This window comes from Streptomyces sp. BE20, from assembly GCF_036322525.1.
Taxonomy (GTDB): Bacteria; Actinomycetota; Actinomycetes; order Streptomycetales; family Streptomycetaceae; genus Kitasatospora.
Genome location: NZ_JAQYWW010001182.1, coordinates 1 through 91,092 on the forward strand (window position 1 = coordinate 1; position 91,092 = coordinate 91,092).

General features: G+C 74.0%; 68 protein-coding genes and 1 pseudogene. 26 read left to right on the forward strand and 43 right to left on the reverse strand.

Features of this window, described 5'->3' with window-relative positions; genetic code table 11:
- The 7 genes from PUR61_RS37325 to PUR61_RS37355 form a co-directional block, all read right to left on the reverse strand.
- Positions 1-1,493: condensation domain-containing protein (locus PUR61_RS37325; protein WP_329884033.1), on the reverse strand; the 1,493-nt coding region annotated here is incomplete at its 3' end.
- Between the two features lie 75 nt (positions 1,494-1,568).
- Positions 1,569-2,591 carry an ABC transporter substrate-binding protein gene (locus PUR61_RS37330; RefSeq protein ID WP_329884034.1) on the reverse strand — a complete coding sequence of 341 codons (1,023 nt, stop codon included), beginning with the start codon at positions 2,589-2,591 and terminating at the stop codon, positions 1,569-1,571.
- Positions 2,592-2,774: 183 nt separating this feature from the next.
- Entirely contained in the window at positions 2,775-4,169 is a 1,395-nt protein-coding gene (entS, locus tag PUR61_RS37335) for an enterobactin transporter EntS (protein ID WP_329884036.1), read from the reverse strand.
- Positions 4,170-4,384: 215 nt separating this feature from the next.
- Positions 4,385-5,716 (reverse strand): cation:proton antiporter, encoded by a 1,332-nt coding sequence (locus PUR61_RS37340; RefSeq protein ID WP_329884038.1) that lies wholly within the window; start codon positions 5,714-5,716, stop codon positions 4,385-4,387.
- 199 nt (positions 5,717-5,915) lie between these two features.
- Complete coding sequence (locus tag PUR61_RS37345; protein ID WP_329884040.1) at positions 5,916-7,439, reverse strand: tryptophan 7-halogenase; 1,524 nt, start codon at positions 7,437-7,439, stop codon at positions 5,916-5,918.
- A 37-nt stretch (positions 7,440-7,476) separates the two neighbouring features.
- Positions 7,477-7,722, reverse strand: a complete 246-nt coding sequence (locus tag PUR61_RS37350) for a phosphopantetheine-binding protein (RefSeq protein ID WP_329884041.1) — start codon at positions 7,720-7,722, stop codon at positions 7,477-7,479.
- 1,037 nt (positions 7,723-8,759) lie between these two features.
- Positions 8,760-8,957, reverse strand: coding sequence for an SIP domain-containing protein (locus PUR61_RS37355; protein WP_443035307.1), 198 nt, complete (start codon positions 8,955-8,957; stop codon positions 8,760-8,762).
- A gap of 232 nt (positions 8,958-9,189) precedes the next feature.
- Here PUR61_RS37355 and PUR61_RS37360 point away from each other — a divergent pair, with 232 nt between their 5' ends.
- A complete protein-coding gene (locus PUR61_RS37360; RefSeq protein WP_329884042.1) occupies positions 9,190-10,443 on the forward strand; it encodes a hypothetical protein in 1,254 nt (417 codons plus the stop codon).
- A gap of 71 nt (positions 10,444-10,514) precedes the next feature.
- Here the strand turns inward: PUR61_RS37360 and PUR61_RS37365 are convergent, their stop codons facing one another.
- Complete coding sequence (locus tag PUR61_RS37365; protein WP_329884044.1) at positions 10,515-11,075, reverse strand: GNAT family N-acetyltransferase; 561 nt, start codon at positions 11,073-11,075, stop codon at positions 10,515-10,517.
- Between the two features lie 214 nt (positions 11,076-11,289).
- On the opposite strand from PUR61_RS37365, the gene PUR61_RS37370 reads away from it, so the two are divergent.
- Positions 11,290-12,240, forward strand: a complete 951-nt coding sequence (locus tag PUR61_RS37370) for an NAD-dependent epimerase/dehydratase family protein (RefSeq protein WP_329884045.1) — start codon at positions 11,290-11,292, stop codon at positions 12,238-12,240.
- A gap of 82 nt (positions 12,241-12,322) precedes the next feature.
- Here the strand turns inward: PUR61_RS37370 and PUR61_RS37375 are convergent, their stop codons facing one another.
- The 17 genes from PUR61_RS37375 to tdh all read right to left on the reverse strand — a co-directional run bounded on the left by PUR61_RS37375 (position 12,323) and on the right by tdh (position 34,594).
- On the reverse strand, positions 12,323-13,222 hold the full coding sequence (locus tag PUR61_RS37375; protein ID WP_329884148.1) for a Gfo/Idh/MocA family protein: 900 nt from the start codon (positions 13,220-13,222) through the stop codon (positions 12,323-12,325).
- 138 nt (positions 13,223-13,360) lie between these two features.
- On the reverse strand, positions 13,361-14,422 hold the full coding sequence (locus PUR61_RS37380) for an ATP-grasp domain-containing protein (protein ID WP_329884046.1): 1,062 nt from the start codon (positions 14,420-14,422) through the stop codon (positions 13,361-13,363).
- Positions 14,423-14,424: 2 nt separating this feature from the next.
- The gene (locus PUR61_RS37385; protein WP_329884047.1) at positions 14,425-15,078 is read right to left on the reverse strand and encodes a GAF domain-containing protein; all 654 of its coding nucleotides are present in this window, start codon (positions 15,076-15,078) and stop codon (positions 14,425-14,427) included.
- Positions 15,068-15,943, reverse strand: a complete 876-nt coding sequence (locus PUR61_RS37390) for a S8 family serine peptidase (protein ID WP_329884048.1) — start codon at positions 15,941-15,943, stop codon at positions 15,068-15,070. The genes PUR61_RS37385 and PUR61_RS37390 overlap by 11 nt, the downstream gene beginning before the upstream one ends.
- Positions 15,936-19,187, reverse strand: coding sequence for an AAA family ATPase (locus PUR61_RS37395; protein WP_329884049.1), 3,252 nt, complete (start codon positions 19,185-19,187; stop codon positions 15,936-15,938). The genes PUR61_RS37390 and PUR61_RS37395 overlap by 8 nt, the downstream gene beginning before the upstream one ends.
- Positions 19,184-20,668, reverse strand: coding sequence for an MFS transporter (locus PUR61_RS37400; RefSeq protein WP_329884051.1), 1,485 nt, complete (start codon positions 20,666-20,668; stop codon positions 19,184-19,186). The genes PUR61_RS37395 and PUR61_RS37400 overlap by 4 nt, the downstream gene beginning before the upstream one ends.
- The gene (locus PUR61_RS37405) at positions 20,665-21,657 is read right to left on the reverse strand and encodes a DUF6895 family protein (protein WP_329884053.1); all 993 of its coding nucleotides are present in this window, start codon (positions 21,655-21,657) and stop codon (positions 20,665-20,667) included. The genes PUR61_RS37400 and PUR61_RS37405 overlap by 4 nt, the downstream gene beginning before the upstream one ends.
- 2 nt (positions 21,658-21,659) lie before the next feature.
- Positions 21,660-22,853, reverse strand: a complete 1,194-nt coding sequence (locus PUR61_RS37410; RefSeq protein WP_329884055.1) for a radical SAM protein — start codon at positions 22,851-22,853, stop codon at positions 21,660-21,662.
- On the reverse strand, positions 22,850-23,893 hold the full coding sequence (locus PUR61_RS37415) for a DUF6895 family protein (RefSeq protein ID WP_329884057.1): 1,044 nt from the start codon (positions 23,891-23,893) through the stop codon (positions 22,850-22,852). The genes PUR61_RS37410 and PUR61_RS37415 overlap by 4 nt, the downstream gene beginning before the upstream one ends.
- Positions 23,799-25,064, reverse strand: a complete 1,266-nt coding sequence (locus PUR61_RS37420) for a glycosyltransferase (protein ID WP_329884059.1) — start codon at positions 25,062-25,064, stop codon at positions 23,799-23,801. Before PUR61_RS37420 ends, PUR61_RS37415 begins: the two co-directional genes overlap by 95 nt.
- A 449-nt stretch (positions 25,065-25,513) precedes the next feature.
- Positions 25,514-27,406 (reverse strand): AfsR/SARP family transcriptional regulator, encoded by a 1,893-nt coding sequence (locus tag PUR61_RS37425; protein ID WP_329884061.1) that lies wholly within the window; start codon positions 27,404-27,406, stop codon positions 25,514-25,516.
- A 1-nt stretch (position 27,407) separates the two neighbouring features.
- Positions 27,408-27,599, reverse strand: coding sequence for an aroma-sacti cluster domain-containing protein (locus PUR61_RS37430; RefSeq protein WP_329884063.1), 192 nt, complete (start codon positions 27,597-27,599; stop codon positions 27,408-27,410).
- Positions 27,559-28,002: a helix-turn-helix domain-containing protein gene (locus PUR61_RS37435; protein WP_329884065.1), complete on the reverse strand. Its 444-nt coding sequence runs from the start codon at positions 28,000-28,002 to the stop codon at positions 27,559-27,561. Before PUR61_RS37435 ends, PUR61_RS37430 begins: the two co-directional genes overlap by 41 nt.
- 259 nt (positions 28,003-28,261) lie before the next feature.
- On the reverse strand, positions 28,262-30,664 hold the full coding sequence (locus PUR61_RS37440; protein WP_329884068.1) for an excinuclease ABC subunit UvrA: 2,403 nt from the start codon (positions 30,662-30,664) through the stop codon (positions 28,262-28,264).
- A 358-nt stretch (positions 30,665-31,022) separates the two neighbouring features.
- Positions 31,023-31,934, reverse strand: coding sequence for a LysR family transcriptional regulator (locus tag PUR61_RS37445; RefSeq protein ID WP_329884070.1), 912 nt, complete (start codon positions 31,932-31,934; stop codon positions 31,023-31,025).
- Positions 31,935-32,291: 357 nt separating this feature from the next.
- A complete protein-coding gene (locus PUR61_RS37450; protein WP_329884072.1) occupies positions 32,292-33,485 on the reverse strand; it encodes a glycine C-acetyltransferase in 1,194 nt (397 codons plus the stop codon).
- A gap of 80 nt (positions 33,486-33,565) precedes the next feature.
- A complete protein-coding gene (gene tdh, locus PUR61_RS37455; protein WP_329884074.1) occupies positions 33,566-34,594 on the reverse strand; it encodes an L-threonine 3-dehydrogenase in 1,029 nt (342 codons plus the stop codon).
- Between the two features lie 563 nt (positions 34,595-35,157).
- Between tdh and PUR61_RS37460 the strand changes: the two genes are divergently transcribed.
- Positions 35,158-36,594 carry a serine hydrolase domain-containing protein gene (locus tag PUR61_RS37460; protein ID WP_329884076.1) on the forward strand — a complete coding sequence of 479 codons (1,437 nt, stop codon included), beginning with the start codon at positions 35,158-35,160 and terminating at the stop codon, positions 36,592-36,594.
- A gap of 106 nt (positions 36,595-36,700) precedes the next feature.
- Here PUR61_RS37460 and PUR61_RS37465 read toward each other — a convergent pair whose 3' ends face one another.
- Positions 36,701-37,762 (reverse strand): ATP-dependent DNA ligase, encoded by a 1,062-nt coding sequence (locus tag PUR61_RS37465; protein WP_329884078.1) that lies wholly within the window; start codon positions 37,760-37,762, stop codon positions 36,701-36,703.
- Positions 37,763-37,920: 158 nt separating this feature from the next.
- Between PUR61_RS37465 and ligD the strand changes: the two genes are divergently transcribed.
- Both ligD and PUR61_RS37475 read left to right on the forward strand, forming a co-directional pair.
- On the forward strand, positions 37,921-38,937 hold the full coding sequence (gene ligD / locus PUR61_RS37470) for a non-homologous end-joining DNA ligase (RefSeq protein WP_329884150.1): 1,017 nt from the start codon (positions 37,921-37,923) through the stop codon (positions 38,935-38,937).
- 100 nt (positions 38,938-39,037) lie between these two features.
- Complete coding sequence (locus tag PUR61_RS37475; RefSeq protein WP_329884080.1) at positions 39,038-39,214, forward strand: hypothetical protein; 177 nt, start codon at positions 39,038-39,040, stop codon at positions 39,212-39,214.
- A 137-nt stretch (positions 39,215-39,351) separates the two neighbouring features.
- On the opposite strand, the gene PUR61_RS37480 is transcribed toward PUR61_RS37475, so the two are convergent.
- The 3 genes from PUR61_RS37480 to PUR61_RS37490 all read right to left on the reverse strand — a co-directional run bounded on the left by PUR61_RS37480 (position 39,352) and on the right by PUR61_RS37490 (position 41,943).
- Positions 39,352-39,888: a hypothetical protein gene (locus tag PUR61_RS37480; RefSeq protein ID WP_329884082.1), complete on the reverse strand. Its 537-nt coding sequence runs from the start codon at positions 39,886-39,888 to the stop codon at positions 39,352-39,354.
- A gap of 85 nt (positions 39,889-39,973) precedes the next feature.
- The gene (locus PUR61_RS37485; protein WP_329884084.1) at positions 39,974-40,648 is read right to left on the reverse strand and encodes a hypothetical protein; all 675 of its coding nucleotides are present in this window, start codon (positions 40,646-40,648) and stop codon (positions 39,974-39,976) included.
- A gap of 98 nt (positions 40,649-40,746) precedes the next feature.
- Positions 40,747-41,943, reverse strand: a complete 1,197-nt coding sequence (locus PUR61_RS37490) for an 8-amino-7-oxononanoate synthase (protein ID WP_329884086.1) — start codon at positions 41,941-41,943, stop codon at positions 40,747-40,749.
- 404 nt (positions 41,944-42,347) lie between these two features.
- On the opposite strand from PUR61_RS37490, the gene PUR61_RS37495 reads away from it, so the two are divergent.
- Positions 42,348-44,840, forward strand: coding sequence for a DEAD/DEAH box helicase (locus PUR61_RS37495; protein ID WP_380360834.1), 2,493 nt, complete (start codon positions 42,348-42,350; stop codon positions 44,838-44,840).
- 166 nt (positions 44,841-45,006) lie between these two features.
- Here the strand turns inward: PUR61_RS37495 and PUR61_RS37500 are convergent, their stop codons facing one another.
- Positions 45,007-45,843, reverse strand: coding sequence for a hypothetical protein (locus tag PUR61_RS37500; RefSeq protein ID WP_329884090.1), 837 nt, complete (start codon positions 45,841-45,843; stop codon positions 45,007-45,009).
- 210 nt (positions 45,844-46,053) lie between these two features.
- On the opposite strand from PUR61_RS37500, the gene bioB reads away from it, so the two are divergent.
- The 5 genes from bioB to PUR61_RS37525 all read left to right on the forward strand — a co-directional run bounded on the left by bioB (position 46,054) and on the right by PUR61_RS37525 (position 50,875).
- On the forward strand, positions 46,054-47,403 hold the full coding sequence (gene bioB, locus PUR61_RS37505; RefSeq protein WP_329884092.1) for a biotin synthase BioB: 1,350 nt from the start codon (positions 46,054-46,056) through the stop codon (positions 47,401-47,403).
- Between the two features lie 43 nt (positions 47,404-47,446).
- On the forward strand, positions 47,447-48,751 hold the full coding sequence (locus PUR61_RS37510; protein WP_329884094.1) for an adenosylmethionine--8-amino-7-oxononanoate transaminase: 1,305 nt from the start codon (positions 47,447-47,449) through the stop codon (positions 48,749-48,751).
- Complete coding sequence (gene bioD, locus PUR61_RS37515) at positions 48,748-49,485, forward strand: dethiobiotin synthase (RefSeq protein WP_329884095.1); 738 nt, start codon at positions 48,748-48,750, stop codon at positions 49,483-49,485. The genes PUR61_RS37510 and bioD overlap by 4 nt, the downstream gene beginning before the upstream one ends.
- Before the next feature lie 189 nt (positions 49,486-49,674).
- On the forward strand, positions 49,675-50,118 hold the full coding sequence (locus PUR61_RS37520) for a hypothetical protein (RefSeq protein WP_329884096.1): 444 nt from the start codon (positions 49,675-49,677) through the stop codon (positions 50,116-50,118).
- A 142-nt stretch (positions 50,119-50,260) separates the two neighbouring features.
- Complete coding sequence (locus PUR61_RS37525) at positions 50,261-50,875, forward strand: hypothetical protein (RefSeq protein WP_329884097.1); 615 nt, start codon at positions 50,261-50,263, stop codon at positions 50,873-50,875.
- A 61-nt stretch (positions 50,876-50,936) separates the two neighbouring features.
- Here PUR61_RS37525 and PUR61_RS37530 read toward each other — a convergent pair whose 3' ends face one another.
- Both PUR61_RS37530 and PUR61_RS37535 read right to left on the reverse strand, forming a co-directional pair.
- Positions 50,937-51,875: an aldo/keto reductase gene (locus PUR61_RS37530; RefSeq protein WP_329884100.1), complete on the reverse strand. Its 939-nt coding sequence runs from the start codon at positions 51,873-51,875 to the stop codon at positions 50,937-50,939.
- Positions 51,876-52,014: 139 nt separating this feature from the next.
- Positions 52,015-52,356, reverse strand: a complete 342-nt coding sequence (locus PUR61_RS37535; protein WP_329884101.1) for a deoxyxylulose-5-phosphate synthase — start codon at positions 52,354-52,356, stop codon at positions 52,015-52,017.
- Positions 52,357-52,654: 298 nt separating this feature from the next.
- Here PUR61_RS37535 and PUR61_RS37540 point away from each other — a divergent pair, with 298 nt between their 5' ends.
- Positions 52,655-53,815, forward strand: coding sequence for a N(5)-(carboxyethyl)ornithine synthase (locus PUR61_RS37540; protein WP_329884103.1), 1,161 nt, complete (start codon positions 52,655-52,657; stop codon positions 53,813-53,815).
- Positions 53,816-53,937: 122 nt separating this feature from the next.
- Here PUR61_RS37540 and PUR61_RS37545 read toward each other — a convergent pair whose 3' ends face one another.
- The 3 genes from PUR61_RS37545 to PUR61_RS37555 form a co-directional block, all read right to left on the reverse strand.
- Positions 53,938-55,371, reverse strand: a complete 1,434-nt coding sequence (locus tag PUR61_RS37545; RefSeq protein WP_329884105.1) for a pyridoxal phosphate-dependent aminotransferase — start codon at positions 55,369-55,371, stop codon at positions 53,938-53,940.
- Positions 55,372-55,628: 257 nt separating this feature from the next.
- Positions 55,629-56,066: a GNAT family N-acetyltransferase gene (locus PUR61_RS37550; protein WP_329884107.1), complete on the reverse strand. Its 438-nt coding sequence runs from the start codon at positions 56,064-56,066 to the stop codon at positions 55,629-55,631.
- 127 nt (positions 56,067-56,193) lie between these two features.
- On the reverse strand, positions 56,194-56,883 hold the full coding sequence (locus PUR61_RS37555; protein ID WP_329884109.1) for a class I SAM-dependent methyltransferase: 690 nt from the start codon (positions 56,881-56,883) through the stop codon (positions 56,194-56,196).
- Positions 56,884-57,115: 232 nt separating this feature from the next.
- Here PUR61_RS37555 and PUR61_RS37560 point away from each other — a divergent pair, with 232 nt between their 5' ends.
- On the forward strand, positions 57,116-57,898 hold the full coding sequence (locus tag PUR61_RS37560; protein ID WP_329884111.1) for an SDR family oxidoreductase: 783 nt from the start codon (positions 57,116-57,118) through the stop codon (positions 57,896-57,898).
- A gap of 415 nt (positions 57,899-58,313) precedes the next feature.
- Positions 58,314-59,501, forward strand: coding sequence for an ROK family protein (locus tag PUR61_RS37565; RefSeq protein WP_329884113.1), 1,188 nt, complete (start codon positions 58,314-58,316; stop codon positions 59,499-59,501).
- Positions 59,502-59,596: 95 nt separating this feature from the next.
- Here the strand turns inward: PUR61_RS37565 and PUR61_RS37570 are convergent, their stop codons facing one another.
- The 3 genes from PUR61_RS37570 to PUR61_RS37580 all read right to left on the reverse strand — a co-directional run bounded on the left by PUR61_RS37570 (position 59,597) and on the right by PUR61_RS37580 (position 68,858).
- The gene (locus tag PUR61_RS37570; protein WP_329884115.1) at positions 59,597-60,196 is read right to left on the reverse strand and encodes a hypothetical protein; all 600 of its coding nucleotides are present in this window, start codon (positions 60,194-60,196) and stop codon (positions 59,597-59,599) included.
- Positions 60,183-67,784, reverse strand: a complete 7,602-nt coding sequence (locus PUR61_RS37575) for a DUF6531 domain-containing protein (RefSeq protein WP_329884117.1) — start codon at positions 67,782-67,784, stop codon at positions 60,183-60,185. Before PUR61_RS37575 ends, PUR61_RS37570 begins: the two co-directional genes overlap by 14 nt.
- A gap of 300 nt (positions 67,785-68,084) precedes the next feature.
- The gene (locus PUR61_RS37580) at positions 68,085-68,858 is read right to left on the reverse strand and encodes a GntR family transcriptional regulator (RefSeq protein WP_329884152.1); all 774 of its coding nucleotides are present in this window, start codon (positions 68,856-68,858) and stop codon (positions 68,085-68,087) included.
- Between the two features lie 282 nt (positions 68,859-69,140).
- On the opposite strand from PUR61_RS37580, the gene PUR61_RS37585 reads away from it, so the two are divergent.
- On the forward strand, positions 69,141-69,935 hold the full coding sequence (locus tag PUR61_RS37585) for an exodeoxyribonuclease III (RefSeq protein ID WP_380357144.1): 795 nt from the start codon (positions 69,141-69,143) through the stop codon (positions 69,933-69,935).
- Between the two features lie 433 nt (positions 69,936-70,368).
- On the opposite strand, the gene PUR61_RS37590 is transcribed toward PUR61_RS37585, so the two are convergent.
- Both PUR61_RS37590 and PUR61_RS37595 read right to left on the reverse strand, forming a co-directional pair.
- A complete protein-coding gene (locus PUR61_RS37590; RefSeq protein ID WP_329884121.1) occupies positions 70,369-70,548 on the reverse strand; it encodes a hypothetical protein in 180 nt (59 codons plus the stop codon).
- 149 nt (positions 70,549-70,697) lie between these two features.
- Positions 70,698-71,048 (reverse strand): hypothetical protein, encoded by a 351-nt coding sequence (locus PUR61_RS37595; RefSeq protein ID WP_329884123.1) that lies wholly within the window; start codon positions 71,046-71,048, stop codon positions 70,698-70,700.
- Positions 71,049-71,210: 162 nt separating this feature from the next.
- Here PUR61_RS37595 and PUR61_RS37600 point away from each other — a divergent pair, with 162 nt between their 5' ends.
- Positions 71,211-72,209, forward strand: a complete 999-nt coding sequence (locus tag PUR61_RS37600) for a helix-turn-helix domain-containing protein (protein WP_329884153.1) — start codon at positions 71,211-71,213, stop codon at positions 72,207-72,209.
- A gap of 167 nt (positions 72,210-72,376) precedes the next feature.
- Here PUR61_RS37600 and PUR61_RS37605 read toward each other — a convergent pair whose 3' ends face one another.
- Both PUR61_RS37605 and PUR61_RS37610 read right to left on the reverse strand, forming a co-directional pair.
- The gene (locus PUR61_RS37605) at positions 72,377-73,567 is read right to left on the reverse strand and encodes an FG-GAP repeat domain-containing protein (RefSeq protein ID WP_329884125.1); all 1,191 of its coding nucleotides are present in this window, start codon (positions 73,565-73,567) and stop codon (positions 72,377-72,379) included.
- Positions 73,568-73,624: 57 nt separating this feature from the next.
- Entirely contained in the window at positions 73,625-74,968 is a 1,344-nt protein-coding gene (locus tag PUR61_RS37610; RefSeq protein ID WP_329884127.1) for an FG-GAP repeat domain-containing protein, read from the reverse strand.
- An 866-nt stretch (positions 74,969-75,834) separates the two neighbouring features.
- Between PUR61_RS37610 and PUR61_RS37615 the strand changes: the two genes are divergently transcribed.
- The gene (locus PUR61_RS37615) at positions 75,835-77,562 is read left to right on the forward strand and encodes an eCIS core domain-containing protein (RefSeq protein WP_443035308.1); all 1,728 of its coding nucleotides are present in this window, start codon (positions 75,835-75,837) and stop codon (positions 77,560-77,562) included.
- A 339-nt stretch (positions 77,563-77,901) separates the two neighbouring features.
- Here the strand turns inward: PUR61_RS37615 and PUR61_RS37620 are convergent, their stop codons facing one another.
- Entirely contained in the window at positions 77,902-79,284 is a 1,383-nt protein-coding gene (locus tag PUR61_RS37620; protein WP_329884129.1) for a COG1470 family protein, read from the reverse strand.
- A gap of 149 nt (positions 79,285-79,433) precedes the next feature.
- On the opposite strand from PUR61_RS37620, the gene PUR61_RS37625 reads away from it, so the two are divergent.
- The 9 genes and pseudogenes from PUR61_RS37625 to PUR61_RS37665 all read left to right on the forward strand — a co-directional run.
- Positions 79,434-80,219, forward strand: a complete 786-nt coding sequence (locus PUR61_RS37625) for a helix-turn-helix transcriptional regulator (protein WP_329884130.1) — start codon at positions 79,434-79,436, stop codon at positions 80,217-80,219.
- Positions 80,220-80,360: 141 nt separating this feature from the next.
- A complete protein-coding gene (locus PUR61_RS37630; RefSeq protein WP_329884132.1) occupies positions 80,361-83,666 on the forward strand; it encodes a hypothetical protein in 3,306 nt (1,101 codons plus the stop codon).
- Positions 83,663-84,367 carry a DUF4255 domain-containing protein gene (locus tag PUR61_RS37635; protein ID WP_329884134.1) on the forward strand — a complete coding sequence of 235 codons (705 nt, stop codon included), beginning with the start codon at positions 83,663-83,665 and terminating at the stop codon, positions 84,365-84,367. Before PUR61_RS37630 ends, PUR61_RS37635 begins: the two co-directional genes overlap by 4 nt.
- Positions 84,364-86,472, forward strand: a complete 2,109-nt coding sequence (locus PUR61_RS37640) for an ATP-binding protein (protein WP_329884136.1) — start codon at positions 84,364-84,366, stop codon at positions 86,470-86,472. Before PUR61_RS37635 ends, PUR61_RS37640 begins: the two co-directional genes overlap by 4 nt.
- Positions 86,473-86,735: 263 nt before the next feature.
- On the forward strand, positions 86,736-88,292 hold the full coding sequence (locus PUR61_RS37645; protein WP_329884138.1) for a phage tail sheath family protein: 1,557 nt from the start codon (positions 86,736-86,738) through the stop codon (positions 88,290-88,292).
- 62 nt (positions 88,293-88,354) lie between these two features.
- Positions 88,355-88,795 carry a phage tail protein gene (locus PUR61_RS37650; RefSeq protein WP_329884140.1) on the forward strand — a complete coding sequence of 147 codons (441 nt, stop codon included), beginning with the start codon at positions 88,355-88,357 and terminating at the stop codon, positions 88,793-88,795.
- Entirely contained in the window at positions 88,792-89,286 is a 495-nt protein-coding gene (locus tag PUR61_RS37655) for a hypothetical protein (RefSeq protein WP_329884142.1), read from the forward strand. The genes PUR61_RS37650 and PUR61_RS37655 overlap by 4 nt, the downstream gene beginning before the upstream one ends.
- Positions 89,283-89,441 (forward strand): DUF6760 family protein, encoded by a 159-nt coding sequence (locus PUR61_RS37660; protein ID WP_167349762.1) that lies wholly within the window; start codon positions 89,283-89,285, stop codon positions 89,439-89,441. Before PUR61_RS37655 ends, PUR61_RS37660 begins: the two co-directional genes overlap by 4 nt.
- A 4-nt stretch (positions 89,442-89,445) precedes the next feature.
- A pseudogene (locus tag PUR61_RS37665) lies at positions 89,446-91,092 on the forward strand (hypothetical protein); the annotation flags it as partial.

Below are 91,092 nucleotides of genomic sequence, written 5' to 3' on the forward strand. Positions count from 1 at the left end.
GCCAACCGCGCCGAACGCTCCCCCAACTCCCCGTACGTCAACGACTCCCCACCCACCACCAACGCCACCGCACCCGGCGCCTCCCGCACCCACCCCTCGAACCGCTCCACCACCGAACCCGCCACCGGAACCACACCCACCGCGTCCGGGAGCGCGAGGGCCTCGCGGCGCCGCTCGGCGCTCAGCAGCGGTATCCGCCCCACGGGCAGCCCGGGCTCCTCGACGGCGGCGAGCGCGCGCAGGAGGGTCAGGAACTCGGCGCACCGGTCCGCGAGTTCGTCCTCCCGGTAGGTGCGGGGGTTGGCGTCCAGCTCGAACCGGACCAGGTTGCCGCCGTCCAGGTAGACGGAGAGGGTGAGGTCGTCCACCGGTCCGGCGGCGAGGTTGCGGGCGATGCCGGGGGCACCGTCGAAGTCGAGCTGGTAGTCGAACGCCTTGATGTTGACCATCGGGCCGAACACGCCGTGGCGGCGCCCGGCCGGGTCGAGGTCGCGCCGGATCTCCTCGGCGCGGTGGTTCTGGTGCCGTCGCAGGTCACGCACCCTGCGGACGACCTGCGACACCAGGTCGCCGAAGGCCGTACCGGGCGCGACGGAGAGCCGCAGCGGCAGGACGTTCACCTTCATCGCGGGCACGGTGAGCGCCACCGAGCCGAGCCGCGTCATCGCGGGCATGGCCAGCAGGACGTCCCTGGTGCCGGTCATCCGGTGCAGGTAGCCGGCGAACGCGGCGGTGACCACGTCCGCCCAGGTGGCACGGGCGGCGCGGGCGAGGTCGAGCAGCCCGGTGCTCTCCTCGGCGGTCAGGGTGGCACCGGTGCGCAGGAAGTGCGGGGCGGCCGGGTGGCCGACGCCTGCCAGCGGCGCGGGCTCGGGGCCGTCCACCAGCTGCTCCGCCCAGTAGGCGCGGTCGGCGGCGCTGCGGGCGGAGTCCCGGTACTCGGCCTCCTCGGCGAGCAGGTCGGCCAGGCGGCCGGGCGCCGCGGGCGGCGGCTCCTCGCCGCGGGACAGCGCGGTGTGCAGCTCGGCGGTGCGCCGGGCGAGCAGGGTGAAGCCGTAGGCGTCGAGGGCGATGTGGTGGACGCGCTGGTACCAGAGCACCCGGTCCTCGGCGACGGTGTACAGGGCGTAGGCGAAGAGCCGGTCCGCGGCCGGGTCCACCGGGCGGGAGAGGTCCGCCCGCATCAGCTCCAGGGCGGTGGCCTCCGGGTCGGCCTCCGCCCGCAGATCGGCCCGGTCGAGCGGCCAGTCGGCCCGCGGGGCGGGCTCCTGGTAGGGAACGCCGTCCTCCTCGCCGAAGCGCATCCCGAGCACCTCGGCCTCGGCGACCGCGCGGCGCAGCGCCGTCTCGAAGACCTCCTGGTCGAACCGCCCCCGGATCTCGACGTACTGGCCCACGTTGTACGCGGTGTTGCCGGGTTCGAGTCGCTGCCCGTACCAGACTCCGGACTGGGCTCCGGTGAGCGGAAGGCGGCTCTGGGGGCGGTCGTTCATGGCTGTCGTGCTCCTGGTTCGGGGGCGGGGCGGGCGGGTCCGGCCGGTTCGGGTACCGGCCGGACCGGTGCCGGGTCAGAGCGTCTTGAGGATCTGTTCCAGCTGGTCGAGGATCCGGCCGGCCTCGGGGTAGCGGCTGGTGAAGAACGCCGGTACGGGGTGGACCTGCTGGGCCTTGGCCGCCTTGAGCGACTTCCAGTTGGTCTGGTTCATCAGGTCGGTGGTCTCGGCGGACGGCTTGGTGCCCGGCTCGTCGCCGTCGACGAGGATCACGTCGGCGCCGTCGAGCTTGCCGATCTCCTCGTACGAGAGGTCGGCCCAGGCGTCCTCGAAGCCCACGCCCGGCAGCGCGGCGAACTTGCCGCCCACGTCCTTGAGGACCAGGCCGAGCCAGGACTTGCCGTCGTAGGCGGAGAACTTGCCGGACTCACCGGAGTTGACGATCGCCCAGTTCGTCTTCGCCAGCTTGTCGGCGTAGGCCGTCCTGATCCGGGCGGCCTTGTCCTCGTACTCCTTCTTCACCTTGAGGCCGGCCTCCGGCCGGCCGGCGGCGTCCGTCACCTTGAGGGTGGTGGCGAGCAGTTCGTCCGGGTTGCCGATGCCGAAGGAGACCACCGGGGCGATCGGCTTGAGCTTGTCGATCTGGAACTGGACCCGCTTGGGCGCGGAGATGATGATCAGGTCGGGGGTGAGCGAGGCGATCTTCTCGAAGTTCAGCTCGTTCCCCTCGCCGACCAGGGGGATCTCCTTGACCTTGGCCTTCTGCTCGGCGGAGAGCGCGGCGTCGTCGATCGAGGTGACGCCGACCATCGGGATGCCGGAGTCCAGCAGCCAGGCGGCGGCGTAGGAGAGGCCGATGATCCGCTTGGGCTTCGCGGGGACGGTCACGTCACCGTCGGGCGTCGAGACGACGCGGGTGGCGTTCGACGACGCGGACGGGTCCTGGGAGTCGGAGGCGCTGCCGTCGGAGCTGGTGGTGCAGGCCGCGGCGGCGGCGATCAGGACGGTGGTGAGAAGGGCGGCGAGCACCCCACGCGGCCCGCGGGCGCGCGTGTCTCTGCGCCGGTTGTGGTCGGGGCTTGCGATCTGACGGGTCACCTGTGGTGCCTTTCCGGTTTCTTCGGGGTGGGGCGGCCGGCCGTGCGGGGCACGGGGCCGCCGGTCTGGAGCCATCGGCGCAGGGGCCGGGTGGTCCGGGTCTGGGGGCCCGGGTCTGGTGGGTCCGGGTCTGGTGGGTCCGGGTCTGGGGGAGGTCGGAGCGGGAGACCGGAGCCGGCTGTGTCAGGGGCTGGCCGACGCCGTCGGGCGGCCCTCGCCCTGTTCGGTGTGGACCGGGTCGGCGCCGTGGACGGGGCCGGACGGGCCTGCGCCGTCCTCGTGGCCGTCGTGGCCGTCGTGGCCGTCGTGGCCGTCGTCGTCCTCCTCGTCGTCGTCGGGGAGCGTCGCCCGGCGCAGGCCCGGCACCGCGAGGGCGACCACGACCGCCGCCAGGGCGCACACGATGCCGTTCAGGAGCGCCGCCCCGCCCGGGTTGAACCAGCGGGCGAGCAGGGCCACTTCGGCCTCGCCGCCGATCTCGCCGGTGGTCTGCTCGGCGGTGACGACGCTGACCATCCGGCCCCGCAGGCGGTCCGGGGTGTGGTGCTGGAGCAGGGCGTAGTCGAGGATCGCGGCGACGGTGCCGGCCGCACCGGCCACCGCGAGCGCCAGGAAGGCCGGGACTACGGACGGGCTGAGGCCGAAGCCGGCGACGGCCAGTCCGGTCACCAGGACGGACCCGATCAGCACCGCACCGGGGCGCTTGGTGCGGCCCACCCATCCGCTGGTGGCGGAGGCGATGACGGCGCCGACCGCCGGCGCGGTGTAGAGCAGGCCGAGCATCAGTTCGCCGCCGCCGAAGCGGGTGTCGACGAGCTCGGGGAAGAGCACCACGGGGACGCCGAACAGCGCCGTGGCGCCGCCCAGCAGGAGCAGGCCGCCGACCACCCGGTGCTTCACCGCGTAGCGCAGCGCGACCAGCGGCGATCCGTCGTCCGCGCCCGACTCGTCGTCCGGGTCGGCCTCGTGGCGGACGGGCGGCAGCGGGCGGAGCCGGGTCACCAGCAGGGTGGTCAGCGCGGTGGTCGCGGCGGTGACGGCGAAGGCCGTGCCGGGACCGGACGCGGCGAGCAGCACGCCCCCGAGGAACGGCGCGGCGACCGAGCCGATCTCCGTGGTGAGGGACAGCAGGGCACCGGCCGCCGGGAGTTGGTCGCGCCGGACCAGCGTCGGTGCGACGGCCATCAGCGCGGTCACACTGACGCCGGAGGCAAGGCCGTCCCAGGCGACGCAGAGGTAGATCGCCCAGAGGCTCGGTTCGGGGAGGAAGGCGTTGGCGGCGAGCCCGGCGAACGCGAGGGCCGCGGCGCCGCGCGCCAGGATGATCAGGCGCCGCCGGTCGGTGCGGTCCGCCAGGACGCCGCCGACCAGCGAACCGACCAGCACGCTGACGCTCATGACCATGCTGACCGCGGCGACGGTCAGGGTCGATCCGCTGAGGTCGTAGACCTGGGCCGCGAGGGCGACGGTGGCGATGCCGAGACCGAAGAGCGAGACGGTCCGGGCTATGAAGACCGCGCGGAAGTCGCGGCTCGCCCGTAGGGGGGCGGTGTCGATCAACAGGTCACGCAGGGACACTCAGAGGCTCCTGGGAGGACGGCACGGGTGACGGCGGCGCGGTGTCGCCGGTGGCTGGGCGGTGGAGGTCGGGCCGCGGTGTCGGGGGGTCGACGGCGGCGGGCCGGCGGGGCGGACACGGTCGAACCGGACGCTGTCCGGTCCGATCAGGTCGGGGATCAGGTCGGGCTCGGGGTCGAAACGGGGTCGGGTTCGGGGTCGGGTTCGGGGCGGGCCTACCGGGCCGCCCGGACCCGGTCGGCCGCCCCGGCCCTGGGGCCGGCGGGCTTCAACAGCCGGCCCGGCGGGGGCGCGACCGCCCTCAGCAGCGGCCCGGTGGCGGCGGTGGTCAACAGGGCCATCAGCACGATCACCGTGTAGCCGGTCTCGCTCAGCACCCCGGCGGAGAGTCCCACCGAGGCGACCACCACCTCCACCGCACCGCGGCAGTTCAGGCCCACCGCGACGGCCAGACCCTGGCGTCGCGGGAGCCGGGCGAGCCGCGCCCCCCCGTACGCGCCGGCGACCTTGAAACAGACCGCCACCGCGAGATATCCGGCCGCCCAGAGCAGTGCCTCCGCACTGCTCAGGACGGTGAGGTCCATCCGCAGCCCTGCGACCGCGAAGAAGACCGGTGCCAGCAGGACGAGCGTGACCGGCTCCAACTGACCGCGCAGGCGCGGCCGGTAGTGCGGCGAGCGTCCGAGCAGCAGACCCGCCGCGAAGGCACCGAGCAGGCCGTCGGAGCCGACCGCGTCGGCGGCCACCGCGAGCACCAGGGCCAGGACGACCGCCACCAGGAGGTCCCCGGAGCCACCGGTCCCGGCCTCACCGGCCTCACCGGCCTCACCTTCCCCGCCGGTCCCGCCGGGCAGCCGGTCCGACCGGCGCACCCGGGCCAGCGCGGCGTCGACCAGCCGCGGGGCGACCAGCACGAGGACCGCCGTCAGCAGGAGCAGGCCGGCCACCGGGGCCAGCAGCTCCCCCGCGTCACCGCCACCCGGTCCGGCGAGCACCGTCACCCCGGCGAGCGCCATCCACCCCACCGCGTCCGACACCAGCGCCACGGTGAGGATCATCTGACCGAAGTCGGCCTTGAGGAAGCCGAGTTCGGTCAGCACGCGGGCGACGACCGGGATCGACGAGATACTGAGGGAGACGGCGACCAGCAGCACGAACGACGGCCGGCTCGCGGCACCCCCGGCGAACGAGTCCGGCAGCAGCAGCGCGAGACCCACCCCGGCCGCGAACGGGACCAGAACGGCCCCCGCGGCGATCATCAGCGCCGGGCGGCCCAGCCTGCGGATCACGCCGAGGTCGGTGTCCAGGCCGGTGAGCAGCAGCAGGAAGGCCGCGCCGAGCCAGGCCACCGTGTTGATCGGCGCCCCCAGCAGGGTCTCACCGGGGACGAGCCGGTGCTCCCCGCCGGGCCAGAGCACCCCGAGGACGGACGGGCCGAGCAGCACACCCGCCACCAGCTGGCCGATGACCGCGGGTTGACGCAGCCTGCGCGCGGCGGCACCGGCGAGGTGCGCCACGACGGTGATCACCAGCAGCTGCACCAGCATGGCCCATTGGGCCGCATGGCCGAGGGAGGGAAGGCCCACGGGTCTGCCGACCTGCCTTTCGTGCTCGTCGTGGAGCGGTCCGCACGGAAGCGTGCGGTCGCCGGCGCGGAAGTCGTACGGGGTCGGTCCGGCCACGGCGTGCGGCCGGACCGGCCGCCGGGGCGGGCGTGGCGGAGCCCGCCCGGCGGCCGGGGTTCGGTCAGCCTCCGGCCGGCTCGGCCCAGGAGAGGCCGTCGGCGCCCGGCACGAGGCCGTCGGGCAGCAGCGGCGACTCCTTGATGTCGGCGCCGAGGACACCGCGCCGCTGGATCTCGTTCATCTCGTGCATCACGTCGCCGACGACCTTGGCACCGAAGAGGTGGTTCATCCGCTCACCGGACTCGGTCTGCATCGACCCCGTGGCGGCCACGGCGTCGGACAGCGCCTTCGAGGAGGAGGCGAACCGCTCGGTGAGCGCGGCGGAGTCGGTCAGCGCCCGCTCCCGGGAGGCCACCCCGCCGACCAGGGTGACGAACGCCTCCAGGTCGGAGGAGTCGAAGGCGGTGACCTTCTTGGCCTTCCAGAAGTAGTTCTCCTCGCTGCCCTGCATGTCGTAGAAGGCACTGAGGAATTCGTAGAAGACGCCGTACTCGCGGCGGTACCGGCCCTCGAACTCGCCGAAGGCACGCTCCTCCGAAACCCCGCCCGCCAGCACGCTGTTGATCGACCGGGCCGACAGCAGCCCGGCGTAGGTGGCGAGGTGGACGCCGGTGGAGAAGACCGGGTCGATGAAGCAGGCGGCGTCCCCGACGAGCGCCATGCCGGGCCGCCAGAAGCGGGTGTTGGCGTACGAGTAGTCCTTGCGGACCCGCAGCTCGCCGTAGGTCCCCTCGGTGACGCGGGTCGCCTCGGAGAGGTAGTCGCGGACGATGTCGCAGCGGTCGATGAACCCGAGCAGCGCCTTCTCCTGCTCCTCGTCGGTGCCCTGGATGTCGGCCGCACGGGTCCGGCTGATCACCGCGCCGACGCTGGTCAGGGTCTCGCTGAGCGGGATGTACCAGATCCAGCCCTCGTCGAAGGCGGCGCAGAGGATGTTCCCGCGGTCCGCGCCGGGCAGCCGCTTGCCGCCCTCGAAGTAGCCGAACAGCGCCAGGTTCTTGAAGAACTCGGAGTAGACCCGCTCCCCACCCGCGTGCCTGCTGATCCGGGTCTTGTTGCCCGACGCGTCGATGACGAACCGCGCCGCGACCTCGTGGACCCGGCCCTGCGGGTCGGTGTAGCGGACGCCCCGCACCCGCTCGTCGTCCTCCAGCACCTCGCTCACCGGGGAGTTCTCCCGGACGTCGACGCCGTGCTTCGCGGCGTTGCGGAGGAGGATGTCGTCGAACTTCATCCGCTCCACCTGGTACGCGTACGAGGTGGGCCCGGAGAGCTCGGGGGCGAGGGCGAAGAGGAAGTTCCACGGTACGGGGTTGGTGCCCCAGCGGAAGCTGCCGCCCCGCTTGACCATGAAGCCGGCCTTCTCCATGTCCTCCTGGACGTCGAGCAGGCGACATATGCCGTGGACGGTGGCGGGGAGCAGCGACTCCCCGATCTGGTACCGCGGGAACGTCTCCTTCTCCAGCAGCAGGACCCGGTGGCCGTGTTTGGCCACGAGCGTCGCGGCCGTGGATCCACCGGGGCCACCGCCGACCACGATGACGTCGAACTCTTCGTGCAGTGTTGGTTGTTCAGAGGTGTTCACTGGCGAGTCTCTCCTGGTGATGACGGGCTTCCGCTGGTCAGGGGGTGCCGAGCTGATCCCGCCAGCGTTTGATGGTGGCCTCGCCGGCGAGGTCGACGAAGGTCACCTCGGTGCCCTTGTCGCGCCAGCGCTGGACGAGGGTCATCAACCGGATCGAGTCCATGCCCTGATAGACGAGCAGTTCGTCGTCGTCGAGTTCCTGCGGGTCGATCTGCAGCACATCGGCGACGTCCTGCCTGATGCGCTCCAGGGAAAACGCGTCGGTCGGGGGTATCTCAGGCATCGAGCGGCGTCCTCCTCTTGTCGCGGGGGTGACGGCGCGACGGCGCACGGCACGGACCACCGGCCCGGCCGAAACCGTGGAACCGATGTGATACGCACCGACAGCCGGCGACCTTCGGCCACCCGCCCTACTTAGGTAAGGCTAACCTAACTATTGGTCGGACCTCGCTGTCAAGCCGCCGGGCGACCGGACCCGACGGTCCGACGGATTTCCCTGATGTCACGTCATGCCACCCACGCGGGGCGGCAAAGGCCGGGCACTCCGTCGACGGTGCCGCCGGCAGCCCCCGACAGCCCCGTGGGCGGCGATCCCGCCGCCCACGGCGGCCCCGGGCGCGCGGGCACCGTTCCGACCCCCACCAGCACCGTTGCCGCCGCCGTCGGCGGTGCCGTCACGACGGGGTGCGGCCGGGGCGGGAGCCGGGCGACGGCCCCGGGTTCCACGGCGGGCGGAAAGCCGGATCGGCCGGGAGACAGGCAGCGCCACACCCCGGTCGGAACCGGCCCCGAAAGGGTTACGGAGGGAGCAGAAACGCTTTTCCGCCCACCGACGAGAATCCTGGACCCGTCGAACACGAATCATGGTCCGGACCGGAGGGCGGGAGGAGTCGAAATCACCGGCCGGCCTTTCCCGGCGCCCGCGCCGACGCCGCGCCCGCGAACGCGCGGGCGTCGGCGCGGGCGCGACGGAGCAGCCCGGCGCGACAGGGCAGCGGGCTCGGTGAAGGGAGAGCGAAGGGAAGGGGACACCACGCGCAGGACACCAGGCACGGCACATCGGGCGCCGGAGATCAGGCGCGGGGCGCCCGACCCCGAGCGTCGGACTTCGGGCGTCAGGCGTCAGGCGTCAGGCTCGGGCCGGGCGCGAGGAAGCCGCGCCGGGGCGGGCCCGACACCCCGGCGCACCCCGGCGCACGCCGCGAGCGCCGGAAGACGGCGGGACGCAGCAGGACGCAGCGGGGCCGGACAGGGGCCGACCGCGTCGGCGGGACGTGTGAACGTGGCGCCCGGACCCCCACGGCCGGGCGCCACGGGTCCTCAGGGCCGCCAGCCGCCGAGGGCGTGCATCTGCGGCCCGGGCACGGCGAGCCCCTTCCGGGTGAACCGGGCGAGAGCGCGCGTGGTCGCCGTGTCACAGGCGATCCACACGTACGCCCCCGCCGGGTCCCCGAGCAGGCCGGGCAGCGCGGCGCGCACCTCCGCGACCAGCTGCGCCTCGTCGTCCTCGCGCGGCATGACATCCTCCAACCCCCGAGAAAGTAAGGCAAGCCTAACCTATGTTGCCGGGGGCGTGCGCCGGTCCGCACCCGGCCGCCCGCACCGTTCCGACGACGCCTCGGCAGCACCCGGGGGCCGGAACCGCCCCCGCTCCACGGCTCGCCCCCGTTCGGAGCAATCCACCGACAAATCGCCCGAACGGTGCTCTCGTGAGGGGGGCATCCACGAATACACCTCACCGGAGGTTCAGTTGTCGCACCCTCAGCCCCCGCGCTCCGCCGACCCCGCCCGCCGCGCCCGCCGCGCGCTGGCGGCGGCCGTGGCCGTCGCCTCGGCCGCCTGCGTGCTCGCCGCGCCCGCCGCCTACTCCCGCGGCACCGGCCCCACCCAGGGCCACCGCGCCGCGATCACCATCCAGGAGAACCGGCTGCCCTTCACCACCCGCTTCCAGGGCGACTTCCACGGCTCCGTCACCCACATCAGCAACTCCCTGATGACCTGTGACGAGACCAAGCCCCCCGTCGACCCCGCCCAGCCGCCGTGCGAGCAGGGCCGCACCGGGGCGGGCAGCAGGCCGATCAACAACAACTACCAGATGCGGTACGTCAACATCGATCCCGGCAGCATCGGCCCGCTCGGCGACCCCATCTACTCCGCCAGCTCCGCCGACCTGCAGCTGCCCCCCGGGGCGACGGTCAAGCACGCCCGCCTGTACTGGGGCGGCACCCGCGGCATCGACGACGTCGTCCTGCCCGAGAGCCAGATCGACGAGATCTACCTCAAGTTCCCCGGTGACGGCCAGTACACCAACATCGCCAACCAGCAGCCCTCCATCGGCTACATCACCACCGACGAGGAGAGCAGCTACCAGGCTTCCGCCGACATCACCGAGCTCGTCAAGAGCCACGGCACCGGCACCTACACGGCCGCCAATATGGACTCCGTCGTCAAGCCGCACAGCTGGGGCGGCTGGACCGTCGTGGTCGCCTACGAGGACCCCTGCGCGCCGCTGCGGCACGTCCACCTCTGGGACGGCTTCCAGCCCGAACTCCCCAACAGCCCGGCCCTGTCGGGCAGGCTGACCGGGATCAGGACGCCCGCGAGCGGCCCGGTCACCGGACACCTGGGCTGGGTCGTCTACGACGGCGACCACAAGTGGACCGGCGACACCATGTCGATCAAGTCCACCAACGGCCCGATCACCGACTTCACCGACGCCAACCACCCGCTGAACGACGCCTTCAACTCCACCATCGACAACCCCAACCCCGCCCAGCGGTTCCCCCGCAACCCGGCCCCGCGCAACAACTTCGGCTACGACGCGAACCGCTGGACCGTCTCCCCCTACCTGCGCAACGGCGACACCGACGTCACCGTCACCGTCAACACCCAGGGGGACGGCTACAACCTCGGCGTCTTCTACGCCGACATCGACCTCGACGCCACCGAGGCCGCCCGGGGCGACTCCCCCGCAGTCACGTCCACCTGGAGCGGCGGGAAGTAGCCGCCGACGCACGGAGGGGCGGGACCGGTCGATCGGCCGGTCCCGCCCCTCCGCACATCCACCCGCGCCCTTTACCGCACGGTGTCCGCCGGCTTCAGCACGGGGTCGGTCCATTCCTCACTGAGCAGCCCGAGGACGACCTGGTCGCTGAAGGATCCGTAGGTCCAGGCGGAGCGCCGCAGGGTGCCTTCGAGGCGGAACCCGGCGCGGGCGGCCGCGGCGATCATCGGCCGGTTGTCGGCCAGCGTGTCGACCTGGAGGCGCTGCAGCCCGCGAACCGTGAAGCCGTAGTGACAGAGCAGGGCGACCACGTCGTGCGCCAGGCCGCGACCGCGGAAGCCGGGGAGCAGCGCCAGGCCCAGATGCGCGGTGCGGCTGTGGGTGTCGATGCCCCACAGCAGTGCCTCGCCGGCCAGTTCGCCGGAGGAGCGCTCCACGACCGAGAAGCACGCCGCCTCGTCGCTCGGGGCGGCCACGGCGTAGGGCGACCCGGCGGCACCGGGCGAGAGGGGCTGCCAGGGCCGGGAGTCGGCCCGGGAGCGGGTGGCGACGTCGTCGTACAGCCCGGACATGAGGACCGGGACGTCGCTCTCGTGCCGGGCACGGAGAATAAGGGCAGCATTTTGTAACATGTCACATTGTTAACAGGGGTCGAGGCTGCCCGGCAACCGAATTCCGCCCGCACCCGCCTTCCGCTCCGCAGCCGCACGCGCACGCACTCTACGACGCCCCGTCACCGGCGGCCGGTCCACGACCCGGTGACGCGACGTCGGGGCGGGCCGACGGGGGAGCCCTGTCGACATGACCTCGTCACCACCCCCGGAGGGCCCGGGCTAGGGTGTGCTCGTGAGTCTTCATGTGGTTGTCGGATACGGGCCCGCGGGGGCGGCCACCGCTCGGGCGCTGGCCGAGCAGGGGCACGAGGTACGGGTGGTCAGCCGGTCGGGCCGCTCCCCGGAGGCCGGCATCGAGCACGTCGCCCTGGACGCGGCGCACCCCGAGGCCCTGACCGAGGTCGCCCGCGGCGCCGTCGCGCTCTACGGCTGCGCCGCACCGCCCCTCCACCGCTGGACGACGGACTGGCCGCCGCTGGCCTCGTCGCTCTGCGCGGCGGCCGAGTCGACCGGGGCCGTCCTCGTCATGCTGGGCAACCTGTACGGGTACGGCCCGGTGGACCGCCCGCTCACCGAGGACCTGCCGCTCGCCGCCACCGGCCCCAAGGGGCGGGTCCGGGCGGCCCTCTGGGAGCAGGCGCGGACGCTGCACGAGGCGGGCCGGATCAGGGCGGTCGAAGTGCGTGCCTCCGACTTCTTCGGCCCCGGTGTGACGGACGGGGGCCACCTGGCCGGGCGCGTCCTGCCGCGCCTGCTGGACGGCCGGTCCGTCACGGTGCTCGGCGACCCGGACACCCCGCACAGCTGGACCTACCTCCCCGACACGGCCTCGGCGTTGATCGAGGTCGCGGGCAAGGAGCGGGCCTGGGGCCGGGCCTGGCACGTGCCGACGGCCCCCGCGCTGTCCGCGCGGACCATGGTCGCCCGGCTCGCCGCCGACGCGGGAACCGGCCCCGTGGCGGTGCGGCGGCTGTCACCGGCGGTGCTGGGAGCGGCGGCGCTCTTCTCCCCGCTGCTCCGCGAACTCCGGGAGGTGCGCTATCAGTTCGACCGCCCGTTCGTGATCGACTCCGCCGCCTACGAGTCCGCGTTCACGCTGCGCGCCACCCCGGCCGAGGAGCAGTTCCGGGCGACGGTGGACTGGTGGCGCCGCCGGATCGCCGCCCCCGCGCGACACGCCTGAGCCCGACCTCCCTGCCCACGTCCGCCCCGCACACCTGGCTGCGGCGGGCCGGTCCGCGGGAGGCCGCGGACCGGCCCGGGGCTCAGGCGGACTCCAGCCGCTCGACGATCTGCTCGCACAGCTCGTGGGTGCGCAGGGCGTCGTGGGCGTCGAGGGTCTTCCCGGAGCGGACGGCGTCCAGGAAGGTCAGCACGACCTGCTCGATGCCGCGCTGGCGGGCGACCGGCACCCAGTCGCCGCGGCGGCGGACGGTCGGCTGCCCGCGGTGGTCGATCACCTCGGCCAGGTTGTGGACCTCGCGCTTGGAGTCACCGCCGGAGACCTCCAGGATCTCCTCCGTCGAGCCGGAGAGCCGGTTCATGATCCCCAGCGCCGTGAAGCCCTCACCGGACAGGGTGAGGACCACGTGCTCGACCAGGCCGCCGCGCACCCGGGACCGGACATCGACGTGCTCGATCTCGCCGGGCACCAGGAACCGCAGCAGGTCCACGACGTGGATGAAGTCGTCGAAGATCATCGGCCGTGGCGCCTCGGGCAGCCCCTCGCGGTTCTTCTGCAGCACGATCAGGTCGCGCGGACGCTCCTTCGCCTGCACGTAGCCCGGCGCGTGGCGGCGGTTGAAGCCCACCATCAGCGACCGCCCCGTGCGGTCGGCGAGGTCCACCAGCCGGCGGGAGCCCTCCAGGGTGTAGTCGAGCGGCTTGTCCACGTACACGTCGACGCCGGCGGTCAGCAACTGCTCGACGATCGGGACGTGCTGATCGGTGGCCGCGTGCACGAACGCGGCCCGGATCCCGCTGCCGATGAGCTCACCGAGGTCGGTGAACCGGTGCGCCGGGTCGATCCGGTGGGCGTCGCCGATCCGGTCGAGCTTGGCCCGGTCCCGGGTCATCAGCCGCAGGTCCAGGCCGGGCAGCGCCGTGAGCACCGGCAGATAGGCCTTCTGCGCGATGTCGCCGAGGCCGATCACCCCGACCGGCAGCACGGCGTCGGGAACGGCGGTCTCACTCATGGAATCTCCTGCCAGGGGGCGAACGATCATCAGGCGGCTCCACCCTACGAGCTGCCCCGCCGGCCGAACCAGGCACCCGGCCGCGCCGGGCCCGCCGCCGGGGCGCGGTCACCCGCCGGACCCGGCCCGGGGGGCGGAGAGGAAGCCCAGGAGGTCGAACGGTCCCGGGGTGGGCAGGGCCTCGCGGTGCAGGGCCGCCAGCATGGCGGCGACCGCGGTGGTGACCGGGGCCGTCCCCGCCCGCTGTTCGGCCCAGAGCCAGTCCCCGTCGGGGTTGACCTCCAGGAAGACCGGTCCGCCGGCGCTGATCAGGAAGTCGAACGCGCCGTAGCGGAGCGACATCGCGGCGGCCAGGGTCCTGGTGGCGGAGGCGACGGCCGGCGGCGTCCGGACGGGCTCGGCCCCGACCCGCCCGGGAGCCGTCCACGGGTCGGCCGGCGAGGTCTTGCCGATCCGGAAGGCGTGCAGCCGCCCGGCCACGTGGTAGACGCGCAGCTCCGCCTCGTGCTCGACGTACTCCTGCACGATGACGGGCGGACCCGGTCCCGGGCCGGGGTCCGCGGCCGGGTCGTCCCGTTCGACGACCACGGGGAAGATCCCGTTCAGGCGCCCCGGCTCCGGCTCGACGAAGTGGTGGTGGGCCGCCTTGACCACCAGCCGCGGGCAGTCGAACGCGCCCCGGGCGCGCTGCGGGTCGGTGGTCAGCACCGTGCGCGGGACGGCGATCCGGTGGTGCCGGGCCAGGTCCAGCTGGGCGAGCAGCCCCGGCCCGGTCGCACGGATCGCCGTCCCGGAGACCGCCGCCAGCTGGTCGGCCGCGGCCTGCCAGGACTCGCGCAGGAACAGGGTCCGGGCCGGATCCCCGGTGCTCTCGATGGCGGACGCCGAGAAGTGCCTCACCCAGGTCACCGTGGGGGTCAGCCAGCGCCCGTTCAGCCGGACCGCCCGGCGTTCCGGGTCGACGAGCAGGTCGGCGGCGCCGAGCTCGTCGGCGTTCAACCGCTCCGACCGGACGCCCGCGCTCCCCAGCAGGCCCTGTACCGGCTCCAGGCCCCCGTCGCAGGCGCGGCTGAGCAGCAGGACGGCCGGGGCCGGCCGGGGGCGAACGTCGACGGTGCGGCCGGGGCGGGCCAGCTGGTCGAGGAAGGCCGAGGGGCCGTCAGCCGCCACCGTCAGCCGTCGCCGTCGGCCAGCAGCTCGTCCGCCATCGTCAGGAGCTTGGCGACCGTCGCGGCCACCTGCTCGGACGCCCGCGGCAGCCGCTCCGCCACCCGCTGCAACAGGACCAGGTCGGGCTGCGGGACCGCGGCCTGCGTCGCCGCCGCGCGGGAGGCGCGGTCGGCGTCCAGCGACCGGAGCCGGACGAGCAGCTCCAGCACCGTCGCCATCTCGGTCGCCAGCAGCCCCAGGGAGGCCATGTCGCCGAGGTCGCAGCGTTCGCGGCTGTCACGGTCCAGCACCGACAGCACCCCGATGCAGTCGCCCTCGCAGATGAGCGGGGCGGCCATGATGCTGCGCGGCACGTAGCCGGTGGACTCCGCGGCGCCCCGGGCGAACCGGGGGCTGTCGGCCACGTCGTCGATCACCACCGGCTGCCCGGACACCATCGCCCAGCCGGCGATGCCGGTGCCGCTCGGGAACCTCGTCCCGAGCAGATGGTGTTCGCCCTCGCCCGCGACCGCCTCGAAGACCAGGTCCCCGTTGTCCCGGTCCACCAGGAGCACGGAGGCGGCGGCCGCGCCGAAGACACTGCGGGCGACTTCCACGATCGACTGGAGCAGTCTTCGTTGCGGGATGCCGGCACTGTCCAGCGGGTCAGTCGACATGCGCACCTCCCTCGGGTACGGCTACGTTCTCGGCGGCCAGGTAGAGGACGGACTTGAGTTGGAACGGCGTGAGCGCGCGGTGCTTGCCGAGGATGAGCGCGCAGATGCCCGCGATGTGCGGGGTGGCGAAGCTGTTGCCGGTGCTGAGCAGCCGCCGCCCGCCCGGCCCTGCCACCGGCACCCGCACGCCCCGGGCGTAGAACTCGACCGGTGGGGACGGGTTGTAGTAGTAGGCCATCGGGTCGGGGCGGTCGTGGCTGGCCACCGAGATGACCGAGGCGAACGGCCACGGATAGCTGTGGACCGGCATGTTGTGGGCCGACGCGACGATGATGCAGCGCCGGAAGTAGGCGGCGTCCGAGAGGTCGCGCAGGCCGTCGCGGAAGTCCGGCTTCGTCGTCGAGAGGCTCATGTTGATGACGTCGAACCCCTCCTCGACGGCCCAGGTCAGCCCGGCCAGCAGGGCGGCGCCGCTGCCGTGCCTGCCGCCGGAGAGGACGCGCACCGAGGTCAGCGACACGGCGGGGGCGATCGACCGGATCACGCTCGCGCAGGCGGTGCCGTGCCCTGCCGGGTCGCCCGGTTCGGTCGGGGTGACGGCGAGGACGCCGTCCTCGCCCTTGACCACGTCCATGGCGCGGTCGAGCCCGCCGACCATGGGGTGGTCGGCGTCCACGCCGCTGTCGAGCACGCAGACGCGGACGCCGGAACCGTCCGCGCCGCCCCAGGCCCACTCCCGGGTGACCGGGCCGAGCGGGCTGACCTCGAAGGGCTCCTGCGGCACCACCGAGACGGGCATGCTCCAGGCGGGCACGCCCGGGAAGTGGTCGCGCGGCGGCCGGCGCCAGGGCGGCAGGTCAGTCATCGGCCGCGCCCTCCCCCGGTCCGCCGGGCCCGCCCGGTTCCGGACCCGCCCTCCCGTCCGCACCCGCCTTGCCGTCCGCCGTCCCCGGCCCGTGGGCGGCGAGCCAGCGACGGACCCGTCCGGCGGGCAGCGCGGCGCCCTTCGCCTCGAACATCCGCAATGCCTCGGTCCCTTCAGCCCGCGCCCGTTCGGTCATCCCGGCCGCTTCGAGCACGATCGCCAGGTCGAGGAGGGTCTCCCCGGTCAGGCACAGGTCGTCGCACCGGGCCACCAGCACACGAGCCGCCCGGGCCCCGGCGAGCGCCTCCTCGTGGTGCCCCCGGACGGAGGCGATCCGCCCGCGCAGCGCGGCCTCGCCCAGCCGTGCCCGCAGGCCCGCGCCCTCGCCGTCCAGATCCGCGCCGTCGAGGCGGTCCGGGCCGTCGAGGCGGTCGAGGGCGGAGGCGGCGGCGGCGGTCCGGCCCTGGGCGAACAGTTCCCGGGCGATCGCGACCTCGGTGTTCCGGGTGTCGGCCGCGTGCTCCGAGGTCCGCAGCACGCCCAGGCTCTGCCGGTACCGCGCCTCCGCCACGTCGTGGGCGCCGGCCAGCGATTCCACGAAGCCCGCCGTGTCCAGCACCACCGCGTCCGCGAGATCGGCGTGCACGTCGCGGGAGTAGGTCAGCGCTTCGGCCACGGTGCGCCGCGCGCCGTCCAGGTCGCCGCCGAGCGCCTCCAGGTGCGCCCGGGTCACCAGGACCGGGAGGAGCAGCGACCGGCTCGCGGCGAACCGGACGCCGAGCGCGGCGCAGAGCCTCAGCCCGGCGTCCACCCGCATCGGCGTCCACTGGGCCAACTCGCAGACGGCGCAGAGCAGCCGGTCCTCCTGGTAGCCGTCGCCCAGGGTCCGTGCCAGGGCCAGCGCGCGCCCGAACGAAGCCGCCGCGGACGCCGCGCGCTCGGCGACGAGTTCGAGGTGGGCGAGCAGTTCGTGCAACCGGCACCAGCTGAGATCGTCCTCGGGGTCCTGTTCCAGCTCCGCCGCGATCCGCTCCGCGTCCGCCGCCACGGACGCGGGCGGCGCCAGGCCGAGCCGGAGCGCGACGATTGCGCGCTGGACCGCCAGGGTGGCCGCGGACCGCCGGTCCCCGGGCAGCGCGGCCTCCGCCGCGGCCAGCGCGGACCGGCACCGTTCCTCGTCCTGGAGCCAGATTCCGGCGTCGCAGACGTGCAGGGCGAGCGCCGTGTGGCGGGGATCGCCGACCGGCAGCAGTTCCCTCGCCCGCTCCAGGAGCTGGACGGCCGCCGGCAGGTCCTTGCGGGCCAGCGCGTGCATGCCCTCGGCGGTCAGGGTGTCCGCCGCCGCACCGGCCAGTCGCGGGGGCTGCGGGTCGCCCGGCCGCAGCTGCCTGCGCAGCCGGGAGGTCTCCTCGACGTGGTAGGCCACCGCCATCGCGTCCTGCGGCAGCTCGCCGGAGAACCGCTCGGCCAGGAAGTCGTGCCAGCGCTCGCGGCGGGTCTTCGGGGTGAACTCGTAGGCGGTGTCGCGCAGCAGGGCCTGGGCGAAGCGGAAGGTGCCGGCCGGGCCGCGTTCGAGGACGCGCCGGCGGACCAGCCGTGACAGCGCCTCGTCGGCCTCGGCGGAGCCGGTGCCGTCCGCGGCGGCCATCACCCGCAGCAGCTCCCGGGTGGACTCGCGCCCGACCACCGCGGCCAGCTCCACCATGCCCCGTTCGGTGACGGGCAGTTGGTCCAGCCGGGCACCCAGCATCGCCTGGATCGTGGGCGGGACGTTGGTGCCGGGGGCCGTCTCCGCGAAGACGTCCATGAGCTGCTCGGCATAGAGCGGGTTGCCGTCGCACAGGGTGGCGACGCGGCTGCTGACCTCCTGGAGGTCCTGCGGAACCACCTCGGCGAGGAGCAACAACTCGCCCAACAGGGAGGTGATCTGAGGAGAGGTCAGTGGTCCGACGTCGAGCGTCGTCGCACCCGGTTTGCCGGCGCCCCAGCCGGTGCGGGTCTCCAGGAGTTCGGGGCGGGCGACGCACAGCAGCAGGACCGGGACCCCGCGCAGCCAGGTCGCGACCTCGTCGATGAGGTCCAGCAGGGTCTCCTCCGACCAGTGCAGGTCGTCCCAGACCATGACCACGGACCGCGAGCGGCCGAGGACCTCCAGAAGGTGCCGCACCGCCCAGGCGATGTCCTCGACAGCGGCCGCGCCGCCGTCCTGGTCCACGACCGTGCCGAGGGTGCGCGCCGCCAGGCCGTGGGCCGGCGCCGCCGCTCCGTCGTCACCGGCCCGCGCCGGGTCCTCCTCCAGCAGCCGGGCGAGGGCCGGCCAGCCGCCGGGGAGCGAGCCGAGCATCTCGGCCAGCGGACGGTAGGTGATCCCCCGGCCGTAGGCGGAGCACCGGCCGGCGAGCACCGTCACCTCACCGGCCGGCAGGCCCGCGAGGAACTCCCTCACCAGGCGCGACTTTCCGATGCCGGGCACGCCGACGACGGTGGCGAGGCAGACCTGCCGCCGCAGCCGGGCCCGCCGGAAGCCGCGCTCCAGCGCCTCCAGTTCGTCGACCCGGCCGATGAACGGGGTCACCGGCCCGGGGAGGTCGGCCGCCGGCTCCGGGGCGGTCACCCGCCAGGCCGGCAGCGGGCGGGCCTTGCCCTTCACCCGCAGCGGAGCGACGGGCTCGATCCCGACCTGCCACCGCACCATCGCGGCGGTGTCGGCGCAGAGCAGCACCTCGCCCGGGCGGGCGGCCGTCTGCAGCCTGGCGGCCGTGTTGACCGAGTCGCCGACGACCCGGAAGTCGTCCCCCGGTCTGGTGATCACCACGACGTTGCCGGTGCACACACCGGCCCGCGCCTCCAGCTCGACCTGGTACTCGGCGCTGAGCTCGGCGGTCAGGCCGGCCAGGGCCGCGAGCGCCCCGTTCGCGGCGCGCACCGCCCGGAGCGCGTCGTCCTCACGGGCCACGGTGGCACCGAAGGCGGCCAGGATCGCGTCGCCGATGAACTTCTCCACCTCCCCGCCGTGTTCGGCGATGCAGGCCCCGCAGCTCGCGAAGTAGCGGTCCATGACCTGCCGCAGCGGCTCCGGGTCCAGGCGTTCGGCGAGCGCGGTCGAGCCGACGATGTCCAGGAACAGCATGGACACCTTCCGGCGCGTCTCGCGCGGAGCCCCACCGGCCGTGAGCGGCGTGCCGCAGCCGGCGCAGAACCGGTCCGACCCGCCGGCGAGCCGGCCGCACCCGGAGCAGATCACTGCGGGCCCGCCGGGGCGGAGCGGGCGGCGGGCCCGGCGGGATCGGCCCCGGGCGCAGCGGGCCCCGCCGGATCGGGCTCCGCCCCGGATCCGGTCCCGGCCTCGGTCCCGGGACCGGCTTCGGCCTCGGGCTCGGGCTCGGGCTCGGGCTCGGCCTTGGCGGCCGGGGCGGCGGCCGTGTCGGGAAGCGCGATCCGGGCGTAGACGCCCGCGAGGACCACGACGACCGCGGACGCCGCGAAGATCGTGTCGATCGGGCCGAACCGCTGGCCGGCCAGCGAGCCCGAGAAGTCCCGCAGCCCGGTGCCGGCGAGCCAGCCCGACAGCACCGCGGCCAGCATCGCGGCCAGCCGGGTGACGGGATAGAACACGGCGACCACCCGGCCCCGGAACTCCTGGGGCGTCGCCGCCAGCAGCAGCGGCGACATGGCGGTGTTCAGCATGGTGATCGGGAGGACGAAGAGGAACAGCAGGGTCACCGCGGCCGGGAAGCCGCTCTGGCGGGAGTACAGGAGCAGCAGGGCGCCGCTCACCATCAGCCCGATCCAGGTGGTCCTCCGGGCGCCGATCCACTGGACCACCCGGCCCGCGGCGAGCGCTCCCACGATGCCGCCGATCCCCATCGCCATGCCGAGGTAGCCGTACAGCTCGGCGGACGCGTGCAGGTTCCTGGTGGCGAAGAAGATGTTCAGGGTGTTCAGGGCGCCGATGCCGAGCTGGCCGATCACGGCGAACAGCAGCAGCGCCACGAGGAACCTGCTGCGGCGGAAGAACCGCAGGCCCTCCAGGAACTCCGCGCCCAGTCCGCGCCGTTCGGCGGCCGGCCTGCCCCGGTCCGGCTTCGCGGCCCGTGCGTCCCCGGCCGCCGGCCGCACGTCCACCGACCGGATGGCGAGGTAGGACACCAGGTAGGAGAGGGCGTTGAACAGCAGCGCCCACTGCAGGCCGACCGTGAACAGCAGCGGCGCGGCGAGCGGCGGGCCGATGATCCAGGCGGTCTGTCCGGTCGCCTGGGCGATCCCGGCCGCTCTCGCCCGGTCGGCCTCCCCCGTGACGAGTTCCGCGATGACCGAGAACCTCGCCGGGGTGAAGAACTGGCTGGCCGCGTTGAGGACCAGCACCGTCGCGTAGATCAGGCCGAGCCACAGCCCGACCGGGAGGTCACCGGCCGGCAGGAAGGAGACCGCGGTCAGCAGGGCCACCAGCCCGCCCCGGATCGCCTCGGTGCCGAGCATCGTCGCACGCTTGTCCCAGCGGTCGACGAACACGCCCGCGAGGGGGCCGACGAACAGGACGGCGGCGCTGGTCGCCAGGACGACGCCGCTGACCGCCTGCGGCGCCCACGGCTTCCCCTTGGCCAGCTCCATGGCCACCCACAGGACCAGGGTGGTACTGAAGACGGCGTCCCCGACGGAGGAGACGGCCTGTCCGAACCAGAGGCGGGTGTAGCTGGGGTCGATGAGGACCAGTCGTGGTCTCATGAGGCGTGCTCCGGCCGGAGGAGGAGCGTCATCAGGGCGGTCACCAGGGTCGTGTGGTAGGCCCTCGCGAAGAAGGCCCCGACCGGTTCGGCGTCCGTCGCGGCGGTCCTCGCGGACCGGCCGGGGAGCGCGCCGTCGGGCCGCTGGGCCCGGACCAGGCAGTCGACGGCGGCACGGCCCCAGGGGGTGCGCAGCGGGTCGAGGCCCAGGCAGACCTGGGCCATGACGAGCTCCGCGGCCAGGTCCCACCAGTCGTGCCGCACGCAGTACTCCAGCAGCCGGCGGAGCAGCTCCGCCGCGTCCGCGAGGGCCGTCGCGGAGAGCCCGGGGGCGGTCCGGCCGAAGTCGCTGAGGTAGAAGCTGGAGTGCGTGAGGGCGTACGCCTCCGGGACGGTGACCGGTGCCGCGTCGTCCGGTGCGGCACCGTCACGGGCGGCACCGTCCGGTGCGGCACCGTCACGGGCGGCACCGTCCGGTGCGGCACGGTCCGGCATCGCGGCGGGCAGCCGGACGAGGAAGTTCTGACCGAGCAGTTCCTCGTAGGGTTCGAACGCGTGCGGTACCCCCGCCTTGTCCGCGTAGTGGCGCAGCTCCAGCTGCTGGTAGGCCGACCTGCCGTGCGGTGACAGGTCGTCGGGGGTCAGCCGGGCGAGCACCGCCCGGTACGGCGTGCCGTCGGTCCCGGCGGGTGCCAGTGCCGCGCAGGCCAGTCCGTACGGGGCGGCGCACCGGGGGTCGGCGGTGAGGAGCGCCGGGAAGTCCGGGTGCTGCCAGACCGTGCGGACCAGCGCGGTCGCCTTGTCGAGGCGGGGGTCGCCCCCCGTGTCCCGTCGGGCCCACAGGTGGCAGAGCAGCGCCAGTTCCAGCGCGGCCTTCGCCCGCCCGTGCTCCGCCGAGCGGCCGGGCGCCGAGTACGGGTCGAAGTGGTCCAGGTGTCGCCCCAGCCAGGCGAGCGTGCCGGCGGACAGCCGGTCGAGGTCCGATGGCATGGCTACAGGCGTCCCGTCTCGTCCAGGTAGTCGAGCAGGGCCGCGTCCACCGTGTCGTGGAAGGCGGCGAGTGTCCGCCGGTCCTCGTCGCGCCGGTACAGGTCCTCGCAGCCGACCCACCGCTCGCGGGTGACCGTGTCGGGCAGGTACCCGCCGGTGACCGTGCCGACCTCCCACGCGGTCCTGCCCGCGGTCTCCCAGCAGCTCGCCAGGGTGCCGTCCGCGCTGACCACCGCGCCGTAGCGGCCGTCCCGGTAGCCGCAGGTGACGCACGGCCGGTGGCCCTGCGGCCGGGTGACGGTGAATCCGAGGTCGAGCGCCCGCCGCTGCCACCGGGTGAAGCGGGCCGACAGCTCGCCGGTGTGCAGCAGGTCGTTGCCGTAGCCGATGCCCACGTCGCCGACCTGGGCGAAGTACAGGGTGCACCGGGCGGGGTCGAGCCGTGTGGCGAGCCGGTCGATCAGCGCGTCGACGCCCCGGTAGGTCTCCCCGGAGACGTTCACCCGCAGCAGCCACCGGAGCGGGGAGGTCTCGGACGCCCGGACGAGGTTGTGGACGATCGTGTCGAAGGTCCCGCCGCCGTCCGTGCGCCCGACCCGGATGCGGTCGTGGTCAGGGCGGTCGCCGTCGAAGGTGACCTGGACGGACCCCAGCCCGAGGCCGGAGAGCCGGCCGGCCAGTGCAGGGGTGAGCAGGGTGGCGTTGGAGATCATCCAGGCGGAGACCGGCCCGCGGGCGGCCGCGCGTTCCAGCAGTTCCAGGCAGCCGCGCGGGTTGAGCAGGGGTTCGCCGCCGAACAGCAGGATCCGGAGCTCCTCCAGTCCGGCGGCGGCCATCTGCCTCTCGGTGAAGTCGAGGATCGAGGTGATCGTCCGCGAGGTGAGGCGGGTCCGGGCGATCCGCGGCGGACGGCTGCCGCCGTCCGGGTCCTGGCTCGTGTTCTGGAAGCAGTAGCCGCAGCCGAGGTTGCAGTGGGTGCTGGTCAACACGGTCAACGCGTAGCTGTGCGGGGGTTCGGCGGTCATCAGGCCGTACTCGCGGAGCCGGCGTTCGGTGCCCGGCCGGAGCAGGCCGTCCGCGGTCAGCTGGGTGGGGCGCAGACGGGCCAGCCCGCCGCCCGGGCCGAGGAACCACCAGTTCCGCTCGCCCCGGAGGAGGCGGACGCCGCGGTCGAGGTCGGCCTGCGCGGGGTTCACCGGGCACCCCGCGTCGCCGGCGCCCGGTCCCGGCCGGTGGCGTCGTCCGCCGCCGGAGGCCCGGCGCTCCCGCCCGCCGCACGGGCGCCGTCCGGGGGGCCGGCGTCCGGTGCGCCGCCTCGCCGGCCGTGGGCGACGGTCAGCGCGGTGAGGGCCGTCACCAGGGTGGCCTGGTAGGCCTTCCGGAAGAACTCCGCCGTGGTCGCGGTGGTGTCCGCCCGGTCGGCGGCGGACCGTCCGGGAACGGCGCCGCCGGGCGACTGCACCTCGCCGAGCAGCCGCAGGCCGGCCTCTCCCGAGGGGGTGCCGAGCGGGTCGAGGCCGAGGCAGTGCTGCGCGAGCACCAGCTTGGCCGTGAGGTCCCAGTCGCCGTTGCGCACGCAGTCGCCGGTGAGGCGGCAGACCAGGTCGCGGGCGTGTTCCAGGGCGTCGCCGGTCAGGCCGGGGTCGCGGAAGCCGAAGTCGCTCAGGTGGAAGAGGGTGTGGGTCACGTCGCACACGTCCGGCTCGCCGACCGGCTGCCCGTCGCGGTGCCGGGCCAGCCGGCTGGCCTCGTACAGTCGCCGGTAGGAGTGCAGCCGGTGTCCGACGCCGGCGAGGTCGGCGTAGAACCTGGTCTCCAGGTGGAGGAAGGGCGACTTCCGGCCCGGCGTCAGGAAGCCGCCGGCCGTCACCTCCGCGAGCGCGGTCCGGTGCGGGCCGTCGGTGAGCCCGGCGGGTGCCAGTGCGCCGTACATCAGCTTGAACTGCCAGGCGTAGCGCGGCTCGGCGACGAGCAGGGCCGGATGGGCCGGGCTGCGCCAGACCCGCTCGACGGTCCCGGTCACCTCGGCCAGGCCCGGGTCCGACGGCGCGGCCCGCTCCCAGGAGCGGCGCAGCAGGGCGAGCTGCAGCAGGGCCTTGACGCGTGGTGTCACCGGCAGTTCGGCCCGGCCCGACGGGGAGTCAAGGTAGCCCGAGTGAAGGCGTATCCACTGCAGTGCGCCCGCCGCCAGGATCTCCACGGCCACTGCGTCCGGGCCGGCTGATCGAGTACCCATGGTTCTCCCTAGAGGTTGCGGACCGCTGGGCCGCCTGCTCGATGACGTCGGCCGCACGGACCGGGCTGTTCGCCGCCGCGAGCCGGCGGCCGAGCCGGCGGGCCCCCTCCCGCAGCCGGTCGTCCTGCCAGGCCGCCTCGACCGGCCGGGACCGGTCCGGCCGCTCCGCCCTCGGGATGTGCGCGGCCACGCCGGCCCGGAGGCAGGCGCCGGAGAGCACCGGCTGCTCGGATCCGTTGGGGGTGACGCCGAGGGGCCGGCCGCGGAGCAGCGCGCCGAGTACCGGGGCGGAGGTGCCGCTGGTCAGCACGAGTCCGGCGAGGTCGACGAGCGGCCCCAGCCAGGGTTTGCGGACGAGCAGGACGTCGGCGCCGGGCGCGGGTCGCGGGTCGGCCGTCCGCCCCTGCTCGACCACCGCCTGGAACGGGCCGCCGGTGAAGGTGGCGTTGAGGCGCGGCCAGGGGGTGCCGCCGCCGAAGAACCGGCCGAGGTGCACGTAGACGACGGGCTTGCCGACGCGTGCCAGGTGGTCGGTGATCGCCGCGAGTTCGGCCAGGTCGGCGGCTGGCTCCCAGGCCAGCGGCCCGACCTGGTGCGCGCGCTCGGGCAGCACCGCGCCCGGGTACTCCAGCTCGGGGTCGCCGCGGAGCAGCAGGGCGTCGCCGAGCAGCGGGCCGTCCGGCCACCGGGAGGGCCGGCTCGCCAGGCCGGCCTGCTCGCGGGTGGCGGCGTACAGCTCCAGGCACTCGTGGGTCCGGTTCTCCCTGGTGCGGCCCCACTGGGGCTCGTCCTCGCCGCCGGTGCGGTAGTTCCAGAGGTGGACGGAGAGTCCGATCACCGCCACCGGGATGTCCAGCGCCTCGGCGGCGAGCAGGGCGCCGTTGCACAGCACCGAGGTGACCAGCAGGTCGGCCCGCGCCTCCCGGGCCGCGCGTACGGTCGCCCGGTACTGCTCCCCCCCGGCCGGGCCCCACCGGGCGGCGGAGAAGGCCCGCGCGCCGCCGAAGTCGTCCGCCGGCGCGAACGGCAGGCCCGCCTCGGCCACCACGGCTGCGGCACCGGCCCGGCCGAGCACGCCGACCTGGTGGCCCCGGCGCCGCAGCTCCCGCCCGGCGGCGAGTGCCGGGTAGAGGTAGCCGCCGTCACTGAGCGGGCAGAGCAGGATGTTCACGGGGCCTCCGGGCCGGGGCGGGCCGACACCGAGCGGGCCGCCCCGATTCCGGCGGCTCGCGCCGGGGACCGGATGGCCCGCTCGGTTCTCGTGGCTCGACCTGTCGAGTCGGTCGGGTCAGAGGGCCGCGCTGTTGTTGATGATGCAGATGGAATCCTCGCCCGCATCGTGCGCGACGACGTCGACGTCCTCGTCCTCGACCTCGGTCGGCTCCGGGTTGATGTCCTCGGGCATGTTGCCTCCTCTCCCCTGGCGGCGTCCGCTACGCCGATCCCAGAGAACGGTAGGGATCCTCGGTATGACGACGATTAGTCAGCGGTTCAATATTGGTATGACAGCCACTCAGAGCCCCTTCGCGCGGCCGCACGGGCGGCCGCACGGGCGGCCGCACGGACGGCTGTACGGGCGGCTGTACGGGCGGCCGGCGGGTCGGCCGCCCGGCCCGCCGCTCAGGGGTGCGGCACAGGACTCCGGTCGGCCGTGCGGGCCGGGGTCCGCCCGGCCGCCGTCTCCCTCGCGTAGGCGTACGGCAGCGCCGGCATCTCGTAGCGCACCGTGTGTGCGAGCCCCTCCACGTTGGGGACGGTGAGGAGGCTGGCCTCCAGGAGGTGCTCCAGGACCCGGACCGCCGCGTCCGGCCGGCAGTCCAGCACCGCGGCGGCCTGCTCCAGCGTGAACACGGGCTCCGCGAGCAGCCCGAGCCGCAGCACCGCCCAGTGCGCCGCCTCGGGCAGGTCCCCGATGGACTCGGCCAGCCGGGCACGGACCGCCGGGTCGCCGCCGCAGAGCTCGTCCAGCAGCCCCGGGGCTCCGGCCATCCGCGCGCTGTACTCGCGCAGCGGCACGTGGCGCAGGAACGCCAGCCGGTCCGCCACCAGCCGGACCCCGAGCGGCAGCAGCCCCGCCGCCCGGACGATCCGGCCGGCCGACTCGCGGTCCGCGTCGACCCGGTCCGGGCCGATCACCCGGCCGAGGAACTCCACGGCCTCCTCCACCGCCAGCGAGGAGAGCCAGAAGCGGTGGGCGCTCTCCAGGCCGATCATCCGGGGCCGGGCCGTCACCACGACCGCGCTCTCCCCGGCCTCCGGCAGCAGCGGCCGGACCTCGCTCTCCCGCCGGGCGTCGTCGACGACCACCAGGGCCCGGCGTCCGGTCAGCCAGAGCTGCCAGGCCCACCGGAGGTCCGGCGGGTCCGGCGGTCCGGCGGGCTCCGGCCGGCCGGGTGCGACCGCGGCCAGCAGCTGGCGCAGCACGTCGTCCAGCGGGCGCAGTCTGCCGTCCTCGCCACGGAGCCGGACGAACAGGCGGCCGTCCGGGAAGCGGTCGCCGAGCCGGTGTGCGACGTGGACGGCGAGCGCCGTCTTGCCGGAGCCGAGCGGGCCGGTCACCACGGCCAGCCGGTTGCCGCCCCGGGCCAGCGCCTCGGACAGCTGCCGGGCGGCCGGCGCCCGGCCCGTGAAGGCCGGGGGATCGCAGGGCAGCAGGTTCGGCGGGGCCGTCCGGCCCCGCCGTGGTTCCGCGGGCGTCGCCGTGACCGCCTCGGCCACCCGCGGCAGCGGCTCCGCCGACGGCGGCCCCTCCCCGGGGGGCCGCAGCCCGGCGGACGGGCGCAGCTCGGCGGGCTCCCTCGGCCCGGCGGGCGCCGGCTCGCACAGCAGCGAGCGGTAGAACCGGACCAGCGCCGGACTGGGCGGCAGCCCGAGTTCGTGGGCCAGGCACTGGCGCAGCTCGTCGTAGACCGCCAGCGCCTCGGAACGCCGCCCCGCCTGGCACAGCGCGGTCATCTGCAGCATCCGCAGCCGCTCCCGCAGCGGGTGCAGCTGGACGGTCTCGGTGACGCGCTCGATCACGGCGGGCCCGCCGCCGGCCGCGATCTCCGCCTCCACCCAGTCCTCGAAGACCCCGAGGAACCTGCGGTCCAACCGCTGGGCGGCGGCCCCGATCAGCGGCACGTCCCGGAACCCGTCGAGCGCCGAGCCGCGCCACAGGTCCAGCGCCTCGGTCAGCGCACCGGCCCGGGCCCGCTGCTCGAAGCAGAGCGCGTCGAGCTCGCCGGCCGCCGTGTGGAGCACGTACCCGCCGGTCTGGTGGCTGATCCGCGATCCCGACTCCACGCCCACCAGGCGGCGCAGTCCGGACACGTACACCTGGACGTTCTTGCGGGCCGTCCGCGGCGGGGCGTCGTCCCACAGCGCCTCGACCAGGGAGTCGAACGAGACCCGCGCATTCGCGTGACACAGCAGGGCGGCCAGGAGAATCTGCTGTTTCCGCGATCCCGGGTCCACCGAGCGGCCGTTCGCCAGCACCCGCAGAGGGCCCAGAATCCCGAAACTCACCGTCATCTCACGCCAACTTGATAACGAGGGAATGCCCTTCCACCTCGGCGTCCGAAACCGCGTCCAGCCGTTGTTTGACGGAGTTGAGGACGGTCACCTCGTCCTCGGTGAGCCGTGCGAGCACGTCCCGCTGCTCCTCCGTCAGCAGGTCGACCGGGTTACCCGCTTGCCGCAGGGCGGCGAGGGCGTCGAAGGTCATGGTCCCCTCCTGTCTCGTGTGCCAGAACATCATCGTCTTCGGCCCGAACGCCGTCCATGAGACCTTTGGGCCAGAAAGCACCGTCGACCGGGGACGAAGCCACCATCAGCGCGAGGAGGCCGGCCTGCAGTCTTGACCGAAGTCCCAGCTTCGCCAGAATCGCGGTGACGAACCGCTTCACCGTGCGTTCGCTGACCTGCATTTCCCGGGCTATCGAGCGGTTGTCGTACCCGAGGCCCAGGAATTCGAGGACGACGCGTTCCCGGGGAGTGAGCGCCCGGCTGAGCGGCAGGGCCTCCGCCAGCGGCTGCGGCAGCCCCGGCGGCCGGTGCGCCCCGCACGCCGGACACACCACGGCGATCGAACCACCCGCCCCGCTCAACGCCGTCGTACCCCGGTACACGAACGCGGCGGTCCGTCTCCATCAAACATCACCAGGATCCCCCCTCGGGCCACACCACCGCCGTGCCCACATGCTGACGCGAGGACCGGGCACCGGCAAGAGGGCTGACCGACCCTCGTCATGTCGACCTCCCACCGGGGCAAGGGAGTTGTGGCCGGAGCGACGGATGTGAAGAGTCCCCGCGGCCCGGCCGGGGCCGGACCACGGGGACTTCCCGCTCCGAGGACGCCGAGGACGCCGGGAGCGCCCCGGGCCGCGGTCAGGCGCCGACGTACGCCGCCAGGTGCTCACCGGTCAGGGTGGAGCGGGCGGCGACGAGGTCGGCCGGCGTGCCCTCGAAGACGACCCGGCCGCCGTCGTGGCCCGCGCCCGGCCCCAGGTCGATGATCCAGTCGGCGTGCGCCATGACCGCCTGGTGGTGCTCGATGACGATGACCGACTTCCCGGAGTCGACGAGCCGGTCGAGCAGGCCGAGCAGCTGCTCGACGTCGGCCAGGTGCAGGCCGGTGGTCGGCTCGTCGAGGACGTAGACGCCGCCCTGGTCGGCCATGTGGGTGGCCAGCTTGAGCCGCTGCCGCTCGCCGCCGGACAGCGTGGTGAGCGGCTGGCCGAGGCTGAGGTAGCCGAGCCCGACGTCGGCGAGCCGCTCCAGGATGCGGTGCGCGGCCGGTGTCCGCGCGTCGCCCTCGCCGAAGAACCGCTCGGCCTCGGTCACCGACATCGCGAGCACCTCGCTGATGTCCCGGCCGCCGAGGTGGTGGTCCAGCACCGACGCCTCGAACCGCTTCCCCTCGCACTCCTCGCAGGTGGTGGCGACGTTGGCCATCATCGCGAGGTCGGTGTAGACGACGCCCGCGCCGTTGCAGTTGGGGCAGGCGCCCTCGGAGTTGGCGCTGAACAGCGCCGGCTTCACCCCGTTGGCCTTCGCGAACGCCTTGCGGATCGGGTCGAGCAGGCCCGTGTACGTCGCCGGGTTGCTCCGCCGGGAGCCGCGGATCGCGCCCTGGTCGACCGACACCACGCCCGCGCCTGGCGGGATCGACCCGTGCACGAGCGAGCTCTTGCCCGAGCCCGCGACACCGGTGACCACGACCAGCACCCCGAGCGGGACGTCCACGGAGACGTCCCGCAGGTTGTTCGCCGTCGCGCCGCGGATCTCCAGCGAGCCGGTGGGCTTGCGCACCGCCTCCTTGACGACGGCCCGGTCGTCGAGGTGGCGGCCGGTGATGGTGTCGCCCGACCGCAGCCCCTCCACGGTGCCCTCGAAGCAGACCGTGCCGCCTCCCGAACCGGCGCCCGGGCCGAGGTCGATGACGTGGTCGGCGATCGCGATCGTCTCCGGCTTGTGCTCCACCACGAGCACCGTGTTGCCCTTGTCCCGCAGCCGGCGCAGCAGGCCGTTCATCCGCTGGATGTCGTGGGGGTGCAGGCCCGTGGTGGGTTCGTCGAAGACGTAGGTGGTGTCGGTGAGCGAGGAGCCGAGGTGGCGGATCATCTTCACGCGCTGCGCCTCGCCGCCCGACAGGGTGCCCGACGGCCGGTCGAGCGCGAGGTAACCCAGGCCGATCTCCACGAACGAGTCGAGGGTCTGCCCGAGCGTGGCGAGCAGCGGCGCCACCGAGGGCTCGTCGAGGCCGCGGACCCACTCGGCGAGGTCCGTGATCTGCATCGCGCAGGCGTCGGCGATGTTGATCCCGCCGATCCTCGACGCCCGGGCGCCCTCGCTGAGCCGGGTGCCGTCGCACTCGGGGCAGGCGGTGAAGGTGACCGCCCGGTCCACGAACGCCCTGATGTGCGGCTGCAGGGCGTCCTTGTCCTTGGAGAGGAACGACTTCTGGATCTTGGGGATCAGGCCCTCGTAGGTCAGGTTGACCCCGTTGACCTTCACCTTGGTCGGCTCGCGGTAGAGGAAGTCCTGCATCTCCTTCTTGGTGTACTTGCGGATCGGCTTGTCCGGGTCGAGGAAACCCGACTCGATGAAGATCCCCACGGTCCACCAGCTGTCGACCTTGTAGCCGGGGATCGTGATCGCGCCCTCGGCGATCGACTTGGTGTCGTCGAAGAGCTGGGTGAGGTCGATGTCGGAGACCTTGCCCCGGCCCTCGCAGCCCGGACACATGCCGCCGGTGCGGCTGAAGGTCTGCTTCACCGTCTTGCTGCCGGTGCCCCGTTCGACCGTGATCGCGCCGCTCGCGCGGACCGAGGGGACGTTGAAGGAGTACGCGTTGGGCGAGCCGATGTGCGGGTCCCCGAGCCGGCTGAAGAGGATGCGCAGCATCGCGTTGGCGTCGGTGGCGGTACCGACGGTGGAGCGGGGGTCGGCGCCCATCCGCTGCTGGTCGACGATGATCGCGGTCGTCAGACCTTCGAGGACGTCCACCTCGGGCCGGGCCAGGGCCGGCATGAAGCCCTGGACGAAGGCGCTGTAGGTCTCGTTGATCAGCCGCTGCGACTCCGCGGCGATCGTGCCGAACACCAGCGAGCTCTTGCCGGAGCCGGAGACGCCGGTGAACACCGTCAGCCGGCGCTTCGGGATCTCGACGCTGACGTCCTTGAGGTTGTTCACCCGCGCGCCGTGGACGCGGATCAGGTCGTGGCCGTCGGCCACGTGCGAGTCGGTCGACTCGGGGGACTGCGTGTCGGGCCTCGGGGCCTTGCTCATCGTGTCTCCGTATCCGTGACGCGGGCGGCTGCCGGGCGGGCCCGCTCGCACGGTCTCCGTCGGCGTCGCCTGGTTCGATCTCGATCCAACCACTTCGGGGCACCGCCCGGCCGCCGTCCGGATCTTCGCGGGCCCTCGCGGACGTGCGCGCGCGTGCGGTGACGTGCGAGGACGTGCTCGGGCCTGCGGCGATCTTCGCGAGCGGGCGGGCAGCGAGTGAGCATACGGGCAGGCTCTGACAACGGCGGTCCTGCCGGCCGTCCGGCCGGTGGTTCCGCCTGCGGACGGCCCGGCGCGACGGCCGGGCGAGCGACGGGCCCCCGCGCGCCCGACGCGCCGCGGGTGCGTGCCCCGGGGCTCAGCCGGTGGCCGCCGCCGCCTCGGCGAGGGCGTCCAGCACCGGCCGGATCAGCGGGTGGCCGTCCGCACCGGCCCGGACCGCGGCGAACACCCGGCGGGTCGCGAGCGCGCTGTCCACCGGCCGCACCGCCACCTGTCCGAGGTCCACCCCGAGCAGCGCGGAGCGCGGCACCAGCGCCACCCCCGCACCGGCGGAGGCGAGCGCGACGACGGCGCGGAAGTCGTCGGAGGAGTGCACCAGGCGCGGTTGGAAGCCCGCGTGCTCGCAGGCCAGCAGCACCACGTCGTGGCACGGGTTGCCGGGGTAGGGGCCGATCCACGGCTCGGCGGAGAGGTCGGCCACCGCGATCGGGCCGTCGCCGGTGGCCAGCGGGTGGCCGAGCGGCAGTACCGCCTCGAACGGTTCCGCGTACAGCGGGACCCTGGTCAGCCGGGCGTCGTCGCCGCGCGGCGCGCCCCGGTACTCGACGGCCACCGCGAGGTCGGCGCGCCCGTCCAGGACCATCGGCAGGCTGGCGTCGCCCTCCGCGTCCAGCACCTTGAGCCGGACACCGGGGGCACGGGTGGCCAGGGTGCCGATGGCGGGGGCGAGGACCAGCGAGATCCCGGTGGCGAAGGACGCGACGGTGACCTCCCCGGAGACGCCCGCGCTGTAGGCGGCGAGGTCCGCCTCGGCGCGTTCGAGCTGGGCGAGGACGGCGTCGGCGTGGCCGAGCAGGATCTCGCCGGCGGCCGTGAGGCGGACGCCCCGGCCCTCGCGCGCCAGCAGGTGGTGCCCGGTCTCCTGCTCCAGCGCGGCCAGCTGCTGCGAGACGGCGGAGGGGGTGAGGTAGAGGGCGGCCGCGGCGGCGGTCACGGTCCGGTGGTCCGCCACCGCCCGCAGGGTCCGCAGCCGTCTTGCGTCGATCACGGGCCAATTCTGCCAGCGCCGGAGCGGCCGGTGGGTCGGGGGTGGCCGCCGGGGCCGGTGGGCCCGGTGGGGCGGCGGCGTTCCCCCGGCGGTGGCGGCGCCGGGGCGGCCGCGCGTGCCCCGGAACCGCGAACGGGAGTGGGACGTCGGGCGGGCCGACGTCCCACTCCCGTGCGGGAGGGTGGGGCAGGTGGTCTTCGGGTGCCGCGTGGCGGGGGCGGGCCGGTCCGGGCCCCGCCGCGCGGCGGCTTTCGGAGCCCGTGGCACGTCCGGTTCCGAGCGGACGTGCCACGGGCGGCCAATGGGGAGCCGGCCCGGACGGGGGACGGCTCCGCGGGGTCCTCCCCCGCTGCCGGGCTACTTCCCCAGCGCGGCGCGCGCGTCGATGAAGGCGGCGACGGCGCGCTCGACGTCCTCGGTGGAGTGCGCGGCCGAGAGCTGCACCCGGATCCGGGCCTGGCCGTGCGGCACGACCGGGTACGAGAACCCGATCACGTACACGCCGCGCTCCAGCAGCAGCTCGGCGAGCCGGCCGGCCTCGGCCGCGTCGCCGATCATCACCGGGGCGATCGGGTGGTCGCCGGGCAGGATCTCGAAGCCGGCCTCGGTCATCTTCGACCGGAACAGCGCGGTGTTGGCCACCAGCCGCTCCCGCAGGTCGGTGGACTGCTCGACCAGGTCGAGCACCTTCAGCGAGGCGGCGGCGATGACCGGCGCGAGCGAGTTGGAGAACAGGTACGGCCGCGAGCGCTGGCGCAGCAGGGCGACGATCTCGCGGCGTGCGGCCACGTAACCGCCCGACGCTCCGCCGAGCGCCTTGCCGAGGGTGCCGGTGATGATGTCGACGCGGTCCATCACGCCGTGCAGCTCGGGGGTGCCGCGCCCGCCCGGGCCGACGAAGCCGACCGCGTGCGAGTCGTCGACCATGACCATCGCGTCGTAGCGGTCGGCCAGGTCGCAGATCTCCCGCAGCGGGGCGACGTAGCCGTCCATCGAGAACACGCCGTCGGTGACGATGAGGCGGCGGCGGGCACCCTGGGCCTCCTTGAGCTGCTGCTCCAGGTCGGCCAGGTCGCGGTTGGCGTAGCGGTGGCGGCGCGCCTTGCAGAGGCGGATGCCGTCGATGATGCTCGCGTGGTTGAGGGCGTCCGAGATGACCGCGTCGCGCTCGTCGAGCAGGGTCTCGAAGACGCCGCCGTTGGCGTCGAAGCAGGAGGAGTAGAGGATGGTGTCCTCCTGGCCGAGGAACGCGGAGAGGCGCTCCTCCAACTCCTTGTGGACGTCCTGGGTGCCGCAGATGAAGCGGACGGACGCCATGCCGTAGCCCCAGCGGTCGAGCGCGTCCTTGGCGGCGGCGATCACGTCCGGGTGGTCGGCGAGACCGAGGTAGTTGTTGGCGCAGAAGTTGAGCACCTCGCCGGGGGTGCCGCCGCCGGTGACGGTGACGGCGGCGCTCTGCGGGCTGCCGATCACCCGCTCCGGCTTGAAGAGGCCCGCCTCGCGGATCTCGTCGAGGGTGGCGGCCAGGTCGTCACGCACGTTGTCGATCACAGCAGACTCCTACACGAGTGAGCGAGGGCGAAGGGGGTCGCGGACGGTCTCGTCCGTTCCCGGGCGGGCTCGTCCGGTGGTCAGACGGTCCAGTCGAGGATGATCTTGCCGCAGCGGCCGCCGGCCGCCTCGTCGAACGCGGCCTCGTAGTCGGCGGCGGGGTACCGGCCGGTGATCACGGGGCTGAGGTCCAGCCCGCCCTCCAGCAGGACGGACATCGCGTACCAGGTCTCGAACATCTCGCGGCCGTAGATGCCCTTGATGGTGATCATCGAGGTCACGACGGAGGCCCAGTCGACCGGGAACTCCTCGGCGGGCAGGCCGAGCACGGCGATCTTCCCGCCGTGCGTCATGTTGGCGATCATCGACTGGAGCGCCTCGGGGCGGCCGGACATCTCCAGGCCGACGTCGAAGCCCTCGCGCAGGCCGAGCTTCTGCTGGCCCTCCTCGATGGTGTGCTCGGCGACGTTGAGCGCCAGCGAGACGCCCACCTTGCGGGCGAGGTCGAGCCGGTAGGGCGAGACGTCGGTGATCATCACGTTGCGGGCGCCGGCGTGCTTGGCGACGGCGGCGGCCATGATGCCGATCGGACCGGCTCCGGTGATCAGCACGTCCTCGCCGACCAGCGGGAAGGAGAGGGCGGTGTGCACGGCGTTGCCGAACGGGTCGAAGATCGCGGCGACGTCGAGGTCGACCGGCACCCGGTGCACCCAGACGTTGGAGGCGGGCAGCGCCACGTACTCGGCGAAGGCGCCGTCGCGGCCGACGCCCAGGCCCACGGTGTTGCGGCAGAGGTGGCGGCGGCCGGCCAGGCAGTTGCGGCACTTGCCGCAGACCAGGTGGCCCTCGCCGCTGACCAGGTCACCGACGGCGATGTCCGCGACGGCCGAGCCGATCTCGGCGACCTCGCCGACGAACTCGTGGCCGAGCACCAACGGGGTCCTGATGGTCTGCTGCGCCCAGCCGTCCCACTTGCGGATGTGCAGGTCGGTACCGCAGATGCCGGTGCGCAGCACCTTGATGAGCACCTCACCGGGGCCGATCACCGGGGTGGGGACGTCCACCAGCCAGAGTCCGGGCTCGGCCTTCTGCTTGACGAGTGCCTTCACGGCGGTGGCTCCTGACGCACGGTGGGTGGCGGCCCGGTGTGGGCAGGCCGACGGGGCCCGGCGGGGAGTGGCGGTTCCTTGCGGGCTTCCAGGAGGTCCTGGTGTCCGCATTCCGGGCAGGCAGCAATCTGCCTGGTGAGAGGGGGTGCGGTCCATCGAGGAATTCTTAAGGGCCGCCACAGCTGGGCTAAACGATCGTGCCCGAGCTGGGGTCGGGGGCCCTCGCGGCATGCCGGTGGCCACTCGTACGGCGGAGCGCACGGGGTGGTCCTGCGGGGTCGCGGGGTGTCCCGCCGGGGTCGCGTCGGCCGGCGGTGGCGGTGGCCGGCGGCGTGGGTGCGCGCGGCCGGGGCCGCGGGGAGGGCGGCGGCCGGCGGGATGGGGAGACGGCGCCCGTCCGCGAGCGGGACTGGGGCGTGCGGCTGAGCCTTGGGTCCGTTCGGGCCAGCGGGACGACGGCCGGCGCGCGGGCCCGCGGCGGCGCGCATACGGTGGCGATCGCTCCCCCAGGGGCCCGTGGAGCGCTGCTCCGGGTCCGTCCGGCCCAGAGAGGCGCCTCGAAGATGACGACGAATTCCGCGGCGAGTTCCCGCCCCCCGCGCCCTGCCCCCCTGCGGCGGCGCACCCGGTCGGCCCCGGCGGTGCTGGCGCTGGCCGGGCTGCTGGGCGCGGCCGGCTGCTCGGGCGGGACGGCGTCCGATCCGCCCGCCGCGGGGGCGGTGACCGCCGTCCCGGCGGCGCTGAGCCCGTCGGCGACGGCCTCCTCCTCCGGGCCGTCGGCGTCGGCGAGCTCCGGCGGGGCGGTGGTGCCGATCACCTCGGACGTCACGGCGCGGCTGGACACGGCCGTGCAGCGGGTGCTGCGGGAGGCCTCGATCCCCGGTGTGATCGTCAGCGTGTCGTCCCCGGGCGGCAGCTACCTCAAGGCCTTCGGTGTCTCCGACAAGGTCGCGGGCACGCCGATGGTGACCGGTCTCAACATGCGGATCGGCAGCGAGACGAAGACCTTCACGGTCACCGGACTGCTCAAGCTGGTCGACCAGGGCAAGGCGGGCCTGGACGACCCGATCGGCACGTACGTGTCGGACGTGCCCAACGGCGACACGATCACGCTGCGCCAGCTCGCGGCCATGCAGAGCGGCCTGTTCTCGTACACCCAGGACGAGGAGTTCGTGCAGACCCTGGAGGCCGACCCGGACCGGGTGTTCACGCCCCAGCAGCTGCTCTCCTACGCGTTCAAGCATCCGGTGAACTTCGCGCCCGGCGCCAAGTTCGAGTACTCCAACACCAATACGGTGCTGCTGGGCCTGGTGATCGAGAAGCTGAGCGGGCAGCCGCTCGGGACGTTCCTGAAGCAGCAGGTGTTCGAACCGGCGGACCTGGGCCGGACGGTGTTCCCGGTCGGCAGCGAGTTCCCGCAGCCGCACGCCCGCGGCTACACCAACCAGACGCCGAACGGGGCGATCGCGGACTCCACCGACTGGGACCCGTCCTGGGCCTGGGCCGCAGGGGCGATCATCTCGGACCAGGCGGACCTCCAGAAGTGGGCCAAGGTGGTGGCCACCGGGACGCTGCTGACCCCGCAGACGCAGGCGCAGCGGCTGAAGCCGCAGCCCTCGACGGTGCCGGACACCTGGTACGGGCTCGGGATCTTCTACAACCACGGGTGGATCGGGCACAACGGCTCGCTGCCGGGCTACCAGAGCGTGGTGGTCTACCTGCCGTCGGCGCAGACCTCGCTGGTGGTGCTGCTGAACACCGACGTGTCGTTCCAGGGTCAGGAGCCGTCGACGCTGTTCGCGCAGGCCGTCACCGAGATCATCTCGCCCGCGAACGTCTACACGCTCCCGGCGGCGCCGGCCGGCTCGGGGTCCCCGTCCGCCACGTCGTCGGCGTCGTCGGCGTCCCCCTCGAAGTCCCCCTCGCCCTCGTCGGCGTCCCCCTCGTCCAAGTCGCCCTCGCCGTCCCCGAAGTCGCCCTCGTCGAACGCGGACGCCTGACCGCCGGGTCCGTGCGCGGCGGCAGCCGCGCCCACGGCCCGCACGGCCCGCACGGCCCCGCCCGAAGCTCGGAAGTCCGGCTTCGGGCGGGGCCGTCGAGCTCCGGTCAGATGCCCAGCACCTGCGCGAGGTCGTAGGACACCGGCTCCTCCAGCTGCTCGTAGGTACAGCTCCCGGGGGTGCGGTCGGGGCGCCAGCGGCGGAACTGGGCGGTGTGCCGGAAGCGGGTGCCCTCCATGTGGTCGTAGCGGACCTCGGCGACGCGCTCCGGGCGCAGCGGCACCCAGGAGAGGTCCTTGCCGCCGGTCCACCGGCTCTGCGCGCCGGGCAGCCGGGCGTCCGCGTGAGCGGCCTCGTCGGCCCAGGCGCCCCAGGGATGGGCGCCGGTGTCGGCCATCCGCAGCGGGGCCAGCTCCTCGACGAGTTCGCGGCGGCGGGCCATCGGGAAGGCCGCACAGACGCCGACGTGCTGGAGGCGGCCGTCGGCGTCGTGCAGACCGAGCAGGAGGGAACCGACGATCGGGCCGCTCTTGTGTTCGCGGTAGCCGGCGACGACGCAGTCCGCGGTGCGCTCGTGCTTGATCTTGTACATGGCGCGCTCGCCCGGCCGGTAGGGCTGGTCGAGGGGCTTGGCGACGACGCCGTCCAGACCGGCGCCCTCGTACCGGGCGAACCAGGTGTCGGCGAGGTCGCGGTCCGTGGAGGCGGGGGCCGTGAAGACGGGGTCGGCGGCGTCGGCGAGGGCCGCCTCCAGGGCGGTGCGACGCGCGGTGAGGGGCTCGTCGATCAGCGACCGGTCACCGAGGGCGAGCAGGTCGAAGGCGACGAAGGAGGCGGGGGTGCGTTCGGCGAGCAGGGCGACGCGGCTGGCGGCGGGGTGGATGCGTTCGAGGAGCTCCTCGAACCGGAGCCGGCCCTCGCGGGCGATGACCACCTCGCCGTCCAGCACGCAGCGCGGGGGTGTCTCACGGCGCAGCGCCTCGACGAGCTCGGGGAAGTAGCGGGTGAGCGGCTTTCCGGTGCGGCTGCCGAGCTCGATCTCGTCACCGTCGCGGAAGACGACGGTGCGGAAGCCGTCCCACTTGGCCTCGTACTGCATTCCGGGCGGGATCTTCGCGACCGACTTGGCGAGCATCGGCGCGACCGGCGGCATGACGGGCAGGTCCATGGTCCCGATCCTCGCGCCGAAGGCCCGCCGCCGCGCGGCGGCGGGCCCTGGAGGGCGGGCGGGGCGCGGGCTGCGGGCGGGGCGGGGCCCGTGGACGGGGCCGCCTCGGGGCGCGCCGCGGGCGGGGCGCGCTTAGCGTGAGAGGCATGGGCTCTGCCGTGGAACTGGATGTCGCCGGGCGCAGTGTCCGGCTCTCGAACCCCGACAAGGTGTACTTCCCGGAGCGTGGCTTCACCAAGCTGGACGTCGCCGAGTACTACCTGGCGGTCGCGGACGGGGCCCTGCGCGGGCTGCGGGACCGGCCGACCACGCTCCAGCGGTTCCCGGACGGGGTCGAGGGCGAGTTCTTCTACCAGAAGCGGGCACCGAAGGGCCTGCCGGACTGGCTGCCGACCGCCCGGATCGCCTTCCCGAGCGGGCGGTCGGCCGACGAGATCTGCCCGACCGAGCCGGCCGCCGTCCTCTGGGCGGCCAATCTGGGCTGTCTGACCTTCCACCCGTGGCCGGTGCGGCGCGGGGACACCGAACACGTCGACGAGCTGCGGATCGACCTGGACCCGCAACCGGGGACGGACTTCCGGGACGCGGCACGGGTGGCGCACGAACTGCGGGCCGTGCTGGAGGAGCACGGGTTGCGCGGCTGGCCGAAGACCTCGGGCGGGCGCGGGCTTCACGTGTACGTGCCGCTGGTCCCGGAGTGGACGTTCACGGACGGGCGGCACGCGGTGATCGCGCTGGGCCGGGAGCTGGAACGGCGGCTGCCCGGCCGGGTGACGACGGCCTGGTGGAAGGAGGAGCGCGGCGAGCGGATCTTCGTCGACTACAACCAGATGGCGCGGGACCGCACCATCGCCTCCGCCTACTCGCTGCGCGCCCGGCCGCGGGCGACGGCGTCGACACCGCTGCGCTGGGACGAGGTGGACGACGCGCTGCCGGAGGACTTCGACCTGCGGACGGTGCCCGCCCGGTTCGCCGAACTCGGCGACCTGCAGGCGGAGATGGACGAGGAGGCGTTCCGGCTGGAGAGCCTGCTGGAGCTGTACGAGCGGCAGGTGACGGACGAGGGGCTGGGTGAACTGCCGTATCCGCCGGACCACCCGAAGGCGGCCGGGGAGCCGACCCGGGTCCAGCCGAGCCGGGCCCGGAAGAAGGCCGACGAGGAGCATCCTGCGTGATCGCGTAGGCTGTCGCGCCACGAAGATCACCCGGCCTCCGGTGGCTGCGCCCGCGGGTGCGGGCCGGGGTACGGACGGGGTGCGGACGGGGCGGAAGGGCGTGGACGGGGTGGGTGTGCGGGGGCTGCGGCGGATCCTGGCGGACGCGGCGGGCGGGCTGCACCCGCCGTCGGACGGAACGGTCCCGGTGGCCGCCGTGCTGGCCGCGGCCCCCCGGACGGCCGCCGGCCGGCGGGGCGCCGAGACGGCGTTCCTGCGGGAGCTGGGCGGGCTCTGACGGCACGGGCAACCGGCACCGGGCAACCGGCACGGCGGCCGATACCGTGACCCTCGTGGTGGCGCTCGGCGAGGGACGCGGCGGCACGTCCGGCTCCGCACCTCGAAGCCCGGCCCGGACCCGCCCGGCGCCCTCCGCTACCGGCCGACGAGCGCGCCGACGAAGGCCGCGAACGCCCCGACCAGCAGGACGGCCGCGGCGATCCCCAGGCCGACCCGGAGCCGCTGCGAGCGGTCCAGCGGACGCAGCAGCTGATGGACCGCGACGAACCCGGCCACCGGGAGGGCCGCCAGGGCGAGCAGCAGGATGCTCAGCCAGAACAGCACGCCGGCGGCGCCCACGAGGCGGCACTCGCCGTCGCCCGTGCAGGAGACCTCGACGCGTTCACCGGTGGCGATCTTCCAGTCGATCCACGCGTGCTCGTTCGCCTGCCCGCCGCCGTCGGGGAAGAACGTCCCCCGGCAGTCACCGGTCGTGCCCTGGGCGGGCCGGGCGGGATCGGTGCGCAGGCACCGGTCGGCGACCAGCTCGCCGCGCGTCCCGGCGACCGCGGTGGCGTAGGCCAGTCCCTCCCCCGCCGTCACCGCGCCCCAGCCGCCGAGTCCGAGCAGGGCCAGCACCGCCACGACCGGCACCAGCGCTCTGCCCGGCCCGCGTCGGATGTCCGGATCCATTCCCGCCCCCTGCCGTTCGGTCCGGCGAGCCGTTCTCACCGCCCCTCGGCTGGGACGCGCGAACGGCGCGGCCGGTTCGGCCGTGTCAGGCGCTTCCTCTACCGGTCAGCAGGCAGCAGAGGCAGGACAGCCCGAGCGTCACGCCGACGCCGACGGAGGCCGGCATGAAGAGGCGGTCGGCGAGCGGTTCGGCGACGGCCCAGACGATCAGGAAGGCACCTGCGGGCACCGCCGCCAGCCCGCCCAGCAGCACGAAGAGCCACCACGCCGTGGCCCTGAAGCCGGACTCGTGGCACTCCCCCGCTCCGCACCGCACCTGGACGGGGCCCGCGCTGTCCGTCGGGTTCTCGTTCAGGGCGTAGCGGTAGGTGGATTCACCGTCGGCCGGGTCGAACCGCCCGTCGCAGCCGCCCGGCGGGAGGTGCTCCCTCTGGTACTCGGAGAGTTCGGCCTCGGGCAGGCAGATGCCGCGCATGTACCAGCCCCGCTCACCGGTGGCGCCGACCGAGTAGCCGAGGTGCGGGACGGTGGCCGAGGCGGCCACCCAGGCGAGCCAGAAGAGCCCCATGGCCACCGCGACCAGGGCGAGCCTTCCGAGGAAGCGGCGCGCCCGGTGCCGTGGCCCCTCGGGCCCGGCCGGCACGGCATCCCGGACCTCGGCACTCTTCGGCTCCGCGTCGCGCGGCTCCGCACCGCGGGCACCGGTGCCGCCCGGCCCGGTGCCGTCCTCGTCGTGGACCGCCTCACCGTTCGTGGTCATCCGCCCCGCCCGTCCCGCGCCCGTCCGTACCCGCCCGTGCCGTGCCGTGCCGTGCCGTGCCGTGGGTCAGGACGCCGGTCGGGTGGCGGCGGTTGCGGTCAGCCGGCGAGCGCGGCGCCCTCCGGGGCGCACGAGGCGATGATCCCGACCGCTTCGGCGATCTGAGCGTCCGTCAGGTCGCCGCGGGCGGTCAGCCGCAGCCGGGAGATCCCGTCGGGGACGGAGGGCGGGCGGAAGCAGCCGACGGCGAGGCCGGCGCGGCGGCAGTCGGCGGCCCAGGCGACGGCGGCCTCGGGGCCGGGCGCGCGGACGGACACCACGGCGGCGTCCGGGCGGGAGGCGTGCAGCCCGGCGGCCGTGAGCCGGGCGGCGAGCGTGCGGGCGACCTCGCGGGCACGGTCGGCGCGGTGCGGTTCCGCGCGCAGCAGGCGCAGCGCGCCGAGGGCGGCGCCGACGGCGGCGGGGGCGAGGCCGGTGTCGAAGATGAAGGTGCGGGCCGTCTCGGTGAGGTGGCGGATCACCCGGCGGGGGCCGAGGACGGCGCCGCCCTGGGAGCCGAGCGACTTGGAGAGGGTGACGGTGGCGACCACGTCCGGGGCTCCCGCGAGGTCGGCGGCGGCGAGGGCGCCGGCACCGCCGGGCCCGAGGACGCCGAGCCCGTGGGCGTCGTCGACCAGCAGCGCAGCGCCGGACGACCGTGCCGCGAGGGCGAGTTCGGGCAGCCGGGCGGCGTTGCCGTCGACCGAGAAGACGGAGTCGGTGACGACCAGGGCCCGCCGCCGGGTGCGTTCGGCGAGGACGGCGGCGACGGCGGCGGGGTCGCTGTGCGGGGCGCGGTGGACGTCGGCCCGGGCGAGCCGGCAGCCGTCGATCAGCGAGGCGTGGTTGTACGCGTCGGAGACGATGAGGGTGTCCGGGTCGGTGAGCGCGGTGAGCGCGGCCAGATTGGCGGTGTACCCGGAGGAGAACACGAGGGCGGCATCGACGCCGCAGAAGTCGGCCAGCTCGCCCTCCAGTTCGGTGTGCAGGGCGGTGGTGCCGGTGACCAGGCGGGAGCCGGTGGCGCCGCCGCCCCAGCGCAGCGCGGCGTCGGCGGCGGCCCGGGTGACGGCGGGGTGCCGGGTGAGTCCGAGGTAGTCGTTGCCGGCGAGGTCGAGCACCGGGTCCTCGGCTGGCCGGCTGCGCAGCGTCCGGGTGAGCCCGGCCCGGGCACGCTGCTCGGCCGTCTCGTCGAGCCAGTCGAAGACGGCGGCGGGGGCGACGACGGGCGCCTCGGGCGCAGAGGGGTGGGCCATGGTCGGCACTCTGGCACGCCCCGCGCGCACCGGGCAATGTGCGTCTGCGCACACGCCCGGCCCTTTCCTTCGCCCTCGATTCGACGGAATTCGGGAAACGAATTCCTCGAAATTGCCCGGTGATTCCGGAATACGGTGCGGCGAGACCGGCCGGGTGGCCGGCCGGGTTCCCTTCGTGGTTCCGCCTCGGTCCTTTCGCGTTCCGGTCGCCGCCCGGCCCTCTCCCCGTACGGTGGCGGCCACGGCCCGGCCGGGCCCGAGGTCGTTCACGGGCAGGCCCCCGGACACGCCGCCGCCCCCTCCCCGCAGGCGGCCGGCCGCTCCTGCCGGGAGGCCGCGGGGCGCGGCCTTTGCCGGGGGCGGCGACGAGCAGGCAAGATAGCCGGGTGACCCTCCTAGATCTGATGCCGAAGCCCGCCACGCCCGACGCGCTGTACGAGACGTTCGCCGCCTGGGCGGAGGAGCGCGGGATCTCGCTGTACCCGGCGCAGGAGGAGGCGCTGATCGAGCTGGTGTCGGGGAACAACGTGATCCTGGCGACGCCGACCGGGTCGGGCAAGAGCCTGGTGGCGGCGGGTGCGCACTTCGCCGCGCTGGCGGAGGGGAAGCGGACGTTCTACACCGCGCCGATCAAGGCACTGGTGTCGGAGAAGTTCTTCGACCTGTGCAAGATGTTCGGCACCGAGCAGGTCGGCATGATGACGGGCGACGCGTCGGTGAACCCGACCGCGCCGATCATCTGTTGTACCGCGGAGGTGCTGGCACAGATCGCGCTGCGCGACGGGCGCCTGGCCGACGTCGGCCAGGTGGTCATGGACGAGTTCCACTTCTACGCGGAGCCGGACCGCGGCTGGGCCTGGCAGATCCCGCTGCTGGAGCTGCCGCAGGCGCAGTTCCTGCTGATGTCGGCGACGCTCGGCGACGTACGGCGCTTCGAGGAGGACCTGAACCGCCGGACCGGCCGCCCGACCACCGTGGTCCGCAACACGACCCGCCCGGTGCCGCTGTTCTACGAGTACCGGCGCACCCCCATGCACGACACGCTGGAGGAGCTGCTGAAGACCGGCCAGGCGCCGGTCTACGTCGTGCACTTCACGCAGAAGGAGGCGGTGGAGCGGGCGCAGTCGCTGATGAGCATCAACATGTGCTCGAAGGCGGAGAAGGACGCCATCGCCGCGCTGATCGGCAACTTCCGGTTCACCACCAAGTTCGGCCGCAACCTGTCCCGGTTCGTACGGCACGGCATCGGCGTGCACCACGCCGGCATGCTGCCGAAGTACCGGCGACTGGTCGAACGTCTCGCCCAGGCAGGCCTGTTGAAGGTCATCTGCGGGACGGACACGCTGGGCGTGGGCGTCAACGTGCCGATCCGCACGGTGCTGTTCACCGCGCTCTCCAAGTACGACGGCCAGCGGGTGCGGATGCTGCGGGCGCGGGAGTTCCACCAGATCGCCGGGCGCGCCGGGCGGGCCGGGTTCGACACGGTGGGCCAGGTGGTGGCGCAGGCCCCCGAGCACGTCATCGAGAACGACAAGGCCGTCGCCAAGGCGGGCGACGACCCGAAGAAGAAGCGCAAGATCGTCCGGAAGAAGGCGCCGGAGGGGTTCGTCGGCTGGTCCGAGGAGACCTTCGAGAAGCTGATCTCCGCCGACCCCGAGCCGCTGGTCTCCCGGTTCAAGGTGACCCACGCGATGCTGCTCTCGGTGATCGGCCGGCCGGGCAACGCCTTCGAGGCGATGCGCACGCTGCTCACCGACAACCACGAGGACCGCTCCGCCCAGCGCCGGCACATCCGCACCGCCATCGCCATCTACCGCTCGCTACTGGAGGGCGGCGTGGTCGAGCGGCTTCCGGAACCGGACTCGGAGGGCCGGATCGTCCGGCTCACCCTGGACCTCCAGGAGAACTTCGCGCTCAACCAGCCGCTCTCGACGTTCGCGCTGGCGTCCTTCGAGCTGCTCGACCCGACCTCGCCCTCGCACGCGATGGACGTGGTGTCGGTCGTCGAGGCGACGCTCGACGACCCGCGCCAGATCCTCGCCGCGCAGCAGAACAAGGCGCGCGGGGAGGCCGTCGGCGAGATGAAGCGCGACGGCATCGAGTACGAGGAGCGGATGGAGCGGCTCCAGGAGATCACCTACCCGAAGCCGCTGGAGGAACTGCTCACCCACGCCTACGAGGTGTACCAGCGGGCGCACCCGTGGATCGGCGACCACCGGCTCCAGCCGAAGTCGGTGGTCCGCGACCTGTACGAGCGGGCGATGACCTTCTCGGACTACGTCGGCTTCTACGAGCTGGCCCGCACCGAGGGCATCGTGCTGCGGTACCTGGCGGGCGCGTACAAGGCGCTGGAGCAGACCGTGCCCGAGGACGTGAAGACCGACGATCTGAAGGACATCATCGCCTGGCTGGGCGAGCTGGTCCGCCAGGTCGACTCCAGCCTGCTGGACGAGTGGGAGCAGCTGGCCAACCCGACCGACCCGCAGTCGGCCGAGGTGGCGCTGGACGACAAGCCTGCGCCGGTGACGGCCAACGCCCGGGCGTTCCGGGTCCTGGTGCGCAACGAGATGTTCCGCCGTGTGGAACTCTGCGCGCTGGAGCACTACGACGCGCTGGCCGAGCTGGACGGCGAGTACGGCTGGGACGCGGACCGCTGGGCGGACGCCATGGACGGGTACTGGGACGAGTACGACGACCTGGGCACCGGGCCGAACGCGCGCGGGCCGAAGATGCTGCTGATCGAGGAGGCGGACTCGTCCTGGCGGGTCCGGCAGATCTTCGACGACCCGGAGGGCGACCACGACTGGGGCATCAGTGCCGAGGTCGACCTCTACGGGTCCGACGAGGAGGGCCGGGCGGTGCTGCGGATCACCTCGGTGGACCGGCTGGGCGGCTGACGGCCCGCCGGCCCCGGTGCGGGTCCGGCCCCGCTCAGGGCCGGACCGGTCAGGGCCGGACCGGTCAGGGCCGGACCCGGCGATCAGGACGGCGGCAGCGGCATCCTGACACCGCGTCGGAAAGGGGCGGGCGGAGTGCACTCCGCCCGCCCCGTCGCATGCGGCGCTACATCCAGACGAAGGGCGCGCCGGCCGTGGCGGAGAGCGCCCGGGTCGCCTCGTCGAGCATCTGCTCGACGCTGGGGGAGCCGGTGGACGGCACCGGCAGCGGGGTGCCGGCGGAGGCAGAGGGGGTCGGCGAGGCCGGGTGGGCGTCGACCGGCCGCGAGCTGGTGACCGTCACGTAGTGGCCGACCAGCTCGACCCGCGGATCGCCGCCGGGCCGGGCCGTGCCGGCGGCCTGGGCGGGCGCGGCGGAGGCGTCGGGGAGGACGAAGGCCACCGAGCCGGGCCTGGCGCGCAGCGCCTCGGCGGCTCTGGCGGCGGAGGCGGCGTCCGCGAACCGCAGCAGGGTGACGCTGCTGAGCACCGGCTTCTCCTGGCCGGCGAAGCTGACGGCGAGGTAGCCGCGGCAGCCGCCGTCGCGCAGGAGGTCCAGGGTGCGGTCCTGGAGCACCTCGGTGCAGTTGTCGCCCCGGCGGGCGCCGGAGCGCTTGCCCTTGTAGCCGCCCGCCTCGATCAACCGCTGGGCGGGGAAGTAGGCGTCGACGTCCAGGGCTTCGGGGTCGGCGACCGCGCGCGGCGCGTCCCCGACGACCGGTGGCGACTTGGTCGCGTCCTTGCTGGACGGACCGAGCCCGGGTATGAAGTCGCCGGGCGTCGGGCTGGTGATGACCCATCCTCCGGCCGCCACCACGCCGATCACCACGACCCAGCCGACGACCCGGCGGGCGGTCACTCTCCTGGCCCGGTACGCCCCGACGGGCCGTTCGGACGTCTGGCCTACCGGTCGTTCCGCCGGTCGTTCCGCGGGTGACGGGGCGTGCTCCCCCTGCGTGGTCATGGCGCCGATTGTATGCAGGTCACGCGTGGTGGAGATCACTGGGGCGGGCTCCGGCGGCCGTCGCGCGACGCCCCGACCCGGCCCCGCACCCGACGTGACCTGCACCACTACCGTGAGCTTCGACACTGTGACAACTCGCACATCCTCCCCTGGATCTTCTGGTGGGTTTCCTCTGGCGTCTCTCGCGGGCCAGGAGGCAGGATCAGGCCCATGGATCTGCTCGATACCCTCACCGCCAAGGGCCTGCGTGGGGAGACCCCCACCCGCGAGGAGGCGCTGGCCGTTCTCGCCACCACCGACGACGACCTGCTGGACGTGGTCGCGGCCGCCGGGCGGGTGCGCCGGCGGTGGTTCGGCCGCCGGGTCAAGCTCAACTACCTGGTGAACCTCAAGAGCGGGCTCTGCCCGGAGGACTGCTCGTACTGCTCGCAGCGGCTGGGCTCCAAGGCCGGGATCCTCAAGTACACCTGGCTGAAGCCGGGCCAGGCCGCCGAGGCCGCGAAGGCCGGCGTGAGCGGCGGCGCCAAGCGCGTCTGCCTGGTGGCGAGCGGGCGCGGTCCGACGGACCGTGACATCGACCGGGTCACCGACACCATCACCGCCATCAAGGACGCCGACCCCTCGGTGGAGGTGTGCGCCTGTCTGGGCCTGCTCTCCGACAACCAGGCCGAGCGGCTGAAGGCGGCCGGCGCCGACGCCTACAACCACAACCTCAACACCTCCGAGGGCACGTACGGCGCCATCACCACCACCCACACGTACGCCGACCGGGTCGACACCGTGCGGAAGGCGCACGGTGCGGGCCTGTCCGCCTGCTCGGGCCTGATCGCCGGCATGGGCGAGAGCGACGAGGACCTGGTGGACGTCGTCTTCGCGCTGCGCGAGCTGGGCTCGGACTCGGTGCCCGTGAACTTCCTGATCCCGTTCGAGGGCACCCCGCTGGCCAAGGAGTGGAACCTCACCCCGCAGCGCTGCCTGCGCATCCTGTCGATGGTCCGGTTCGTCAACCCGGACACCGAGGTGCGGATCGCCGGCGGTCGCGAGGTGCACCTGCGAACCCTGCAGCCGCTGGGCCTGCACGTCGCGAACTCCATCTTCCTGGGCGACTACCTGACCAGCGAGGGGCAGGCCGGGCAGGCCGACCTCGACATGATCCGGGACTCCGGCTTCGAGGTGGAGGGCATGGGCGAGGCCACTCTGCCCCGGCACCGGGCGGACGCCCTCGCGGGCGGCGGCTGCGGCACCGGCGCGGCCACCGGCGGAGGCTGCGGCAGCGGTGCGGCGTCCGACACCCCGGCCGACGCCGCGGACGCCCCGGCGGGCGGGCCGTGCGGGGCGGGCGGCGGCTGCGGCCCGTGCGGAGGACACGGCGGGCACGCCGGACACGGCGGGACGCTCGACGCGGAGCCCGCGGCGTCGGCCGAGGCGCCCGGGCCCGACGAGCCGGCCGAGCTCGTCGAGGTCGCCGGGCCTGCCGGTGGGAGCGGCGACGAGTCGCGCACCGACCTCGTCCGGGTCCGCCGTCGTGGCGCCGGCACCGAGCTCGCGCCCAACGCCTGATCACCCGCCGCACGGAACGGAACGGTACGGAAGTAGACCCCTCATGGCCCAGCTGTCCACGGACACCCTCCTCGCGCTCGACCGGGCGCACGTCTGGCACCCCTACGGACCGATGCCCGGCACCGCCACCCCGTACGTCGTGGAGTCGGCGTCCGGCGTCCGGCTCACGCTGGCCGCGCCGGTCGCGGGCGGCCACCGCGAACTGATCGACGGCATGTCGTCCTGGTGGGCGGCGATCCACGGGTACGGCCACCCGGTGCTGGACGAGGCGGTGCGCGGACAGCTGGGCCGGATGAGCCACGTCATGTTCGGCGGGCTCACCCACGAACCGGCCGTCCGGCTGGCCGCCACGCTGGTGGAGATCACTCCGGAACCCCTGCAGCACGTCTTCCTCGCCGACTCCGGCTCGGTGGCCGTCGAGGTCGCGATGAAGATGTGCCTGCAGTACTGGCAGTCCGTCGGCCGGCCCGAGAAGCGCCGGCTGCTCACCTGGCGCGGCGGCTACCACGGCGACACCTTCCACCCCATGTCGGTCTGCGACCCCCAGGGCGGCATGCACCACCTGTGGGGCGGGGTGCTGCCCGGCCAGCTCTTCGCGGCGCAGCCGCCGGCCGGCTTCGACGCCCCGCTCGACGACGCCTACGTGCAGTCCTTCGACGAGCTGATGGAGCGTCACGCGGGCGAGCTGGCGGCGGTGATCGTCGAGCCGGTGGTGCAGGGCGCGGGCGGGATGCGTTTCCACTCCCCCGCCTACCTGCGGATGCTGCGCGAACTCTGCGACCGGCACGGGGTGTTGCTGGTCTTCGACGAGATCGCCACCGGGTTCGGCCGCAGCGGTGCGCTGTTCGCGGCCGACCACGCGGGCGTCTCCCCGGACGTGATGTGCCTGGGCAAGGCGATGACGGGCGGCTACCTCACCATGGCGGCGGCGCTGTGCACGGCGGAGATCGCCGACGGGATCAGCCGGGGCGAGATGCCGGTGCTGGCCCACGGCCCGACGTTCATGGGCAACCCGCTGGCGGCGGCCGTCGCCAACGCCTCGATCGACCTGCTGCTCGGACAGGACTGGCAGACGGAGGTCAAGCGCCTCGAAGCCGGCCTGCGGGACGGCCTGGCGGACGCCGCCGGGCTGCCGGGCGTCCACGAGGTGCGGGTGCTCGGTGCGATCGGCGTCGTGCAGCTGGACCACCCGGTGGACATGGCGGCGGCGACCGAGGCCGCCGCCCGGGAGGGCGTCTGGCTGCGCCCGTTCCGGGACCTCATCTACACCATGCCGCCGTACGTGACCGGTGACGAGGACGTGGCGCGGATCGCCGCGGCCGTCACGGCGGCGGCGGTGGCGGGATGAGCGCCCGGATCGTGTTCGTGACCGGGACCGGCACCGAGGTCGGCAAGACCGTGACCACGGCCGCCGTCGCCGCGGCGGCGCTGCGGGCCGGGCTGCGGGTCGCGGTGCTGAAACCCGGGCAGACCGGCGTCGCGCCGGGGGAGGCCGGCGACGTCGAGGAGGTCGCCCGACTGGCCGGCGGTCCGCTGACGCTCCGTGAACTCAGCCGCTACCCCGAGCCGTTGGCGCCGGACACGGCGGCTCGGCGGGCGGGTCTGCCGTACCTGGCGGCGGAGGACGTCGCGCAGGCGGTGGCCGAACTGGCCGACCGGCACGACCTGGTACTGGTGGAGGGTGCCGGCGGTCTGCTGGTCCGCTACGACGGGCAGGGCCGGACCCTGGCCGACCAGGCGCAGGCGGTGCACGGCCTCGGGCTGCCGGCCGAGGTGCTGCTGGTGGCGACGGCCGGTCTCGGCACGCTCAACACCACCGCGCTCACGGCGGAGGCACTCGCCGCGCGCGGCCTGCCGCTGCTCGGTGTGGTGGTCGGCGCCTGGCCCCGCTCGCCCGGCCTCGCCGACCGCTGCAACCTGGCCGACCTGCCCCGCGCCGCCGCCGCCCCGCTGCTCGGTGCGCTGCCCGAACGGGCCGCCGGCGCGGAGGACTTCCCCGCCGTGGCGGCCGGCTCGCTCGCCCCCGGGCTGTACGGCCGGTGGGACGCGGCCGGGTTCACCGCGGAGCACGACGCCGGCTGAGCGCCGGCCGGGGCATGGGCCGGGGCGCAGGGCTCTGGCCTCGCGCCCCGGCCCGTGGCCGGCCTCCTCCCGGGGGCCGGTCACCACCGTGCGCGCGCCCGGGCGGGAACGCGATGGTATTCGCTCGAACGGGTGAGATCCCGGCACCACCCGGTCCGCTGCGCGATAGGTCTCAATACCGTTCTCCGCATGACGGATGGCCTGATGGTGGACGAGGCCCTGCGGGCCCTCGCCGCGCTCGAAGCGGCGTGGAAGGACGACGACGAGGCACTGGCCGCGCTGGCCACCCGGGGACCGGCCGAACAACCGCTCGCCGCGCTCGTCGCGGCGTACGGCGAGCACGCCGTGGACACGCTGATGGCGCTGGCGTTCGGACTGCGGTCGAGCATGACCGACGAGGAGCTGGCGGAGCTGAGCGACGCCGTCAGCTCCAACATCGGGGCCCGGATGAGCGCCCTGCTCACCCAGACCCTGCGCGCCTGGGGCGAGACCGCCGGCGACGACCTCGACGTGGTCAAGGTGATCGCGCACGCGGTGATCGACGCGATGCGGGCGGTCACGGAGGAGCCGAGCAAGACGGACGTCCTCCCCCTGCTCGCCACCTTCCGCACGTACGCGCTCAGCAATCCCTGACGGGCCCCGACAGGTCACCGCCGGACGGACGGCGTACCTGGCCGGCCTGCGCACCGTCCTACCAGCCCGTCTGCCTACCCGCCGGCCGGCCCGGGGGCCGTCTCGGGCGGGCCGTGCGGATACCACCTGATTGAATGACGGTATGCACGATCTCCTGCTCCGTCTGCCCGACATCCCCGCGCTCCGCGACCGGTGCCGGGCCCTGGCCATGCTCGACGCCGTCCTCAGCCCCGACTGGGGCGACCGGTACTACTCCTTCGACGCGCACTGGGGCGAGGGCGAGGAGATGGCCTCGATGCGCAACGGGCAGGGCGACGACTGGTTCATGGTCTTCTCGGCGGCCGGCGTGTACGCCCGCGGCCTCGACCACGAGGCGCCCAACGCGCCGCACCTGCTGGCGGAGGTGCCCGAGTCCTTCCGGTCGTACGTCGACGAGCCGGCGTTCGCCGACTCCGAGGGCCGGCCGGACCTCACCGTCTGCTTCTGGCGCGAGAGCGGGGACACCCGCTGGCACGCCCCGCAGACCGCCCCCACCGGCGGTGTGGAGCTCTTCGGGCTGCTGGCCGACGGCACGGCCACCGCGTACCGGGCGTGGGCCGAGGACTACTACGAGCCCGAGCACGAGCCGGACCTCGCCGCCGTCGAGCACGTCCTGGCGCTCCGTCCGCTCACCGAAGCCGTCGTGTCCGCCCTCAATCCGGAGACGGACCTGGGCGACATCGCCGACGACATCGCCGGGATCGGCTACCCGGCCTGAACCCGGGTGGCCGAACCGCCCCGGCGGCCCGGCGGCGACCGGACCGCCTGGGCTGCCCCGGCTACAGCGCGGCCTCGTCCAGACGGCGGCGCTGCTCCTCGGACAGGGTCACGTCGAGGGCACCGAGCACCTCGTCGAGCTGGGCGATCCCGCTCACCCCGACCAGCGGCAGGATCCGCGGCTCGTGGTCGAGCAGCCAGCTGAGCGCCACCTGGTTCACGGTGGCACCGGACTGCTCGGCGACCTCGCGCAGGGCGGCGAGCCGCCTCGGCGTGCCCGGGTGGTCGTAGGCGGCGCCGATCTCCACCTCGGGGCGGGTGAGGCCGCCGGAGAGGAGCGGGCTGTACGCCCAGAGCCGGAGGTCGCCCTCGGAGCGGACGTAGTCGAGGAGTTCGGACGTCACGTGGACGTGCGCCGAGGAGAGCAGCGGCACGTCGAACCGCGGCTGGAGGTACGAGTAGCGGTACTGGAGGTGGCTGTACCGCGGCTGCGCGCCGGCCAGCGCCCGTGCCCGCTCCACCCGCCAGACCGCGTGGTTGCTGGCGCCGACAGCCCCCGCCTTGCCGGACGTCACGAGGTCGGCGAAGGTCTCCACGGTCTCGGCGAGCGGGACGGACCGGTCCTCGATGTGGCTCCAGTACACGTCCACGTGATCGGTGCCGAGGCGGCGCAGGCTGCCCTCGATACCGGCCCGGACCGCCTTCTCCGAGAGCCCTTCGGCGGCCTCCAGCCCGGCCCCCGGAACGGACGGCCGGGCGCCCACCTTGGTGCTGATGACGACCCGGTCGCGGGCGTTGCGGTCGGCCAGCCAGCGGCCGATGACCTCCTCGCTCTCGTCCCCGGTCGCGCCGTCGAGCCAGAAGGCGTAGTTGTTGGCGGTGTCGAGGACGGTCCCGCCCGCCTCGACGAACCGGTCCAGGATCCGGAACGAGGTCTCCTCGTCGACGATCGTGCCGAAGCCCAACGTGCCCAACACAATGGTGCGCTGAGGAACAGTCATGGATGAGCCTTCCGTAGTGGTCTGGACCATCCAAGACCGAATCACGATCACCCGCAACCGCTTATCCCCCGGCTCCGCACGGCCGGTCGCGGCGATCGGCTCGGCGCCGGACGGGCCGGGGAGTCCGGCCCCGGCCCGGCTACGGGCGGGAGGCCGGGACCTCCGGGCGGACGAGGGCCCGCGCGAAGGGCTCGCCGCTGCGGCGCGCGTACGTCATGCGCTCCTTCACCTCGGGAAGGGTGCGGGGGCGGTAACCGGGGCCGCCGCAGCAGCTCTTGTGGAAGCGGACGCCCGCGTGGAGCAGCACCGCGAGCGTCCGCCAGCCGGCGGCGTCGCGCCTGCGCGGGGCCGCGAAGGCGGAGCCCGCGTGGACCATCGGGCCGGCGCAGCGCGGGCAGACCCGACCGCGGTCACGGTCGTAGGGCTGCTTGTACGAGGCCCGGCAGGGCAGGCAGACGTAGGAGGTCTTCGCGTGGGCCATTCCGCCAGCGTAGGGGCGCCCGGGCACGGCGATCGACCGGTTTTCCACACGGCGGCCCGGCCTCCGTCCAGGACGTCGCGGGCACGAGTGCGGTGCCGGGCGGTGCCGGAGGGGCGGTGCCGAAGGAACAGGTCGAACACCCGGCTGCCGGGCCGAGAAGCGGAGGGGACCGCCTCCGAGCAGGGCGGACCGCCCCGCCCGAGGGGGTGCCCACGGCACCGGCCGAGCCCCCGGACCCTCCGGCCGGTCCGGTGACGTGCGGAACTGTGCTAGACCTTGGGTAATCAAAGGGGCCCACGTGCACCAGCTCAACCTCGGAGTCATGGCACAGTCGCGCAAAGAGAACGAGCGCCGACTGCCGATTCATCCCTCACACTTCGAGCGGATCGACCCCGACCTCCAGGGGCGCATCTTCCTTGAACACGGCTACGCCGAAGGTTTCGGCGTCCCGGACGAACAACTGGCGCCACTGGTCGCCGGCTTCCGCTCACGCGAGCAACTGCTCGCCGAATGCGGCGTCATCCTGCTGGCCAAACCGCAGGCGGCGGAACTCGTGGAGTTCCGCGACGGACAGGTCCTCTGGGGCTGGCCGCACTGCGTCCAGGACGAGGAACTCACGCAGATCGCCATCGACCGCCGGTTGACCCTGATCGCCTTCGAGGCGATGAACCACTGGACCAACGACGGCTCGTTCAACCTGCACGTCTTCCACAAGAACAACGAGCTTGCCGGGTACTCCTCGGTGCTGCACGCCCTCCAGCTCACCGGCTCGACCGGTGACTACGGCCGCCGCCTGCGGGCCGTGGTCCTGGGCTTCGGCGCGACGGCCCGGGGCGCGGTGACGGCGCTCAGCGCGCTCGGCGTGCACGACGTCGACGTGCTCACCCAGCGCGGGGTGACGGCGGTCAGCTCACCGATCCACTCCACGCGGATCGTGCAGTTCGACCGCGACGAGAACGACGACCGGCGCAGCTTCGTGCTGTCCGAGGACGGCCGGGTGCCACTGGCCGGGTTCCTCGCCGAGCACGACATCATCGTCAACTGCGTCCTGCAGGACACCGCCGCTCCACTGACCTTCCTCGACGAGGAGGATCTCGGACTGCTGGCACCCGGCACCCTCATCGTCGACGTGTCCTGCGACGAGGGGATGGGATTCAGCTGGGCCCGTCCCACGTCCTTCACGGAGCCGACGTTCCAGGTCGGCGACAACGTCCGGTACTACGGCGTCGACCACAGCCCGTCCTACCTGTGGAACTCGGCGACCTGGGAGAACAGCGAGGCGCTGCTGCCCTTCCTGCGAGCGGTGCTCGCCGGTCCGGGGGCGTGGAGCTCCAACGAGACCCTGCGGCGCGCGATCGAGATCCGCGACGGAGTCGTCCAGAACCCGAGCATCCTGGCCTTCCAGCACCGCTCGGCGGACTATCCGCACCGGTCCCTGGGGCTGTCGGCCGCCGCCTGACGCGACTCGCCCCCGCCGACTCCCGGGAACCGCCCGGGCACCGCCCGCCGTCCCGTCGACGAAGGGCTTCGGCCGGCCCCGGAGGCCCCGTCCTCCGGGGCCGGCCGGCCGCCGTGCGCCGGCTACCCCGGGGTGACCAGCTTGCTCAGCGCGAGGCCGATCCGGTCCACGGCCTCACCGACCTCCTCGGGCTGCCGGGCGGTGAAACAGAGCCGGAAGAACCCCGGGGCGGGGCTGTGCATCGTGCCGCCGGGGAGGAGGGAGACCTCCGTGGGAGGGCCGGCCAGGTGGTTGAAGAGCCACAGCTCGTCCCGGTCCAGCCCGCTGCCGGCCGTGACCGGCAGCGGGGCGTCGCCGTGCGCGCCCTCCGGCGGGCGCTTGCCGAGGTACTCCTGGAGGTCGAGCCAGAAGAACTGGGCCGGGTTGTCACCGTCCAGGTACACGAACTCGATGTCGTTGGCGACCAGCCGGTCCTTCACCTTCTCGAAGCTCCCGCTCAGCAGCTCGCGGTAGCGCCGCATCGCGTAGTCGGTGTACAGCTCCGAGCCGGCGCCGTTCACCGTGCTCGACAGGAGCGAGCCGATCACGTAGTGCTTCAGCGAGTCGAAGGGCGTGAACCAGGACAGCGGGTGCTTCTTCTCCTCGATGCCCGTCGTGCCCAGCATCGCCCGCTGCACCGGCCCGTACTTGGAGACCAGGAAGCCCGTCCGGAACCCCGACAGCCCGAAGTCCTTGGCGAAGCCCCACACCACGTGGATCCGCTCGGGGTTCCGCCGGTAGGCGTCCAGGGCCACCGCGCTGGTGAACGGGATCCGGCCGCCGTCGACCTGCGAGTGGCAGTAGATCTCGTCGGAGACGATGTGCAGGTCGGTCTCGTCGATCGCCCAGGTGTAGATCTCCTCCAGCAGTTCCTTGCCGTAGTTGACGCCCAGCGGGTTGTGCGGGTTCGTCAGCACCAGCAGCCTCGGCTGCCGGGCGGTCTGCCGCTCGTACTCCCGGAACCGCTCCTTGATCAGGTCCAGCGTCAGCCGGAACCGCCCGGGGCCCTCCGTCGGCAGGTCCACCGGGACGCACGTGAGCCTGGGCCGCTGTTCGAACGACCAGTTGAACCCCTGCCAGTACGGCGCCGGCAGCAGCACGGCGTCCCCCTCGACCAGCGGCGGCGGGCCGGGCTCGCCGGGCCTCGGTGCGTCCTGGAGCGCGAAGGCGAGGCACTCCAGCGCCGAGGCGACGCCCGCCGTCCCGAAGACGTCCCCCGCCGCCACCGGGGCGTCCCACGCCTTGGCGAGCAGCGCCGCCACCTGCCCCCGCAGTTCCGGCGTGCCGTACGCGGACATGTAGTGGATGTACGGCTCGGGGAGCAGGGCGGTGTGGTCGAACACCGCCTTCTGCATCGAGTCGTCGTAGACGAGGACGTTCTCCGCCACGGAGAGGTCGACGGCGGAGTCGGGCGCCAGGTGGCGGTGGTAGAAGGCGAGTGCCTGCTCGAAGTCGGGGATGCGCGCGAGCAGCTCGGCGGCCTCGTTCGGGCCGGTGGGGGTGACGGGGGTGGTCATGGTGGGGAGCACTCCTCCGGGTCGGCCGGATTCGCCGGATTCGCCCGCCGGTCACGGAACGTGGCGACATCGGCATGGTTCGCATACGGATAGTGTCAGCGCACCACGCCCCCGAGACCCCCGCCAGCGATCGGCACCCATCCGGCGACGGCTGGCGGCCGGCGGCACCCGTCACGCCGGGACGACCCGTACCCGACCCGGCATCGACCCGGCCCCGGCGGAGGTCGCGCGAAGGTCGGACCGGCGTCGGGGCGAGATCAGGCCGACGCCAGCGGCTTCGCCCAGCGGGTCCACTGCGGCTGCGGCCCGTACCCTGCGGCCTGCCAGGTCCGGTGGCCGAGGAGGTTCTCGTCCAGCACCATCGCGTCGGCCCGCCGCCCGCCGAGAGCGGCGAAGCGCTCCTCCGCGGCGGCCAGCAGGGCGGCGCCGATGCCCCGGCGACGGTGATCCGGGTCGACGGCCAGACGGTAGAGGTGACAGCGCCAGCCGTCCCACCCGGCGATCACCGTGCCGAGCAGGACGGCCGGATCGTCCGCCCGTACCGCGACGATCAGGCACTCCGGGTCGCGGGCCAGCAGCGCGGCCACCCCGGCCGCGTCGTCGGTGATGCTGGTGCCCTTCGCCGCGCGGGCCCAGAGGGCGAGTACGGCGGGGATCTCGTCGGGGGTGGCGGTGCGCAGCGCGTGGTCGGTCATGCCGCCGTGTCTACCAGGGCGTTCGCACGCGCCGCCGGGAATTCCGCGGAGCGGGACGGGCACCGGCCGACCGCAGCAGACCCGTAGCAGGCCCCCGGCGGGGCGGGAGGCGGGGCGGGGCGGGCCCTCAGCCGCCCGCCAGCGACCACACGGTGGTGGTCTTCAGCGCCGCGTCCTCCAGGTCCGCGACCACCGGGACCTCGTACTCGGCCAGCTCGGTGAACCGTCCGCGCGGCAGGTAGGCGCGGCCCGGGTCGCCCACGATCACCACCGCGCCCCGGGCCCGGGCGCGCTCCAGGAAGGGCAGGAAGCGGGCCGCCATCGCCCGCTCGTAGAAGACGTCCCCGGCGAGCACCACCTCGGCCGGGGCGCCGTCGCCGTCCAGCAGGTCCGCGAACGCGGCGTCCACCCGGACGCCGTTCGCCTCGGCGTTGACCCCGATAGCGGCGACCGCGTACGCGTCGATCTCGGCCGCCCGCACGGAGGCGGCCCCGCGCAGCGCCGCCGCGATCCCGACCAGCCCGGAGCCGGCCGCGAGGTCCAACACCGTCCGGCCGGCGACCAGTTCCGGATGGTCCAGCACGTAGCGGGCCACGCCGACCCCGCCCGCCCAGGCGAACGCCCAGAACGGCGGCGGCAGTCCGCGCTCGCCCCGCGCGTCCTCGGTCGTCTCCCACAGCGCGATGGCGTCCTCCGCCATGTGCAGGTTCACCTCCGGCACGAACGGCACGGGTCGGACCACCGTCTCGCGGCGCACAAACTCCCGGTCCGACCGGGCAGTTGCGGCGGACTCGGCCGGTCGCGTCTCGTTCAGCATGCGTGCAGCATAGAGCCCGTGACCAGGTGCTCCGCCCACCCGACCGCTCGGACGGCCCCGGCCGCGCCCGGTCCGCGCCCCGGCCCGTGTCCCGGACACCGGCCCGCGACGTGCTACCGCTCCGTGTCCCGGACGGCCGAAAGACGACCCGCGGACCCGGCCGAACGGCCCCGCACAACGGGTAGGTACTCCGCGTGGTCGGCACGGGGCCGGCCGGAGACGGGGGTCGGCGATGCCGGACAAAGCGCTCACGGACAAGGCGCTCGCGGGCAAGGTGCTCGCGGGCAAGGCGGCGGTCGTCACGGGCGGCTCGCGCGGGATCGGGCGGGCCGTCGTCGAACGGCTGACCGCGGACGGGGCGGACGTCGTGTTCGCGTACGCGGGCAACGAGGCAGCCGCGGCCGAGGTGGTCCGCACGGTGCGGGCCAACGGTTCCGGCCGGGCGCACGCGGTACGGGTCGACCTGGGCGAGCCCGACGGCGCGGAGCGGCTGATGACCGAGGCCGAGGAGCACCTCGGCGGGCTGGACATCCTCGTCAACAACGCGGCGCTCACCTTCACCAGGGCCACGCTCGCCGAGACCGACCCGGCCGACTTCGACGCCGTCCTGGCCGTCAGCGCGCGCGCCGTCTTCCTGACCCTCCGCTACGCGGCCCGGCGGATGCGCGACAACGGGCGGATCGTCAACATCTCCAGCCTGAACACCCGCCGCCCCACCGACGGCATCGCCGCCTACCTCGCCGGCAAGGGAGCCCTCGAACAGCTGACGGCCGCCGCCGCCCTCGAACTCGGCCCACGCGGCATCACCGCCAACACCGTCTCCCCCGGTCCGGTCGAGACGGACCTGCTGCGCGCCGTCAACCCGCCCCACGCCCTGGAGGTGGTGGCCGGGCTGACGCCGCTGCGGCGGCTCGGGCAGCCGTCGGACATCGCGGACGTGGTGGCCTTCCTGGCCGGACCGGACGGGCGGTGGGTCTCCGGGCAGAACCTGGGAGCCACCGGCGGGCTCGGCTGACGGGGTGACGGGGACCGCAGGCCCCGGCGCGCCGGGGCCGCTCGGGCCCGGCGCGGCCCGGGTGGACCGGCCCGCCGGGAGGGGCCGGGCCACCCGGGCCGCGCGCCGCCACCGACGCGGTGCCGGCCGGCACGCGACCGGCCGCGTGCCCCGAGAGGTGCCCGGCGCAACCCGGATCACGCACCGCCACCCGATGCGTACCATTTCGATACCGAAGCCTGGGTGAGCTGCGAAGATGCTCGCTCCCCGGGGCCGGGCACGGGTAGCATCCGGCACATGCCATCCGGCCCGGTGCAGGCGGCTCAGCGCTGCCCTGCCGGCCTGCCGGGCGGCGGACTCGCGCGGGCCGGTCGGTGGTGCCCGCGTACTCGGTACGCGCGCCAGGGCAGTCGCGCGAACGGCGAAGGGCAGCGTCTTGGCGGATCGACTCACCGGTGGCGACTCCTCACTACTGCGGCGGATCAACGCCGCGGTGACCCTCCGGGCGCTACGTGCCGGCCACGCTGTGACCCTCACTCAGCTGGTCGGCGACACCGGACTCTCCCGGCCGACGGTCGAGGGCGTGATCGAGGGACTGGTGGAGACCGGCCTGGTCGCCGAGGTCGAGCAGCCGCAGAACGGCAGCCAGCCCGGCGGCGGCAGGCGCGGGCGGCCCGCCCGCTGGTTCAGGTTCCGCGCCGAGGCCGGGCACATCCTCGGCATCGAGATCGGCGTCCACGACATCCGGATCATCCTCGCCGACCTCACCGGCGAGGTGGTCGGCAGCCACTTCCGGCCGGTCGAGGAGACCCTCGACGCGGAGGAGCGGCTCACCGCCGTGCGGTCGGTGGTCGCCGAGGTGCTGCGCAAGGCCGGTGTCTCCCGGGACAACCTGTGGGCGGTCGGTGTCGGCACCCCCGGCATCGTCGACCGCGACGGCACCGTACAGCTCGGCACCGCCATGCCCGGCTGGACCGGCCTCGACCTCGGCGCCCGCCTCCGGCGCTCGTTCCGCTGCCCGGTCCTCATCGAGAACGACGCCAACCTCGCCGCCATCGCCGAGCACTGGCAGGGCGCCGCGGTCGGCGCCGACGACATGGTCTTCGTGATGGCCGGCCTCAGCCCCGGCGCCGGCTCCCTCATCAACGGCCGGCTGCACCGCGGCTTCGGCGGCGCGGCCGGCGAGATCGGCGCCCTGCACCTGCTGGGCCAGGAGGTCACTCCCGAGCGCCTCCTCTCCACCACCGGCAAGCCGCTCAACCCGCTCGACGAGGCGGCCGTCGCCCGGGTCCTCAAGCTCGCCCGCGAGGGCGACGAGGTCGCGCAGGTCGCCATGGACCGGTTCCTCACCCGGCTCGTCCAGAGCGTCGCCGCCCTCGTCCTCGCCATCGACCCCCAGTTGGTGGTGGTCGGGGGCTGGGCGGCCGGCCTCGACGGCGTCCTCGACCCGCTGCGTCAGCGCCTCGCCCAGTTCACGCTGCGCGCGCCCGAGGTCGCCCTCGCCGCCCTCGGCTCCGAGGTCGTCGCCATGGGCGCCCTCCGGGTGGCCCTCGACCAGGTCGAGGAACAGCTCTTCGCCGTCAACCCGCCGGCCACGGACCCGGCGGCCCCCGCCCGCGTGTGAACGGAGCGGCGGCCGACGGGGTGAGCCCCCGTCGGCCGCCGCACGTGGTCCCGCCCCCGGCGGGCGTTCTCTCCCGCCCTGCGGCGGGCGCCCGTTCAGCCCTCCGGCGGCTGCCGGTCCGGGCCGGTCAGGAGCACCAGTCCCGGGTCGAGCTCCCGACGGACGGCCCCGGACGGGAGGCCGTGGAGGGCCCCGGCGGCGGCCGGGTCGAGGACCAGCGCCTCGGGCATGGCGCCGAGCACCGCGGTGTCGCCGCGCACGACCGCGTCCCAGTCGAACTCGACGGTCCGCCCGGTCCGGTCGACCACCAGCGCCACCGTCTCGCCGGGGTGGTCCCGCACCTCGCCGAGGAGGACCTCCTCGACCGTGCGGGCCTCCTGCGGCGTCAGGCCGTCGAGGTGGTAGGTCTGCTTCTCCCAGCCGAAGGGCTCGTGCGCGAAGGAGCAGATCACGTTCGTGTCCGCGTCAAACCACCACTCGACGGTGAGCGGTCCGAGGGCGAACCCGACCAGTTCGGCCACCCGGTCGGCGGGCAGCCGGACCTGGTCGCCCTCGACGTCCAGCAGGACCGCCGTACCGAGACCCGGGTGCACCAGGGTGACGCCCGCCCGGCCGAACGCTCCGGCCAGCGCCTCGAACCGGTGGCGGGAGGTCCGGGTGCGGTACCAGGCCACGAACGCGTCATTCGTCGTCACAGTCGTCGTCCTCCATGCTGAAGAGGAACACGTTGTCCTTGCCGAACACCTTCTCCGCCTTCCGGATGACGGAGTCCGGCGTCGTCGCCTCGTCAAAGTAGTAGATCGCCTTCACTCCGGCCATGTCCGCCGCGTACTTCCCGATCTTGAGGGCCTGCCCGAACTTGGAGGCGTTCAGGGCCTTCGCCCCGCCCCCGACGAAGACGTACTCGCCGTTGGGACCGTACACGTCGAGACCGGACGAGCCGACGTTGGGCATGACGATCTTGATGTCCTGCCCGTTCGCGCCCTTGGCGACCGTTCCACCGATCATCCGGGCGACCCGCTCCTCGCGGCTCAGGCCCAGTCCGTTGGGGTCGTAGGGCGACGCGTCGCAGGACGGGGCGTCGACCGTCGGCGGCTTCTTGCCGCCCCTGCCCGCATCGTCGGTGCGCGGGGTCCCGTCGAGGGCTCCGAGCGGGAGACGGCCGGCGGCCTGGGAGTCGGCGCAGGCGTCGAGGGTCCCTCCGGTGCCGCAGCCCGCGCCGGGATCGGCGGGGTTGTCGATGTGCGGGTCGGGGCTGCCGCTGTCGAGCGGGGTGGGGAGCTGGACGGGGTCGGAGAAGTCGATCAGCAGCCGGCTGAGCGTCTCCCAGAGGTGCCGGATGCTGACCTGCGGCCCGCTCTTGGTCCAGGAGCCGTCGGAGTAGTGGGAGGTGATGAAGGTGGTGTCGGTGATCCAGGTGTCGGTGCGGGTGTAGAGGTAGGTGTCGTCCCACCAGTGGCTGACCTCGGTGCGGACGTCCTGGGTGACGGCCCGGGTGGTGCCGGTGAGGTACGGGGGCGGGGGCGGTGTGGGCCGGGGCTTGGGCGGCTGCGTTCCGGTGCCTGTGCCGGTGCCCTTGGCCGTGCCGGTGCCCTTACCCGTTCCGGTGCCCTTGCCGGTACCGGTGCCGGTGACCCCGACCGCCTTCGGCACGCCGCTGGTGCCCGGGTCGGTCGCGGCCTGCGGGCTCGCGCCGGTGCCGGTGGAGACCGGGGTCAGGCTGCCGTCGGCGTTGACCAGCTCGTAGATGAGGTAGCCGGCGACGGCCACCACGACGATGGTGCCGACGACGAGCGCGACGACGCAGCCGACGCTGCAGAGGGCGGCAGCGCCGGCCGCCTCGGCGACCGTGGCCCCGGCGGCGATGATCTCGCCGCCCGCGACGGCGACCGTCTCGGCGGCGACGGCGCCCGCGCTGAGCGCCGTCTCCACGACGGCCGCTCCCGCGCCGGCGAGGGCCCGGAGGCCGGACGTGATGGCCCCCGCACTGATGTTGAACCCGCCGATGCTGAAGTGGCCGCTCGGGTCCCAGTTGCCGACCGGGTCGGCGTTGCCGTACGCGTAGCGGTTGGTGGCGGCGGCGGAGCCGAGACCGGGCACGCGGTCGTCGGCGGAGGTGAAGGTACCGGTGCCCGGGTCGTACCAGCGGGCCTGGGCGTGGACGCGGCCGGTGGCGGGGTCGGTCCAACCGCCCTGGTACCCGAGGTCGGGTGCGCTGCCGGTCGTGGCGGTGCGCTTGCCGAAGGCGCTGTAGGAGCGGCCGGCCGCGAGCGCGCCGCTGCCGGTGTCGGTGGTGCCGAGGACGTCGTGGTGGGCGTTGGTGAGCAGGGTGCGGGCGGCGCCGCCGCCCGCGGGGGCGGCCGCGAGCGGGGTGCCGTCGAGGGTCCGGGCGTAGGCGTAACTGCCGTCGGAGTCGGGCTCCTTGGCGAGGCCGGGGTAGGTGAACGCGGCGGCAGCGGCGCCACCGGCGGTCGCGGCCGTGAGCCGGTCGAGGGCGTCGTAGGCGTAGGAGCGGCCGTCGACGCCGGTCAGCCGGCCGAGCGCGTCGTAGCGGTTGGTGGAGGAGCCGGTGACGGCGCCGGACGCGTTCTTCGTCGTGGCGGTGGCGAGGGTGCCGCGCGGGGTGAACGTGTAGGCGGTGGTGGAGCCGTCGGGCGCGGTGGTGCCGGTCAGGCGGTTGCGCGGGTCGTAGGCGGCCGTGGTGGTCCCGGTGGTGGTGTGCTGCGCGGGCGTGCCGGTCCAGTCGACGACGGAGGTGCGGTTGCCGACGGCGTCCCAGGTGTAGTCGGTGCCGGTGGCGGCGGTGGTGTTGTGCGTCCGGGTGAGGCGGCCCGCCGGGTCGTAGCCGTACTGCTCGCCGTGCGGGTCGGCGGTGCCGGTGGAACCGCTGGTGAGCATGCGGCCCGACGGGTCCCAGCTGTAGGTGAGCTGGGTGGAGACGTGGCCGGTCGGGTCGGTGACGGTGTCGGTGGTGATCCGGCCGAGCCCGTCGTGGCCGAGGGTGCGGGTGGGGCCGGCGGTCTGGCCCGAGCGGCGCTGTTCGGTGGTGACCTGGCCGGCCAGGTCGTGGGTCAGGGTGCGGGTGAGGCCGGAGAGGCTGTCGGTGACGGTGCCGAGGTCGTCGTTGCCGCTCCACGTGTAGGTGACGCGGGCGCCGCCGGGGGCGGTCTCGGTGAGCGGACGGGCCGCGGTGTCGTAGGTGTAGGCGCTGGTGCCGAGCGGGCCCTGGCTGCCCTTCAGCAGCCCGCGGTCGTCCCAGGCGAACGTCTGGGTACCGCCGGGCGCGGAGGCGGAGGTGATGCGGCCGGCGAGGTCGTAGCCGAACGCGCGGGAGGCGTCGGCGTCGCCGCCGGTGCCGTTCTCGGCGACCGTCCGGCCGAGTCCGTCGTACGTGAACGTCCTGCGGACGCCGCCGGGTTCGGTGACGGTGACGGGCTGTCCGGCCGCGTCGTAGGCGCTGGTCGTGGTCCGGTCCGCGGCGGACTGGTCGGCGGGCACGGCCGGCAGGGACTGCGCCTCGGCCAGGCCGAGGGTGTTGTACCGCTGGTGGGTCGCGTTGCCGTTGGCGTCGGTGATCCGGGTGAGCCGGCCGAGCAGGTCGTGGCCGAGGCCGGTGACCGGGGCGGACGCGGCGTCGCCGGGTCGGACCTGCGGGTCCGTGAAGGAGGTGGCCTGGTTGCGGGCGTCGTACGCGGTGCGCCAGACCTGGCCGCCGGGGTCGGTGAGGGTGACGACGTTCCCGGCCGCGTCGTAGCCGTAGCCGGTCCGGGTGAGCACGGTGCCGGCCTGGTCGGCGGCCGACGTGGCGGTGGCCCGGCCGGCCAGGTCGTACGTGGTGGTGGAGGTGCGGCCGAGCGGGTCGGTGACGGTCGAGACGCGGCCCGCCAGGTCGTAGGCGTAGCGGGTGGTGCCGCGGCCCGCCGGGGTGCTGGAGGTCAGCTCGCCGAGCTTGTCGTAGGTGTAGCCGGTGGAGGTGTCGCCGAGGGTCTCGGAGAGCACGTCGCCGAAGTCGTCGTAGGTGTAGGTGGTGGTGTACCGGTCCGGGGTGGCGGTGCCGTTGCGGACCACCGAGGTGGCGGAGAGCCGTCGGTCCATGCCGTCGTAGACGGCGAGGGACTGGGCGCCGGAGGGGTCGATGACCGACAGGACGTTGCCGTTGTCGTCACGGGCGACGACGGTGACGCCGGGTGTGGCTCCCGGGGCGGCCGGCGGGAGGGTGGTGCGGACGAGCCGGTCCCGCAGGTCGTAGGTGAAGGTGGTGGTGCGGCCGAGCGCGTCGGTGGCCGAGGTGGTGTTTCCGTCCGCGTCGTACGTCCACTTCCGCACCGGGTTCAGCGCGGTGCCGGCGCCCGGCGGGGTGTAGGCCGGCAGCCTGGCCTCGGTCCGGTGGCCCTGCTTGTCGTAGAGGTAACGGGTGACCAGGCCGGTGGCGTCCCGGACGTCGGTCAGTTCGCCGAAGGTGTTGTAGCCCCGGGTGCCGGTGGCCTGCTGGGCGGCGGGGGCGGCGCCGGGGGTGCCGTCCTCGACCGGGGTCGCGGGGGTGCTCGTGGCGGAGAGCCGGCCGAGCAGGTCGTAGCCGTGCGTGGTGGTGTACGCCGGGTCGGCCTGGCCGGGGGCGCCCGGCTGCGGCATGCCGCGCGGGTCGGTGGTGGCGAGGACCCGGCCCTGGGTGTCCCGGCGGAAGCCGGTCACCAGGGCGGTGCCGGCGTCGGGCCGGACGAGCGTGCGGACGAGCTGGCCGGTGGTCTGGTCCCAGACGTTCTCGCGGGTCTCGGTGCGGGTGCCGTCGCTGATCGTGGTCGCGGTGACCAGCCCGGCCGTGTCGTAGGCGCTGGTGGCTGTCCGGCCGAGGCCGCCCGGGTCGGCGGTGGTGGTGGTGAGGCGGTTGGCGGCGTCGTAGGCGTAGGTCGTGGTGCGGGCGGTCGGACCGCTGCCTCGGACGTCCTTGACGACGTTGCCGGCCTTGTCGTACGTGAAGGTGTGGAGGGTGATCTCGCGGGTGCTCGTGCCCGCCTGGTTCACCAGGGAGTAGGTCTCGGTGAGCACCAGGTCGTCGGCCGTGTAGGTGTACGTGACCAGGTGCTGCATGGCGTCGGTGGCTGCGGCGAGACGGCCGCCGGCGTCGTAGGCGAAGGTCTGCAGCCGGACGCTGCGGGGCGGCGAGTCGGCGGCGGGGTCGTCGACGAAGTTCTTCAGGTCGACGGCGGTGAGTCGGCCGTTGGTGTCGTAGCCGTAGACGTAGTGCGCGCCGTTCGGGCTCCAGGTGTCGGTGACGTTGCCGAGCTGGTCGTACGTCACGCGCTTGGTGGTGACGCCGTCCTGGGTGACGGTGGTGAGCCGGTCCTGCGCGTCGTAGCCGTAGGTGGTGGTGCGCGGCGCGTCGCCGCCCTGGGCCTGCGCGGTGAGGTCGGTGACGGTGCGGGTCGCCAGGTTGTTGTCCGGGTCGTAGGCGTAGGTCGTGCGGGCCTGGTGGGTGACGCCGGTGACCGGGTTCGTCACGGCGGCGCCGGTCTCGGTGGCCAGGCGGCCGGCCTTGTCGTAGGTGTAGGCGGTGGCCACGCCGTCGGGGTGGGCGGCGTCGGCGACGGTGCGCCGGACCACCCGGCCGAGGTCGTCGAAGAAGGTGTTGAGGATCTGCCCGGCGGGGGTGGTGACCTGGGACTGGTCGCCGCGGTGGGTGTAGCCGTAGGTGGTGGCCCGGCCCGCCGGGTCGGTCACCGAGACGGGGACGTTGCAGGTCGAACCGTTGTACTGCGGGGTGGAGTTGACGTTGGGCGGGCTGAGCACCTCCTGGCAGGCCCAGGTGGTGGTGGTCACCCCGCCGGCCGGTCCGGTCTCGGTGCGCCGGCTGCCGGCCGTGTTGTAGGTCAGGGTGGTGGTGTGGCCGTTGGCGTCGGTGACCTCCAGCGGCACGCCGTTGCGCGGGTCACCGGCCCAGTCGCCGTTGCCGTAGTAGGTGGTCCGCTCGGTCAGCGGCTCCAGCGCGGTCCGGTACCGGGTGGTGGTGGTCAGCTGGTTGGTGCCGAAGTTCCAGCCGTACCGGACGACGTTGCCGTTCTCGTCGACGGCGGACGTGAGGTGCCCGAAGGCGTCGTACCCGAACATCCGGGTCCGGCCGGGTGGCGGCGTCGGCGTGCCGTACCAGCGGTAGGCCAACTGGCCTTCCTGGTTGTACTGGTAGTAGGTGTGGATGCCACGCGGGTCGGTGCGGTGGACGACCAGGTTGGGGGTCGGGCCGCTGGTGTCGGTGGTGCGGTCGTACGTCCAGCCGTTGTCCACGCCGGTGGCGGCGTTGTCGGCCCTGCCCACGTGCTGGACCAGGTTGCCGTCGTAGGCGACCGTGGTGACGTTCTCCGCGCGGGCCTTCTGGACCTTGACCAGCCGGTTGGGGCCGCCGGACCGGGACGTCTCGTAGGTGTACGCGGTGCAGTTGCCGCCCGGGTCGCAGACCTTGGTCAGGTAGTCGCCGGTGTAGGTGTAGTACCAGGTGACGGCGCCGGTCTCGAAGTGCCGGGAGCTGGTGGAGACCGAGGTGACGTGGCCCCGGTTGTCCCAGTTGAGGAAGAGCCGGCGGTCGGACGACGCCAGGTTGAGCTGCGAGGTGGAGAGCTGCGAGCCCACGTAGTCGCGGTCCAGCCGCAGGTTTCCGGCCCCCTGCTGGCGGGTGATCTGGCGGACCCTGTCCCCCAGGTAGTAGTCCATGCCGCTCATCCGCAGGTGGCCGGCGTCCACCCACTCGCCGAACCCGCTGCCGCCGAACTCCGGGACGAGGGCGCCCCCGGGGTTCCGGCCGAAGTTGACCTTCCGGCCGTCCTCCAGGGCGAGGGTGGAGATGCCGTTCCCCGCGTCGGTGAGGCCCATGTCCCAGATCGACGTCCAGCCGATCCCGAACGAGCCGTTGGTGGAGCCGGCGCTGTTGTACGTCCGCTTGACCTGGAGTCCGATGCCCGGCTGCGGGAGGTCGAAGTCGGTTTCCTGGCGGGTGTAGTTGCCGAGGTAGAGGTTGACGCCGGTGTCGTCCAGGGCGCCCGGGTCGAGGCCCAGGTGGGCGGCGTCGTTCGGCGGCGGGACGACCACCGCGAACATGCTCATCTCGCTGAACGGCGAGGTGTAGCCGGCGTCCTGGACGCGGACCCGCCAGTAGTAGGCGGTGTTCCAGCGCAGCGCGTCGGCCGGCGGCGTGAAGCTCGCGATCGTCCCGAAGGCGCCGGGGTGTGCGGCGACGTTGACCATGCCGGAGCCCCAGCAGCCGCCCACCGCCGGGTCGCTGGTCGGGCAGATCTGGAACTCGGCCGAGGTCTGCGTCGTGCCGTCGTCACCGACGAAGGCGGAGACCGTCGGGGTGCGGGTGGAGACGGTCGCACCGACCGCGGGCCAGCCGTCGCTCGCGGTGGGCGCGTAGTGCGGCACGGTCAGCGCGGCGGCCTGGGAGGCCGGCACTCCGTGGGACGAGAAGAAGCCGGCGCCGTTGGTCCGGTCCGCCATGTCGTAGACCAGCAGGAAGTTCCCGGCCCCGAGGAAGGGGATGACGGCGCTGAGCGTGACGGACTGGCCCGGGGCGACGTCGAACGGCAGGGCGGTGAACGAGGCGGTGTAGTTCACCAGGGTCTGGTCGGACCGGTACAGGTGCAGGCCGAGGTGCTGGCCGGCGGGGGTCCAGGTGAAGTTCGAGGTGTTGGCGACGGTGAGCTGCAGGTACCCGATGGCGTCGTAGCGGGGGGCCAGTTGGAGCTGACCGATCTGGTAGGTGGCTCCGTAGGACTGGGCGGTGGTCTGCGCCGGTGCCTGCGGGGCCGCCTCCGCCTTCGGCGCGGCCAGTTGCTCCAGGGTCAGCGGGGCCGGGCCGGCGGGCGAGCGGCGCCGCTTGCCGGTGTCGTCCACCTCGGGCTGCGGGATGCGGTACTCGGGCAGCGCCTGCCGGGCCGCCAGCTCGTCGAGCTTCCTGCGGTGCTCCTCGGCGTCCGGCGCCGCGGCCGGCCCGGGGGCGGGCTTGCGGGGCGCGTCGGCCGCCTTGATCTCGGCGGCGATCCGGGCGCGCTCCTGCCCGAGCGGGCTGTCGTCGGCGGCCGGCACCTGCGTCGGCGGCGGCTCGGGGGTGCGCGGATCCGCGCTCACCCGGCCGGGCGGCAGCGGTGCGGAGACCACCGCGCGGTCCTTGGGCGCGGCCCAGGCGGCGGCCGGCGGGATGCCGAGACCGACGGCGACCAGCGCCAGGATGAGCAGTTGTGCGACACGACGCGCGGCCGGGCCGTCGCCGATCTTTCCGTACCAGTGCGAGTTCACGGCCCCACCCCAGGATCGCCGGACGCTTGGGTTGCCCGGAACGCTCGGGTCTCACGGAGCGCTCGGGTTGCACAGAGATCGTTCGGAACCTACCGATCCTTGCGCCACAAGCCCAGGGGCGCCCCCGAACGGTTCCCTCCCGTTCAGGAACCCGTGACAACTCCGCGACCGGCGGGGCGGGGGTCGGCGCGGCGGCCGGGCCGGGGCGGACCGCGGTGGTCGCCGCAGCACAAAAACGGCCCGGGCCAGGACGCCTGTGGGAGCGTCCGGGCCCGGGCCTGAGGGTTTTCCGGGAATGGTTCAGGAAGCGGCGGCACCGACCGGGGTCGCGCCGACCGGGGTGACCTCGACGAGTCCGGTCTCGCCGAAGGTGAGCTTGCAGGTGTCGGCCCGGTAGGTGGAGACCGCGAGGGCGACCAGGCGGCCGGCCGCCGCGTACTGGGTGGTCATCACCAGGACCGGGGAGCCGGGCGGGCGCTCCAGCAGCGCGGCCTCGCCGGCCTCGGCGACGCCCAGCTCGACCGAGCGGGACTCGCCGTCGACCTCCAGCCGCTCCAGCTGGCGCAGCACCGAGCGGGCACGGTCGCTCTCGGCCCGGAAGCCGGGCAGGTGCGGCAGCGCGGCGGCGGGCACGTGCAGCGACTCGCTCGCCACGGTCTGACCCTGGACGAGGCGGACCCGGCGGACGGTGTGGACGGTGGCACCCTCCGGGACACCGAGCGCCACGGCCAGCCGGCCGGCGGCCGGGGCGGTGGTGCAGTCGACGGTGCGCCACGCCTGGCTGCGGGGGGCGCCGGGCCAGCCCTCCTCCTGCCGGTTGACCGGCACGCCGACCCGGGGGGCGGCGATCAGGGTGCCGATGCCGCGCCGGCGGACCAGGCGGCCCTCCAGCTCCAGCTGGTCGAGCGCCTGCCGCAGGGTGGCCCGGGCGACGCCGAAGCGGGCGGCGAGCTCGCGCTCGTTGGGGAGGATCTGACCGGTGGAGAACTCCGTGTCGATGGCGCGGAGCAGCACCGTGCGCAGGTGCCAGTACTTCGGTTCCGGTACGGCCGTGAGCTGCCCTGTCGTCCCCACCGCGTCCTCCACCCTGTTCTCTTCAGTCTGCGGAAAGAGGGCGGATCCGGCCCGCTGTCCGCTGTTGCGGCAGGTGGGAGAGCGGGCTTTTTCCGTCCTTCTTTATTAAAGGTCCTTGCAGTAAGTGACACTAGGGGCTGTGCCGGGAGATGGTCAAGACCAATGGCGGCGCTCGACGTGGTTGCCGCACAGTTTCATGGTGCGTTCACGACAGCTCCGCAAGCGGACGCGTCGGATGACACCCCCCGCCGGGCCTCTCGGTAGGCTGCTCGGGTGATCGTGGTGACGAGTGTGAACGTGAACGGAATCCGGGCTGCGGCCAAGAAGGGCTTCATCGAGTGGCTGGCCGCCACCGAGGCGGACGTGATCTGCCTGCAGGAGGTGCGCTCCGAGCCCGGGCAGCTGCCGGTCGAGCTGCGCGACCTGGACGGATGGCACGCGGCCTGGGCCCCGGCCGCCACCAAGGGCCGGGCGGGCGTCGCGGTGCTCTCCCGCCGGGAGCCGAGCCGCACGGTGGTCGGCTTCGGCTCCGAGGAATTCGACAATTCGGGCAGATATCTCGAAATCGACCTCCCCGGCCTGACCGTGGCCAGCCTCTACCTCCCCTCCGGCGAAGTGGGTACCGAACGCCAGGAGGAGAAGGAACGCTTCATGGCGGAATTCCTCACCCACCTCGGCGCCCTCCGCACCCGGGCCGCCGCGGACGGCCGGGAGGTCGTGGTCTGCGGCGACTGGAACATCGCCCACCGCCCCGAGGACCTCAAGAACTGGAAGGCCAACCAGAAGTCCGCCGGATTCCTCCCCGAGGAGCGCGCCTGGCTCTCCCGCGTCTTCGACGAGGCCGGCTACGTGGACGTCGTCCGCCGCCTCCACCCCGACGGCACCGGCCCGTACACCTGGTGGTCCTACCGCGGCCGTGCCTTCGACAACGACACCGGCTGGAGGATCGACCTCCAGGTCGCCACCCCCGGCCTGGTCGCCAAGGCCACCGACGCCCGCGTCGAACGCGCCGACACCCACGCCGAACGCTGGTCCGACCACGCCCCGGTCACCGTGGCCTACGACCTCGAGTCCTGACCACCCGTTGACGGCCGCGACAGCGGTGTTCACCCACGGTGCACGCACAGCGACCCGGGAACCGGAGCACGGCATGAGCGGCCGTTCACTGATTGCTCCCCAGCGGAGCCGATAGCCCTCAGCGCCGACAGGGAGTTGGTGGCCGAGGTCGTCCACCGCAGACCGGCCGACGCCCTCAGGCCCCCGGCCGAGGATGACGGTGAAGGCCGTGCCGTCCCGGCCGAAGACGTCGTACGCGACGGCCCCGGGAGCCCGGCGTGGCGGGCGGTGCCGCCCGGGGCGGCCTCGGTGAGAGCCGGCGCCCGCACGGCTAGCGCCCTCGCCTGCGGGGCATGGAGCCCGACGGAAGGCAGGCTGTCCGTTCGGACCGCCGCATCGCGGAGCGCGGGCGCGGCGGCAGGTTCCCGGTGCAGGGCCGCGGGCGGCCGGGCGGTCAGCCCCAGATCATGTTGTCCGCCGGGGTGGCGGTGGGCTGCGGGGTGGCGGTAGCAGTGACAGCGATCGGCGTGGCACCGTCGGTGTCGGAGGCCAGTGCCGGCGAGCAAGCCACGGCGGCGGCGGCGAGGGCGAGGGCGGAGACCGCGGCGGCCTTGGCGAGGGCGGTACGAAGCATGACGGTGTCCTTCGGAAGAAAAGGGGCGGCGGCGACGTGGGTCCGGCTCGCGTCCCGCGGTGACGCTTCGTCCGGCCCGCCGCCCGGAAGCGGTGCTCCCTGGCGACAGTCACTAGCTTCGCCGCAGCTCAGGGCAGGTGGAAGGGCATTCAGGTGGACGGAATCGTCCCTGGACCGTTCCGGCCAGCGGGGCCGGGATCGGCCGGCAGCCGCTCGTGGAAGGCGGCGACCAGGGGCACCTGCCCACACTGCACCCGCCAGCCGGTGAGCCCCGGCGACACCGCCACCGCCCGCCGGCAGAACGCCTGGGCACGCTGCTCGGCGTCCTCCAGACGGTCGGCGAGCACGAACACCCCCAGCACGGGGTGCGGCACGGCACCGGCGTGGACGCTGACGTGCTCGATCCCCTCCTCGGCGGCTGCCAGCAGCAGCTCACGGGCGTCGTCGGGCAGCTCGGCGGGGCCCGCGGGGGCCTGCAGGGAGACATGAACCAGGTACATGGAACGAGGGTGCCGAATCGGGCAATTCCCATACAGGGGAGAAACCTGGACGGTTCGGGCCCAGGCCGGAACCGTCCAGCCTTCCCCCTGACCCGTCCATTCCAGGAGCACGCTGTGACATGATTCGCTGAACGCGTGTACGAAGAATCCCTGGGGGGACACGTGCTGACCGCACTGGGTTTGGACACCGCCGCCGAGGCCGTCTACCGCGTGATGCTCGCCCACCCCGACGACGGCGTCACCGCCATCGCGCACCGCCTCGGCCAGGACGAACACCACGTCAGGACCGCCCTCGACCGGCTCAGCGAACTCGCCCTGCTGCGCCCCTCCGCCGAACGCCACGGCCGACTGCGCGCCGTGTCCCCCGACATCGGCATGGAAATCCTGATGGCCCGCCAGCAGGCCGAACTCGCCGCCCAGCAGATGCGCGTCGAAGCCTCCCGCGCCGCCGCCGCCGAACTCATCGCCGAGTACGCGCAACTGCGCCCCGCCGCCGGCAACCCCGGGGTCGAGCAACTGGTGGGGCTCGACCAGATCCGCGACCGCCTCGCCGCCCTGACCCGTGAGGTGCGCGAGGAGGTGATGACCTTCGCCCCGGACGGGGGCCAGCAGCCGGAGAACATCGAGGCTGCCAAGCCCCTGGACGCGGCTCTGCTGGACCGTGGGATCCGGATGCGCACCGTCTACCTGGACAGCGTGCGCAACAGCCCGCACACGGTGGAGTACGTGAACTGGCTCGCCGAACGCGGCGGCCGGGTACGCACCGCGCCCTCGCTGCCGACCCGGATGATCCTGGTCGACCGCGCCACCGCCGTCATCCCCGTGCGTGGTGACGACACCGCCGCCGGCGCCGTGGTCCTGACCGGCCACGGCACCCTCGTCGCCCTGTGTGCGCTGTTCGAGAACGTCTGGGCCGGCGCCCAGCCGCTCGGCGAACAGGCCAGCCGCGACGAGCACGGGCTCAACGCCCAGGAAGCGGCCTGCGTCCGCCTCCTCGCCGAAGGACACACCGACGACGCCATCGCCAAGCGTCTGGGCGTCTCCCCCCGCACCGCACGCCGCGTCGCCACCGACCTCATGGAACGCCTCGGCGCCCGCAGCCGTTTCGAAGCCGGCGTCCGCGCCGTCCAGAACGGCTGGCTCCCCACCCGCCGCACCTGACCGATCACCCGCCACCGCCCGCCCCTCACCCGACGCACAACCCCGGGTGGCTGGACCTTCCCCGCACTCCTCCCTCGCGGGCCGAAGCGGCGCGTCCCCGACGCGGGAACCCGCCGGGACCGGGGCCCGGCGGGTTCGCGCAGTTTCGGCGGGTGCCTCATCGGGATCTACCAGTCGGTGCCGATGGTGCTGCGGTTGCCGAAGGTGTTCTGGCCGGTGCCCGGGTAGAGGTACATGTCACCGGTGGACCCCTGAGGCGCCTGGACGGCGGCGACGTCCGACCTGCCGTCGGCGTTGAAGTCACCGCCGACCAGGTCACGCATGATGTTCCAGCCCGTGCCGGCGCTGACCGGGGCCGCGAACCAACCGGTTCCGGTACCCGGGAAGACGTACAGCCTCCCGTCAGCCTTGCCGACCGCCGCGATGTCCGCCCTCCCGTCGGCGTTGAAGTCACCGCCGACGAAGTGGTCCAGACTGTTCCAGCCCGTGCCCGCCGACCAGGACGCGCCGAACGCGCCGCTGCCGGTGCCCGGGTAGACGTACAGCTTCCCGTCGCCCTTGCCGACGGCGGCGATGTCCGCCTTCCCGTCACCGTTGAAATCACCCGGCGTCATATTGGCCAGCGAGTCCCAGTTGGTACCGATCAGGCTCCGCTCACCGAAGGTACCGACACCGGTGCCCGGGTACAGGAACATCTTCCCCGTCGCCGCGTCCACCGCGGCCAGGTCCGTCCGCCCGTCACCGTTAAAGTCGGCCGGCGCGAAGCCCGTCATCCCCACCGGAGTGGCCGGCGGAGGGGTGCTGTTGTCCTCGACGACCTTGTTGTACCGCAGGGCCACGTAGCTGCTCGCCGGGTAGCTCGATATGTTTCCGCTGTAGACGTTCCCACTCCCATAGGTCATGTCGGTCCGCGAGTTCGACTGGTGGAGGTAGGTGAAGTCCCCGGTCGCCTGGTTGTTCCACCGCACGAAGAGCACGACATGGTCGCTGATGTTGTCCAGCGCGTCGCCGGGGCGCAGGTCGCTCTTGTTGATGCGCGCGGTCAGCGACCGGCTGTCGAGGGTCTGGGTGGTCGCCGAGCCGAGGCCGGTGGCCGACAGGTGCCAGGCCATCGCGATGAACCCCGAGCAGTCGGTGCGGTACGAGTGGCCGTCGCCGTCCCCGTACGTCGCACCCTGGTTGTACTGGACGTCCTGGGCGTCCCAGTACTGGGCGCGCGACAGGACCTCGGACCGGTTGACGGGGCCTCCGAGGGAGGAGCCGGCCTGGGCGGGCGGTGCGCTCAGGCCGGCGGCGGCCATGGCGGCGAGCAACGGGGCGAGCACTGACGGGCGGCGGAAGACGCTGGTCCTGGGCATGACTGACTACCTCGATCTACTGAAGGGTGGGTGTCGGAGACTGGTGCGGGGAGCCGGCTACCAGCCGGTGCCGATGGTGCTGCGCGTGCCGAAGGTGTTCTGGCCGGTGCCCGGGTAGAGGTACATGGTCCCGGCGGCGCCTCGGGGGGCCTGGACGGCGGCGATGTCGGTCCTTCCGTCGGCGTTGAAGTCGCCGCCGACCAGGTCGCGGATGATGTTCCAACCGGTACCGGCGCTGACCGGGGCGGCGAACCAACCGGTTCCGGTGCCCGGGAAGACGTACAGGCTCCCGTCACCGATGCCGACCGCCGCGATGTCCGCCTTCCCGTCGGCGTTGAAGTCACCGCCGGTGAAACGGTCCAGGTTGTTCCAGCCGTTGCCGGCGTTGATCGGAGCCGCGAAGTACCCGGTCCCGGTACCCGGATACACGTACAGGTTCCCGTCACCCGTGCCGACCGCCGCGATGTCCGCCCTCCCGTCGGCGTTGAAGTCACCGGCGGAGAAGTTGTCCAGACTGTTCCAGCCGGTGCCGGCCGACCACGGGGTACCGAACGCGCCGGTGCCGGTGCCCGGGTAGACGTACAGCTTCCCGTCCCCCGCGCCGACCGCAGCCAGGTCGGCCTTCCCGTCACCGTTGAAGTCACCCGGCGTCACATTGCCGACGGTGTCCCACCCGGTGCCGATCAGGCTCGGCTGAGCGAAGGTGCCGACCCCGGTGCCCGGGTACAGGAGCATCTTGCCCGTGGCCGCCTCCACCGCGGCCAGGTCCGCCTTCCCGTCACCGTTGAAGTCGGCCGACGCAAAGCCCGTCATCCCCACCGGAGTTGCGGGGGCCTGGCCGATGGCGTTGACGATCCGCTGCGCGTCGGCCACCTGGTACTGGTAGCGGTCGGGATAGGCCGAGCGCTGGACGCCCTGGCAGACCTCGCCGATCGGCTTGGTCATCCAGGAGTTGTTCGGATACGTCGAGAGCAGCGCATTGATGAACTTGCGGGTCGTCGTCGCCGGATCGAGCCTCTGCGCGGTGCTGCCCCACGACGCCCGCTGCTGGAACAGACCGACGCTGTCGTGGTCCTCCATGTTCGGGTTGTTCCGCAGGGTGGATTCCACGATCGCCGTGGTGATCGCGATGACCTCGGCCTGCTGCGGCACTCCGATGGCCCGCACGGTGTTGACGATGGCCCGGGCACAGGACATCCGGTACGCGGTCATCGCGTTCCGCAGGGTGCCGGTGAGCTGTTGGTTCAGCTGGGCGGCGGCGGCGGTATCGGCGGAGGAGATCGTGCCGCAGGACACGTCGGGCAGGGCCGCGTACGCGGGGCTTGTCGCGGCGACGGTCCCGCCGGCCAGGACCGCGCTCACCGCGAGGAGTTGCAGGGCCTTGCGCAGAGTCTTCTTCATGGGAAACGCTTCCTTCGTTCGCAAGCTTCGTTCGCTCGGTCGGATGTACCTTCGCCGGGGAGTTGGGCCACGACAGGTTTCGAAGGTGCTGAGGGAATCGCCGTCGACCGTGCGCCGGGCAGGGCAAGGGCAGGCCCGGCCGGACACGCGTGCGGTGCGGAGTGGGAGCAGAGTGTGGGAACGTCCCGGTTCGGTGGCGTCCGGGTGGAGCCCGAAGTGGGCGGCTACTGCCGACCCGTGGCGTCGATGCTCACCTGGGGCGGAAGCGGGGCGGTGACCGCGACGGCCTTCGTGCTGCGAGAGCGGATCACGGCGGGGCTCCTTCGGGGGCACACGCACAACACGGGTGTGGTTCGGATCCGGCGTGTCCCGCAGTGACGCTGTCCCGGCTCCTCTCGGCTGCTCGTCGCTGCCGTCGACTAAGAGCCTGCCCGCCGTCCGGTGGCCGGACCAGGGGCCGGCGCTGGCCCGAACCGGCCTTGGCCGAGTCCGTCCACCGAGGTCGGCCGCGGACGCCGCCCGACGCCTCACGCCAGGCGCATCCGGCTACCGGGCGACCTCCGACCGATCGTCAGTGCTGCTCACCGCGAGGCAGATGTGGACGACGGCGCCGTACCCGTCGATCCGCCCCTCGCCGGCGAGGGCGCCGGGCAGTCGGGCGGCCCGGGATCGCCCGGGTCGGGCAGGGGGTGTGGCCCCGGGGGTGCACTTTCGGGGATGGGAGCGGCGGGTGCCGGCGGTGTAGGGAGAAGAGGCAAGGCAGCGGTAGGCGACCGGGAGGGCCAGTGCGCGCGAGGGCGGACGATCGCAGGGGGAACGGCGGCGAGCGGGCCGGCGGAGGTGACCGCAAGGCCCGGGAGACGCGGGTGGGCGGGCCCGTGGCGGAGGCGATGTCCCCGGAGCAGGCTCGTGAGCTGCAGCGGAGCATCGGCAACGCGGTCGTGGCCCGGATCGCGCGGGGCGGGCGGGGAGAACACGATTCGGACCCTGTCCAGCGGTCCGGTGTGCACGACGTGCTGCGGGGGGCCGGGCGGCCGCTCCAAGGGCCGGTGCGCGAGGAGATGGAGGGGCGACTCGGGGCGGACTTCTCCGATGTGCGGCTGCACACCGGCGCGGCCGCCCAGCGGTCCGCCGCCGAGATCGGTGCGCGGGCCTACACGTCCGGCAGAGACGTCGTCATCGGGCACGGGGGCGGCGACCGGCACACCCTCGCGCACGAACTGACCCATGTGATCCAGCAGCGGAAGGGGGCCGTCGCCGGTACCGACCGGGGGGACGGGCTGCGGGTCAGCGATCCCGGTGACTCCTTCGAACGCGACGCCGAGGCCAACGCGCGACGCGTGATGGCGCGCCCGGCCGGCCGTCCGGAGGCGGTCCGGCGGGCGGAGCCGGGCGGCGCCGCCGCAGGGGACGGCGGGCCCGCCGTGCAACGGAAGCTGGGGTTCGAGACGGAGATCGACATGCCCGTCGAGACGTCCGGCGGCGCGGCGTACGAGGGTGACACCGACCTGGCCCAGAGCACCGCGGGGGACTTCAAGCTGGTCTCCGACAAGCGGTCGTTGCGCAACGGGGCCGACTACTCGAACGTGGAGTTCGTGACCGGAGCCGTCCCGGTGGTCGGCACGGGGAGCGAGTCCGGGCCGGCGGCCCTCGATCGGTTGGTCGACGAGATCAGGACGGTGCGCGAGGCGTTCTACCGGGAGACCGAGAAGACCCCCTTGGCGGACCTGGGCCTGGAGCTGGAGATCCTGCCCGCAGGGCAGGACGCCCGGATCGCCCCGGATCTCGACTTCCCGAACTACGCCGGCGCCCAGGGCATGGGCGACGGGCTGTTCGTCCACTACTCGGTCGGTGTGCCACTGGCCGGGATGCCGATGTTCTTCGACCACCTCCGGGGTGCCGCTCCCCACGTCCAGGGGGCGCCGCTCCCCCGCGCCCGGTTCCGGCTCTCGCAGGCGAGGACGTTCGCCGGCCAGGTCGTGGCCCGGTACGAACAGGGCCAGGCGTCGGCGCGCAAGCGCAAGCGGCTGGAGACGGACGCCCTGGACGGCTACAGCCAGCTGTTCTTCACCCAGGTCGCGGCCATGGCCGACTACCTCGCGCAGGATCAGGACCAAGGCCAGATCAAGAACCTGACGGTCGTGCTGTCCCGGTCCCGGCTCACGGACGTCCGCGCCCTCCTCGACCCCGGGTTCCAGGACTTCCTGCGGGACGACAGCGAGGTGATCGTCGACCTGCTCGCACAGTTCCAGGAGGATCCCGGCGACGGCAGCGCGAACCTGGAGTTCCGCGACGAAGCCACCCGGGAGATCGACGGCCTCCCGGTGACCCTCCTCCAATTCGCCGAGTCGACGCTGAAGGGCGTCCCCCAGGTGCCCCAGCAGAGCGTGTTCGGCGGGATGAACCAGATCGACCCGCACGAGGAGGAGGGCGCCATGATGGTCCCCTTCGAGATCCGGACCATGGGCTCCCTGATGAAGACCTGGGACGAGCTCAAGACCGAGCTGCGCGACCTGGCGGGCTGGGCGGAGGAGGCGTACCGGCACGACCGGACGCTGGCCGGCGACACGGCCCGCAGGCGCACCGGTTCCTGACGCGCACCGGTTCGTGACACGTACCGGCATCCGGCGAGGGCCGGCCCGTGACACGGGCCGGCCCTCGGTACTCTCCGACAAGCCGGGGACGGCCGCTGCCCCCACCGGCGCCCGAACGGTCGGACGGGCGCCGGGAGGGATCGGATTCAGCCGTATTTGAGTGACCGTCAGATTCACGTTCGAACGCCGGGCCGGAGCTTCCCAGGGCCGCCGAAATGAGAATGTACAGTCACGAGCAGGGTGCCTTCCCAGCCTCCGAACCGTCGGTTTTCGGCCGGAACGACTGAGGCTCACCTTTTCTCACGGGACAACCTGACAGACCATGCGTGTGGCATCTGTTCACCTGAGGTCGCTCAACACGCCGCTCACGTTGAGGACCTCGTGGCACTCCTGGGCCTGCACGCCGGTGGCCGGAGTGCCCGGCTTCGCGCAGGTCACCTGGACCGTCACGGTCTGGTTCTCAGTGATCCTGATGGGGGTGACCCAGTGGTAGTCCTGGTTACGGAACGTCTCCAGCGCGATCGTCGTGATCTTGCGGTCGCCGAAACCGATCGTCACGACGCCCTCGTCGCCCTGGAAGTTGGCGACGACGATGTCCGTAATCCCGAACGTCTTTCCCGCGGGCACGACGTAGGTGCCGACCTTGGTCTCCCCGCCGGCCGTCGTCAGGTCGATGGTGGCCGAACCCTGCTGCCCGCCGCCCGGTCCGGTCCCGGTGTCGCCGCCCGTTCCCGTTCCCGTTCCGGTACCGGTACCGCCCGCGCCCGCGCCGGGCAGGGCGCTCCCGGCCCCGGAGCCCGGCTGCCCGGGGCTCGCCACCGGGGTCCGGCCGCCGGCCGGCGCCTCGGTGGGGGTCGACTGCTGCTGGACCGCCTGGTCGGCGGCCTCCCTCGCGGTGCTGCGCACAGCGGGACGCACCAGCAGGAACCAGGCCAGCAGCAGCGCGAGGAGCGCCGCCAGGGCCGCCAGCAGCCAGGTCGGGAAGATCGGTATCTGGACGAACTCGGCCTCCGGCCGCGGTCGCTCCCGGTCGTCCTCGCCGGCGTCGTCGGCCCGGGCCCCGGCCTTTGCCCCGGCCTTCGCCTCGGTCTCCGCCACGGTCTCCGCCACGGTGACGGTGAACGGCCAGGTGGCCGGCTTCCCGAACCACACGGGCTTCCCGGCGCGGACCCGCAGCGCCACCTCCACCGACTCACCCGGCTCCAGCTTCGGAGCCGCGGGGCGGACCTCGAACTTCAGGTCCTCGCCGGGCTGGGCCGGGGTGAATCCCACCTGGACGGGGCGGTTGCCCTCGTTGTGGACGGCGAGGCGGTAGCGTCCGCGCAGCCAGCCGCGGCGGCGCTTGGGAGCGCTCTCGGCCCGAAGCTGCCGGAATCCCTCGACCCGCACGGTGGTCTCGGGGACCTTGACCGCCTCGGGGTGCTCGGTGGGCAGGACCCGCACGGCCAGGGGCACCTCGCCCGCCCGCACCCGCGGCGAACGCGGGGGCGCCAGGCGGATGGTCACCGTTTCCGAGGTGCCGGGGTAGAGGGAGACGCGGTCGGGCTCGACCGTCGTCCAGGCAGCGCAGTCACCGACGACTTCCAGGCGGTACGCCTCGACGATGTCGCCGTCGTTGCGAACGGTCAGGCTGGTGGTCGCGGTACCGCCCGGTGTCACCGTCACCGACGGGATGTCGAGGCCGGGCGCGCCGGGGCTGGGAGTGGCTGCTGGGGTCGTCACGCCGCGACGCTACGCCGCCGCCCCGCCCACCTCCACGGACGCGGGGGCAAGGCCCCGGGCAGCCGCGATGCCCCCGCGAACTCCGCCCAACTCCTGTGTCCAGGAGCTTTGTTGCCTCTGGACCCCGCAGTACTCCCCTCATACGCATCATGGAACAGGTACGCCTCATGCTCCACACCGACCTCATCGGCACCGTCCACCCGTCCGGCACCGGCACCACGCGGCCGACCGTCCCGCCCCAGGGCCGCGCCCCGGCCCACAGCCCGGCCCACGCCCGGGCCGCGCACGACGCCGCGGCCGGCGAGCCCGGCGGACGGGTCACCGTGGCCGTGTACGCCTCGGACCCGGTCCTGTACGTCGGGATCGTCCAACAGCTGCGCCAGCGGCCCGAGGTAGAACTGGTCGACGACGCCGACGCGCACGAGGCGCGGGTCTCGCTCGTCGCCGTGGACAGCGTGGACGACGAGACGGCCGCCCTGCTGTACCGGCTCCGCCACAACTCCGCCACCCGCACCGGACTCGTGGTCGGCACCTTCGAATCGGGTGACGCCTTACAGCGCGCCATCGAGTGCGGAGTCACCGCGGTGCTGCGGCGCGCGGAGGCCGACCAGGACCGGTTGCTGCGGCTGGTCCTGGCGATGGCGAACGGTGAGGGCGTCCTACCCGGCGACCTGCTCGCGAAGCTCCTCGACCACGTCGGCAGCCTGCAGCGGTCGGCCCTCGACCCGCACGCCGCGTCCCTGTCCACGCTGACCCCGCGCGAGGCGGACATGCTGCGCCTGGTGTCGGAGGGCCTGGACACCGCGGAGATCGCGCGCAACACCTCGTACTCCGAACGGACCGTCAAGAACGTCCTGCACGAGGTCATCACCCGGCTCCAGTTGCGCAACCGCTCCCACGCCGTCGGCTACGCGCTGCGCAACGGGCTGATCTGACCGGACCGGCACCGGCTGCCCGAAAGCGCAGCCGGTGCTTCCCCCGAGCGCGGCCCCGGGGCCCTGCCGGTCCGCGGCCGCGGACCGGCAGGGTGGCACCGTCGGACATGGATGCTGGACCGGACTGTGAGGTGGACCGTGATGGGCACGGGTGGCTCCGGCCGTCGGCGAGACCGCTGGGGCAGGGCCGGTGCGGCGCTGCTGCTGGTGCCTCTGCTCGCGGTGACGACGGCCGCCGGCCCGGGCGGCGCCGGGGACCGGCCCCGCGCGGACGGCACCGGGGCCCGGGCCGCGGCGGCCGATGCCGGGGAGAGCCGGATCGCATACGCCGGTACCCGCCACCGGAGCCTCGGCCGGGTGGCGACGGACACGACGAGCCCCCCGCTGTTCGGCGAGGGCCCGGCGCACTTCGACGTCCAGCCCGCCGCCCTGGGCGACCGGCTGGTCTTCGCGAGCCGCCGCGACGAGCAGGCCCCGCAGGTCTACCTGCGCTCCGCCGACGGCTCGGTGCACCGCCTGACCAGCGGTCTGGACGCGGCGAACCCGCGGCTGACGCCGGACGGCCGGTCGGTCGTCTTCGACGCGGCCCGGCCCGCCGGGGCCGGTGGCACCCAGCGCGACCTGTGGCTCGTGCGCACCGACGGCAGCGGCCTCACCCGGCTGACCGACACCCCCGCGAACGAGGAGCACCCCACGGTCTCGGCCGACGGCGCGCGGCTGGCGTACTCCTCCGACGCCGATCGGGCCGCCGGCCGGCAGGTCTACGTCCGGCCGCTTCGGGGCGGGCCCGCCACCCGGGTCTCCGACCCCGCCGACGGCGCGGGCACCGAGCCGGTGTGGAACCCGCTGGACGGGCCGGCGACCCGGGACCGGATCGCCTACACCGCCACCGGACCGGACGGGCCCCGGCTGCGGTGGACCGACGGGCGCACCGGCGGGCCGCTGCTGGCGGGCCCGCGGGCCCAGTGGCGCACGCACGGGGCAGCCTGGCTGCCCGACGGGAACGACCTGCTCTTCCTCAGCCCGGACCGGACCTGTAGCTGTGAGGGCGACTGGGACCACGTCTTCCGGGTGGGAGCGCTCTCGGAGGACGAACCGAAGGTGGTGCTCAGCGAGGACCGCGAGGTCGGACCGGCCACCTGGCTCGGCCCGCTCCAGGGCGGTGGCGCGGTGGTCGAACGCGTCTCGGCGGACGGCCCGCACGTGGTGACCCTGCAGGACGTCCGGCCGGACGGCTCCGACCCCCGTGACCTCAACCGGACCGTCCTCAAGGAGGACCCGGCGGCCGACACCGAGACGGATCCGGCGAAGGACCCGCTGTTCCGGCCCGCCGCCGGGTACGACCCGTGGACCGAGCGGCAGAACTACACGCCCGACGGCCGCCGGATCGTGGTGACCCGCTTCGAGGACGCGCCGGCCGGACCGAACCTGCCGGCCGGGCGGATCGAACGGATCTGGATCGCGGACGCCGACGGCTCCGGCCCGACGGCGCTCCCGCTGGCGGGCCGCGGCCCCAGGGACTGGGACACCGATCCGACGTTCTCCCCGGACGGCCGGTACCTGGCCTTCACCCGGACCTCACCCGGCGGGGTCGGCGGCGCCTCCGGTCCCGGACGGATCCTGATCGCGGACGCCGCCACCGGCGCGGTCCGGGGCGTGATCGTCCCGCCCGAGGGGCAGCTCCAGGGCGGCGACGCCCAGCCCACCTGGTCCTCCGACGGTTCGACCCTGGCGTTCACCCGCAACCAGGTGATCAACGGTGGCGGGGGCAACAAGCACGTGTGGACCGTGCCCGTGGACCGTCCGGACCGCCTGGACCGGCAGCGCGACCTGAGCGCCGCCCACTGCCCCGGCGCCTGCGAGGTCATCGACGACAGCCCGGCATTCTCACCGGACGGCGCCACCATCGCCTTCAACCGCAAGAACGGCGCCGGCCGGGTCGACGAGCGCAACGGGATCCTGCTGGTCGCCGCGGCGGGCGGCGCCTGCCGGGTACTGCTGCCCGACGCGGCCCGCGACCGGCCGGGGGCCTGCGGCCGGGAGCTGCCCGACACCACCTCCACCGGGCCCTTCCAGCCCCGCGACGCCGCCTGGAGCTCCGACGGCAGGACGCTGGTGATCAGCTCCCGGGCCGCCCTCGCCGCCAACAGCCCGGAGAAGCTCTCCCTGGTGGACGCGGTCTCCGGGGCCCGCACCCCGCTCACCGCCGGGCTGCCGGGACGCCAGAAGGAACCGGGCGTCCAGCAGTCCGTGGACCTCGCCGTCCAGGCACCCGGCACGGCCGCGCCGCTCACCGCGGGCGACTCCGGGACCGTCCGGGTGGACGTCGTCAACCACGGCCCGGCCGCCTCGCCCGGGACGAGGCTGACCGTCGCGCCCCCGGCCGGGGTGATCGTCACGGGCCTCGCCGCGCCCGGCGCCGTCTGTGACGCGGCGGCGCTGGTCTGCGCCCTGGGCGTGGTGCGCCCGGGCGACACCGTGCCGGTCACGGTCACCGTCACCGGGGTCGAGCCCGGCGACCGGCCCCTGGACTGGTCGGTCACCGGTGCCGTCCTCGACCCCCGTCCCAGCGACAACACCGGCCGGACCGTGGTGCCGGTGCGCCCGGCGCCGGCCCCGCCGACGCCCGGTCCGACCCCGACCCCGACAGCGGCCCCGACAGCGGCCCCGACGCCGACGGCGGATCCGCCGCCGAACCCGGTGCCGCCGCCCCCGGTACTTCCGCCGCCTCCGACACCCGCCCCCGCTCCGCCGGCCCCGCCGCCGGTCCGCACGCCCCCGCCACTGCCGCCCGAGCCGCCGGCCGGCCCCGGGCTGAGCCTCACGGCGCAGCCGAACCCCGGCTACGTGGGTGGTCGCGTGGTCCTCACGTACACCGTTCGCAACGGCCGCGAAGGGCTGGCCACCGGTCTGCGGCTCCGCGTGGGCCTGCCCGGGGGCGTGCCCCACGACGGACCGCCGCCGGGCTGCGACCGGGCCTGGGTGTGCGCGCTGCCCGACCTCGCCCCGGGCGCCCGGACCGTCGTCCAGGTCGTCCTCAGCCCCGATCAGGCCCTCACCGGCCTGGTGACCGGCTCCCTGACCACCACCGGCACGGACGCCGACCCCGGGGACAACGAAGCCCGTCAGCAGCTGCGGATCCTCCAGCCGCGCATCGTCGCGGTCCCGCCGATCGGCAAGCCCGGTTTCGTCACCTCGGTACGCGGTGAGGACTTCCCGCCCGGCGCGCCGGTCCGGTTCACCTGGCAGCCGGGCATCACGGCCGCGGCGGCCCCGACCGTCCCCGGCCCGGACGGCCGGTTCATCGGCCAGTTGCTGATCCTCGCCAAGGATCGGACCGGCCCCCGGGTCATCACCGCGAACGGCCCCGGCTTCTCCCCGGTGCGGACCGACTTCCTGGTGGTCGGCGGCACGGTCCAGCCGCCCAACGAGATGATCCGCCGATGATCCACGAGGTCGACGAGGCGTTGCGCCGGCTGCTCGCGGAGTCCGGCCTGGACGCGTCGGGCGTCGACGTGGTGTTCGACGCGCCGACCCGCGACTGGGCGGCCCGCCGCAGCGCCCCGACGGTGTGCGTGTTCCTGTACGACGTCCGCGAGGACCACACCCGGCGCGCCAGCGGCGCGGGTGAGGTGTACGACGCGGACGGCTTCCTCGCCGCGCGCCGCGCCCCGGCCCGCTGGTTCGAGCTGACGTACCTCGTCACCGCGTGGGCGAGCCGGCCGCAGGACGAACACCGGCTGCTCTCCCAGGTGCTGACGTGTCTGGTGTCCACCGACGCACTGCCACCGCGCCTGCTCACCGGCTCGCTCGCCGAACTCGGCCTCATCGTGGGCCTGGACGGCGGCGGCACCGGGCTGGACGCGCCCGCCGCCTCCGACGTGTGGTCGGCGCTGGGCGGCGAGCTCAAGCCGTCGCTGGGGCTGCGGGTGAGGGCGCCGCTGGCCGGGGCCACCACTGCCGTCGCCCCACCGGTCACCGAGGGGCTCGTGGTCCGCGCCGCGGCCCGGACCGCACCGGAGGAGCCGGGGGCCGCGCGGCGCCTGCGCTACACGGAGGTGGCCGAGCCCGGTCCGGAGGGCTTCGGCGGCTCCCGGGAGCGGGGGCCGGCCCCCGCCCGCCGCCGACGCGGGGAGCGGCAGCCGTGACGCGGACCCTGGAACCCGCGGCCGCGACGCCGACCCCGGTACCGTACCTGTGGGCGCGGCTGCGGGTCGTCGAGGAGCGGGTGCGCGAGGCCGTCGCGATCCGGCGCGCGCTCGATCCCGATCCGGACGATCCCTACCGCGGCCAGTTCCTCACCCCCGAGGCGGTCGCCCGCGTCCTGGACGAGGGGCACCGGCCCGCTCCGCCCGCCCTGCCCGGTCCGGACGCGCCGCCGCCCGGCTCGCCGCTGGCCGTGCTCGCCGCCCGCTTCGCCCTGGCGCCCCTGGACCTGGACCTGCTGCTGGTGGCCCTGGCCCCGGACCTCGACACCCGCTTCGAGCGGCTCTACGGCTTCCTCAACGACGACCTGACGCGCCGCCGGCCCACCGTCGGACTCGCCCTCGAACTGTGCGGGCACCGCGGGGTGGCGGCGGCCCGGTTCCGGCTGGCTCCCTCCGCGCCGCTCGTCGCGGGCGGTCTGCTGGAGGTCACCGAACCCGAACGGCCGCCCCTGTCCCGGGTGCTGACCGTCCCGGACCGCGTCACCTCGCACCTGCTGGGCGACACCGCGCCCGACCCGCTGCTGACCGGTGTGCTCGGCCGTCCGGCCGGTGATCCGGCCGCCGACCCGGCCGAGCTGCGCCGGGCCGCCGCCGCGGCCGGGACCGGCACCGGCCATGTCCATCTGCGCAGCCGGGGCGGCGATCCCGAGGGGCTGGCCGTCGCCGCGCTGCAGGCGGGCGGGCTGCCGCCGCTGGCCCTGGACCCGGCGGCGCTGTCCCATGACCCCCGGGGCGTGCCGGCCGTCGCCCGGGCCGTCGCACGCGAGGCCCGGCTGCTGGGCACGGGCGTCCTGCTGGGGCCGCTGGAGGAGCTCCCCGACCGGCCCGACGAGCGGGCCAGGGTCCTGCGCACGCTGTGCGACGCCCTGCGCGGCCTCCCCTTCCTCACCCACGGGACCGGCGGCTGGGAACCCGCCTGGGCGGCCGACACCCCCGTCACCCTGACGGTGGCGGCCCCCGCCCCCGACCGGCAGGTCGCACGCTGGCGGCACGCACTGGAGCGGGCCGGCGAGCAGCACGGCGCGGGGGGCGACGAGGGCGTCGGCGAGGACGGGGCCGAGGCGCTCGCCCGGTCCGTCGCCGCGCACCGCCTGGACGCCGGGCAGCTGCGGAGGGCCGCCGGCACCGCGGTGCGCACGGCCGCGCTCGACGGGCGCCCGGTCTCCCCCGACGACCTGCGCACCGCCGTCCGGGCCCAGAACGGCGCGGGGCTCGCCCGCCTCGCCCGCCGGGTCGAACCGGCGGTGGGCTGGGACGACCTGGTGCTCCCCGCCCCCACCCACCGCAGCCTGCGGGAGCTCGCGGTGCGCGCCCGTCACCGCGAACAGGTGCTCGGGCAGTGGGGCATGCGGCCCGGCGGCGGGCGGGGGCGCGGGGTGATCGCGCTGTTCGCGGGTTCGTCCGGTACCGGCAAGACGATGTCGGCCGAGGTGGTGGCGGCCGACCTGGGCATGGACCTGTACGTGGTGGACCTCTCCACGGTGGTCGACAAGTACGTCGGTGAGACCGAGAAGAACCTGGAGCGGATCTTCACCGAGGCCTCCGCCGTCAACGCGGTGCTGCTGTTCGACGAGGCGGACGCGATCTTCGGCAAGCGTTCGGAGGTCAAGGACGCCCATGACCGGCACGCCAACATGGAGTCGGCGTACCTGCTCCAGCGGATGGAGTCCTTCGACGGCATCGCCGTCCTGACCACCAACCTGCGCGCCAACCTGGACGAGGCCTTCACCCGCCGCCTGGACGTGATCGCAGACTTCCCGGTGCCCGACGCCGACCAGCGCCTCGCCCTGTGGGACCGCTGCCTGGGCGACCGGGTGCCCCGGAGCGACGACCTCGACCTCCACTTCTGCGCGGACCGGTTCGACCTGGCCGGAGGCTCCATCCGGGCCTGCGCGGTGACCGCCGCGTACCTCGCCGCCGAGTCGGGTGGACCGCTGACGATGGCCCAGACGGTGGCGGCGGTCGCGCAGGAGTACCGCAAGCTCGGCCGGCTGGTGCTGGAGGGCGAGTTCGGACCGTACGTGGCCCAGGTCGCGCGGGTCTGAACCGGGGCGGCCGGCGGACCGTCGCGGCGGGCCGGGGCGGGCCGGGGAGGGCAGCGCCCTTGCCCCCGGGCAGGTCCCCCGGTCCCTCCCGCCGGCCGCGGCCCGCCGGAAAGGCTGGGGGCGGGGCGCGACGGCGCGCGACCGGGTCCGTCGACGGCGTTCAGCCGTTCGCCGTCCGCCGTCCGTAGAACCTGGCCGGAGATCCACCGAAGACCGTCCACCGAAGACTGTCCACCGAAGACCGGTGACACGAAGGAGCGAGCATGCCGACGTACCTCACCCCGGGGGTCTACGTGGAGGAGGTGCAGTCCGGTGCCCGCCCGATCGAAGGGGTCGGCACCGCCGTCGCCGCGTTCGTCGGGTTCGCCCGGACCGGCCCGTTCCACGAGCCGACGCTCGTCACCAGCTGGGACCAGTACTCCCAGCGCTTCGGCGGGTTCACCGAGGGTGCCTACCTGCCCCACGCGGTCTACGGGTACTTCGCCAACGGCGGCGGCGCCGCGTACGTCGTCCGGGTCGGCGGCTCCGACCGGGACAGCTCCGCGCCCGCCGCCGCGGGCCCCGAGCAGCCCGCGGCGGAGCCCGTCGCGCTCGGCGGGTTCCTGGTCGCGGCCCGGCCGGGCGTCACCGGCCTCTCGGTGGAGATCGCCGACGCGGACGGCGAGAACCCGCCCGAGGACCGGTTCAGGCTGCTGGTCCACCGCGACGGGGCGGTGACCGAGACCTTCGAGGTGTCGGCCCGCCGGAACGTCAAGGGCTACCTCGTCACCCAGGCCCGCGGCTCGGCGCTGATCGAGGTCACCGAGCAGCGCGGCACCGCCCAGGGCCGGCCCGCGAACCAGACCGCGGCCCTGCCCGACGCCCCCACAGCCGCACCCGCCCCGGCCGCCGGCCAGGGCGCGGCGGCCCGGCTCGACCCGGCCGAGTACGTCGGCGACGCGGCGGCCCGCACCGGGCTCGGCGGCCTGGAGACCATCGACGAGATCACCATGGTCGCGGTGCCCGACCTGATGGGCTCCCACCAGCGCGGTGACATCGATGCCGAGGACGTGCGCACCGTCCAGCTCGCCGTGATCTCGCACTGCGAGCAGATGGGCGACCGGGTCGCCGTCCTGGACGCCCCGCCCGGTCTCTCCGCACAGCAGGTGCGGACCTGGCGCAACGACGAGGCGGGCTACGACTCCCGCTACGCCACCCTCTACTACCCGTGGATCCGGGTCTTCGACCCGGCCGCCGGGCGCAACGCCACCGTCCCGCCGAGCGGCCACATCGCCGGCGTGTGGGCGCGCAGCGACGCCGAGCGCGGGGTGCACAAGGCCCCCGCCAACGAGGTGATCCGCGGCGCGGTCGACCTGGAACTGCGTCTGAGTAAGGGCGAGCAGGACCTGCTCAACCCGATCGGGGTGAACTGCGTCCGGGCCTTCCCCGGCCGGGGCATCCGGATCTGGGGCGCCCGCACCCTCTCCTCCGATCCGGCCTGGCGCTACCTGAACGTGCGCCGCCTCTTCAACTACCTGGAGGAGTCCATCCTCCTGGGCACCCAGTGGGTGGTCTTCGAGCCGAACGACGACCGGCTCTGGTCGAGCATCCGGCGCAACGCCACCGCGTTCCTCACCGAGGAGTGGCGGCGCGGCGCGCTGTTCGGGCGGACGGCCGCGGAGGCGTTCTACGTCAAGTGCGACCGGGACAACAACCCGCAGGAATCGATCGACCAGGGCCGCGTGATCTGCGAGATCGGCGTGGCACCGGTCAAGCCGGCCGAGTTCGTGGTGTTCCGGCTGGCGCAGTTCTCCGACAGCACCAGCCTCATCGACGAGTGACCCGCAGGTCCGGCGCTCCCGGGACCGCCGGGACGAGCAGCAAGGAAAGGTGACAGACAGTCATGGCAGAGGGCGATGCTCTTTCCACCCATATCTTCGGCGTTCAGCTCGGTGGCTACCTGGTCGAGTCGATCCAGGAGATCAGCGGCCTGACCGTCGAGGAGGAGGTCGTCGAGGTCCGGCAGGTCAGCAAGGACGGCAAGCAGATCATCCGCAAGCAGCCCGGCGCCCGTCAGGCCGGCGAGGTCACGATCACCCGGGGACTCGACAAGAGCAGCGAGTTCACCACGTGGATCAAGGAGACCCTGAACAACGGGGCCGTCGACACCGCTCGGCAGAACCTCACCATCGAGATCAAGGACTCCACGGGCGAGACCGTCCGGCGCATCCAGCTGATGAACGGCTGGGCCTCCAAATGGGAGGGCCCCTCCCTCAAAGCCGGCGAGTCCGCCGCGGCCACGGAGTCCGTGACCATCGTGTTCGAGGAGATCATCGTCGAATGAGGCGACGTACGGTGACGGCGGGCAGCCTGGAGGAGATCCTCCAGGCCACGGCGCCCGCCCCGGCCCCGGCACCGCCGGCGGCACCCTCCGCCGGCGCTCCGGCGCGGCGCGAGGAGCACGCGCTGCGCACCGAGTTCGAGTTCGAACTGCCGCGCGGGTACGTGGACGAGGCGGGCACCCTGCACCGCCACGGCTCGATGCGCCTGGCCACCGCCCGCGACGAGCTGCGGCCCCAGATCGACCTGCGGGTCAAGGAGAACCCGGCGTACCTGAGCGTGGTACTGCTCAGCCAGGTCATCACCCGGCTCGGCACCGTCACCGACGTGCACGCCGGGGTCGTGGAGCGGATGTACGCGACCGACGTCGCGTTCCTCCAGGACTTCTACCGGCGCGTCAACAGCGAGGGCCACACCCGCGCGGCGGTCACCTGCCCGCACTGCGACGGCGGCTTCGAGGTCGACCTCTCCGGTGGGCGCCTGGGGGAATCGTGACGTACGCGCTCCCCCGGCTCAGGGAGGAGATCGCGTACATCGCCTACCACTTCCACTGGCAACGCGACGAGATCCTCGACCTGACCCATGCCGAACGCCGGCAGTGGGTCACCGAGATCGCTCAGATCAACTCCCGAATGAACGAAGGAGGTTGAGCAAATGGCGTGGCGGGACAGGGTACGCCGGCGCGGCGCCGTGCCGGGCGGCGCGCCCTCGGACGGCGTGCGCACGGCTGCGGCGGGCGCGGCGGGTGCGGTCCGGGAGACTGCCGCCGGCCGGGGCCCAGGCGTGCCCGCGGACTGGGACGGCGGCTGGCGCCGCACCGCGCCACCCCTCCTGACCGTGTCCCGGGCGCCGATGAGCGTCAGTGACGGACTCGCCTTCCGGGACGGGCTGGCCGCCTGGCGCGATCCGTCCTTCGACACCGGCCTCGCCCACGCCCTGCTGCCGACCGCCCCGACCGGCCTCGTCCGCGGCATCGCCCGCCCCGCCGTCGCGCACCCCACCCACAGCGGAGGCGGCCCGCTGCTGCTCAGGGCGCTGCGCCCGTCCGACGCGGACGCCGCGCCGGGGGCGGGGACGGGGACGGGGACGGGGGCACCACAGCCGGAGGCACCTCCCGCACCGCGTGCGCGGGCCACCGAGCGGGCGCAGCCAGGTGGGTCGGGTGCACGCGGGTCGGGTGCGCATGCTTCGGCGAAGGGCGCTCCGGTGTCCGCACAGGCCGCGCCCGCGGTCAGCGCCGGCACCGGCCGCTCGCGGGCCGACGAGCGCCCGGGTCGGTCCCGCGGCGGGCGGGAGACCCCCTCGTCGGCCGGTGCGGCGGCCGGTGCACCCGGCACCCGTGGCCGCCCGCCCGCGCAGTCCGCGGCGGTGCTCGGTCCGGATGCGCTCCGCGCGGGCGCCGCTCCCGTCGTCCAGCGAGCCGAAGCGACCGCCGCAGCCCCAGGGGCCGGCCGTACGCCGGCGCCCGCACGACTCCCGCTGGTCCGCCGCATCGCGGTGGTTCCCGGCGTCTCCGGCGGGGGCACCCCGGGGGCCGCCCCCGCCGACCGGCCCGCGCAACGGACCGCCACCGGAGCCGGATCCCTCCCCGCCGCCGGCGGCCGCCGTCCCGGCCCCCCTGGCGGAGAGGCTCCGGCGGACCGCGCCGAAGCGCCGCACGCCGTGGTGCGGACGCGCCCTGTCGGCCGGTCGCTGACCGTCGCCCGGGTGCCCGCCATCCCCAGGCGCCGGGTGCCCGCCGTGCTCCCCGCCGTCCCCCCGGCACACACCGGCGGGCCTTCCCCCGACGCACCCGTACAGCGGGCGGCCGACCACGCGCCCCCTCTCGGCACCCCGCCGACCGAAGTCCCGGCGCCCGCCGTACCCTCGGACGTGGCCGGTCCCGCCCCCGCCCCCGCCCCCACTCCGGCACCGGCACCGGCCATGCCTGTCGTCCAGCGGCAGGCGGGGACCGTCCCCGACCGGCCCGGCGCACCCGCGCGGGGCGCGGACGCGGCTCCCGTGCAACGCGCCGCCGACCGTCCTGCCCCGGGCGCTTCCGCGTCCGAACTCCCGCCTCCCAGCCGACCCTTGGCGACGGAAGCCGCCATCACCGCACCAGTCGCGCCCATGCTCCAGCACCGGGCGGAAACCGGCTCCGACGCACCCGTGCAACGCGCAGCCGATCACCCCACCCTCGGCACACCGACACCCGAACCCTCCACTCCCGCAACACCCTCGGGACCAGATCCCGCCACCCCCGCACCAACCATGCCGATCGTCCAGCACCGGGCGGAAACCGGCTCCGACGCACCCGTGCAA

What these genes read in the sequence shown, in the direction of transcription:
- PUR61_RS37340 (WP_329884038.1), bottom strand. Translation starts at nt 5,716, where the DNA reads ATGCTGGTGCAGCTGCTGGTGATCACCGTCGTGGCGCACCTCGCCGGT.
- PUR61_RS37350 (WP_329884041.1), bottom strand. Translation starts at nt 7,722, where the DNA reads ATGCCTGAGATACCCCCGACCGACGCGTTTTCCCTGGAGCGCATCAGG.
- PUR61_RS37355 (WP_443035307.1), bottom strand. Translation starts at nt 8,957, where the DNA reads ATGCCGCGCGAGGACGACGAGGCGCAGCTGGTCGCGGAGGTGCGCGCC.
- PUR61_RS37365 (WP_329884044.1), bottom strand. Translation starts at nt 11,075, where the DNA reads ATGTTACAAAATGCTGCCCTTATTCTCCGTGCCCGGCACGAGAGCGAC.
- PUR61_RS37385 (WP_329884047.1), bottom strand. Translation starts at nt 15,078, where the DNA reads ATGTCGACTGACCCGCTGGACAGTGCCGGCATCCCGCAACGAAGACTG.
- PUR61_RS37390 (WP_329884048.1), bottom strand. Translation starts at nt 15,943, where the DNA reads ATGACTGACCTGCCGCCCTGGCGCCGGCCGCCGCGCGACCACTTCCCG.
- PUR61_RS37400 (WP_329884051.1), bottom strand. Translation starts at nt 20,668, where the DNA reads ATGAGACCACGACTGGTCCTCATCGACCCCAGCTACACCCGCCTCTGG.
- PUR61_RS37405 (WP_329884053.1), bottom strand. Translation starts at nt 21,657, where the DNA reads ATGCCATCGGACCTCGACCGGCTGTCCGCCGGCACGCTCGCCTGGCTG.
- PUR61_RS37415 (WP_329884057.1), bottom strand. Translation starts at nt 23,893, where the DNA reads ATGGGTACTCGATCAGCCGGCCCGGACGCAGTGGCCGTGGAGATCCTG.
- PUR61_RS37425 (WP_329884061.1), bottom strand. Translation starts at nt 27,406, where the DNA reads ATGACGGTGAGTTTCGGGATTCTGGGCCCTCTGCGGGTGCTGGCGAAC.
- PUR61_RS37430 (WP_329884063.1), bottom strand. Translation starts at nt 27,599, where the DNA reads ATGACCTTCGACGCCCTCGCCGCCCTGCGGCAAGCGGGTAACCCGGTC.
- PUR61_RS37440 (WP_329884068.1), bottom strand. Translation starts at nt 30,664, where the DNA reads ATGAGCAAGGCCCCGAGGCCCGACACGCAGTCCCCCGAGTCGACCGAC.
- PUR61_RS37460 (WP_329884076.1), top strand. Translation starts at nt 35,158, where the DNA reads ATGACGACGAATTCCGCGGCGAGTTCCCGCCCCCCGCGCCCTGCCCCC.
- PUR61_RS37465 (WP_329884078.1), bottom strand. Translation starts at nt 37,762, where the DNA reads ATGGACCTGCCCGTCATGCCGCCGGTCGCGCCGATGCTCGCCAAGTCG.
- PUR61_RS37480 (WP_329884082.1), bottom strand. Translation starts at nt 39,888, where the DNA reads ATGGATCCGGACATCCGACGCGGGCCGGGCAGAGCGCTGGTGCCGGTC.
- PUR61_RS37485 (WP_329884084.1), bottom strand. Translation starts at nt 40,648, where the DNA reads ATGACCACGAACGGTGAGGCGGTCCACGACGAGGACGGCACCGGGCCG.
- PUR61_RS37490 (WP_329884086.1), bottom strand. Translation starts at nt 41,943, where the DNA reads ATGGCCCACCCCTCTGCGCCCGAGGCGCCCGTCGTCGCCCCCGCCGCC.
- PUR61_RS37495 (WP_380360834.1), top strand. Translation starts at nt 42,348, where the DNA reads ATGCCGAAGCCCGCCACGCCCGACGCGCTGTACGAGACGTTCGCCGCC.
- PUR61_RS37500 (WP_329884090.1), bottom strand. Translation starts at nt 45,843, where the DNA reads ATGACCACGCAGGGGGAGCACGCCCCGTCACCCGCGGAACGACCGGCG.
- bioB (WP_329884092.1), top strand. Translation starts at nt 46,054, where the DNA reads ATGGATCTGCTCGATACCCTCACCGCCAAGGGCCTGCGTGGGGAGACC.
- PUR61_RS37510 (WP_329884094.1), top strand. Translation starts at nt 47,447, where the DNA reads ATGGCCCAGCTGTCCACGGACACCCTCCTCGCGCTCGACCGGGCGCAC.
- bioD (WP_329884095.1), top strand. Translation starts at nt 48,748, where the DNA reads ATGAGCGCCCGGATCGTGTTCGTGACCGGGACCGGCACCGAGGTCGGC.
- PUR61_RS37520 (WP_329884096.1), top strand. Translation starts at nt 49,675, where the DNA reads ATGACGGATGGCCTGATGGTGGACGAGGCCCTGCGGGCCCTCGCCGCG.
- PUR61_RS37525 (WP_329884097.1), top strand. Translation starts at nt 50,261, where the DNA reads ATGCACGATCTCCTGCTCCGTCTGCCCGACATCCCCGCGCTCCGCGAC.
- PUR61_RS37530 (WP_329884100.1), bottom strand. Translation starts at nt 51,875, where the DNA reads ATGACTGTTCCTCAGCGCACCATTGTGTTGGGCACGTTGGGCTTCGGC.
- PUR61_RS37535 (WP_329884101.1), bottom strand. Translation starts at nt 52,356, where the DNA reads ATGGCCCACGCGAAGACCTCCTACGTCTGCCTGCCCTGCCGGGCCTCG.
- PUR61_RS37545 (WP_329884105.1), bottom strand. Translation starts at nt 55,371, where the DNA reads ATGACCACCCCCGTCACCCCCACCGGCCCGAACGAGGCCGCCGAGCTG.
- PUR61_RS37550 (WP_329884107.1), bottom strand. Translation starts at nt 56,066, where the DNA reads ATGACCGACCACGCGCTGCGCACCGCCACCCCCGACGAGATCCCCGCC.
- PUR61_RS37555 (WP_329884109.1), bottom strand. Translation starts at nt 56,883, where the DNA reads ATGCTGAACGAGACGCGACCGGCCGAGTCCGCCGCAACTGCCCGGTCG.
- PUR61_RS37560 (WP_329884111.1), top strand. Translation starts at nt 57,116, where the DNA reads ATGCCGGACAAAGCGCTCACGGACAAGGCGCTCGCGGGCAAGGTGCTC.
- PUR61_RS37590 (WP_329884121.1), bottom strand. Translation starts at nt 70,548, where the DNA reads ATGCTTCGTACCGCCCTCGCCAAGGCCGCCGCGGTCTCCGCCCTCGCC.
- PUR61_RS37595 (WP_329884123.1), bottom strand. Translation starts at nt 71,048, where the DNA reads ATGTACCTGGTTCATGTCTCCCTGCAGGCCCCCGCGGGCCCCGCCGAG.
- PUR61_RS37605 (WP_329884125.1), bottom strand. Translation starts at nt 73,567, where the DNA reads ATGCCCAGGACCAGCGTCTTCCGCCGCCCGTCAGTGCTCGCCCCGTTG.
- PUR61_RS37610 (WP_329884127.1), bottom strand. Translation starts at nt 74,968, where the DNA reads ATGAAGAAGACTCTGCGCAAGGCCCTGCAACTCCTCGCGGTGAGCGCG.
- PUR61_RS37625 (WP_329884130.1), top strand. Translation starts at nt 79,434, where the DNA reads ATGGAACAGGTACGCCTCATGCTCCACACCGACCTCATCGGCACCGTC.
- PUR61_RS37630 (WP_329884132.1), top strand. Translation starts at nt 80,361, where the DNA reads ATGGGCACGGGTGGCTCCGGCCGTCGGCGAGACCGCTGGGGCAGGGCC.
- PUR61_RS37635 (WP_329884134.1), top strand. Translation starts at nt 83,663, where the DNA reads ATGATCCACGAGGTCGACGAGGCGTTGCGCCGGCTGCTCGCGGAGTCC.
- PUR61_RS37645 (WP_329884138.1), top strand. Translation starts at nt 86,736, where the DNA reads ATGCCGACGTACCTCACCCCGGGGGTCTACGTGGAGGAGGTGCAGTCC.
- PUR61_RS37650 (WP_329884140.1), top strand. Translation starts at nt 88,355, where the DNA reads ATGGCAGAGGGCGATGCTCTTTCCACCCATATCTTCGGCGTTCAGCTC.
- PUR61_RS37655 (WP_329884142.1), top strand. Translation starts at nt 88,792, where the DNA reads ATGAGGCGACGTACGGTGACGGCGGGCAGCCTGGAGGAGATCCTCCAG.